This window comes from Magnetovibrio blakemorei, assembly GCF_001746755.1.
GTDB lineage: Bacteria > Pseudomonadota > Alphaproteobacteria > Rhodospirillales > Magnetovibrionaceae > Magnetovibrio > Magnetovibrio blakemorei.
The window spans coordinates 5,001-93,478 of sequence record NZ_MCGG01000011.1 but is presented as its reverse complement, the minus strand read 5'-3'; the positions used below and the strand labels follow the sequence as shown (position 1 = coordinate 93,478).

Annotated in this window: 93 protein-coding genes, 1 other RNA gene and 3 pseudogenes; 60 read left to right on the top strand and 37 right to left on the bottom strand. The window is 54.7% G+C overall.

Annotated features, from left to right (window positions below; genetic code table 11):
• The 9 genes from BEN30_RS04215 to BEN30_RS04175 form a co-directional block, all read right to left on the bottom strand.
• Window positions 1–1,462: hypothetical protein (locus BEN30_RS04215; RefSeq protein WP_139134835.1), on the bottom strand; the 1,462-nt coding region annotated here is incomplete at its 3' end.
• 25 nt (window positions 1,463–1,487) lie between these two features.
• A complete protein-coding gene (gene flgK / locus BEN30_RS04210) occupies window positions 1,488–3,731 on the bottom strand; it encodes a flagellar hook-associated protein FlgK (RefSeq protein ID WP_084004998.1) in 2,244 nt (747 codons plus the stop codon).
• Between the two features lie 44 nt (window positions 3,732–3,775).
• Complete coding sequence (locus tag BEN30_RS04205) at window positions 3,776–4,225, bottom strand: hypothetical protein (RefSeq protein ID WP_069957087.1); 450 nt, start codon at window positions 4,223–4,225, stop codon at window positions 3,776–3,778.
• A 1-nt stretch (window position 4,226) separates the two neighbouring features.
• On the bottom strand, window positions 4,227–4,541 hold the full coding sequence (locus tag BEN30_RS04200; protein ID WP_069957086.1) for a rod-binding protein: 315 nt from the start codon (window positions 4,539–4,541) through the stop codon (window positions 4,227–4,229).
• Window positions 4,541–5,665 carry a flagellar basal body P-ring protein FlgI gene (locus BEN30_RS04195; protein ID WP_245648982.1) on the bottom strand — a complete coding sequence of 375 codons (1,125 nt, stop codon included), beginning with the start codon at window positions 5,663–5,665 and terminating at the stop codon, window positions 4,541–4,543. The genes BEN30_RS04200 and BEN30_RS04195 overlap by 1 nt, the downstream gene beginning before the upstream one ends.
• Window positions 5,666–5,985: 320 nt before the next feature.
• The gene (locus BEN30_RS04190) at window positions 5,986–7,563 is read right to left on the bottom strand and encodes a flagellar hook-basal body complex protein (protein WP_084004996.1); all 1,578 of its coding nucleotides are present in this window, start codon (window positions 7,561–7,563) and stop codon (window positions 5,986–5,988) included.
• A gap of 223 nt (window positions 7,564–7,786) precedes the next feature.
• Window positions 7,787–8,881 (bottom strand): ABC transporter ATP-binding protein, encoded by a 1,095-nt coding sequence (locus tag BEN30_RS04185; protein WP_069957084.1) that lies wholly within the window; start codon window positions 8,879–8,881, stop codon window positions 7,787–7,789.
• A complete protein-coding gene (locus tag BEN30_RS04180) occupies window positions 8,878–10,638 on the bottom strand; it encodes an ABC transporter permease (protein ID WP_069957083.1) in 1,761 nt (586 codons plus the stop codon). The genes BEN30_RS04185 and BEN30_RS04180 overlap by 4 nt, the downstream gene beginning before the upstream one ends.
• Before the next feature lie 74 nt (window positions 10,639–10,712).
• Complete coding sequence (locus BEN30_RS04175) at window positions 10,713–11,777, bottom strand: extracellular solute-binding protein (RefSeq protein WP_069957082.1); 1,065 nt, start codon at window positions 11,775–11,777, stop codon at window positions 10,713–10,715.
• A gap of 469 nt (window positions 11,778–12,246) precedes the next feature.
• On the opposite strand from BEN30_RS04175, the gene BEN30_RS04170 reads away from it, so the two are divergent.
• Both BEN30_RS04170 and dksA read left to right on the top strand, forming a co-directional pair.
• On the top strand, window positions 12,247–12,693 hold the full coding sequence (locus BEN30_RS04170; protein WP_069957081.1) for a flagellar assembly protein FliX: 447 nt from the start codon (window positions 12,247–12,249) through the stop codon (window positions 12,691–12,693).
• Window positions 12,694–12,902: 209 nt separating this feature from the next.
• Window positions 12,903–13,319, top strand: a complete 417-nt coding sequence (dksA, locus tag BEN30_RS04165; RefSeq protein WP_069957080.1) for an RNA polymerase-binding protein DksA — start codon at window positions 12,903–12,905, stop codon at window positions 13,317–13,319.
• Between the two features lie 171 nt (window positions 13,320–13,490).
• Here dksA and flgH read toward each other — a convergent pair whose 3' ends face one another.
• The 4 genes from flgH to flgF form a co-directional block, all read right to left on the bottom strand.
• Entirely contained in the window at window positions 13,491–14,252 is a 762-nt protein-coding gene (flgH, locus tag BEN30_RS04160; protein ID WP_069957079.1) for a flagellar basal body L-ring protein FlgH, read from the bottom strand.
• A gap of 15 nt (window positions 14,253–14,267) precedes the next feature.
• Entirely contained in the window at window positions 14,268–15,281 is a 1,014-nt protein-coding gene (flgA, locus tag BEN30_RS04155; RefSeq protein ID WP_069957078.1) for a flagellar basal body P-ring formation chaperone FlgA, read from the bottom strand.
• A 10-nt stretch (window positions 15,282–15,291) separates the two neighbouring features.
• A complete protein-coding gene (gene flgG, locus BEN30_RS04150) occupies window positions 15,292–16,077 on the bottom strand; it encodes a flagellar basal-body rod protein FlgG (protein WP_069957077.1) in 786 nt (261 codons plus the stop codon).
• A gap of 80 nt (window positions 16,078–16,157) precedes the next feature.
• A complete protein-coding gene (flgF, locus tag BEN30_RS04145) occupies window positions 16,158–16,901 on the bottom strand; it encodes a flagellar basal-body rod protein FlgF (protein WP_069957076.1) in 744 nt (247 codons plus the stop codon).
• A gap of 486 nt (window positions 16,902–17,387) precedes the next feature.
• On the opposite strand from flgF, the gene BEN30_RS04140 reads away from it, so the two are divergent.
• From BEN30_RS04140 to speE, 11 genes are all read left to right on the top strand, one after another.
• Window positions 17,388–17,939, top strand: coding sequence for a flagellar basal body-associated FliL family protein (locus BEN30_RS04140; protein ID WP_069957098.1), 552 nt, complete (start codon window positions 17,388–17,390; stop codon window positions 17,937–17,939).
• Window positions 17,940–17,964: 25 nt separating this feature from the next.
• Window positions 17,965–19,122, top strand: coding sequence for a flagellar motor switch protein FliM (gene fliM, locus BEN30_RS04135; RefSeq protein ID WP_069957075.1), 1,158 nt, complete (start codon window positions 17,965–17,967; stop codon window positions 19,120–19,122).
• A 45-nt stretch (window positions 19,123–19,167) separates the two neighbouring features.
• Window positions 19,168–19,959: a DUF6468 domain-containing protein gene (locus BEN30_RS04130; RefSeq protein ID WP_069957074.1), complete on the top strand. Its 792-nt coding sequence runs from the start codon at window positions 19,168–19,170 to the stop codon at window positions 19,957–19,959.
• A 43-nt stretch (window positions 19,960–20,002) separates the two neighbouring features.
• On the top strand, window positions 20,003–20,875 hold the full coding sequence (locus BEN30_RS04125; protein WP_139134834.1) for a MotE family protein: 873 nt from the start codon (window positions 20,003–20,005) through the stop codon (window positions 20,873–20,875).
• 299 nt (window positions 20,876–21,174) lie between these two features.
• Window positions 21,175–21,567 carry a response regulator gene (locus tag BEN30_RS04120; protein ID WP_069957073.1) on the top strand — a complete coding sequence of 131 codons (393 nt, stop codon included), beginning with the start codon at window positions 21,175–21,177 and terminating at the stop codon, window positions 21,565–21,567.
• Window positions 21,568–21,587: 20 nt separating this feature from the next.
• A complete protein-coding gene (locus BEN30_RS04115) occupies window positions 21,588–22,391 on the top strand; it encodes a protein phosphatase CheZ (RefSeq protein ID WP_084004992.1) in 804 nt (267 codons plus the stop codon).
• Window positions 22,392–22,405: 14 nt separating this feature from the next.
• Window positions 22,406–23,110, top strand: coding sequence for a flagellar motor protein MotB (locus BEN30_RS04110; protein WP_069957072.1), 705 nt, complete (start codon window positions 22,406–22,408; stop codon window positions 23,108–23,110).
• A 28-nt stretch (window positions 23,111–23,138) separates the two neighbouring features.
• A complete protein-coding gene (locus BEN30_RS04105; protein ID WP_069957071.1) occupies window positions 23,139–23,849 on the top strand; it encodes a flagellar motor protein MotB in 711 nt (236 codons plus the stop codon).
• Window positions 23,849–27,232 carry a hypothetical protein gene (locus tag BEN30_RS04100; RefSeq protein WP_069957070.1) on the top strand — a complete coding sequence of 1,128 codons (3,384 nt, stop codon included), beginning with the start codon at window positions 23,849–23,851 and terminating at the stop codon, window positions 27,230–27,232. Before BEN30_RS04105 ends, BEN30_RS04100 begins: the two co-directional genes overlap by 1 nt.
• Before the next feature lie 161 nt (window positions 27,233–27,393).
• Complete coding sequence (gene speD / locus BEN30_RS04095) at window positions 27,394–27,864, top strand: adenosylmethionine decarboxylase (RefSeq protein ID WP_084004990.1); 471 nt, start codon at window positions 27,394–27,396, stop codon at window positions 27,862–27,864.
• Window positions 27,861–28,709, top strand: a complete 849-nt coding sequence (gene speE / locus BEN30_RS04090) for a polyamine aminopropyltransferase (protein WP_069957069.1) — start codon at window positions 27,861–27,863, stop codon at window positions 28,707–28,709. Before speD ends, speE begins: the two co-directional genes overlap by 4 nt.
• Before the next feature lie 33 nt (window positions 28,710–28,742).
• On the opposite strand, the gene BEN30_RS04085 is transcribed toward speE, so the two are convergent.
• The 5 genes from BEN30_RS04085 to BEN30_RS04065 form a co-directional block, all read right to left on the bottom strand.
• Window positions 28,743–29,321 carry an Hsp20/alpha crystallin family protein gene (locus tag BEN30_RS04085; protein ID WP_069957068.1) on the bottom strand — a complete coding sequence of 193 codons (579 nt, stop codon included), beginning with the start codon at window positions 29,319–29,321 and terminating at the stop codon, window positions 28,743–28,745.
• Window positions 29,322–29,475: 154 nt separating this feature from the next.
• Window positions 29,476–30,270, bottom strand: coding sequence for a flagellar type III secretion system pore protein FliP (fliP, locus tag BEN30_RS04080; RefSeq protein WP_069957067.1), 795 nt, complete (start codon window positions 30,268–30,270; stop codon window positions 29,476–29,478).
• Complete coding sequence (locus BEN30_RS04075; protein ID WP_069957066.1) at window positions 30,270–30,644, bottom strand: FliO/MopB family protein; 375 nt, start codon at window positions 30,642–30,644, stop codon at window positions 30,270–30,272. The genes fliP and BEN30_RS04075 overlap by 1 nt, the downstream gene beginning before the upstream one ends.
• Window positions 30,645–30,800: 156 nt before the next feature.
• Window positions 30,801–31,112, bottom strand: a complete 312-nt coding sequence (locus tag BEN30_RS04070; RefSeq protein WP_069957065.1) for a hypothetical protein — start codon at window positions 31,110–31,112, stop codon at window positions 30,801–30,803.
• Window positions 31,109–31,450 carry an EscU/YscU/HrcU family type III secretion system export apparatus switch protein gene (locus tag BEN30_RS04065; protein ID WP_069957064.1) on the bottom strand — a complete coding sequence of 114 codons (342 nt, stop codon included), beginning with the start codon at window positions 31,448–31,450 and terminating at the stop codon, window positions 31,109–31,111. The genes BEN30_RS04070 and BEN30_RS04065 overlap by 4 nt, the downstream gene beginning before the upstream one ends.
• 285 nt (window positions 31,451–31,735) lie before the next feature.
• Between BEN30_RS04065 and flgB the strand changes: the two genes are divergently transcribed.
• The 13 genes and pseudogenes from flgB (at window position 31,736) to rplI (ending at window position 42,944) form a co-directional block, all read left to right on the top strand.
• Complete coding sequence (flgB, locus tag BEN30_RS04060) at window positions 31,736–32,143, top strand: flagellar basal body rod protein FlgB (protein WP_069957063.1); 408 nt, start codon at window positions 31,736–31,738, stop codon at window positions 32,141–32,143.
• A gap of 83 nt (window positions 32,144–32,226) precedes the next feature.
• The gene (gene flgC / locus BEN30_RS04055; protein WP_069957062.1) at window positions 32,227–32,637 is read left to right on the top strand and encodes a flagellar basal body rod protein FlgC; all 411 of its coding nucleotides are present in this window, start codon (window positions 32,227–32,229) and stop codon (window positions 32,635–32,637) included.
• Window positions 32,638–32,673: 36 nt separating this feature from the next.
• A complete protein-coding gene (locus BEN30_RS04050) occupies window positions 32,674–33,006 on the top strand; it encodes a flagellar hook-basal body complex protein FliE (protein WP_069957061.1) in 333 nt (110 codons plus the stop codon).
• An 83-nt stretch (window positions 33,007–33,089) separates the two neighbouring features.
• On the top strand, window positions 33,090–33,356 hold the full coding sequence (gene fliQ / locus BEN30_RS04045) for a flagellar biosynthesis protein FliQ (RefSeq protein ID WP_069957060.1): 267 nt from the start codon (window positions 33,090–33,092) through the stop codon (window positions 33,354–33,356).
• Window positions 33,357–33,371: 15 nt separating this feature from the next.
• The gene (locus BEN30_RS04040; protein WP_069957059.1) at window positions 33,372–34,139 is read left to right on the top strand and encodes a flagellar biosynthetic protein FliR; all 768 of its coding nucleotides are present in this window, start codon (window positions 33,372–33,374) and stop codon (window positions 34,137–34,139) included.
• Window positions 34,140–34,173: 34 nt separating this feature from the next.
• Window positions 34,174–35,265, top strand: a complete 1,092-nt coding sequence (gene flhB / locus BEN30_RS04035; protein WP_069957058.1) for a flagellar biosynthesis protein FlhB — start codon at window positions 34,174–34,176, stop codon at window positions 35,263–35,265.
• The gene (locus BEN30_RS04030) at window positions 35,246–38,017 is read left to right on the top strand and encodes a hybrid sensor histidine kinase/response regulator (RefSeq protein WP_245648979.1); all 2,772 of its coding nucleotides are present in this window, start codon (window positions 35,246–35,248) and stop codon (window positions 38,015–38,017) included. The genes flhB and BEN30_RS04030 overlap by 20 nt, the downstream gene beginning before the upstream one ends.
• 373 nt (window positions 38,018–38,390) lie before the next feature.
• Window positions 38,391–38,951 (top strand): hypothetical protein, encoded by a 561-nt coding sequence (locus BEN30_RS04025; protein ID WP_069957057.1) that lies wholly within the window; start codon window positions 38,391–38,393, stop codon window positions 38,949–38,951.
• Window positions 38,952–39,680: 729 nt separating this feature from the next.
• Complete coding sequence (locus tag BEN30_RS04010; protein WP_069957054.1) at window positions 39,681–40,346, top strand: transposase; 666 nt, start codon at window positions 39,681–39,683, stop codon at window positions 40,344–40,346.
• 222 nt (window positions 40,347–40,568) lie between these two features.
• Window positions 40,569–41,021: a 30S ribosomal protein S6 gene (gene rpsF, locus BEN30_RS04005; protein ID WP_069957053.1), complete on the top strand. Its 453-nt coding sequence runs from the start codon at window positions 40,569–40,571 to the stop codon at window positions 41,019–41,021.
• Window positions 41,021–41,248 (top strand): 30S ribosomal protein S18, encoded by a 228-nt coding sequence (gene rpsR, locus BEN30_RS04000; protein WP_069957052.1) that lies wholly within the window; start codon window positions 41,021–41,023, stop codon window positions 41,246–41,248. The genes rpsF and rpsR overlap by 1 nt, the downstream gene beginning before the upstream one ends.
• Before the next feature lie 51 nt (window positions 41,249–41,299).
• Window positions 41,300–42,277 carry a DUF2232 domain-containing protein gene (locus BEN30_RS03995; protein WP_069957051.1) on the top strand — a complete coding sequence of 326 codons (978 nt, stop codon included), beginning with the start codon at window positions 41,300–41,302 and terminating at the stop codon, window positions 42,275–42,277.
• Between the two features lie 47 nt (window positions 42,278–42,324).
• A pseudogene (gene rplI, locus BEN30_RS03990) lies at window positions 42,325–42,944 on the top strand (50S ribosomal protein L9).
• A 153-nt stretch (window positions 42,945–43,097) separates the two neighbouring features.
• Here the strand turns inward: rplI and BEN30_RS03985 are convergent.
• The gene (locus tag BEN30_RS03985; protein ID WP_084004988.1) at window positions 43,098–43,781 is read right to left on the bottom strand and encodes a DUF1013 domain-containing protein; all 684 of its coding nucleotides are present in this window, start codon (window positions 43,779–43,781) and stop codon (window positions 43,098–43,100) included.
• A 149-nt stretch (window positions 43,782–43,930) separates the two neighbouring features.
• Window positions 43,931–44,947 carry an NAD(P)H-quinone oxidoreductase gene (locus tag BEN30_RS03980; protein ID WP_084004986.1) on the bottom strand — a complete coding sequence of 339 codons (1,017 nt, stop codon included), beginning with the start codon at window positions 44,945–44,947 and terminating at the stop codon, window positions 43,931–43,933.
• 88 nt (window positions 44,948–45,035) lie between these two features.
• Here BEN30_RS03980 and BEN30_RS03975 point away from each other — a divergent pair, with 88 nt between their 5' ends.
• Together BEN30_RS03975 and BEN30_RS18545 are read left to right on the top strand one after the other, a co-directional pair.
• Complete coding sequence (locus BEN30_RS03975; RefSeq protein WP_069957092.1) at window positions 45,036–45,218, top strand: DUF1192 domain-containing protein; 183 nt, start codon at window positions 45,036–45,038, stop codon at window positions 45,216–45,218.
• Window positions 45,219–45,715: 497 nt separating this feature from the next.
• Entirely contained in the window at window positions 45,716–45,859 is a 144-nt protein-coding gene (locus tag BEN30_RS18545) for a hypothetical protein (RefSeq protein ID WP_170826949.1), read from the top strand.
• 99 nt (window positions 45,860–45,958) lie between these two features.
• Here BEN30_RS18545 and BEN30_RS03970 read toward each other — a convergent pair whose 3' ends face one another.
• From BEN30_RS03970 to rpmE, 3 genes are all read right to left on the bottom strand, one after another.
• Window positions 45,959–46,420, bottom strand: coding sequence for an Hsp20 family protein (locus tag BEN30_RS03970; protein WP_069957050.1), 462 nt, complete (start codon window positions 46,418–46,420; stop codon window positions 45,959–45,961).
• A gap of 202 nt (window positions 46,421–46,622) precedes the next feature.
• A complete protein-coding gene (locus BEN30_RS03965; RefSeq protein WP_069957049.1) occupies window positions 46,623–48,626 on the bottom strand; it encodes an adenylate/guanylate cyclase domain-containing protein in 2,004 nt (667 codons plus the stop codon).
• Window positions 48,627–48,927: 301 nt separating this feature from the next.
• Complete coding sequence (gene rpmE, locus BEN30_RS03960) at window positions 48,928–49,152, bottom strand: 50S ribosomal protein L31 (protein ID WP_069957048.1); 225 nt, start codon at window positions 49,150–49,152, stop codon at window positions 48,928–48,930.
• A 179-nt stretch (window positions 49,153–49,331) separates the two neighbouring features.
• On the opposite strand from rpmE, the gene BEN30_RS03955 reads away from it, so the two are divergent.
• Together BEN30_RS03955 and cyaY are read left to right on the top strand one after the other, a co-directional pair.
• Window positions 49,332–50,234 carry a hypothetical protein gene (locus BEN30_RS03955; RefSeq protein ID WP_139134833.1) on the top strand — a complete coding sequence of 301 codons (903 nt, stop codon included), beginning with the start codon at window positions 49,332–49,334 and terminating at the stop codon, window positions 50,232–50,234.
• 230 nt (window positions 50,235–50,464) lie between these two features.
• Window positions 50,465–50,791 carry an iron donor protein CyaY gene (gene cyaY, locus BEN30_RS03950; RefSeq protein ID WP_069957046.1) on the top strand — a complete coding sequence of 109 codons (327 nt, stop codon included), beginning with the start codon at window positions 50,465–50,467 and terminating at the stop codon, window positions 50,789–50,791.
• Between the two features lie 133 nt (window positions 50,792–50,924).
• Here cyaY and BEN30_RS03945 read toward each other — a convergent pair whose 3' ends face one another.
• The 10 genes from BEN30_RS03945 to gap all read right to left on the bottom strand — a co-directional run bounded on the left by BEN30_RS03945 (window position 50,925) and on the right by gap (window position 60,580).
• Window positions 50,925–52,184, bottom strand: a complete 1,260-nt coding sequence (locus tag BEN30_RS03945; RefSeq protein WP_069957045.1) for an MFS transporter — start codon at window positions 52,182–52,184, stop codon at window positions 50,925–50,927.
• Window positions 52,185–52,277: 93 nt separating this feature from the next.
• Window positions 52,278–53,366: a peptidoglycan -binding protein gene (locus tag BEN30_RS03940; RefSeq protein WP_069957044.1), complete on the bottom strand. Its 1,089-nt coding sequence runs from the start codon at window positions 53,364–53,366 to the stop codon at window positions 52,278–52,280.
• A gap of 20 nt (window positions 53,367–53,386) precedes the next feature.
• Window positions 53,387–54,586, bottom strand: a complete 1,200-nt coding sequence (locus BEN30_RS03935) for a flagellar motor protein MotA (protein ID WP_245648978.1) — start codon at window positions 54,584–54,586, stop codon at window positions 53,387–53,389.
• A gap of 121 nt (window positions 54,587–54,707) precedes the next feature.
• Window positions 54,708–56,156: an OmpA family protein gene (locus BEN30_RS03930; protein WP_069957043.1), complete on the bottom strand. Its 1,449-nt coding sequence runs from the start codon at window positions 56,154–56,156 to the stop codon at window positions 54,708–54,710.
• Window positions 56,157–56,448: 292 nt separating this feature from the next.
• A complete protein-coding gene (locus BEN30_RS03925) occupies window positions 56,449–57,240 on the bottom strand; it encodes an inositol monophosphatase family protein (RefSeq protein WP_069957042.1) in 792 nt (263 codons plus the stop codon).
• A gap of 50 nt (window positions 57,241–57,290) precedes the next feature.
• Window positions 57,291–57,860: an elongation factor P gene (efp, locus tag BEN30_RS03920; RefSeq protein WP_069957041.1), complete on the bottom strand. Its 570-nt coding sequence runs from the start codon at window positions 57,858–57,860 to the stop codon at window positions 57,291–57,293.
• Between the two features lie 101 nt (window positions 57,861–57,961).
• Window positions 57,962–58,246 carry a GGDEF domain-containing protein gene (locus tag BEN30_RS03915; RefSeq protein ID WP_069957040.1) on the bottom strand — a complete coding sequence of 95 codons (285 nt, stop codon included), beginning with the start codon at window positions 58,244–58,246 and terminating at the stop codon, window positions 57,962–57,964.
• Window positions 58,215–58,772, bottom strand: a complete 558-nt coding sequence (locus tag BEN30_RS03910) for a GGDEF domain-containing protein (RefSeq protein ID WP_069957039.1) — start codon at window positions 58,770–58,772, stop codon at window positions 58,215–58,217. Before BEN30_RS03910 ends, BEN30_RS03915 begins: the two co-directional genes overlap by 32 nt.
• An 85-nt stretch (window positions 58,773–58,857) precedes the next feature.
• Window positions 58,858–59,499, bottom strand: a complete 642-nt coding sequence (gene thiE, locus BEN30_RS03905) for a thiamine phosphate synthase (RefSeq protein WP_069957038.1) — start codon at window positions 59,497–59,499, stop codon at window positions 58,858–58,860.
• 76 nt (window positions 59,500–59,575) lie between these two features.
• Window positions 59,576–60,580, bottom strand: coding sequence for a type I glyceraldehyde-3-phosphate dehydrogenase (gene gap / locus BEN30_RS03900; RefSeq protein ID WP_069957037.1), 1,005 nt, complete (start codon window positions 60,578–60,580; stop codon window positions 59,576–59,578).
• 445 nt (window positions 60,581–61,025) lie between these two features.
• Here gap and BEN30_RS03895 point away from each other — a divergent pair, with 445 nt between their 5' ends.
• The 6 genes from BEN30_RS03895 (at window position 61,026) to BEN30_RS03870 (ending at window position 63,607) form a co-directional block, all read left to right on the top strand.
• Window positions 61,026–61,271 carry a hypothetical protein gene (locus BEN30_RS03895; protein WP_139134832.1) on the top strand — a complete coding sequence of 82 codons (246 nt, stop codon included), beginning with the start codon at window positions 61,026–61,028 and terminating at the stop codon, window positions 61,269–61,271.
• Between the two features lie 5 nt (window positions 61,272–61,276).
• The gene (locus tag BEN30_RS03890; RefSeq protein ID WP_069957035.1) at window positions 61,277–61,642 is read left to right on the top strand and encodes a cell division protein ZapA; all 366 of its coding nucleotides are present in this window, start codon (window positions 61,277–61,279) and stop codon (window positions 61,640–61,642) included.
• Between the two features lie 13 nt (window positions 61,643–61,655).
• Window positions 61,656–61,812: non-coding RNA, 6S RNA (ssrS, locus tag BEN30_RS03885), on the top strand.
• A 53-nt stretch (window positions 61,813–61,865) separates the two neighbouring features.
• Window positions 61,866–62,456 carry a 5-formyltetrahydrofolate cyclo-ligase gene (locus tag BEN30_RS03880; RefSeq protein WP_069957034.1) on the top strand — a complete coding sequence of 197 codons (591 nt, stop codon included), beginning with the start codon at window positions 61,866–61,868 and terminating at the stop codon, window positions 62,454–62,456.
• Window positions 62,453–63,265, top strand: coding sequence for a TIGR00282 family metallophosphoesterase (locus BEN30_RS03875; RefSeq protein WP_069957033.1), 813 nt, complete (start codon window positions 62,453–62,455; stop codon window positions 63,263–63,265). The genes BEN30_RS03880 and BEN30_RS03875 overlap by 4 nt, the downstream gene beginning before the upstream one ends.
• Window positions 63,266–63,385: 120 nt before the next feature.
• Window positions 63,386–63,607, top strand: a complete 222-nt coding sequence (locus BEN30_RS03870; RefSeq protein WP_069957032.1) for a hypothetical protein — start codon at window positions 63,386–63,388, stop codon at window positions 63,605–63,607.
• Window positions 63,608–63,641: 34 nt separating this feature from the next.
• On the opposite strand, the gene BEN30_RS03865 is transcribed toward BEN30_RS03870, so the two are convergent.
• Together BEN30_RS03865 and BEN30_RS03860 are read right to left on the bottom strand one after the other, a co-directional pair.
• Window positions 63,642–65,327, bottom strand: a complete 1,686-nt coding sequence (locus BEN30_RS03865) for a methyl-accepting chemotaxis protein (RefSeq protein WP_069957031.1) — start codon at window positions 65,325–65,327, stop codon at window positions 63,642–63,644.
• 100 nt (window positions 65,328–65,427) lie between these two features.
• Entirely contained in the window at window positions 65,428–65,982 is a 555-nt protein-coding gene (locus BEN30_RS03860) for a hypothetical protein (protein WP_139134831.1), read from the bottom strand.
• Window positions 65,983–66,372: 390 nt separating this feature from the next.
• On the opposite strand from BEN30_RS03860, the gene BEN30_RS03855 reads away from it, so the two are divergent.
• The 15 genes and pseudogenes from BEN30_RS03855 to folP all read left to right on the top strand — a co-directional run bounded on the left by BEN30_RS03855 (window position 66,373) and on the right by folP (window position 79,745).
• The gene (locus BEN30_RS03855) at window positions 66,373–67,119 is read left to right on the top strand and encodes a YebC/PmpR family DNA-binding transcriptional regulator (RefSeq protein WP_069957029.1); all 747 of its coding nucleotides are present in this window, start codon (window positions 66,373–66,375) and stop codon (window positions 67,117–67,119) included.
• Between the two features lie 36 nt (window positions 67,120–67,155).
• Window positions 67,156–67,659: a crossover junction endodeoxyribonuclease RuvC gene (ruvC, locus tag BEN30_RS03850; protein ID WP_069957028.1), complete on the top strand. Its 504-nt coding sequence runs from the start codon at window positions 67,156–67,158 to the stop codon at window positions 67,657–67,659.
• Window positions 67,656–68,294 (top strand): Holliday junction branch migration protein RuvA, encoded by a 639-nt coding sequence (gene ruvA / locus BEN30_RS03845; protein ID WP_069957027.1) that lies wholly within the window; start codon window positions 67,656–67,658, stop codon window positions 68,292–68,294. The genes ruvC and ruvA overlap by 4 nt, the downstream gene beginning before the upstream one ends.
• A gap of 17 nt (window positions 68,295–68,311) precedes the next feature.
• Entirely contained in the window at window positions 68,312–69,373 is a 1,062-nt protein-coding gene (gene ruvB / locus BEN30_RS03840) for a Holliday junction branch migration DNA helicase RuvB (protein ID WP_069957090.1), read from the top strand.
• Complete coding sequence (ybgC, locus tag BEN30_RS03835; protein WP_245648977.1) at window positions 69,363–69,803, top strand: tol-pal system-associated acyl-CoA thioesterase; 441 nt, start codon at window positions 69,363–69,365, stop codon at window positions 69,801–69,803. The genes ruvB and ybgC overlap by 11 nt, the downstream gene beginning before the upstream one ends.
• 23 nt (window positions 69,804–69,826) lie before the next feature.
• A complete protein-coding gene (gene tolQ / locus BEN30_RS03830) occupies window positions 69,827–70,558 on the top strand; it encodes a protein TolQ (protein ID WP_069957026.1) in 732 nt (243 codons plus the stop codon).
• Window positions 70,559–70,563: 5 nt separating this feature from the next.
• On the top strand, window positions 70,564–71,043 hold the full coding sequence (gene tolR / locus BEN30_RS03825) for a protein TolR (RefSeq protein ID WP_069957025.1): 480 nt from the start codon (window positions 70,564–70,566) through the stop codon (window positions 71,041–71,043).
• A 12-nt stretch (window positions 71,044–71,055) separates the two neighbouring features.
• Window positions 71,056–71,970, top strand: a complete 915-nt coding sequence (locus tag BEN30_RS19080; RefSeq protein ID WP_069957024.1) for an energy transducer TonB — start codon at window positions 71,056–71,058, stop codon at window positions 71,968–71,970.
• Window positions 71,967–73,319, top strand: coding sequence for a Tol-Pal system beta propeller repeat protein TolB (tolB, locus tag BEN30_RS03815; RefSeq protein ID WP_069957023.1), 1,353 nt, complete (start codon window positions 71,967–71,969; stop codon window positions 73,317–73,319). Before BEN30_RS19080 ends, tolB begins: the two co-directional genes overlap by 4 nt.
• Before the next feature lie 230 nt (window positions 73,320–73,549).
• Window positions 73,550–74,035 (top strand): peptidoglycan-associated lipoprotein Pal, encoded by a 486-nt coding sequence (gene pal, locus BEN30_RS03810; RefSeq protein WP_069957022.1) that lies wholly within the window; start codon window positions 73,550–73,552, stop codon window positions 74,033–74,035.
• 280 nt (window positions 74,036–74,315) lie between these two features.
• Window positions 74,316–74,813 carry a hypothetical protein gene (locus BEN30_RS03805; protein ID WP_069957021.1) on the top strand — a complete coding sequence of 166 codons (498 nt, stop codon included), beginning with the start codon at window positions 74,316–74,318 and terminating at the stop codon, window positions 74,811–74,813.
• A gap of 80 nt (window positions 74,814–74,893) precedes the next feature.
• Window positions 74,894–75,511, top strand: a complete 618-nt coding sequence (gene ybgF, locus BEN30_RS03800; protein WP_069957020.1) for a tol-pal system protein YbgF — start codon at window positions 74,894–74,896, stop codon at window positions 75,509–75,511.
• Between the two features lie 30 nt (window positions 75,512–75,541).
• Window positions 75,542–76,729, top strand: a complete 1,188-nt coding sequence (gene tilS, locus BEN30_RS03795) for a tRNA lysidine(34) synthetase TilS (protein ID WP_084004978.1) — start codon at window positions 75,542–75,544, stop codon at window positions 76,727–76,729.
• A gap of 152 nt (window positions 76,730–76,881) precedes the next feature.
• Window positions 76,882–78,836: pseudogene (gene ftsH, locus BEN30_RS03790) on the top strand (ATP-dependent zinc metalloprotease FtsH).
• Window positions 78,837–78,917: 81 nt separating this feature from the next.
• Complete coding sequence (folP, locus tag BEN30_RS03785; protein WP_069957018.1) at window positions 78,918–79,745, top strand: dihydropteroate synthase; 828 nt, start codon at window positions 78,918–78,920, stop codon at window positions 79,743–79,745.
• Between the two features lie 96 nt (window positions 79,746–79,841).
• Here folP and BEN30_RS18950 read toward each other — a convergent pair whose 3' ends face one another.
• Window positions 79,842–79,988: a hypothetical protein gene (locus BEN30_RS18950; protein WP_245648983.1), complete on the bottom strand. Its 147-nt coding sequence runs from the start codon at window positions 79,986–79,988 to the stop codon at window positions 79,842–79,844.
• Between BEN30_RS18950 and glmM the strand changes: the two are divergent.
• Together glmM and thiD are read left to right on the top strand one after the other, a co-directional pair.
• Window positions 79,926–81,208: pseudogene (gene glmM / locus BEN30_RS03780) on the top strand (phosphoglucosamine mutase). The gene BEN30_RS18950 and the pseudogene glmM overlap by 63 nt on opposite strands.
• Before the next feature lie 2 nt (window positions 81,209–81,210).
• On the top strand, window positions 81,211–82,020 hold the full coding sequence (gene thiD, locus BEN30_RS03775; protein WP_069957017.1) for a bifunctional hydroxymethylpyrimidine kinase/phosphomethylpyrimidine kinase: 810 nt from the start codon (window positions 81,211–81,213) through the stop codon (window positions 82,018–82,020).
• Between the two features lie 6 nt (window positions 82,021–82,026).
• Here thiD and BEN30_RS03770 read toward each other — a convergent pair whose 3' ends face one another.
• Window positions 82,027–83,484 carry an aminotransferase-like domain-containing protein gene (locus BEN30_RS03770; protein WP_069957016.1) on the bottom strand — a complete coding sequence of 486 codons (1,458 nt, stop codon included), beginning with the start codon at window positions 83,482–83,484 and terminating at the stop codon, window positions 82,027–82,029.
• A 79-nt stretch (window positions 83,485–83,563) separates the two neighbouring features.
• On the opposite strand from BEN30_RS03770, the gene BEN30_RS03765 reads away from it, so the two are divergent.
• From BEN30_RS03765 to BEN30_RS03735, 7 genes are all read left to right on the top strand, one after another.
• Window positions 83,564–83,827 (top strand): DUF1127 domain-containing protein, encoded by a 264-nt coding sequence (locus BEN30_RS03765; RefSeq protein ID WP_211563280.1) that lies wholly within the window; start codon window positions 83,564–83,566, stop codon window positions 83,825–83,827.
• Window positions 83,828–83,829: 2 nt separating this feature from the next.
• Window positions 83,830–84,759 (top strand): DMT family transporter, encoded by a 930-nt coding sequence (locus BEN30_RS03760; RefSeq protein ID WP_322091066.1) that lies wholly within the window; start codon window positions 83,830–83,832, stop codon window positions 84,757–84,759.
• Window positions 84,756–85,742 (top strand): threonine dehydratase, encoded by a 987-nt coding sequence (locus BEN30_RS03755; protein WP_211563279.1) that lies wholly within the window; start codon window positions 84,756–84,758, stop codon window positions 85,740–85,742. Before BEN30_RS03760 ends, BEN30_RS03755 begins: the two co-directional genes overlap by 4 nt.
• Entirely contained in the window at window positions 85,739–86,443 is a 705-nt protein-coding gene (locus tag BEN30_RS03750; protein WP_069957012.1) for an alanyl-tRNA editing protein, read from the top strand. The genes BEN30_RS03755 and BEN30_RS03750 overlap by 4 nt, the downstream gene beginning before the upstream one ends.
• Before the next feature lie 9 nt (window positions 86,444–86,452).
• On the top strand, window positions 86,453–86,866 hold the full coding sequence (locus tag BEN30_RS03745) for a GNAT family N-acetyltransferase (RefSeq protein WP_069957011.1): 414 nt from the start codon (window positions 86,453–86,455) through the stop codon (window positions 86,864–86,866).
• A gap of 13 nt (window positions 86,867–86,879) precedes the next feature.
• Window positions 86,880–87,704 carry a PhzF family phenazine biosynthesis protein gene (locus BEN30_RS03740; protein WP_069957010.1) on the top strand — a complete coding sequence of 275 codons (825 nt, stop codon included), beginning with the start codon at window positions 86,880–86,882 and terminating at the stop codon, window positions 87,702–87,704.
• 139 nt (window positions 87,705–87,843) lie between these two features.
• Window positions 87,844–88,362 carry a hypothetical protein gene (locus BEN30_RS03735; protein WP_069957009.1) on the top strand — a complete coding sequence of 173 codons (519 nt, stop codon included), beginning with the start codon at window positions 87,844–87,846 and terminating at the stop codon, window positions 88,360–88,362.
• Window positions 88,363–88,478 lie beyond the last annotated feature (116 nt).

The following is an 88,478-nucleotide window of genomic DNA, read 5'->3' as shown; positions in this document are numbered from 1 at the left end:
CCGAGATGGTGTCGTCACCCGTGTTGACGGTAAAGGTTTGGGCGACTGTGACGTTTAAGGTTGGATTGGCTGCGTTGCCTTCATCCGTTAACTTTGTTGGCACGATATCGACGTAGTTGCCAGAGGCGTCAAGTGCGGCAACCGTATACGTCCCGTCGTTCTGAGCCGTACCGGAAACTGTAAATTTTGATCCAACCGTCAGCGATGACAGCGCATCTGAGCCGAGGCTGGCAGCACCCACCGTAATGCGGTTGTTAGCGCGATCAAATGTAAGATCTGTAAAGTCCGCTGCCGTAAGGGTTGATCCGGGCTGGGTAATGTTGTCCGTGATGTTGGAGACGGTAACGGTGTTGGCGGCACCTGAGGCCGCCACGTCTGTGGCTGCGGCCGACACCGTGTATGGCACACCCGCCACGTCTGAAACCAAGTCGATCGCCCCGCTGCCGTTTGCCGTTGCCGTGACCAGGGGGGCGAGTGTGGCATGGGCGTTGATTTGGCCGAGAATATTGTCACGAAGCGTGGTGAGCGTATCTGTGGCGCCAGCCGTTGCGCTCAACGTGATGCCGTTGATCGAAACACTGAAAATATCGCCCGTGCCGATGCCACCCGCCATGGTCACTTTGTCGGCTTGCGCGACGTTGTTGCCCGGCTTGGTGAGAATGGCGGCGGCATTGTTGGCCTCATTGGTGAGCATCCGAGTGCCGATTTCGATGGTGGTGCCGCCATTGGTCACAGCGTTAACCGTATAGGTGCCGTCGTTGCTGCCCGTTCCGGTGACGTTGATGGTGGAGCCCACGGTAACGTTTGCAAATTGTGCTGTCGATGCCGTAATGGTGCTGACGCCAGCGGTCGCGGTATTGCCATCTCCATCTTCCAAAAACGTCAGCCAGTTGGTTTGACCAGAGGAATCTCTGTCGAGCGTGAAGTTTTCCGTGCTGGCCGTGCGGGTGGTGGGATAAGTTACAGAAGCGCCGTTATATTTTTCCTGAAAATCAGCCAGATTAGTGAGCCCCAAATCCATGGGAACCGTATCGACGCGACCACCGGAAAACACAAATCGTCCGCCAACAGAGGTGTTGATATAAGCTTGCATGGACAGCATAGCGTTGAAGGCCAATTGTTGGATGTTGTCGGTACTGAGCTGGCTTTTGGAGGTCGAGCTTTTGTAAGACGTGAGCTGTGACTTTAAGTCCGTCACGTTTGTTAACATGCCTTCAAGCGTCGATTTGACGATATTTAAACGCAGGTTCATGGTTTCATTGTGCTTCATGTACCCCGAAATGTTGTCACGGGCGGCTTCCAGGCTCAGCAGGTACTGCGAACTTTTGGAAATACCTTTGTAATCGGCGGACACGTTTTGCGTTGTCACCTGATACTGAAGATTGTTGAGGCTTCGTTGTGTTTTGTTGAGGTAGCTCACCAGTAAGTTACTTGTGGCGAGATTTGCAATGCGATCTGACATAATCAGTTACTCCCTTCCACACGAATTACTGGAATATGCGTTCGAGTGAATCGAACATATTTTGGATGACGGAAGCAATTCGGGCCGCCGCCGAATAAGCTTGTTCGAACAACATCAAATTTGACATTTCTTCGTCCAAGTTGACGCCTCGGAAGTTGTCGGACTTGGACTGCAAGCTGAGCGTCAAACTTTCTTGATAGGCTTGTTGACTGTCGTTGGCGTCGGCAATTGTTGCATTGTAGGACACGATGCTTGTCGCGCGGGCCGTAAACGTTAGAGACGAAGACCCAAGGGCGCCTGCTGAGTCAAACGCGTTGGCTGCGGCAAAAACCTTAGACATGGATTCGATGACGCTGTTATCGCCCTTACTGCGATAGTACTCTCCCACCACACCTTTTGTCGAATCCCACGAAACCGCACCGGTAGACACCAAACTGGGGGTGGAAATAATATCATTACGTACGTGCAGTTGGGTGCTGACCCGAACGTCAGCGCTGTGCATGGCTGTGTCTGTCAGTAACGTGTCGGCTGCAGCTTGAGTGATGGTGAAATTGCCGCCATCGTTGCTGGACAAACGTAACCTGCTGCCGGACCCGTCAGGAACGATGGCTGCTGTAACACCCGCCGCCGTCGCTGCGTTGATTTTCGTGGCAATGTTGGCCAAGCTATCGCCAGCGGCAATGGCAATGTTGGTCGACGTCGTGCCGTCATAAACGGTGAGCGTGGCTGCCGAGGCGCTGAACGAGTTGGCCATCACTTCTGTTTCCCAAATGTTGTCGGCGTTATCATCGACAAACAAATCGTTGAGACCGAAGAAATTGGAAAACCCGCTTACGGTTTCATCAATCACCGTGTCGCCGTTCGCATCAAATTGAATGGTGGCATTACTGGCTGTGCTGCCGACCGGGGCAGGAATGGTTCCCGCAGTGTTGACCTCGTCACGCATGGCCATGTAATAGGTTGTCGAGTTGAGGTCGATTTCCAATTTTTTTGTGGTTGAGTTGATGGCGACGGTGGCGCTGGGTGTGCCACTGGCCTGCAACCAGTCCTGCATCGCCGATGCGACTTCAGCAATGTTCCACGGACCGTTCGCCGCGGCTGCACCTGACCCATAGCTTGCCGAGGCCATAATCGCTTGCACGGTCGTGGTGTTGAATTGATTTCCAGAGGCATCAAACAACGTTATGCGGGTGTCGGAATTGTTGGCGAATGTGATGGTCTGCTCACCAGCCGCTGGTGCCACTGCTGCTGTTCCCACATTCAAAAAGGCGCGGGTTCCGCTCATGGTGGAAGAACCGGGATACGGCGCTGTTTGGTTGTGCACCAAATTCATCACGTCGCGCAACTCGGCAGCCAATTCATCAATTTGACTTTGCAAGTCGGTCAAGGTGTTGTCTCGTAAATCGATCAACCCCTTAAGCTTGCCGTCGCGCACTTCCGAAGTGATATCGTTGTCGGCAATTTGTGGGCCGACGTAAATGGGACTAAAATCGCCTTCCGCATGGGTGGTGGTGGATGTGACCGAACTGGCGGCATTGTGGGCTGTTGCGACGGGTGAGTTGTCAACCAAGGTCCGTCCAGCGGTGGTGAACACCACGACATCACCATCGCCCCGATAGAAGTATGAGATATCGATGTAACCCGCCAATTCGTCCAATTTGGCATCGCGTTGATCGCGCAAATCGGTGACATCCGCCCCGGTTGTCCCATTTTGAATGATCTTGTTGTTCAGGCTCACCAAGTCGCTGGAGAGAGAATTGATCAGGCCAGCGACCTGCGCAATATCGGTGTCGGCTTGGAGGCGCAATTCTTGAGTCGTAGAGCTCATCTGTTCGAGCTTGAGCATCACGTCCTGGGCTTGGCGGACAAATTCGCTTTGTTCCAACGTTTGATCCGGTGTCACCGCCAAGGCTTCCATAGCTTGACCTAACTCGGTCATCACGTGGGAGATCGAGGTGTTGTCCCCAGGCGCGCCAAACACATCTTGCAAGCGTGAAAAATAGCTTTGCTGTGCGTCGTATTGATTGAATGAGCTGATCTCTTTACGCAGGCTTTTCAAGAGCCCTTCATCAACGGCACGGGTGACTTGGGAAATTTGCACGCCTGCGCCGGTTCCGGCAACGACGCGCTGTTCCAAATGCACGATTTTACGTGAATAGTTGGCGGTGTTGACGTTAGCGACGTTTTGCGCAACGGCATCCAAGGCACTTTGGTTTGCGAGTAGGCCGCTTTGTGCCGTATACAGTGCTTGGGTTAGGCTACCGGACATGAGAACTTCCTTTCTGGCTGTGTCTCGCTACACGCATTTTTACGTTAGAGCACTTCGTCCAATGCGAGGGATGGGGCCTGTTGTTTTGATGCGGAACCTGTTGCGCCGATGATGCCATTGGATGTATAGGCGCCGGTTCCCGGTTTCACTTGCTTTACAGAATCAGCCACGCATTCCATGAAACGGCGACTGACTTCTAGGCCGATTCTGAGCATGCGCTCGTTTTCGACGATCAACTCGGCAACACGATTTCCGACGCTGCGCAACTGTTCGATGGCGATGAGATCATCGTCGTCGTAGAGGCTGCGATCTTCTTCATTCTTCATGCCGAAGACACGAATCTCATAAGCGCGACTGAGCGCGGTTTTGCTTTCCAGCAATTTCTGAACGACATCAAATCGATTGTTTTGCAGGGCCGCGTTTTCTTCTTCCAGCAAGTCGGCAAGTTTGCTGGCGATGAACAACAGGTCTTCAATGCGTTTGCTGGCGTCCATATTACTGTGCCTCCTGTAATCTGAGCATTTCCGACATTACGGAATCGGCAAGGCCGATGCCACCGGCTTTCGCCATGGACTTGCCGTATTCGTCGACCATCAGCGAACGCCACATGCCTTCTGCCTGACCGCCGCCAAAGGGGCCGTCGGTATCAATGGATTCAAAGACCGGCTTCAGCATTTGCGATAAAAACACGGCTTCGAACTCTTGTGCTTTTTCACGCATTTTGTTGAGGTCGGTCGTCTTGGGCATGGTGGGCAGAGCACGGCTCTGTTCCATTGCGGTGTGAACGTCCATTTGCAGTGCGCTGGCCATTACATCACCTCGATTTCAGCTTGCAGGGCACCGGCCGCTTTGACCGCCTGCAAGATGGTGATCATGTCGCGCGGGCCGATGCCCAGCGCGTTTAGGCTGTTGACGAATTCTTGGAGCGACACGCCGTTTTGAACGACGGCCAATTGTTTGTCGCCACCCTGATCGACCTGCACGTTGGTGCGGTTAACCGTTGTGGTGGTGCCGGTTTGCGAAAACGGACCGGGCTGCGAAACTTGCGGTGTTTCGGTGATGCGAATGGTTAAGTTGCCTTGGGCGATCGCCACCGTTGAGAGGCGGACATTTTCACCCATCACAATCACACCGGACTGTTCGTCGATGATGATGCGGGCGATTTGATCCGGCTCAATGCGCAGCTGTTCGATGTCCGTCATCAAATTGACCACTTGTCCTGAATAAGCCAAGGGGACTTGGATTTGCACGGTGCTGGGATCGGTGGGTTGCGATGCGGTGGTGCCCAAGAAGGCGTTGATGGCTTCGGCAATGCGCCGTGCCGTGGTGAAATCGGGATTGCGCAAGCTCAGCTTGACGTTTTTCATGGTGTCCATGTCAAAGGCGATTTCACGTTCGACGATGGCCCCGTTGGCGATGCGTGCGGATGTCGGAACGCCCTTGGTTACGGTTTCTGCTGCGCCGCCAGTGGTGAACCCGCCGACCGCCACTTGACCTTGGGATACGGCGTACACTTCGCCGTCTGCGCCCATCAAAGGAGTCACCAACAAGGTACCGCCCAAAAGACTTTTTGAATCGCCCAGGGCGCTGACGGTGACATCAACCCGCGATCCTTTGGATGAAAAAGCCGGAAGCGCTGCGGTGACCATGACGGCGGCAACGTTTTTGGAATCCAGACCCGCGTCGGTCGGCTTTACGCCTAAGCGATTGAGCATGGCTTGCAGGCTCTGCTTGGTGAAGTGGCCGGTTTTGATGGAATCACCTGTGCCATTCAGGCCGACGACCAGTCCGTAGCCGACCAGCATGTTGTCGCGCACACCTTCAAAATCGACAATGTCTTTGATGCGTGATGATGCATTCGCCGGGGATGCCCATGCCAACAAAATCAAAATGAATAAGCTGGCAAGTCCTGCACTCAGTGCTTGCCAAAACATCACGCGCGTTTGCGCGGTGATTGGCATTTTGAGGCCATTTAAGGGCGTCTCGGCCAGGGTTCTGAAAGCAATTGCGCGGTTCATCGTTCTATTTCCCGTACTGAAACCCTTTGGTGGGTTACTGTTCTCAATGCAGCGTTGTCGCTGCTTTGGGTATATCAATGCGAATATCGTGCCACATAATAGATGTATCTAATACATTGATATTATTGTGTTTTATGTTGTCGAAATGGCAAATGCAAAGCCCCCGCAGGGCAGAGGCTGCCGTGTGGGGGAAAAAACTGCCGGGTGAAGTCAAAAAGGCGAATTGGAGATGGGGATTAGCGCTTCAGATCACGTGCGACCATGAGCATTTCATCAGCGGTGTTGAAGACTTTTGAGGCCGCATTGTAGGCGGTCTGCGTCGTCATCATCTTGGTGAACTCTTCCGCGATGTCGACGTTCGACAACTCCAGCGCATTGGGGGTGAAGGTGGCGTATCCATCTACACCCGCAGAGACATACGTCACATCGCCGGATTCTGGACTTATGGCATAGACGTTGCCGTTTCGGGCCTCTAAGCCATCGGCATTGGCAAAAACACCGAGGGAAAGCTTGTACACATTACGGAAGGTGCCGTCGTCAAAGTTACCGACCACGTTGCCGGATTGGTCGAAGGTGAAGGATTCCATGCTGGCCGACGCAAAACCGTCACGCGAATAGCTCACAGGCAGAAAATCGCCGTAAAATTGGGTCATGTTGGAAATATCCAACGTTATTGCCGATGTGCTACCGCCTGCAAACGAAAGTGTCAAAGGCAGGGTGGCCGGAGCCGTAACCTTGCCCAATGCGTTAAACGTAATGGCCGTAGCTGCAGTCGTTTGTGTGTTCGGTACATTGGCTGTGGTGGTGAGTACCCCGGCGGTGTTGTCTGCCGTCACGCCGCCATTTGTCGCGTTGACAGAGGTCGTCAAAACGGTTCCTGCCGTTACGGCAGTGATGGTGATTTCACCCGTTGCCCCTGCCGCCGCGGTGGCCGTGGTGTTGAACTGAGGATCGGTGTTCATCTGGTTGATTAAAGCGTCGCGAACAGAATCTATGCTGCCTTCTGCACCATTGGTGGTGTAGGTGGTCGTTTTCCCATTGATGGTAACGCTATAGATGTCGCCGGCTTCAATGGTTGGTCCCGCCAAGGTGATGGTGTCGACTTGAGCGACTGGGCTCTGCGATGTGGTGGTTGTCACCTGCCAGGCATTGGTCCCCGTTTTGGAAAAATTCAGCTTTGCCGTTTGTGTCGCTCCGGCGCTGTCGACCAACGAAATATCGTATTGATTGATGTGGTTGAGGGTGTCGGATGCGGGTAAATTCAAATTTAGGATGCCGCTGGTGGTGGCTTCGAATTGATCGAGGAAGGTGAACTGATCCACACGCAGACTTGACGGTGTGCCGGAGGTGGTCACAGTGCCGTTGGTATACGGCCAACCTTGAACAAAATAGCCATTTTTATCGGTGAGATAGCCGTCTTTTGTGGTCACCGTTGTGCCGCCGATACCTGAAACGGAGATGTCGTTTACCGTGTCGATCTCGAAGCTGCCATCTCGGGTAAAAAGAGAAATCCCGGTGCCATCTTGTTTTGAGTTGAGCACAAAAAAGCCTCTGCCGCTGATGGCCACATCGGTTTGCGATGTGCTGCCGACGACGACACCTTGTTGGGTGATGGTGGAGGTGTCGGTTGGGCGTACGCCGCCGATGTCAGAAAGGTGTTGTAGCGATCTGCTGAGCACGGTCGTGAAGTTCGTGTCTGTTCGCTTATAGCCGCCCGTGTTCACATTGGCCACGTTTGTGCCAATGTTATGCAGTGCGTGAGCTTGACTCATCATCCCAAGTACGGATGAGGAAAATCCACCATAGAGGGCCATCGGGCTTCTCCGCGTTTACGCATTTGCCTGCGACGGATGTGTCGCGGCTTTAAATCTGTCGTAAACATAGCAAGAAGGATGCCAGAAGCCTCGTGTCTCTAGTGTGTTGAAATGTATGAAAAAATTATGACGTTTGAGGGCTGGGCTCGGCAAGCCTTGCCGCACCAGGGCGGGAGGGGAGAGGTTTTGAGCAAAAATTGCCGAGTTGGGCCGTCGTCGTTCGTTAAGAAAGGGCGAAGGCAAACACTTGTTTCGGGTCAGCCCAAACCGTTACCGTGGCACCGGGTTCGGGCTTCATCACTCCGGGGACGCGCACGTGCAAAATGATCTCGTTGTCGTCGCTCAGACCTTGGCCCGGGGTGCGAGGCACGCGGATATGCAGGTGGCTGGAACGGCCCAAAAGATAGGTGTCCACAACGTGACCCGTGGTGGTGCGGCACGTGCTTGGCACCGTGTGATGTGCGTCCAATGACACGTTGATACCTTCCATACGGACCAGCACTTGGGCGGGTTCGCCATCGGGGATCGATGGGATCGGAAACGCGCCAAAAGGCGTTTCCAATTGGCCTTTTTCGACCACACCTTCAAAATGATTCATCGCCCCGAACAGTTCTGCGACAAAGGCGCTGACCGGGTGGAAGTAGGTTTGCACAGGGGTGCCCGCTTGAACCACTTTACCGCTCTTCATCACCACAATGTGATCGGCCATAAACATGGCTTCTTCAGGGTCGTGGGTGACCATCAGAACCGCCACGCCGCATTCTTTTAAAAAGTTCAGCGTGTCTTCGCGCACTTGCGCGCGGCGGGTGACATCAAGGCCGGAAAACGGTTCGTCCAACAGCAAAATTTCAGGTTCGGGTGCCAAGGCGCGCAGCAACGCAACACGTTGTTGCTGGCCCCCGGACAAAACATGGGGATAGCTGTTGCGATGTTTGGCTACGCCCATGCGTTCCAAGCCAGCGTCGATCCACGTCCGACGTTCAGGGGTTAGGTTTCTGATGCCAAAGGCGATATTTTCATAGACGTTGAGGTGTGGAAATAAAGCGTAATCTTGAAACATCAAGCCGATGCCGCGTTTTTCCGGCGCTAGGCACAGCCCGGTTTTACCGTCGCCAACCATACGCCCTTGCAGATAAATCTGTCCGTCCTGGACTTTTTCCAAGCCCGCCGCCAAGCGCAGCAAGGTGGTCTTGCCACACCCACTGGGGCCTAGAAGACACGTCAATTTTCCGGCCTCAGCGACGATCGATACGTCTTTCAACACTTCTGTCGCGCCAAAAGCGTGGCGTATGCGTTCCATCATCAATCCGGTGGTCACGGGCTGACCTCCTGAACCGGGGTGGGGATGTGCTGTGGGGCGGCGTCTACGTGTTGGGTGTGTCCTGCGCGGGCATGGGCGATCGTGATGGACAGTAACACCACGGGAATAATCCCCGCAGCGACAATCGCCAAGGCCGCCAATGCGGCCTCGGGCAGCAGTTCGTCAGAAGCGTACTGGTGCACAAACGTCGCAAGGGTTTCAAAATTGAACGGGCGCAAGACCACGGTCATGGGCAGTTCTTTCATGCAATCGACAAACACCAACAATGCCGCCGTCATAATCGAACCTTTCAGCATGGGCAAGTGAATGCGTTTCAGCGTCGACATCGGCCCTGCGCCCAAAGTGCGGGCTGCACCATCCATGTTGGCGGTGATTTTGGCCAGTCCTGATTCGACAGAGCCAAACGACAGCGACAAAAATCGCACCACATAACCAAAGGTCACAGCGATCACAGTGCCGGAAAAAATCAGCCCCGTCGAGATGCCTATGTGTCCGCGCGCCCAACCGTCGATGGTGTTGTCCAGCCAACCCAGATACATCAAAATACCAATTGCCAAAACGGCACCGGGCACCGCGTAGCCGAGCGCTGCAAAGCGCGTCACCCCGTTGATCCAGCGCACTTGGCCCAAACGCAGGCTGTAGGCCAAGAACACGCCCAACACGATGGTGATTGCCGCCGCTAGGCCCGCCAACAGCAAGGAGTTGAAGGTAAATGTCCAAAAATCGGCGGCCAGGGTTTCTTCATAAAAGTTCAGCGCATAAGAGCCCAACACCCACGCCGGGACGCCAAAGCCCAACGCGACCGGCACGGCACAGGCCAAAAACGCCAGCGCTGCCCAGGGGGCGGATAATTTAAAACCGGGTAATGCACGATTGTGGGTGGTTGTGTTGTGGAATTTTTGTTTGCGTCGGCCGTAGCGTTCCAGCGCGATCAACACGATCACGAACAACAACATCATGCACGCCAATTGAGCAGCACCTGACGGACTGTTCATGTTCAGCCACACATCAAAAATGCCCGCCGTAAAGGTGGCGACGGCAAAAAAATCGACCGTGCCAAAATCGTTTAGGGTTTCCATCATAACCAAACTTACGCCCACCGCGATTGATGGGCGGGCGAGAGGGAGTGCGACTTTGAAAAAACTTTCCCACGGGCCTTTGCCCAGCGTGCGACTGGCTTCCAGGACACAGATGCTTTGTTCTAAAAAAGCCGCCCGCGCCAGCAAATAGACGTAAGGATACAACACCAAAGTCATCATGGTGATGGCCCCGCCGAGGGATCGAATTTCAAAAAACCAATACTGCGAACCGTTGGTAAAACCAAAGGTTTCACGGATCAAGCCCTGAACGGGGCCGGAATATTCCAACAAGTCGGTATAGACGTAAGCAATCACATAAGCGGGAACCGCCATGGGAATCAGCATGGCCCATTCAAAAATACGTTTTCCGGGAAACCGGCACATGGTGACCAGCCAGGCCGTGCCGGTGCCAAGAACAAAAGTGCCAAAGCCAACGCCGGCCATCAGCAAAACCGTGGTCAGCGCCAAGCGCGCCAACACGGTGTCGACCAAATGGGCCCAGATGTCGCCAGATGAATTGAGCGCCAGCCCCACCACCCAAAAAATCGGCATCGCGATCAATGCCGCGATCACCACTGTGCCAAAAGCCCACACATCAAACTTTAAGGTTTTAAAGCCTTTTGGTTCATTCGCCGTGTAGAGGGGCGGTTCTGGATGCTGGAGGGTGCGCGTCATCAAAAGTCCGATGTGATAGGGAGTTCAACCCCGTGAAATTCTGACCGACGGAGATTTCACGGGGTTGATTGGGTTTAATGGTCGAAACCCACGGTGTCCATCATTTTTGAGGCATTGCCATGTTGCGCAACGATGTCCGACAAGTTGCGATCATCGGCTTTGAACGTCCCCCAGGAGGCCACCAGCGGGTCAACGGCCACGCCGTCTTTCAGCGGGTATTCAAAGTCGGCGGCGGCATACATGGCCTGGGCCTCATCAGATGACAGAAACTCCAGGAATTTAACCGCTTCGTCATAATGCGGCGCACTTTTGGTGATGGCGGCGGCCGATACGTTGACGTGGGTGCCACGGTCATCTTGATTGGGGAAGATGATGTTGACGCTGGCGGCCCATTCTTTTTCTTCAGGCTTTTTGTCGTTGGTTAGCATTTTGCCGAAGTAGTAGCTGTTGCCCAGCGATACGTCGCATTCGCCTTCTTTGATGGCTTTGACTTGGGCGCGGTCATTGCCTTGGGGGCGGCGGGCCAAATTGGATTTGACGCCTTCGGCCCACGCTTGGGCGGCGGCTTCGCCTTTGGCCGCGATCATGGACGCCAGCAATGAGACGTTATAGGGGTGCTTGCCCGAACGGGTGCACACCCGGCCCTTCATATGCGGTTTGGCTAAGTCTTCGTAAGTTGTCACTTCGCCCGGTTTTACGCGTTCCTTGTGGGCGTAAATGGCGCGGGCGCGCATGGTCAGACCGGTCCACATATTGCCGGGGTCGCGATACTGGGGCGGGATATTCGTCATCAAGGTTGGACTGGTGATCGATTGCAAAAGGTTTTCGTCTTGAAATTCGGCGATTTGGTTGACGTCTGCCGTCAGCACCACATCGGCCGGACTGTTTTGTCCTTCTGCTTGTAAGCGTTGCAGCAAACCTTTGTTGGCAAACACAGCCTGGACTTTGGTGCCGGTTTTGACTTCATAGGCCTTGAGCAGCGGTTCGATCAAAAATGCCTGGCGGTAAGAATAGACGTTCAAAACGTTGTCTTCAGCATGACCCAATGCTGGCGATAATAGCAAAGGTAAGGCTGTTGCGATGCTCAACAGCGACAATAATAAGATCGGTTTGCGGTTGGTTGAGACAGACTGAAACATGGGAGATATTCCTGTTGTTTGTTAGCTTTCGGGAGATCGAAGAGGAAACGGAGTGTAATCCTTTGAAAAAATTAAATTTACCTTTGGAATGATTTGATATTGATAATTATTATCAGCGCATGATCCAAAACATACCTCAATTGATAACCATTATCAACACCAATAAGGAATCTTTATACGGTCAGAATGGCGCCGTATGTCGATTGAACAGAACATATTGTTTTTGTTGGTTCTTATGACCGCTCTGGGGAAGCCATACGGGTCTGAAGAGGGGGCGTTCCTCTGTGAGAACGGTTTGCCCGGCAGCATTCCGTTGCGGAATTGGCAAGTTCTCGTGTGACGGTTTTCATTTGCGGATTTGGCTCAGATGAAAAAAGGTGTGTATCAACGGATATTTAACCGTGTAGGTTCATGCTCTATGATGTTTTTATTCTTTTGAGTCTCGGCAAGGACAAAGTAAGCTCACGCCATGAAGGTCGGAAACGTAAACCAAGGCAAAGGCGTTGACGCGTCGAAACGCAAAAAAGGCGTTTCGGGGTCGGGTTCGTCTGCGTTTGCCGATCAGTTGCGCGGCGCTTCCGACACGTCGGGAACGAGCCAAGCGGAACCAACGGTCTCCGATAACTTTGCCGTCAGCGGCGTGGATGCGCTGTTGGCTATGCAGGAAGTGGGCGATGGAACCGATGGACGGTCAAAGCGGCAGGCCCAGTTGTACGGCGAAGATTTGCTGGATCGTTTGACGGCTTTGCAAGACGCACTTTTGCGCGGTGCCATCCCCAAACAAAACCTTATGGAACTGGCCAAACGGATCCGTACGAGTCGCGCCAAAGTTCAAGATCCGAAGCTAAACGCCATCTTGGACGCCATTGAACTGCGCGCCGAAGTTGAAATCGCCAAGTATGCGCGCACCAGTTGATCATCCGTTGATCGCTTCGCAAAGACGTGTCTAGACGACTGTGAGGCCCGATTTTAGCGGAATTCTTGATCTTTTTCCGGTCCGTTCAGGACTTTCCCCAGCCCTTAAAACGCGATTTTATCCACAACCTGGTGAAACGCCTCTTGCTTAGTGGCGACTGCTTTCATATATTCCGCGCGAAATCCACCACTGGGGGACATAGGTAGCATATGAACGTCACTCTTCCTCCCGATTATAAGCCCTCTGCTAAAGAGGACTTTATGAACCCGCTGATGCTTGCGTATTTCCGCCAGAAACTTCTGGATTGGAAGAATGAGTTGTTGCGGGAATCGAACGACACATTGGAGCATCTGCAAGAAGGCGGGATTTTAGAACCCGACATAGCGGATCGCGCCTCCATCGAAACGGACCGTGCTTTGGAATTGCGCACTCGCGACCGCGCGCGCAAGCTGATCGCCAAGATCGACGAAGCGTTGGAACGGATTGCCGATGGGTCTTACGGCTTTTGTGAAGATACTCACGAACCGATCTCCATCCCGCGTTTGGAAGCCCGTCCCATCGCGACGCTGTCCATTGACGCGCAGGAACGTCATGAACGTATGGAAAAAACTCACCGCGACGACTGACGATTGGGTTTGGTTGGCGGTTAAATGATTAAAGGCCGGAGCTTCGCTCCGGCCTTTTTTTTATTTACGTTCTAGAATTCGGTGCAAAAAAAAGGCCGGTGCAAAAGCACCGGCCTGAAGTTGGGTGGCAGGGGCGGCGAACCGCCACTGCCGAACGGGAACGATCAAATCTCAGAACGGGAACAACGTATCCCAGAGCTGAGTTCCCCAGCGAGGCTGCTGGAGATTGCTAAGCGTGCCGCGACCGCCATAAGCGACGCGCATCTCGGCAATACGGGTGTGAGGGACGGAATTGTCGGCATCGATGTCGCCTGGGCGAACGACGCCTGTCAGTTCCAACTCACGCATTTCAGAATTCACCATCAGTTCTTGACGGCCCAAGATGACCAAGGCGCCATTGGGCAGTATCTGTGTGACCACCGCAGCGAAGGTGAGGCTGATGGTTTCTTTGCGGTCAATCGTGCCATCGCCAGAGGTCGAATGGTCATTGCCGAAGTTACCAGCAGCCGTAGGGCTGAAGTCTCTGGGCAGATTGTTTTTTGCCAGCTTGGTTTCAAACCCCAACAGATTCGTGACGTTGGCGCTTTCACTGTCCGCGCGGGTGCGTTCGGTCTTGTTTGCCATCACCGCGCTATCGGAAAGATCCAGGCTTACGGTCAGGATGTCGCCCACTTCTTTGGCGCGGTTATCCTTAAAGAAGGCCCGTGCACCGGGACGCCATAAGGAGTTGGGGTTGTCCTGCTCTACCACGGGAGTCGGCATGGGCATGCTGACGGGGCGATAGTTGGGCATGACGGTCGGGTTGGTGATCTCCGACAGCTTTGGGCCTTCACCGATTTCCGACAGCCGTGATATTGTGTTGCATCCACTTAAGGCACCAACCAGGAAGGTGATAAGCATAACGCCCTTGAGAGTGGAGATGGTCCGTTTCATGGTCTCTCTCCTATTCTAGCGCATCGCCATGTTGACGGCCGGATCGACACGAACCTGTCCAGGTCCGGTGATAATGCCTTCAACTACGGTGCGGGTTTGACTGTTGGTGATGCGAACGGTGTCGCCTTCGGCGCCCGATTCAAGAGCGCTGCCTTTGGTGGTGAGGCGCATCGTCGGTGTCGACAAAATCAGGGTCACGCTGTCGCCCTTGGAAATGGCCTTGGGACGGCGGATGTCACCTTCTGTTACGGCTTTGCCGGCGGAAATGGAGCGCTTTGCCGCCATGCCGATCAAGTGACTGGCATCCGTAATAGCGTTGCGCGCCAGACGCGCTTGGGGCATGTCGATCCATTTTAAGTCAGCTTGTTGAATGACGTCGCCGCCCATCATGCGTTTGGCCAAGACGGGCACTTCGGTCATGTGTTCCAGCCGACCTGTGACACGCAGACGTTCATCTTTGCCCGTGCCCCACGCGAGCACGGCGCTGAACCGTCCGTTAGAAGGCTCAAAACTGATTTGGTCCACGCCCAACAGGTAGTCTTCACCGACCGGGAGGTGAAGGCGGAACGAACGGTTGGAGAGCACAGCGCGCGATGAGGCATCACCGCCTTCGGCCACCAGACGCTCAAACAAGATGTCTTCAACTTCGGATTTGCTGATCACCTGGCTTTCGCGTTCCACGACAAGACGTTCTGCCGTCGACCTGGGACGCCAATTTAATTTAAACGCGACGGCAATTTGTTTCAGCCACCGTGCGTCGAATACGGCGCGCGATCCCGGCCGCGGGGCATAAGCGATGACGCGGTCAGCGTACTTACCGCTGCCTTGAAAGGCTTCGCCTAGGCGAATAACGCCGTCTTGGACCACGATGTGGTCGTTGAGCGCGACGATATTTAAGTCGGGGCCGTCCACCGCTGTCATGTCCTCTATTTTCTGAGAGGTGTCTGTGGTTTGGCCAGTGATGCTGGCGGCCATCGCTGGCGCGCCGAACATAACCACAAAACCTAAGACCAAACTGATGTGTTTCATAACGTCCTCCTTACCTCAGCGACGTCAAGGTGCCCATCATGTCGTCCGAGGTCTGGATGACCTTGGAGTTCATTTCGTAGGCGCGCTGGGCTGAGATCAAATTGGAAATTTCTTCCACAGCATTAACGTTGGAGGTTTCCAGGAAACCTTGCAAAATGGTGCCATAACCGGTGGTTCCAGGGGCGGCCGTGGTGGCGTTGCCTGAAGCCGGGGTTTCCAGATACAGGTTAGAACCAATAGATTCGAGCCCCGCATCGTTGGCGAAAATCGCAGTCTGGATTTGACCGACGTTGGAATAGGCCACCTGACCATCCAGTTTCACCAGCACTTCGCCCGACGTGTTGATGGCAACGTCTACGGCGTTGTTGGGAACCGTAATGTTGGGTAGCACCGGATAACCGTCGTGGGTCACGATGGCGCCGTCCGCATTCAGCTGGAAGGTGCCGTCGCGGGTGTAGCCCGTGTCGCCGTTGGGCATCTGAACCTGAAAAAATCCACGTCCTTGGACCGCCAAGTCGAAGGCGTTGTCAGTGGGGTTCAAGTTGCCCTGTTCGTGGATGCGGTAAACGGCCGCAAGCTTCACGCCCAAACCAATCTGTACGCCGGACGGAACGATATCGCCCGCATCCGAAGACGTGGAGCCGACACGACGCAAGTTTTGATATAGAAGGTCGTGAAACTCTGTGCGACGTCGCATAAAGCCGGTGGTATTCATGTTGGCGAGGTTGTTCGATACAACTTCGACGTTGCGCTGTTGTGCCAGCATACCTGTTGCTGCAATGCTTAACGATCTCATGGTTCCCGTCCTTTCGCTCTTTGGCGTTTTAAGCTTGTGTATCGGAGGCCCGGATTGTGTTTGGGGGCCTCAACGATGAATTAGTTGGAGCCGAATTTGGCCAGTTCGTTGATGGCCTTGCGAATGCGCTCGTCTTCTTTTTCCATCAGGGTTTGTACCCCTTTGTATTGACGGCTCACCTCGATCATGCGGGTCATTTCCATAACACCTTCGACGTTGGATTTTTCCAGGGCGTTCTGGACCACCTCAGGATTTGCCGCAGGTTGTGGTGTTGCCGTCGTGGTGTAGAGACCGTTGCCATTGGGGACAAGGTCTTGGCCATTGTCAAAGACGACAACTTGCAGTTTGCCGACTGGGCCGTTCTGCGTGGATATGGTTCCGTCACCGGTCACGGTGATGTTGTTGTCTTCGGGGGCAAAAAAGAGCGGTGTCCCTGCGTCGGTCAAAACGGGCAAGCCTGACTGCGTAACCAATTGACCGGAGTTGTCGAGGCGGAAGCTGCCGTTGCGGGTGTATTGCTGGGCCCCGGTTTGGTCTTGGACGACAAAATAGCCCTTGCCATGGATGGCGACGTCGAGGGGGTTGCTGGTTTGCTCGATGGGGCCCGCGTTTAAGTCCCGATACGAAGCGACGTCCCGGGTGAAGGCCAGTTTTTGGTCGGCGATAAAGTCACCCGATTTGGAGCGCTCCAAGTGGTCAACGAACATCACCCGCTCCGTTTTGTAGCTGGTGGTGTTCATATTGGCCAAGTTGTTGGCGATGGTGCTCAATTCCCGGCGTAATGCACCTTGGCGTGACAACGCAATATATGATGTAGTTTCCATCTGTCTTGCCTTTGGTTCTGATCGTGTTCCGTTTGGCTTTATGTCACTGCGTGAGCAGCGCTGCCTTTGCCATAACTGTATGCAGGGACTGTGCCAAAACATAAAATTGTTCAATAACAATGCGTTGCGTGGTGTTTTAGGGGCGAGTTTCGGGGGTAGAAAGGGTGTGTCGGCAGGCCATGCCCGGCAGAACTTGCCGTTTTTGTGTCGGTGGGCGTAGGATGGCTAAAGGACGGTTGAGATCCGGATTCGCACCAAAATATGGAACCGGGGCGCTTAAGGGCCTTGAGCACATGGGGGGGAACCCCTTGGTTTTGTTGAAGAGATCAACCCCTTGTTAACCATCCGCACCGTATTGTGATGAGCTGAGGTATCTTAAGGCTCTGCCCAGGTGCGGGCTGGGGCGCAGGTGGGAGCTTCATGTGCGTGTAACGCGCCTGCATGGAAGCCCTGATTGAACGAGTGAACGCAAGACGCGGAGACGGCATGGCCGACGAAGAGCCAGAAGAAGATCTAGACGACGACGGTGCCGAAGGCGAAGAGGAAGGCGGAGATGGTGGCTCCGGCCGGAAACGCTTGTTGATCGTCGTGGCCGCTGTGCTGGTACTGATATTGGGTGGTGCCGCCGCGGCCTATTTCACCGGTCTTTTGCAGCCGGTTATCGATATGCTGTCCGGCGGAGAAAATGCGGCTCATGCCCCAGAGGGGGACCAGGCCAAGGTGATCTCCGGAGATGCGGTCTTCTACGATTTAGAAGAGATGTTGGTGAACATCAATACGGGTGGGCGAAAGTCGGTTTATTTGAAAATTCGCGTCAGCTTGGAATTGGAAAGTCCCAGTGATATTGCCGTCGTTGAACAAATGATGCCGCGCATCATTGATAACTTTCAAATCTACCTGCGTGAGCTCAGGGTTGAAGACTTAAAAGGTTCGGCCGGTATGTATCGGTTGCGAGAAGAATTATTGAAACGTGTTAGCGTGGCCGTGGCTCCCGCCAAGGTCAACGACGTATTGTTTAAGGAAATGCTTGTCCAATAGGACGGGTAAAGGTTAGGCAGAGATCATGACTGCGCCCGGTGACGACGTTGACCAAGATGCCATGGCTGATGCCTGGGCTGCCTCCATGGGCGGAGATGATGCCGATGGCGGCGGTGGTGGTGACGATGGGGACGATCTCGCCGCCGAATGGGCTGCCATGCTGGATTCCGGAGATGGCGGCGGCGGTGGCGGCGGTGGCGGTGCCGCGCCACGTGAATCCACCCGCGTTCTCAACCAAGATGAAATTGATAGTCTGCTCGGTTTTGACGATGAGCAGGACGACGGCGATCAAAAATCGGGCATTCAGGCCATCCTCAATTCGGCCTTGGTGTCTTATGAACGCTTGCCGATGTTGGAAGTCGTTTTTGACCGTCTGGTGCGTCTGATGTCGACGTCGTTGCGAAACTTCACCTCCGACAACGTCGAAGTATCGCTCGACAACATCACCTCAATTCGGTTTGGCGACTACCTGAACTCCATTCCATTGCCGGCCATGTTGTCAGTGTTTAAAGCCGAGGAATGGGACAACTACGGTCTTTTGACGGTGGACTCTTCGCTGATTTATTCCATCGTTGACGTTTTGCTGGGCGGACGCCGCGGTACGGCGGCGATGCGTATCGAAGGCCGTCCTTACACCACCATTGAACGATCCTTGGTTGAACGCATGGTGCATGTGGTTTTGTCTGATCTGTCGGGGGCGTTTGAGCCGCTGTCGCCGGTTACGTTCCGTTTTGATCGCCTGGAAACAAACCCTCGTTTTGCAACGATTTCAAGGCCTTCCAACGCCGCCATCGTGGCGCGCCTGCGCATTGACATGGAAGATCGTGGTGGGCAGATGGAGCTGATGCTGCCTTATGCGACCTTGGAGCCGGTTCGCGAGTTGCTGCTGCAAATGTTCATGGGTGAAAAGTTTGGCCGTGACAGCATCTGGGAAACTCACTTGGCCGAAGAGCTGTGGATGACCGAGGTTGAACTGGAAGCGGTTCTCGATACCCAAACCATGCGCTTGGGCGATGTCTTTGATATGAAAAAAGGTTCGCACATCGATCTTGGGGCAACCCCGCAATCGCAAGTCATGCTATTATGCGGTGATGTTCCCATGTATCTTGGGCGTATGGGGCGAAGAGGCGATCAAATCGCCATTCGCATTGATGGTCGTTATGAAAAACCGAAAATTGACTGATGAAAACCCAAAGAGGGAAGGCGTGAAAGCGCTCGTGAGGTAAACGTGCAAATTGCGTTCATACTTAACGTTATCATCGCGCTGTTGTTGGTGCTGACGATCATCTATGCGGTGCGTCTGAACCAGCGTTTGGCTCAATTGCGTAACGACAAAAACGAACTTCAAGAACTTGCCAAGATCTTTGCCGAAGCCACCGACAAGGCCCACGACAGCATCCGCGAACTCAAGGGGTCAAGCGATGCTTTGCAAGCCGAAGTGGATAAGGCCGAAGTGTTGCGCGACGATCTTGCCTATTTGGTGGAGCGCGGATCACGCGCCGCAGACCAGATGGTCTCCGCGGGGCGCCCGGCCAAGACCTTTGGTCAAGACCGGATGCAGGGTAACGATCGGGATATGGATGATGAAATCGAAGGTGACGGCCGTTTGATTGAACAGGCCATTCGCGCCGCCTCTGCCCCCCAAGGCGGGGGGCGGACAAATGGTCGTTCCGAGAGGAACGCCGACAGAATGCCGACCAGAACTCCGGAAAAATCCCCCTCTCAACGGGCCGGTGGCAATATGTTTGCATCTAAAAACAAACCGTCCAGGCCTGAAAACGCTGTCGATCCATCTGTTTCAAAGCCGCGCGTTAGCGGTGGGCACCCAGGACCTCTTTCGGATCAACCCCAGTCTCAGGGCCCTTCCGGTTCCCCGACCCAGCGCTTGGGTGGAGGCTTGGGTGGCTTAAAGCCCAACGATAAATTGTTGGGTGATCGTTTGCTCGCCGACGAACCTGGTTCCATCGGCGATACAGACGCGGCACGTGAGTTGCTTAAAGCGCTCAGTTCGATGAAATGATGTTGGCGTGAAATGTTAAACCACGGATATGGCACAAAAAGCGATGAGCATCGGTAAAATAAACCCCATTCGGCGCCCGGCGCATTCGGAAGACCAGGGCGTTCCTGATTTCGATTTCGACGATCAGCCCCGCAAAGAACCCAGCTTTTTGCGCCGGGTGGTGGTGAAAATTCGCCTGTTGCCGATGGTGATCTTTTTTTGCACGCTGACCCTGACGGTCCGTGTGGGCGATATTTGGGATGGTTTCGACAGCTTTTTCAATGGCACGGTTTCGGTCAGCAGCACCGAAGCGATTGCGCAAACCGCCGCTCAAACACCGCCGACAGGCGCTTCTGTACCAGCGCCAGGAGCGGTTCCATCTGAATTGCAGGTCAATGATGGGGGGGATGCGGACACGGGTGGTGGAACCAGTGGCGGCAGTGGCGGAGGGATGAGCGAAGAAGATCGTGCCGCCGTCGCCGCAAGGATGCTGGCGGATGATCCGACCTTGTTGACCCAATCGGAAATCGATTTGTTGCAAAAGTTGGCTGAACGGCGCGTCGAGATTGATTCGCGTGGCCGTGAGTTGGAAACCCGTGAAGCCCTTTTGGCGGCTGCGGAATCGAGAATTGACCAAAAAATATCTGATTTCAAGGCCTTGCAGGCGACGATTGAGAGCCTCATTAAGACGTATGATGACCAGCAAGATGCTAAATTGATGAGTTTGGTGAAAATTTACGAAAGCATGAAGCCTAAGGATGCGGCGCTGATTTTTGAAGATCTGGAAATGGACGTTTTGCTTCAAGTGGCGGAACGGATGAAAGAGCGTTCTCTCGCCCCGATCATGGCAAAAATGAATCCCGTTCGGGCTCGCGAAGTGACGGTTGAGCTGAATGCCTTGCGCAAGTTACCCGAACCGGGGGCTGTAGGGGGGTGAAAAGGTTGTGAAAAACGCTGGGGGCATATTCTAAAAGGTTGCGAACTGGGCGCGACTCCTTTACCTAAGTATATTGCAGCACGTCGTTCTTTCCCTTCGGGCCCTTTGTGGGTGCGTCGGTTGTGTGTCAGTATTTAGTTTTGCCACGTGCTGCTTACGTGTATGGGGTATTTGCCAGTTTGATGTTTTATTTGGTAACGGTAAACTAACGGTTTGCCATTTATGTTATTAACTGAGTGCACAACAAGGTGCGGCTCACGGGTTTGAGGCCATAGCCGGCCGGAAAATGGAGTGTTCACATGGCTGTCGACATGAACATGAATGTTCTGATCGTGGATGATTACAAGACCATGCTTAGGATTATCAGGAATCTTCTTCGCCAACTTGGCTTTGAAAATGTTGAAGAAGCGACAGATGGGACGCAAGCGCTTGAAATTCTTAAAGATTCAGGCGGTAAGTTTGGTTTGATCATTTCCGATTGGAACATGGAGCCTATGACCGGCATCGAATTGCTGCGTCATGTGCGTGCAGACGATAAGCTCAAGCATATCCCGTTTATTATGGTGACCGCTGAATCCAAGTCCGAAAACGTCATTACGGCGAAAGAGGCTGGGGTTTCCAACTACATTGTGAAGCCGTTCAATGCAGCCACCTTGAAATCTAAAATGGTCAGCGTGCTTGGTGACTTCTGAGGACGTGTAAGGAGCCCGTCATGGCCGGACGCAAGTCGAAAACGGCCACGGCTGAAAAGCCAAAGGCCACACGCAAAGCCAGCACCAAAACGAGTGCTAAGGCGGACGTTAAGGCTGGTGCAAAGGCTGATGTAAAGCGTGCCAATGTTAAATTGAAAGCACTAAAGGCATCCGGTAAAGCAGCGGGAACGGGTAAAACCAAGAAAACCCCGACGGCCCAATCTCTTGCAGGCGTTCGCCCTGCAAAATGCAAAACCAAAAGCTCTTTTGTCTCCATAGCCTCGGGGCGCAGGTCGGCAGAGATCGCGGACGTTTATGACGAGTTGGAACGTCTCGCGGCATATATTGATGCGGCAAAACGCGAAATTGCAGCCATTTCCCCCCATGATGTCAAAGATGAATTTTTACTCAGCGCCACCGATGAACTGGACGCGATCATCGAAGCCACCGCAACGGCCACAAACACGATTATGGACAGCTGCGAACTGGTCGAAGGGGTGATGGGCGATGTCACGGATGAGGTCGGCGCGAAACTGATGGACGCCACCACCAGCATTTACGAAGCCTGCACGTTTCAAGACATCACGGGCCAGCGTATCGGGAAGGTGGTTACGGCGTTGAAAAACATCGAAGACCGCATTGATGCATTGGTGTTGGCGCTGGGCGATGAATTGATTGCCCCCAAGGTTAAAAACAAAACCACCAAGCCAAAATCTGAGGCAAAAACGACACTCACTGACGCTGACCTTCTTGAGGGTCCTCAGCTAGGCGCTAAGGCCAAAAGCCAGGCTGAGATTGATGATCTTTTGGCTAGTTTTGACTAGGGTCATTGTCCGCCATGGGCACTGCGAACGATGAGATCAGAAAGATTCCTGATGGGGAATCGAACACCGTCGCCTTGTTTCTTGGGCTGTACTTGGTGGTGCTCGCCTTCTTCATTTTGCTGGTCACAATTTCCAAGGTTGAAGATACCAAGTCAAAAAAAGTGATGGATAGCCTCTCCAGTGCGTTCACCTCTATCGTGCCGCCCTCTGCTGATTTGCAAACGTTTATTTCAAAGGACGGAGACGTCTTGGCGGGCCAGGAATTCCAACAACAGGTTACGGGTATTTTTTCAACCGCGTTGGGGGTCGATAAGGTTGAAACGGTTCAGCCCGGACGTCAGATGCGTTTGGTGATGAAATCCGACAGCTTGTTTTTTAAAGACGAAGCGGGCATTCGCTCGGCGATGTTCCCGCTGCTGGATCGCACCGTGGCGGCGCTGTCCAACCGTCCGGCGGGCCTGCGCTATGATTTGGAATTTGTCATCGGCGCACCGACGGCGTCAGATGGCAAAACCATGGCCACAGAAGAAACGTTGGAGGTCCGCCGCGCCGGGGCCTTTGCCGAAGAAATGAACGCCCGCGGCATTCCGCCCGACAGTATCGCGGTTGGAATCCGTCCCGGACATGTCGGTGAAGTGATGATCTGGTTTTACACCCGCGACGTTGAGAAGACCAAATTGAAATTTTCTGAGGAGGATCGGTTAAAACGCGCTCAATAACGCTTGATGCGCTCCTAATCGCTTTCACATGCAAGACGAAGAATTGCCCCAACTCTCAGAAGGCCCCAAAGCGGCGTGGATGATCACGTTTGCCGACCTTGTGTCGCTGATGCTGACCTTCTTTGTGTTGTTGTATTCCATGTCGTCGGTGCAGATGGATAAATGGGATGCGATGACCGATACCCTGACCCAGACGTTGAATCCGGGTAAGTTGACCACCGTGGCGGCGGCCACGGCGGAATTTAACATCGGCACCATTTTTCGTCGCCAAGCGACCGACTTGGACTATCTGTCCGGTGTTTTACAGCGCGGCGTAGAAGGGGATGAGCTGCTCAAGTTTTCTAGGATTATGCTGCTTGATGACCGTTTGGTGGTGGCCTTGCCGGGTGACTTGTTGTTTCCGTCGGGCAAAGCACAAATGCCTGACGAAGCCCGCTCGGCCCTGTTCACTTTGGGAAGCTTGTTGCGCAATGTGGGCAATCAGGTTGGCGTGAACGGCCATACGGATCCGGCAAAACCGTCGAAAGAAAGCGGTTTTTCGACCAACTGGGAATTGTCGGTTGCGCGCGCTTCCGCTGTTGCAAACGTTTTGCGCCAATCAGGATATACAGACGATATCATTGCCTTTGGCTATGCCGATAGCCGATTTGCGCAGTTGCCGGACATCGATGCGGAAGACCGTGCCAAGTTGGGGCGCCGCGTCGACATCGTCGTCTTCCCCACCGTCGAGGGCAACTGATGAAGCGCTTTGGTGCCATATTCAGCGTGATGTTTGTGCTGGGGAGCCTGTTGCTCACGTCACCCGCTGGGGCTGATCAAGTTCAGGTGCGCACCAGCCAGGGCGACGGTTATGGTCGCATTACATTTCGTTGGCCACAGCCCGTTGGTCATCAAGCGGTTCGTGATGGCAATCGTTTGGTGGTGAATTTTTCACGCCCCATACAAGCGGATCTGCGCCCGATTATGCGCGGTCTGGGGCAATTGGTAACGGCCACTGAAGCTGCGCCAAATGACGCAACGGTCGTGTTGCGCGTTCGGGGTGATTTTTCGGTGCGCAGTTATGACAGCGGCTCCTCGGTGGTGGTGGACATCGTCAGCGCCACCAAGGCCGAGACGGCGGCCATTGCCGTGTCCAAAACCGCGTCCACAGCACCAGGGGATGGGCCGACCATCGGCGTGCGCACGGGGGTGCACAAAGATTATACCCGGATCGTTTTTGATTGGCCCAGCACGACGACGTTTGATCTTGTTCGCTCAGCAGACAAGGCCACACTTCAATTTTCCAATCCTGGGCAGGTTAACCTCAACCGCTTGGCCAGCGGGAACATTCGCAATGTCAAAGGCGCTGAAAGTTCTACTCAGGGCGGCAAGCTCAGCGTTACCTTAAAGGTGGCGGCCACTTCAGATATCAAGACTTCGACCAGTGGCCCCAAAGTCATCGTTGATGTGTATCCTCCGGGGACGCAGGCGGCCGCGACACCTGCGCCGGCTCAGTCCCCCGCACAAGCGGTGCAAGGGGGGGATCAACCTCCTGCGCCCCGTTCTGCACCGGTTGCTGCCGTCGAACAAGCCGCCACCTCCCCCGCGGTCCAGCCTCAAGCGGCAGACACATCCCCTGAAACCAAGGCAATGCCCTTGGAGTTGAAGGCTCCCGACCAAGTTACAGAGCAAGCTTCTGGACAGGCTTCTGAACAGGCCCCTGAGCAAGCTCCGGTGCAAACCCGCGCCCAGGCCAGCTCGATCATGGAAGGCGTCGTGGCCTTGAAGTTTAACTGGGATGAACCCGTCGGCGCGGCGGTGTTTCGCCGTGCGGGTGATCTGTGGGTGGTCTTCGACAAACGCGCTACCATCGACACCCAAGCCTTGCTTAAAGACGGCGCGGCTCTGATCACGGCGGTTGAACAGGTGCCATCGCGCAACGGTGCGGTTTTGCGGATGACCACCGCGGAAAGCGTGAACCCTGATATCAAACGCGCCGGGTTGGCTTGGATTTTGGAATTTGCACCTCAGCCGCTGATTCCCAGCGCACCATTGCAAGCCGATGCTCAGCCGGACTCGCCCTTGGGTGCGCGTTTGTTCGTGTCGGTTCCCGAACCGGGAAACATCATTGCTTTTCGCGATCCCGAAGTGGGCGACAACTTGGTGGTTATACCGGTGATCCCGTTGGGGCACGGAGTGTCGCGCATATGGTCGTATCCGCAAGTGCAGTTGTTGCCTTCAAAGCAAGGCGTCGTGATCAAGCCGCTGTCGGATGATTTGCGCGTGCGACCGTTGCGCCAAGGTGTGGAAATCACCAGCACCGGAACCTTGCAAATTTCCAGTGTGAGCGCCGAAGAAAAAGCCAATGTCGAATTGCAGCAGCAATTGGCGTCAAGCACAGGCATGGGCTCATTGCGGCCCATGACCCGGGTCTTGGACTTGGAAAAATGGAAACGACCGGATTTGCAATCGTTTACCAAAACCAAACAAGACTTACAAAGGGAAGTCGCCTTTGCCAAAAATGATCGCATCAAAAAGCAAACCCAACATGATTTGGCGCAGTTTTATTTCGCCAATGGTTTTGAGGCCGAGTCCTTGGGCGTGCTGTCTGAAATGGTCCGGGTCGAACCCGAATACGCAGCGGATCCAGAATACTTGATGATGAAAGGGGCCGCCAGTTGGATGATGGGGCGCTTGGATGATGCCCGCACGGATTTGAACAACCCCAATCTCGACCCTTATGACGAAGCCACGTTCTGGCGTGCGGCGGTGGTTGCCGAAGAAGGCCATTTGCCCGACGTCGCCTATGAACTGCGCAAAACCGGCTCCATCACCCAGCCGTATCCCAAATCGCTGAAGATTCCGACGGCGTTGTGGGTGGCACAAGCTGCGGTCGAGTTGGGCGATGTTAAACAGGCGGGGCAATATTTGGAAGTGCTTAACCTGGACAATCCGAGTCGTGCGCAGCAAGATCAGATCGATTACGTCTCGGGTAAGTTGAAGGAAGTCAGTGGCGATTTTGATGGGGCGATTGGAGATTGGGAACGTGCCATGGAAGGGCGTCACCGTCCCTCACGCGCCAAAGCTGCCGTCGCCCGTACCGAATTGCTGCTGCGCCAAGGACACTTTACGCCCAAGGATGCCATCGAAGAATATGAAAAATTGCGCTTTGTTTGGCGGGGCGATGAATTTGAATTTAAGCTTTTGCACCGCTTGGGCACCTTGTATTTGGACCAACAGCTTTACCGCGAAGGGTTACGCACGCTGCGCCAAGCGGCCACTTATTTTCCGGACAATCCCGACAGCAACTTGATCACCAAACAAATGAGCGACGCCTTCAATATGCTCTATATGGAAAATGGGGCCGATGTGTTGCCGCCGGTTACGGCGATTGCGTTGTATGATGAGTTCCGCGAATTGACACCGCCGGGGGCCTTGGGGGACCAGATGATCCGCCGCTTGGCGGATCGGTTGGTGGGGGTGGATTTGCTGAGCCGCGCCGCCGACCTTTTGGAAGCTCAAATTGAATTTCGTCTTAAAGGCGAAGAAAAAGCCCGTGTTGGTGCGCGTTTGGCTTTGATTTACTTGTTTGATCGACAGTATGACAAGGCGATCGAGAGCCTCGACAAAACACAAGTCTCCAAACTGCCTGACGCCTTGGAGAGCCAGCGCGTGCTGCTGCGCGCCCAGGCGCATATTGGTTTGGAGCAGCCACAAATCGCACTCGAATTGCTGAACCCTGAAAGCAGCCAAGAGGCGGAGATGATCCGGTCCAACATTTATTGGCGCGCCGGTGATTGGAAAAACGCCTCTAAATCATTGAACAAGATGACCCAGCTTATGGGCGTAAAACCGCGCAAGCCACTCGATGAAGTCCAGGCGGCAGCCGTGCTGTCTTTGGCCATCGCCAACACGCTCAGCGGTAATGAGGTGGCCATCGTGCGGTTGCTTGACATGTATGGTCCGGCCATGGCCAAAACCAGTTTTGCCGATGCCTTCAAATTGATTGCCGAGCCCCCGGAAACAGGCTTGATCGATTATCGGGGGCTTGAGCCCATTGTTAAAAATGTTGAAAATTTCCAAGGTTTTATGGAGGTCTACCGCCAACGCGTGGCAGACGGGCAGTTAAGCTCTTTGTATTGAGCATGCGGCCCTACAGTTGGCATCTGGGACGTTGCAAGAGAGATTTTTTTCTTCAAGCAACAAAATTATCTTGAACCTTCAAGCGCTTTCACGTATCAAGCGCGCTCCGTCAATGTTGGGTATGACTAAGAGGCGGGTTACTCTAGTTTGGGGGAGCGCTGATGAACAGCCACGCACTTGCCGAATTCGATATCAACCTGGAAGACGCCACCACTCCACAGGCCGAACCCCAGACGCTTTATCCCGTTATCGACAATACCAAAGATTATTTCATCGAACGCGATGGCGTCCGCTACGCGGGCAACCATGTGTTGGTCGAAGTGTGGGATGCAATCCATCTCGACAACCCGACCATCATCGAAGCCGCCTTGTGCCAAGGGGCGCGGGATGCGGGTGCAACCATTTTGCACAGCCACTTCCATCACTTTTCACCTTATTCTGGCGTGTCTGGTGTGGTGGTTTTGGCGGAAAGCCATATTTCGATTCACACGTGGCCGGAAAAAGCCTATGCGGCGATCGATATCTTTATGTGCGGCGATTGCGACCCGCACGATGCTCTGCCGTCCATTAAAAAGGCCCTGCAGCCCAAAAGCATGGACGTGTCCGCGCATAAGCGAGGCGTGATCAAGTGAAGCGTTTCGACGAAATCCTCCACAACGGATATTCGCAGAGCTTCGATATCACCCGCATCATTTTCCACGAAAAGACCGAACACCAAGAATTGGTGATCTTCGAAACGCCGACTTTTGGTCGCGTGATGGCGTTGGACAACATTGTTCAAGTCACCACGCGCGACGAGCACGTTTATCATGAAATGCTCACCCACGTGCCCCTCTTGGCCAAGGGCAATGTCAAGGATGTCTTGATCATTGGTGGTGGCGATGGAGGCATCTTGCGTGAAACGTTGCGCCATGCGTCGGTACAACACGCGACCTTGGTGGAGCTTGACCGCGCGGTGGTGGATTTGAGCTTGGAGCACTTCCCAGACATTTCCAATGGTGCCTTCAGTGATCCGCGCACGGATTTGATCATCACCGACGGGGTCAAGTTTGTGGCCGAAACGGACAAACGGTTTGACGTGGTGATCGTCGATTCAACCGATCCTGTTGGGCCTGGTGAAGTGTTATTTACGGAAAGTTTTTACGCCGATTGCCATCGCTGCTTAAAAGAAGGCGGTGTCTTGGTCACGCAAAATGGCGTACCGTTTTTTCAAGGCGATGAGGTGACCAACACCTATCAGCGCATGGCGAAGTCTTTTGCGGACAACAGCTTTTATACGGCCGTTGTGCCAACCTACATCGGTGGCTTTATGACGCTGGGATGGGCCAGCGATGACGCTGGGTTGCGTCACGTGGACGTGGAAACCTTGCGGGCGCGTTTTGCTGCGGCACAGATCAAATGTCGCTACTACACGCCGGACCTTCACAAGGCGGCGTTTGCGCTGCCTCAATTCATCCTCGATTTGATGCGTAAATGACAAACCCGGCATCGCCGGGTTTGTCGTCACCGATCAGCTTGATTTAATCGGGATTTTGGTCGCTTTGGCTTTGACCACGGCCTTCATCGGCATTTTGATGTGCAAGACGCCGTTTTTGAAATCAGCTTCAGCCTTGCTCAGATTGGCCGTCTCAGGGATGGGGAAATGCCGCGACGTCGATCCAAAGTGACGTTCGCTGACATGATAGTTTTCCCGATCTTCTTTTTTCTGTTCGGCTTTTTTCCCTGTGATGGTGAGCACATGGTCATCGGCACTGACTTCAATGTCTTTTTCTTCAAAACCCGGCATTTCAGCATCAATGCAATAGACGCCATCGGTTTCGTGGATGTCCACCTTCATGGTAAGGTTGCCCAAAGACGGGCTCAAGCCTGAAAAGGCGTCTTCAAGACGACGGAACGGTTCCGTGCGCATAGCGTTCCGCCCCATATCGCTGAACGGTCCGAGGGCAAAACCCGAAAAGAACCGGTCAAACAGATGATCAACCTCTTCACGAAGCGCCAAAAGGGGATGGGCGCTGAGCTGCGAAGAGGGCGTTTTGGACTCTGTCGATTGGGGCAGGGTTTTTTCGTTTTTTTTCACTTTAACCGACATAACAGCCTCCTCTTATTTGAGAAAACTAGGGCCGGGGGCCGCATTGTGAATGGAAAAAATTGAGTCATACGGCACCCAAAACCCGGAGCAACCTCACACGGCTGCTCTGGAGGCGATTATAGCACAAAATGAGGCGTTTTGCGTGCGTTTTAAGCTATGCGCCGTAACTGCGCACCAGCGATCCGACGATCATGTACCAGCCGTCGACGAGGACAAAAAAGATGATCTTAAAGGGCAAGGCGATCATGACCGGTGGCAGCATCATCATACCCATCGACATCAAAACCGAAGCCACCACCATGTCGATGATGAGGAACGGCACAAACACCAAAAAGCCAATTTCAAACGCGCGTCGAAGCTCTGAAATCATAAACGCCGGGATAAGCACCCGCATGGGCATGTTTTGCGCGACCTGTTCGGCCTTTAAGCCCGCCAAATCCACGAACAGGCCCAAATCTTGTTCGCGCACATGTTTCATCATAAAGGTTTCGAAAGGCACCAGCGCCCGGTTGAAGGCCTGGGTTTCATCAATCGAGCCATCGATCAACGGCTGAAGCGCTTCGTCATAGGTGGTCTGAAAGGTCGGCATCATGATGAACAAGGTCATAAACAACGCCAGCGAAATCAGCACCTGGTTGGGCGGTGTTTGCTGAGTACCCAGCGCGTTGCGTAAAAAGGATAGCACCACAACGATGCGTGTGAACGAGGTCATCATGATGAGGATTGACGGTGCCAACGTCAAAACCGTCATCAGCAAAACCAACTGAATAATCCGTCCGGTGGTCGATGCGCCCGGGGACGGCCCCATGTCCAAGGTCACACTTTGGGCAAAGGCATCAAATGTGGTCAAACTGACGAGCGTAGCGAGGGCAACGGTGAAGATCGTTAACAACAGCAGCGACTTGATGAGGGGGGCGCTGAGTTTGCGGCTGAGGGCAAAGGGTTTCATTATGTCTTTGGGCTCCCCGCCTGATCTAGAGTTTCTGCGAACGATTGCGCGGGTGTCCGTGCGGAAGGTTCCGCAGATGAAGGCACCGGGGAAGAAGGCATTTGAGACGCCGGAATGCCCGTTTCAATCAGGGTTTCGGATTCCGCTCCCAAAATCACCAGATGCTCAACGTCGTCACGGCGAATGAGAATGGCCCGGCGCTTTCCGTCGATGGGCAGCACTTCAACCAAACGCAGACGTCGGTCTTGACCCTTGCGGATTTGTGCTGAGGCTATGCCAAGACCATAGCGGCGCAAGACAACTGTCAGTACGCCGATAAGGCCCAAAACGAATAGCAGGGCAAACACAAATCGTATGTAACTTGTAAAATCCATAGGGGCAAACCATAAACGTTCTGAGGGTTAGAGAAAATGCTTTGCCTTCAAGCCGTTGAGCCATTTGATCCTTTTTTGGGTAAGGCTTGGACGAGGGGCTGAAAAACTCATCGATTCGCCATATTGGGAGAATTGAGCTCAATACCTTGAAGGCTATTATTTCTTCGGTTTGTAAGCATCATGGGCTTCCCGTTGACGAATGGCGGACAAGCCGTCTTGCAGCGCTTCATGGTGACTTTGCAAGTCGGTTTCTAAAACCTCTAAGGCTTGCATGAGGGCTTCAAGATGGTCTCTGTAACCGGCGGCAACTTTGGGGGCGGCGGCGGTAATGGCTTGGGTGATGGCGCGCACGCGATCCTCCATGGCGCTGAGGTCCACATGTCTCCCCTCGGCCATCAGGCGGCGCGCTCCAGATATCAGGCTGGCGGTTTTTTCCAGTTCTTCGCGGATCAATTCCTCATCGCTCATGAGCCACCTCTTGGTTTTGTGACACCGTTCGGAACTATGCCTTGGGGCCACTGTTTGTTCTTTTCATAAATATAAGACAGAATTTCCGCGACGACGGTGAAGGCTTCCAGGGGGATTTCACTGTCCACGTCCACCTGGGCCAAAATCTGCGCCAAATTGACGTCCTCGCGCACTTCGATACCGTTGGCTTCGGCCACTTCGATGATTTGCGCCGCCAGCCAGCCTTGACCTTTCGCCACCACGCGCGGCGCTTGGTCATCAGTGGGCTTGTAAGTGAGCGCGACGGCAACTTTTTCAGCGTCTTTGTTGTCACCTGGCGGCTTTGCGTTTTCAGTCATCTCTCGATTCTCATATGAGGAGGTTCGCAAGCCTGACATACGGCACTTAACATCCTCTGAATCTCTTTTTCATTTTCGCCAATGAATCGGAATGCGTGTGTATTTGAGGGGGATTCATTGAATCTTAAATGGTCTGAGGGAGACTCACTGAACAAGGTTTTTCGTTCCAGAAGGGGACAAGCAGAGTCCAGAATGGGTTTGCCACTCGAGGTTGCAGTATCAACCTCATGAGGCGAAGTGATTTGAACGACGCCGGTTTTTGGCGTTTGTTGGTGGATTGAAGGTATGGAACTCAACAAACTTACACTGTTTGGACTGGTCAAAGGACGGATGAGCTGGCTCACCCGTCGCCAAGAGGTTTTGGCCCAAAACGTGGCGAACTCAGACACGCCAAACTACAAGCCAAAAGACCTTAAAGCCTTTAGTTTCAAAGATATGGTGCAAAACAAGACGACGATACTGAACCCGGTTACCACCAATCCAAAGCATATGACGGGGGCAAGCCGCAGCGCTTCGCCTTTTGATCTGGTGGTCAATCAAACGCCTTACGAAACGTCTCCGGACGGCAACGGCGTCGTGTTGGAAGAGCAGATGGGCAAAATTGGTGAAACGCAAACGCAATTTCAACTGACCAACGAGCTTTACCGCAAGCATATGGGGATGATCACAATCGCCTTGGGTAAGGGGCGTTAGGGACGTTTTGGAAGGCTCATGAGCGATGAGACCTCGGACGCCGGGATGATTTGCTCTCATCGATAAGGACTTAGAAGGACGAAATGGACGATCTGCTGAAAACATTGCGCATTTCCGCCGCGGGTATGAAAGCCCAGGGAACCCGTTTGCGGGTGGTGTCGGAAAACATAGCCAATGCCGATTCTCTGCCAACGGATCCGGGTGGGCTGCCCTACCGGCGTAAAATTGTGACGTTTCGCAATGAACTCGATCGCACCATTGGCGCGGACACCGTGCGCGTGAACCGGATCAAAACGGATCAATCTGAATTTGAAAAACGCTACGATCCGTCGCATCCCGCGGCCAGTGCGGATGGATATGTGATGGCGCCCAACGTCAATTCCTTGGTGGAAATGATGGATATGCGCGAAGCTGAGCGTTCTTACGAGGCCAACCTAAACGTTATTAAATCATCCAAGACAATGCTCCAGCAAACCATCGGTCTGCTGCGTTAAGTATCTGTTGTATAAAACTAAATTGGAGTGCGAGTCATGGCTATCGATCCCCTCATAAACATTGCGAAGGCCACTCAATTGTACAACCAGGCTCAGCAGTCCGGTATTGCGACCAACACCATCCCTCAACAAGACGGCCAAACAGCGGGGCAATCGGGGTTCTCGTCGTTGGTATCGAACTATTTGGGTCAAGCCGAAAAGCTGGGGCAAACCAGTGAGCAATTGGCCATTCAAGGGGTGCAAAATCAAGCCAATTTGACCGATGTGGTGACGGCCGTGAGCGAAGCGGAAATGACCTTGCAGACGGTTGTTGCGATCCGTGACAAGGTCGTGGATGCTTATAAAGAGATTCTCCGGATGCCCATGTAAGTCAGCGTCGTTTGGCACTGAGCCGAGGGGCTTTGTGTGGCGGGTCTCACAGGCGTATTGATGAGGGTGAGTGAGCCGCAACCATGAATCAAGTTGATGTTTTGGATATTGCGCACAGCGCCTTGTGGGTCGTTTTGGAAACGTCCGGGCCTATTATGTTGGCTGGGTTGAGTATTGGCTTGGTCATTGCTTTGTTTCAAGCGCTCACCACCATTCAGGAAATGACCCTCACATTCGTTCCTAAAATTATCGTCATTTTTATCGCGATTATTGTGTTTTTGCCTTACATGATGAACACGCTGATTGAGTACTCTCTGACCTTGTTTGACCGTATCTCGGTCATGGGATAGGGGGGAGAGGCGGCGATGCTGAGCCAACTGATCAACCTTAACCTGTTTGCCTTTCTGTTGATTTTTGCGCGCCTTGGTGTTGCTTTTTCGGTGATGCCCGGTTTTGGATCTCAACAAGTCCCCATGCCGATCCGTCTGACTTTCGCCTTGTTGGTGACCCTTGTTGTGACGCCGGTGTTGCAGCCGATATTGCCCTTGGAACCTGCGACAACATCGGCTCTGGCTTTGCTTATCACGTCGGAAGTTTTGACGGGAGCCTTCCTCGGCATGATCCCGCGTGTGTTTTTGGGGGCGCTGCAAACGGCGGGCACGTTGATGGCAATGTTGGCCTCCATGGCCAACGCCTTTGTGATGGACCCGGTCGCAGAGCAGCAAAGTTCCATCTTAGCGACGTTTCTCAGCACCGTGGCGATCACGATGATTTTTGTCACCAACACCCATCATTTGATGTTGACAGCGATTGTTGACAGTTACAGCATTTTTGTTCCGGCCGAGGGCATTGTCGTGGCCGACATCAGCGAATATTTTGCACGAATAATCGCCGATAGTTTTCGCATTGGCGTACAAATCTCGTCCCCTTTGATCGTTGCGGGCCTTGCCTATTATGTCGGTCTTGGCATTATGGGACGGTTGATGCCTCAATTGCCGGTGTTCTTTTTTGGTATGCCCATTCAAATCGCCATGCAACTTGCTTTGTTTATGCTTTCTTTGAGTACCATGATGTTGGTGTTCTTGCGCTTCTTCAATGATAACCTGATGAGCTTCGTCCCCTCTTGGGGGTGAATTGGTTCTTGGGCGCGGGTGATATAGGGATTTTATGTCAGACGAAGACGACTCACAAAAGACAGAAGAGCCAACAGACCGAAAACTAGCAAAGGCCCGTGAAAAGGGCCAGACGGGATCTTCGCAGGAAGTCAAAAGCTGGGCCGTGTTGCTGGGGGCCGGGGCGGGCTTGTCGTTGCTCGCACCTTGGATGATGTCGCGGACAACGATTTATATAGCGGGTATCTTTGAACATGTTGAAGATATTGAATTAAGCCCCAGCATCTTGCCTAAGATGTTGGGAGAGATCTCCTTTGAAGTCGGTCTCATTCTGGCGCCCTTTTTCGGCATGCTGATCTTGCTGGCCATCATTTCCAATGTGGGCCAGTCAGGCGTAATCTTCGCGCCCAGTAAAATTATGCCCGATTTTAAAAAAATATCACCGATGGCCGGTTTTAAACGGATGTTTTCCGCGCGCTCGGTTATCGAATTTCTCAAAGGCCTGTTTAAGCTCACAATTTTAGGGTACGTCTCATATTCCATGGCGGTGCCGTCGATGACAGACTTTGCCGTCATGCCGGACTTCGAAATTCTGGCCATCTTGGATCGTATGTATGTTGTGGTCTTGAGCATCGTGGCTGGGGCCTTGATGGTGATGTTTGTGGTTGCGGCCTTGGACTTTGCGTATCAAAAATTTGAATTCAACAAATCCATGAAAATGAGCCGTCAGGAAATTAAAGACGAACACAAAGATACGGAAGGCGACCCGCACGTTAAAGCGCGGATTCGACAAATACGCGCCAAACGCGCTCAACAGCGTATGATGGGTAATGTGCCTAACGCTGACGTGGTGATCACCAACCCAACCCACTTCGCGGTTGCCTTGGAATATAAAATGGACAACATGCAGGCCCCGAAGTTGCTTGCTAAAGGCGTTGATTCTCTGGCACTTAGGATTAGGGAAGTCGCGGAAGAGAACGATATCCCAATTGTTGAAAACCCACCATTGGCCCGTGCTTTGTATGCTGCGGTAGAATTGGACGAAGAGATTCCCGTCGAACACTACCAAGCTGTGGCAGAAATTATCGGTTATGTGATGCGCTTGAAGGGAAATAATTCGGTTGGAAATGAACAAACCATCCGTTGAAGACAACGCACCTTTGGATGAAGAAGGCCAGGTAACGGGTGCCCAAGACGGTGCGCCGGAGCCTTTGGGTGAGAGCCTCGAGCTGCCGCCGGTGGATGTCGTGCGCGCACCCCAGGGACAGTCATTGGGCAAAGGGCCATCAACTCCAGGGCCTTTGGCTCATGGGACTTTAGGGCCGGATGCAAAGCGCTTTCGCCCCTCACGTGGTCTTCACCCGCTGGCGTTTGGGCTGCCCGCGTTGGTGTTTGTCGGCCTGAACATTGCTGTCGAGGCTGGGGTGATTGCGCCGCAAAGTCTGGGGCTTGAGGAGGCTTTGGTTGGTCCACTGATGCTTGGTTTGGGGGCGCTGTTCGGCGGCGTGTTCGCATGGACCCTGGGACGGCGTTCCCGCACCGATGACGAGGCCGCATTGGTTTATATGATTGCCGGAGAAGCCGGCGAGCCCTTGATGCTGACCAATGCCGAGGGGCGTATTTTGTACGCCAACCAGGGTTTTCGAACGCTGTTTCAGTCCAATGCCGCAGCGGAAATCCCCAACGCGCTCCGTTTTTTTGAGCATGACGGAGATGCACCGGTTGCCGTAAAGCGGATGATGAACGCCGCGTCCGGTGGTGCCAAGGATCGCTCAGAACTGGCTTTTAACAAGCATGGTGGGGGAACCCATTGGTGGCAGTTGAACGCACGTCCGGCGGGCAAGCGCACCAGTGGTTTGGTGTGTTGGACGGCCCGAGACGTCACCGCGCGACGTGAATTGGACGAGGTTCGGCGTGCGGAAGAAGCGTTGTTGGCCGATTTGCTGGATAATTTGCCGGTGGGCTTTTTCTCGGTCGATGGCACCGGGCGGATGGTTTATGCCAACGAAACGTTATGTTCGTGGCTGGGTATTGAGTTGAGCGACATTCGCGACCAAGGGATCGGCTTTGCCGAGTTTGTCACTGAACTGATCGCCAACGACGATCCCGACGACAACGGTGACAACGGCCAAGTCACTTTGCAGCCGCGCGACGGGGACGCCTTCAAGGCCTTTTTGTTGCAGTCGGGGCGCATGAGCGACGGTGGGGAACTGCTGTACACCCGCTCCATTGTGGTGCGCGATTTGGTTAAAAAACAACCCGCTTTGCAAACCGCTGTCAGCGCGCATCCCGGAGACGACGAAGACCTGACGGACATCGCCCGCAGGCTGTACTGGTTGTTTGACGAGGCCCCTGTGGCCATTGCTCTTTTGGATATGAAGGCCAACATCACCGACGCCAACGGCGCCTTCTTCAAAATGTTGGGCCTGCACCGGGACAATGTGCTGGGTTTGCCGTTTTCTGAGCGATTGGTGAAAGAAGACCGGGGCGATGTTGGTGGTCAGTTGTCCAAAGTGGTGATGGGCATTATGCGTGCGGCTCATATTGAAGTGCGCATGCCCGCGGTCGGCGGTCGCGAAGTGACTGCATCGCTTTATGCCTCGCGGATGGAAGACGCCTTTGGGGAAGTCACCGGCTTGATCGTGCATTTCATCGATACGACCGAGCACAAGCATCTCGAAGTGCAATTCGCGCAAAGTCAAAAAATGCAATCCATCGGTCAATTGGCCGGGGGCATCGCGCATGATTTTAACAATCTGCTGACTGCCATGATTGGTTTCTCGGATTTGTTGCTGACCCGTCACGGGCCGGACGATCCTTCCTTTAATGACATCAATCAAATTCGTCAAAATGCGGTGCGGGCAACCTCGTTGGTGCGCCAATTGTTGGCGTTCTCGCGCAAACAGACGCTGGAACCCCAGCGGGTCGATGCGAAGGAAAAACTCTCAGAACTTTCCGAAGTGCTCAGCCGTTTGATCGGCCCCACCATCGAGCTGAACATTGAACATAGCCGCGACTTGGGCTACATCCGTGTTGATCCGACCCAGTTTGATCAAGTCATTTTGAATTTGTCGGTGAATGCGCGCGACGCCATGCCGGGCGGCGGCACTTTGACCATTCGCACCTCCAACATGTCGTTGAATGAGCCCACCCAGCGCGGCATGGAGCTGGTTCCCGCCGGCGATTACATCTGCCTGGATGTGATCGACACCGGAGAAGGCATTCGCAAAGAAGACATCGGACGCATTTTTGAGCCGTTTTTCTCAACCAAAGAAGTGGGCGAGGGCACCGGGTTGGGGTTGAGCACGGTCTATGGCATCGTGCACCAGACGGGCGGGCATGTGTTCGTTGACAGCGCCCCGGGCGAAGGGGCCGCGTTCACCGTGTGTCTGCCGCGCTATATCGAAGACGTAGTATCAGATGTCCACACCGGGCGGCTTGAAAAAGCCCACCGCAAATCCGATCTGTCAGGACAAGATGCAGAACCCCAATTGAAGGCGGAACGCGATGGCGGCGACGGCGACTTCACCGGCGTCGGCACCATCTTGTTGGTCGAAGATGAAGACGCCGTGCGCATGTTCGGATCGCGCGCACTCACCAACAAAGGCTATACGGTGTTGGAAGCCGCCAACGGCGAAGAGGCCTTGGAAGTGATCAACGCCACAGACCAAAAAATTGATTTGATCGTCACCGACGTGGTCATGCCGGGCATGGACGGTCACACCTTGGTGCAGTTCGTGCGCCAAGAAATGCCAGATATGAAAGTCATTTTGATTTCAGGTTTTGCCGAAAATGTGATCCCCGGCGGCATTCAATCGAACAGCGGTTTTGCCTTCTTGCCCAAACCGTTCTCCCTGAAAGATCTGGCCGCCAAAGTCAAAAGCGTGTTGGCCGAGTAACGCCTGCGCCCAGATCAACGTTTAAGGGAAAATTCATTTTCCTGTGAGAAATTGAGCCTCCAACATAGAACATGTTTAGAGGGTAAATGATGAAACTGCTCGATCAAAAAAAGGTTCTCGAACGCGCCTCTCTGATGGTTCTGATTGCCGATTTGCTGACCAAGGCCAAAGAGCAATATGCCCGCGCTTAAGGGCCTTTCCACCATTTAGACGTTTATACACGCTGCTTTTCTTTCCATGCATCTGCCTTAGGCGAGGTTCAGGTGCGTGGCTTTTTTACCTGCCCGCAAAGTTGGCCCCGCTTTTGCACTTCCCTGCTCGAATGACCTTTTTTGTCGCAAAGGCGACATTTTTTGATGAATAGGGAAACAAGATGTTATTGGAAAGCTATAAGGCCAACGGACTGATTTGGTTGTCGAATGTCAGTGGACTGGCCGGGGATCAAATTGAAGCCTTTCGCGGCGACTTGGTGATTGAATTTGGCGAGATGCACGAAGCGTCTCAGACGCGCAACCCGCCGAAGAAAATGATCGAACAAGTTGTCTTGTTGGCCGACGGCGGCAAGATTTCGTTTTTTGCCGGTTTCCTCGAAGACCTGAACACCCTGGAACCTTTTGCGGCGCGTTACGCGGGAGACTTCGCCGACGGCGCCACCGCGGTCATCTATTGCGTCAACATCGATGAGCCGATGAAGGTCACCTTGGACGGCGTCACCTTCACCTGCATTCCTATGTCCGAAGGCTTGGTGTGGAACGAATTGATGGACCGCCTGTACATCGAAAAGTCGGACCTGAAGGGCCAAAGCCCTGAACAAAAAATCATCACCGTTGCGGCCGCGCGCGGGGAGCTGTCGTTCAAAGGCGAAACCCTCGATTTCGTTGCCGCCAGCGCCAAAACCAACGCCGCCGTTCGCGAATTCAGCGGCGCTATTTAAGGCAAGCAGACCATCCGCATCACCATCCGCGCGGGCCTCCACACATCCGTGGAGGCCCGCGCAATGACATCACGCTTTTATGGTTAAGGGGGTGTTAATCCTTTTTGTGTACACTTTTTGAGTACACATTTTCTCGTTTGCGCGAGGTTCGGAGGGGCTTTGATCCTTTCGGTGCTCAGAACACGGCACTTCTCGCGCAAGGTCTAGGATCCAGAAAGGAGCCATAGCCATGAAAATCAAACATTGCCCCGATTGTACGTCAGGCTGGCGTTACGCAGATGATTTGCCCGCCGGTCATTCCCATGCTCATGCCCACGGACTTGTTTCGTGCCCCACCTGTCACGGTGAGGGACGCGTTATTGAGCATGATGAGCATTCTGTTTCGGCCTCTGGGCGCGAATCTGCGTTTGCCAACGTTGCGCTTGTTTTTTCAATGTCTCGGGCGCAGGCCTGACAGATTACGGATTATGCTCCCGGATTTAGCTTAATGGGTGAAACGCTGCTGCGTTGTCGCTTGGCGACCAAATGCGTTGCCACACTGATCAGGGTAAAGGTGTCCACATCGGCGATGACGAACTTGAGAATGTCGTCATGGCTTTCCCTACACTCGTCCTCTGGATTGCCGCGCCTCCTGAGGGGGACATAATCTCTATTGTTTGCCCAATGCTGTGGATTCCACTAGAGTTGCTGCGGTTTGAAGTCCGTTTGCAGACGTGAGGGAGTGTTTTTATGGCGCGTTTGGCCCGTGTGGTTGTTCCTGGTGTTCCCCATCATGTGACCCAGCGGGGGAATCGGCGCCAGGACACCTTTTTTTGTGACGAAGACTATGAAGTCTACAAAGCCTTGATGGCGGAATGGTGTGCCAAGTGTGGGGTTCAGGTGTGGGCGTATTGTTTGATGCCCAACCACGTGCATATGATTTTGGTGCCCAAGACCGCAACAAGCCTTGCCCGCGCGGTGGGCGAAGCGCATCGACGTTACACCCTGCACATCAACGCGCGGAAAAAGTGGAGCGGATATTTGTGGCAAGGGCGTTTTTCGTCCTTCCCCATGGACAACGCCCATCTGTTGTCCGCAGCGGCCTATGTGGAACGCAATCCGGTTAAGGCCGAGCTGGTGCGCAGCGCCCGCCAATATGCGTGGAGCAGCGCCCGCGCCCACATCTCAGGCCAAGACGACGACTTGGTCAAGGTCGCCCCGTTGCTCAAACGCTGTTCTGATTGGCCGGGCCTGTTGCGCGGCAAGGACGATCCGACCATGCTGGAGGCGTTCAGGGCGCACAAAAGCACCGGTCGACCGCTGGGCGGTAAGGCATTTGTCGATAAGCTTGAACTGAAACTGGGTCGGACCCTGCGCCCCGCCAAACGCGGACGTAAGCCCATACAGGTGGGTTAACGGCCCAACGAAGCCATCCATCTTTCCATACGCCTGGCTCCTGGAATTCAGGACCTTTGGCTCATTTGAGGTTTTGCCCTTAGACCCCTTGCAATCGGTGGATTTCCCTGTATATTGCGCCGCTTCATAGCTCCTTGCTGCGGGACGTCCCTCAGCTATGCCCCGTCTTCTAAAGGCATTGAAGACATTGAGGGGCTGAGATAATCCGGAAGGAGAGCAAATATGCCTTTTTATGAGAGCGTTATCATCGCTCGTCAGGACCTTTCTACCCAACAGGTAGAAGCCTTGACCGAACAGATGACTGCCGTCGTTAACGACAATGGTGGCAAGGTCGAAAAGACCGAGCAGTGGGGCCTTCGCTCCATGGCTTACAAAATCAACAAAAACCGCAAAGGTCATTACTTCCAGTTGACCATGGATGCCCCTGCTGCAGCTTTGTTTGAGCTGGAACGTCAGTTGCGTCTGCACGAAGACGTCTTGCGCAGCCTGAGCTTGCGCATCGACGCCATCGACATGGAACCGAGCGCGATTTTGGTGGCTAAATCCAGCCGTGACGACCGTCCGCGTCGTGACGATCGCCCGCGTCGTGACGACCGTGATGATCGTCCGCGTCGTGATGATCGTCCGCGTTTCAACGATGCTGACGCAGCATCTGAAAGCAAGGGAGAAGAATAATGGCACGTCGTCCTTTTTTTCGTGGCCGTAAATCTTGCCCGTTTTCGGGTGAAAACGCGACGGTAATCGATTTTCGCGACACCAAGCTTTTGAGCCGCTACGTCTCTGAGCGTGGCAAGATCGTTCCCAGCCGCATCACGTCCGTTTCTGCGAAGAAACAGCGTGAAATGGCGATTGCGATCAAACGCGCGCGTTACATCGGCCTGTTGCCTTACATCATTCGCTAAGAGTCTGGAGCATTGCCGAGGGTGTTATGAGCGCACCCTCAGCACAACGGCATGAATCATAAGCTTCTTGCCATTGCAGCCGGGATTGTGAGCGGCATGTTGGCCTTGGCATCTTTGTCTGGGGCTTCCATTGCCGTTTTCTTTCTTTCCTTAGTGCACCCGTTGCCCCTGGTTTGTGTGGGGCTGGCACTGGGGACTCGTGCAGCCCTGATCGCAGCGGCAAGCGCCGTGATGGTCATGGGGTTGGCCAGCCCGTATTCGGGGCTGGTTTATGGCGTGGTGTATGCTTTGCCCATTTGGGTGATTGTGCGTCTCAGCCTCACTGGCCCCCATGGGGTCGTTTGGGACGTGTCAGAGGGACAATCAGCCTCTCTGGTCAAGGAACGGGCACATGGTGGAACACCACCCAGCGATACGGGGTGGTTTCCAGCAGGTTCACTCATTGCCGTTCTGACGGCCATGGGGGGCGCGTTGGTGGTCATCGGCTCTTTGTTGACCGGCGGCGGGTTGGAAGAATTTGTGAACCAAGCGTTGGCGGAGATGGCGAAAGCCTTCGCCGGACCGCAAGGCGAAGATGTCTTGCAACAAGCGGTAATGGCTTTGGCGCCTCTGTTTGCCGGAATGACGGCGGCGATGTGGGTCAATGTGTTGCTGGTGAATATGGTCATAGCCCAAGGGCTTGTGGCCAAGGGCGGGCGCAACATTCGCCCCAGTCCTCAGTTGAGGGAGCTCAAACTCCCCGATTGGTTAAGTTGGGCCTTGGTTGGGGCGGCGCTGGTGGCGTTGCTGATGTCGGGGGAAATTGGATACATCGGTCGGAGCCTCGTGTTTGTGCTGGCCGTTCCGTTCTTTTTCTTAGGCCTTGCTGTGGTGCATAAGCTTGCGAGTTTTGTCTCGTTTCCGGGTGCGTTGCTCGGGTTGGTTTACGTGATCGTCATCTTAACGGGCTGGTTTGCCCTGGTGATTGCGGGACTTGGAATTTTGGAACAGTGGGTGGGGCTGAAAAGCCGAATGGATCCGTCCGCTTAACTACTACTCACACTAGACCGCTCCCAAAGGGGCCGGAGGAATTAAAAATGGAAGTCATTTTGTTAGAACGCGTTGAGAAGCTGGGTCAGATGGGCGATATCGTCAACGTCAAACCCGGTTTTGCCCGTAACTTCTTGCTGCCGCGCGAAAAAGCTTTGCGTGCAACGGCTGAGAACAAAAAGCGTTTTGAAACCCAACGCGCTCAACTTGAGCCGAAAACCTCAAACAACGTGAAGAAGCTGATGCCGTGGCGACGAAAATGGTTGGCCTGTCGGTCGTCTTGATCCGTCAAGCTGGCGAAGCTGGTCACCTGTACGGTTCCGTTAACGCCCGTGACATCGCGGCTGCTGTGACCGATGCCGGTTTCACCGTGGCACGTAGTCAAGTCAATCTTGAGCACCCGATTAAGACCTTGGGCCTGTACACCGTGTCCGTAAGCCTGCACCCGGAAGTCTCCACGACCGTAACGGCCAACGTTGCACGTTCTGCTGACGAAGCCCAAATTCAGGCTTCGACCGGCCATGCCGTCAACAAAAATGAAGACGACGACACGGATGTCGCCGATGCCATTCTTGCTGAGCAAAAAGCGGCTGCAGCTGAAGAATTTGGCGGTGCCGATGACGACGCTGACGTTGAAGGCGACGCGGGTGAAGCTGGCGAAGAATAAGCCTTTTTCCCTTTCGGGCGTTAACCAACGCTGTCACCAAACACAACGGCGCGTCCATCAAGGGCGCGCCGTTTTGCTTGTCGTTTCCAGAGGGTGACACAACAAAAAAGGCCGCGGAATGCGGCCTTTTTTGTTGGGCTTTGAAGGACCGGATTAGTCTTCGCGTTTTTTGCTGGCCGGGCCGAACACACTTTCGACGGTGTGGTGGGCTTCTTCTTCGGCTTTGGGGCCGGGGGCCATGGTCGGCAGTTTGGGTTCGCGCAACGGTTCTGCGGGCATCTGCGGTGCGTCAGAAATGGGCACGTGGGTGGTGCCGGCTTTGGCGCGAGCGATGGCGACGACCTTTTCCAGGTCGGCTTCGTTACACAGGCCCATGCCCACCGGGCTTTGCGGTTTGATGTTGTTGATGTTCCAGTGTGAACGTTCGCGAATGGTTTTGATGGTGGGCTTGGTGGTGCCGATCAAGCGCGAGATTTGTGCGTCGGTCAGTTCGGGGTGGTGCTTGAGCAGCCATGCGATGGCGTCCGGGCGATCTTGGCGTTTGGACACCGGCGTGTAGCGTGCACCCTTGCCGCGGGCTTTGGGCATGGGCAGGGTGGCTTTGGCCATTTTCAACTGGGCGTTGGGGTCGGCTTGGCAGCGGTCAATTTCGGCCTGGGTCAGTTCGCCCGACGCAATGGGGTCGGCACCTTGCATGCCCACCGCCACTTCACCATCGGCGATAGCTTGAACTTCCAATTCGTGCAGACCGACAAAATCGGCGACCTGTTCGAAAGAAAGGGCAGTGTTTTCAACGAGCCAAACGGCCGTCGCCTTGGGCATCAAAGGCTTCGACATACTGATTTTCCTTATCCAAAAACGGTGCAACCCCCAATCAAGGGGGCTGCGGTGACCTCTGTTTATCCCAAAAACCCAAGCGGGTAAACTGTTTGCGAAAGTTTTTATCAATTGAAGGAAAAGGCCACGTCTGCGGCCCTGTGCTGATCTTAGTCCATGCTCAGCACGATTTTGCCGATATGTTGACTGCTTTGCATCAACGTATGGGCTTTGGCGGCGTCCTTCAGGGCAAAAGTCTGGTGAACGACGGGCTTTATCGAGCCATCCGTCAGCAACGGCCAGACGGTTTTTTGGAGGTTTTCGGCAATGGCCGCCTTAAACGCGGGATCGCGGGCGCGCAGGGTTGAACCCGTCAGGGTCAGGCGTTTGAGCATCACCGCCATCAGGTTCAAGGTGACCTCAGAGCCGTGCAAAAAGGCGATGTTGACCAACCGCCCATCGGGGGCCAGGGATTTGATGTTGCGCGCCACGTAATCGCCGCCAACCATGTCGAGGATGACGTCGACGCCCTTGTCCCGTCCCGTCACGGCGCCGAACGCCCGAGCCTGTTCGACAAAGTCTTGGTCTTTGTAATTCACCGCTTGCTCAGCGCCGAGGTCCAAGCACGCTTGGCATTTTTCCGCGCTGCCCGCCGTGGTGATCACGCGCACCCCCAATTGGCGGGCCATTTGAATGGCGGTGGTGCCGATGCCGCTGGTGCCGCCATGCACAAGCAAGCTTTCTCCGGCCTTGAGGTGGGCACGATCAAACAGGTTGCTCCACACCGTGAAGTACGTTTCCGGCAGCGACGCAGCCTCAATGAGCGACAAGCCGTCTGGGATGGGCAAGCACGCGCCTTGGTGGGCCGTGGCATACTCGGCGTATCCGCCGCCGCTGAGCAAGGCCGTGACGGGCGTGCCAAGGCTCAAACCGCTGACGCCTTGGCCCAGCGCCACAATTTCACCGGCGGCTTCCAGACCCAAAATGTCGCTGGCCCCCGGCGGGGCGGGGTACAAGCCGTCGCGCTGCAGCAGGTCGGGGCGGTTGATGCCGGCGGCGGCGATCTTGATCAAAACCTCGCCCGGTCCGGGTTGGGGCAGGGCGCGTTCAGTCAAGGTCAGGGAATCGGCACCCTTGGCGTCACCAAGTTCGATGCAGCTCATGTGTTGGGGCAGCGTGTGGGGCATGGAGTCTCATCACCTATTCTAGAGTCTTCCGGGGAGGGCTTCGTCCTAGTATGATCATGGCGCACGCATTGACAAGGAGGAGATGCACATGGATACGGATGATTTGGAACCGCGCAAGGCCAAGGTCGGGCAAAAAGATTTAGATGAGCTGTCCATCGAAGCCATCGGCGAATACATCCTGGGGCTGAAAGCGGAAATCGAGCGCGCCGAGGCCGTCATCTCCGCCAAACATGCCGCCCGCGCGGGTGCCGATGCCTTTTTTAAGAGCTGAACGGGGGGGTGTGCAACTTAAAAGGGCTTGTTCCTGTGTTAACGCACTTTTAACGCCGTTGCTGTAGCGTTTAAGGGTCGGAGAGGCGATCCGCACACCGCCGCCGACAACCTCCCTGTTAAACTCACGCCGCCTCATTGGGGTGGCGTTTTTTTGACCCTTTTGGGGGGCAAACTGCATTTCTCACCTTGACCTCGTCCATTTGCATGATATTGTCTGCGCACAAAAAATAAGACGGCGAGTTTAACAGGGCTCAGTGATCGTTTTAGAATATCGTTTTAAGGGGCTGCCGAAAGGTGGCCCTTTATGCGTTTCGGCCCCAAACCCATTTCGAATAAGGTGTGCGCCGTGAGCAAAAAACCGCGTCTTTCCCTGTCGGACTCACATGCGGCGTCGCTGCTGGCTGAATAGTGGCTTAACCGCGCGTTCAAAGCGGGTTCATGAAGGTTGCGTCATAATCCTGGTTAAGTTCTCAATCTTAACCCGAGGAGGTTATCATGTCGCTACCGCTTATATTTTCTCTGAGTGCGCTTCCATCATTTTCTGCTGGAGCTATAGCCGCCGCTCTTGCTGCATTTTTGATCTGGGGCATTGTCAAAATTGATCTGTTGATCTTGAGACAGTTGGCGCGTTCCCAATGAGGCACCAACCCACCACTTTGCACAGAAAACGGCGCGATCCGCAGATCGCGCCGTTTTGGGATGTGTGTGTAAGAATTTTAAGCCCTCAAAGCATCCGCCTTAAGCGGCTTTTTGTTCGATCGCTTTGCGCTGGGGAGCGGAGGCTTCAATCGCGATTTTGCGCGGTTTCAAGGCTTCAGGCACTTCGCGCTTCAAATCGATGTGCAACAGGCCGTTGTCCATGACCGCACCGGTAACTTTGATGTGGTCGGCCAGCTCAAAGCGGCGCTCAAACGCCCGGGTGGCGATGCCGCGATGGAGGTATTCGACCGGGGCTTCGCTGCGCTCGACCCGTCCGGCAACGGTCAACTGCGCGTCTTGCACGGTGATGTCGAGATCGCTCATGGCAAAGCCCGCAACCGCCATGGTGATGCGGTAGGCGTCTTCCGCCAAAACTTCGATGTTGTAGGGCGGGTAGGCGCTGGTGGCTTCGTCCAGGTGGGCCATGCTTTCCAGCTGGCGCTGCATGCGATCAAAACCAACGGCAAAACGATTGATGGGGGTAAAGTCGACTGTACGCATAATGGTTCTCCTATTGAGCAACTCAGGTTATGGAGCGTCCCGATCATCGGCGAGGCTCCGGTTCATGCTTGCACCTCGTGCTTTTACCGGGAATGAACCCGCTTAGCGGCGTCCAACAAGGTCCGGCAAAAGCGTCCGGGGTGCAAAGTTGAGTTAGGTAGATGATTTTCTGCGTGCAAGGGGGAAATCGAAAAAAAATGCGTCAGGAGGCCCGAGGCGGCACCTGAGCAGGCTGTGCGGCTGCTGGAGCCTGAACTGCCACAGGAGCTGCCGTAGCAGCCTGTGCAGCGGGAGCCTCAGCCTGAGGGGCGGCTTGGCCGGGCAGGGGCAGGCCACTGGCGGCGGTATAGAGCTGCTCCAACTGGGGTCGTTCCGCGCGGGCGGCGGCTTCAACCGTGGCGGTATCGACTTTATCGTCCCACACCAGTTCTTGCAGATAAGCCGGGCCGTCGATGCCTTTGAGGTAGTAAGGCCCGCGGCGGACAAAGCGCCAACTGCCGCCTTTGGCCATGCCATAGACGGTGTCGGAGACAAAAATCTGATCGGCCTTGGCTTTGTCGACGATGCGCGCCGCCATTTGCACGGTGACGCCGTAGAGGTCTTTTTCCTCCATCACCACGCGGCCCGCGTTGATGCCGATCTTAACTTTCAACGGAATGTCAGGGGTTTGTTGATTGTGCATCTCAATCATCATCTGCATTTGCTGGGTGGCGAGCAGACTATCGGCGACCTTTTGGAACGAGGCCATGATGCCGTCGCCCGTGTGCTTGATTTCCAGCCCGCCGGTTTTCGACAGGGCATCACGGACCACGCGGTTGTGGGCGCGCACCACTTCTTGGGCGGCCAGGTTGCCTTTTTCGTGGGTCATGGCGGTGGAGCCGACGATGTCGGTGAACATCACAACCACTTCCTTTTCGGGGTCTTCGGGGGCCTTGGGTTTGTTCCACTCGTTCAGGAATTCGGTGAGCTTGGCGGGGGTTTCTTTATCGCCGTCAAGGAATGCGCCCATGGTTTGGCGACCGGATTGGAACATCGCCATATAGCGGGCGTCTTGCAGCAAATAGTCTTCGTAACGCTTCGCGAACGCTTGGGCGTGTTCGGGTTTGAGGCCCATAATGCCCAACGTGCTGGCAAGAATTTCTGCGATGCTTTCCCCATCCAAATTGCGAGCCCCCCCTAAGCTTTCGGCGGCGCCGGCAAGAAAGAGGTTCACGCCAAAGCGGTTGTAGCTGTCCATTTTGCGCATTTCGGGGGGCAGTGCGCGCACGGCCTCGCCGAAAAAGCCCATCAATACGGCCTTTTGTGCTTCGGCGACGGGCGACAGGTTTGAAAACTCTTCTTCTTTTTGCTCGGGCTCAGGTTCAGGCTCGGGTTCCGGTTCCGGTTCGGCAGACTCTTGTTCTGTGTCGTTCTGTTGTTCAGCAAGGGCCGCAAGCTCTTGCTCCGCGCGCTCACGATCGGCTTGGTCTTTTGCCGCTTTGGCCGCTCTTGCGGCTTCCTCATCCGCCTGTCTTTGGCGGGCATCTTCAATTTCTTTCTTGCGAGCCCTTTCGGCGTCGGCTTGACGCTTGGCTTCAAGTTGCTTTTTGAGCCGCTCTTGAATTTCCAAGTTCGGCACATCCAATTCATCGCGCCGCATAAAGGCGAAATAGGAAATTAAGACGGAGGCCAGAAACGTGCAGATCGTGATAGCGATCATGATGTTGGAACGGGTCGGGCCGTACAGGCGCAATCCGGCAATCTTTTTATAGGGCAGCATGTTGTTCGCCAGCAAAACAACCACCGCCGCGATGGCAATGGACATCAGCAAAACCAACATGAGTTTGGTGAACACCCCCATGCGGGAGGTTTTGCGGGGGGGCGGGTTGACCAACTGATCGCCAAAATCAATATCTGCGGATTTATTGGCCTCAGCACGGGCCAAATAGTGGGCATATTTGCCACCACCCCCAGACGCGCCGCCCCCAGGCGTTGATGCCGCCACCGTTTTTTCTGGAACGTGTTTGTAGACCACATGCTCTCTGTGCAGGCCTGTGCGGTCATCGTAGTTGTCGCGCACGACCTTAACGCCAGCCAACCCCGGCATGGATTCCAGGGTTTTGGCCTCGTCTATGGCGTCGTCGCGACCAGACGGTGGGAACTGCGCATGAATACGCCACTTCCCTCCCTGCATCACCTGGACTTCATAGCTGGTTGAACTTCCCATCACTAAGGTCCAAAGCGTCGTCGGGTGCGTGCGTGCTGCAATCGCATGCTCCTTCGGTTACGTTCATCAATATTTACCCAACCGTACTTCCTCAACATACTATAGGATTACTAAGTGTGGGATTCTAAACAAAAAAGTATTTTTGAGAAACGGACCATTTTTCTTAGGCGAGGGATTTTGCAGGAGAATGGGCTCGCGGCAAATACACATCAAACACTACGTCTAAAATGTGCACATGGATAGGGGCACCAATGCATGACACTGGCACCCCTGAAAACCATAGACGCGTTTCAGACAGGACTTAGTTTTTAAGTCCCAAGCCTTTGAAACGGTTGTTAAACTTAGCAAGCTGTCCGCCGCTATCATTGAGACGATGAACACCAGTCCAAGCCGGATGGGTCTTCGGATCGATGTCAAGCTTCAAGGTCGCGCCTTCTTTGCCGTACGTAGAGCGGGTCTTAAAGGTGCTGCCATCAGTCATCTCAACAGTGATCTCATGATAGTCAGGGTGAATGTTTTGTTTCATCACTCAACTCCAAAATAGGGAGCGCTTATATAACCAAGCGCTGGGAACGATGCAAGGCCCCATACGCCTATATCGCGATTTATTTGTCATTTCTTTGTGAAAAGCGCCCCTTGTGGTGCATGCAGAGGCAGTGTTAACCTCCTGTGCTCGCGTTTAGGTGGCTATTTTAGGGAATTATTTTGAACTTGCAGCATTATCATAAACCAATCTCGGGGAAAGCAATGGGAATCGGTGTTTTTAAGGATATTTTTGCTCTCAGCTTCGCCCTTTTGTTACTCACGGGTTGTGCAATGTCCCTGCCAAAAGGGCCGGAAGGCGGCTGTGCGAATGAAGATTTTGTTACGGCTGTCAGTGCGGGTAAAGAATGTCTTGCCTTAAAGACAACAGCGGGGAATTCGGATTATTTGGTACTCTATCTTCACGGCGATAATATATACAAGCGTCCGGCAGATCGAGATTTCAACAAGCTTATGGCAAAAAACAGTGTTGGATTAAATCAGGCCCATAAAATTGCCATCGCGAGGCCAGGACATAACTTAACAAACGGTTTGGCCTCAACGGGGGATAGTTGCACCAAAACCATATGTGTGCTGCAGAAAAATGTTGATAGCATTGCGATCGCAATTAATCGCCTGATTCAACATTACAAGCCGAAACACACGACTGTCATTGCTCGTTCAGGTGGTGCAGGGATAATCGCAACGATTCTTGGCAAACATCCCGATGTTGAAATCAACAGCGCCCTCTTATTAGCGGGACCCTATAACCAGAATCAGTGGTTAGATACGACTTACCCCGATAATAAACGGCAGTGGCTGGATCCAGTCTACGGTGTAAATAATAGATCCGCAGATGAGTTTATTGCAGGCATTCGCAACGATGTGGCCATTTATCTTGTTACGGGTCGAAACGATACAAATGTTAAAACGATTGTGGCTCAAACGTATTATGATAAGCTGATTAAAAAGGGTAAAAATGTTGTTGTAATTGAAACAGATAGCACTCACTTCGGCTTTGAGGAAGATGACAATTTTGTAAAAATTGTCGATCAGGTAAGCCAGGGAAAAAGTGTGCTGAAATAATTTTTAAAGTGCGTACTCTCTGCAACAAGTACCAAAAAAAATTAACTATTGGGTTGCACGGTGTGAGGTATTGACCAAAAAAATGTTGGCACCTTCCCCAATGCTGCCTCGCAACGTTCGAGACTTTGTCCTTGCCTGAAAAGTTAGAGTGGCAATCTCAGCGGGACAATGTTTCTGAGATTTGCTATGAGACAGGGGGGCAAAACTCATAACATCAGGACACATAAATCATGGATGCCAGTGCCTTTGAAGAGCTTGCCGCAAAAACCCTCGAATCGCTGTTTGAGGCCATTGACGATGCCATCGGTGATGATGCGGATGTGGATTTCGACAACGGCATTTTGACGGTCGAGTTGGAAGATGGGCGCGCCTACGTTGTCAACAAGCATGCCCCAAACCTGCAGATTTGGCTGTCTTCGCCGATCAGCGGGGCGGCGCATTTTGCCTTCGACGAGGCGATTGGGGCGTGGTTGTCTACGCGGGGTGGGGAGACTTTGATGGAGGTGCTGAACACCGAATTCAGTCAAATCGCGGGCGAACAGGTGTCCCTGTCTTGAAGCTTTTCCGGTCTTTAGACTTTTGACGCCGGGATGATCCGGCGATCACGAAATTGTCGGGGAAGGCTGCCCTACACAAGAGCCAGATCGACAGCGGCCAGAAGCCTTGTAAACCCTCCCTATAATCCGTTTTTTAGTCTATGGGCGAGCGCGGGTCTTCGTCCTTGAGCGGGGCACCGTTTGCGCTTTCAAAGGCGGCGGTCTCCATCGCGTGGGCTTTGGCACGTTGATTGTCTTTCAGCGATCTCAGCCCCAGGTAAGCCACCAACACCATCAACACCATGCCCGCGTAATAGGGCCATTCTTTGCCCAGCTGGGCGAACAAGATGCCGGCCCAGGCCGGGCCAATGATCCGCGCCATGGTGGTGGCGGAACGTGCCACGCCCATCATCATACCTTGTTCGGTGTTGCCGGAACGCAAAGAGATCATGCTGTTCAGCGCTGGATTGATGATGCTGAAGCCATAAGCCACAATGACCATGGCGGCCATCAGAGGGACGACAGAGGTGCAGAACGGAATCATGATCATGCCCACCGCCAGGGCGACGGCACCTTGAACGATCAAGTTGCCTTCGCCAAACTTTTTGCTGAGACGACCCACCGCACCGCCTTGGATGAAGGCGGCAATGACGCCGACAAAGGCAAATAGATAGCCGTTTTGTTCTGGTCCCCAGCCCAACTGGCGGTGTGACCACATGGCAAAGGTGGTTTCCATGCCTGCAAAAACAAAGGTGGCCAAGAATGAAATGGTGATCAAAAGACCAATGCCGGGACGACCCAGGGCCTCTTTCATTTGTACAAAGCGATTGGGGCGGGGGGTGTTTTTGGCGTGGGCGCGGACCTCTGCGGATAGAGATTCTTTCAACATGGCGATGGTCAGCACGAACGCAATGAACGACATGGCGGCGGCGACCAACGCGGGGGTCTGAAAATCTGCGGTCAGCGGATCCGGTCCGGCCAGAATGCCGCCGATGGCCGGTCCTGCGATAAAGCCCAGGCCGAATGCTGCGCCCACCAGGCCCATGCCCTTGGCGCGATTTTCGACAGTGGTGATGTCGGCGATGTAGGCAAATGCCGTGGAAATATTGCCCGCCATCAAACCGCCGACAAGGCGCGCAGCGAACAGCATCCACAAGGTCGTGGCGAAGCTCAACCAGATGTAGGACAGCACCGCGCCAAACAAACTGATGATCAGCACCGGACGTCGCCCAATGGTGTCGCTTAAACGGCCCCAAAACGGTGCGGCGACAAATTGGCCCAGTGAATAGGTGGCCATGATCAGAGAAACGGTGAATGGATCGGCCTGAAAGTGTTCGCCATAAAACGGCAACAGCGGAATGATAATGCCGAAGCCGACCAAGTCGATGAAAACGATGATAAACAAAATGAACATGGCGCTAATTTTCTTTTGCCTCGTTTTTTATAAGGGCCAATGAAATGCTGGTCACTTTATAGCGTTTCAAAACTATATGGTCTAGGGACTGCCCTAGCGCTGGGTGAGTTTCAACTCAATGCGGCGGTTGCGGGTCAGGGACGTGGGATCGGTGGCGGTGGTGAGCGGTTGGTATTCGCCAAAGCCCGCAGCCACCAAACGTTTGGCAGGCACGCCTTGTTCAATGAGGAACTTCACCACGGAAATGGCGCGGGCCGAGCTGAGCTCCCAGTTCGACGCGAATTGTAGATTGCGGATGGGAACCCGATCAGTATGGCCGTCAACCCGCAGCACCCAATCGATGTCCGCGGGGATTTGGACTTGCAGGTCAATGATCGTTCCCGCCAAACCGCGCAATTGATCGTATGCCCCGATGTTGAGTTCCGCTTCACCGCTGGCGAACAGGACTTCGGATTGGAACACAAAACGGTCGCCGACGATTTCGATGCCTTCTTGTGCGCCGAGAATTTTTGCCAACCGGCCAAAAAATTCGGACCGATAGGCCGACAGCTCCATCACTTTGGATGCCAGCGCGGCGTTCAGCCTTTTGCCCAACGATACGATCTGAGCGTTTTGGTCTTTGGCTTTGGTTTCCGCAGCCCCCAAGGCTTTGTTGAGCGCCGCCATTTGGTCGCGCAGTTGACCCATTTGGCCGTTGAGCATGGCGACTTCAGCACGTGCACTTTCGGATAGATCTTGTTCGGCGAGCAGCGCCTTATCCTTTTCGTCGATTTCGGTCGCAAGCTTGCCGATATCGGCTTCCAGCTGCTTTTTCAGCGCTTCCAGCTTAACCACGTCGCCAACCAGACGAGAAACCTCTGCCTTGCCGTCTTCGATTTCAAGTTTCAGTCGGTCGCCTTCGGAAATGCTGGCTTGCAGTTCCCCCGACATGCGGTTGACGTCGCTGCGCAGTTTGGTATTGGCGTTGCGTTCCAGGGCCAGCATATCGACCAGTTCGGCCACTTCACGGTCAAGTTTTTTCAACGCCGAGTCGCGCCCCGAAAGCGCTTCGCCCAAGAAAAATTGCGCCAGTACAAATACCAACAGCAAAAAGATGATGACCATCAAAAGCGATGCCAAGGCATCGACGAAGCCCGGCCATATATCGGCGCGATTGCGATTGCGGCGCGATAGGGCGGCCATGGTGGGGAGTCCTCCTCGCGCTATTCGCCGCGACCGGCGACGGTACGGGCGAGCAGTTTGATTTCGCTGCGCATTTGACTGACCATTTCTTCGCGCCCGGTGCGGCTTTCTTCAAGCATGCGCGAAAGCACCAAATCGATGTTGCGGATGTGGGTGCGGGTGGCGTCATCCATGCCGTCCTTGCCGCCCGTCATCAAGTCCCCGCCAGCAATGCGTTCCAGGGCGGGTTTTAAGTCCATATGGGTTTCGGCGAGCTTTTTCATGATGACCTGTTCGGTCTGCATGAAGTCGGTGATGGTGCTCATCTTTTCCGATAACAGGTTCAGTGCTTCGGAGGTATGGATGCGGGTTTCTTCGCCGCGCGCCATGGTGCGTTGCAGATTTTCCAGGCTTTCGGCGGTTTGCTCCAAAAGCGCTTCGACGTAAGCGGGAACGGTTTGGTCGCCGTCGGCGCTGAGCGTGCCGCCCGACAGTTTTGCCAAGCTGGCTAGCCAGTCTTCCAATTCGGTGTAAAAGCGGTTTTGCGCCTGGCCCGTGGTTAAGTCTAAAAAGCCCAACACCAACGATCCGGCCAAGCCGAACAGAGAGCTGGAAAACGCCGTGCCCATGCCCGCCAAGGGGGCTTCAAGACCGCGTTTGAGCTCATCAAACATAGATGTGATATCACCGCCGCCACCGATTTGAATGTTGGCGATGACGTTGCGAATGGCGCTCAACGTGTCCAGCAGGCCCCAAAACGTGCCCAACAGGCCTAAAAACACCAACAGGCCGATGGTATAGCGCGAAATATCGCGTTGTTCGTCCAAGCGGCTGGCGATGCCGTCCAGCACCGAGCGCAGGGCCATGGCGCTGAGTTTGATTTCTTTACGACCCGCAACCATCGCCGCCAACGGCGCCAGCAGGCGCGGAGGACGAAGCTTTTTGGTCGCCTTGGGGGGCTGCGATGAAGACGCGATGTGGGGGCGCTGTGCACCCAAAGAATGGCTTTCGCGAAAGTCTTCAATCCAGGATACTTCGGGACCAAGTTGAATTACTTGGCGAAAGTTATAAGCCATGCCCAATAAAAACACCCCGATGATCAAGCCGTTCAAGGGGGCGTTGGCCATAAAGGCGTTGAGAAGGGGTTGGTAGACTGCACCGATGGCGACCGCAACCGCGGAAAGAAATAAAGCCATACGGAATAAAAAACGATGGGGATTGGACATCTGTTCAGTTTCCATGGTGTTGCACAGTCTCCATGGGGCCAATGTCTTTGATGGCTATGTCAAAATTACGGCAAACGATAAGCATGAATTTTGCCTAAATGAGGGAGATGAGGTGACGGGGATGATTTATGGAGGGTCAGCGCTCAATCACCGTAATATCAACACGTTCGGAGACGGCATCGGAGGACTTGTTGCCCAGGGCGCGCACGTCGATGCGGGTCGAGCGCACGCCGTTTTCAATCAAGAATGAACGCACTGCCAAAGCCCGCGACAAAGACAAGCGTCGTGCGGCGCTGGCTGAGGTATTGGCGTCGCCTGCATAAGCCAGCAATTGGAGACGCAAGGTTTCGCTGGCACTCATCTTGGTCGACATGTCCAGCAAAGAATCCCGTGCCGATTTGGGGAGCTTTGATGAGTCGGCGTCAAAAACAATGCGTAAGCTGTCGCCGTCACTCAGCGTTTGCGATGCAGACGGCAGCGATGCAACGTCACTTGCAGCCTCAGCTTGGGCTTCGGTCTTCGGCGGCAAAGGCATAACCAAGGCGTTGGAGGTTTCTCCCTGAGGTGCAGCAGGCGGTGGCATCGGTATTGCCTGCGTCGTATCTGCTGTGTCTTTAGCCGTGTCTTTAAGGGCTACGGCGCTATCGACCGGCGCAGGAGACGGTTCTGCAGGAGGTGCTTCAACGTTTGGCGTTGGCGTTTTTAACGCGATGGGCTTGTTAGGGGCATCTTCAACGGTTGGCGTCGTGTCCTGAGGTGCGCTTTGGACAGGTTCTTCAACCGGAGCCGTGACCACGGCTGCCGCAGGGGCAGGGGTCGGCTTGGGTGGTGGTGGTGGCGTTAAAGCGGCCATTTCCTGGGCAGGCTTGGGTGCCGGTTTCGCTTCAGCAACAGGCTTGGCAGGGCTCGCGGCTGGCGGCGCGATGGGGGCAGCCTCCTTGGCCTCGGGTGGGGGGAGAATATCTGCGATTTCAGCCGCTTCCGGTAAAGAGGGCGGGGCGGGCGGGGCGCTCACGGTCTTGGCAGGTGCCGATTGTGGTGCAGGCTTCTCGGTGTCTGATTTTGCGACAACAGGCGTTTCGGACGGTGTGTTGTCGGCAACCTCATTGTCCGTCTCTTGTTCAGAAGACTGGACATCAGAAGACTGGGCATAGGTGCTTTCAAGGGCCTTGGTCTGTTCGGGCAGCTTAAAACGCCGTGTTGGTTTGACGTACAGTTCGGAAACAGGTGTGGCTAAGCCGGGAGGTTGTGAACCACTGGCGGTAAGCCCGGTTGCGGGTATTTGTCCGAGAACTTGGTCGGATGTATGTCCCTGCATTTGTCTTGGCGTGGGCATGCCGGGGGTCCCCAGGCGGGCATTCAAACCACTGTCGTTCAAGACAGACAAATCGACACTCACGTACGGATCCGTCAGATCCACAATCGGGCTTTGTTGGGCAGCGGCGGGCGCAGGGAACTGAAGGCACAAGCCAAGGGCCAGTAAACAGGCGCCCAAAGAGACGCTTGTGGCCAGGTGCGACTTTGTCCTCACCCCCCATTTTGCATGGGGCAGGGTCAGGGTGGCGTTTTGGCGGCGGTTGTGCATCGTACTCAGTCTCCCGGGTCGGGTGAGCATCCCGCTCCCAAAACGGGAGGCTTAAAACGGGACACTGCCAATCTTATTACCGTACTTGTCTTAACGGACCTGTCTTACCAGAGGATGTGCAAACGCAAACGCAAATGCGCGCGAATCGCAGCGTCCCCATGAAGCACCACCATAACAACGCGTTTGGGCTCATACAACTGCTTTGGCAACTGCTTTGGCAACTGCTTTGGCAACTGCTTTGACAACAGCTTCGCCGACAGCTCGCGTGCGTCGGTAACGGGAAGAACGGGTCTTATTTGATCAAGTTGAACAACGGTTCGTGCATTTTGTCCGTGGCGGCGATGACGGAGCCGTTTTCAAGCATTTTTCGTTTGCCGTCCATATCGGTGACAAAACCACCGGCTTCGCGCACCAAGACAATCCCCGCAGCGATGTCCCAGGCTTGCAAACCGCTTTCCCAATAGCCGTCATACCGGGCTGCCGCAACATAGGCCAAATCCAGCGCTGCGGAACCAAAACGGCGTACGCCTGCGGAAAGGGTCGTTACGGCGTTCACCCGCTGCATAAATCGCTCACCATCTTTTTCTTTGCCCAAAAACGGCAATCCGGTGGCAAACAGGCCTTCAGAAAGGTGCGCGCGCGCCGAAACCCTGAGACGCCGTCCGTTGAGGAACGCCCCTTGGCCTTTTTCCGCCCAGAACATTTCGTCCGTTATGGGGTTGTAGACCACGCCGGCAAACGGTTCGCCGTCGCGCAGCAAGCCAATGGAGATGGCGAAATGCGGAATGCCGTGCAAAAAATTGGTGGTGCCGTCCAGGGGGTCAATCACCCATGTGTTGGATGAATCCTTGCCCTCGATATTGTTGGCTTCTTCCAAGATGAAGCCATAATCGGGGCGGGCTTTTTGCAGTTCTTTGACCAGCGTGTCTTCGGCCTTTTTGTCGGCGTTGGAGACAAAATCCGCAGGGCCTTTTTTGGAGACTTGGAGGTTTTCAACTTCGCCAAAGTCGCGCGTCAGTCGGCGTGCCGCTTTTTGCGCGGCGGCGGTCATGACGTTCAAAAGGGCCGAGCGGGGATGGGCCATGGGGTATGTCCTTACAGTCTTCGCAGTCGTTGGAAGTTACAAAAGACCAATCAGTCTTTTGCGCGTTCCACGTATGAACCGTCTTCGGTGTTGATGACCACGCGGGTGCCGGTGGTGATAAACGGCGGCACCAGGGTGCGCACGCCATTGCTCAAGGTCGCAGGTTTATAGCTGCTTGATGCCGTCTGACCCTTGACCACCGCGTCGGATTCAACGATTTCCAGCACCACGGTCGCGGGCAACTTTACGCCGATGGGGGTCTCGCCGTGGCTTTCCACCGTGATGCCCATGTTTTCTTGCAGATAGGGCACTTGGTCTTCGCCAATCATGTCGGCGTCGAGTTCGATTTGTTCGTAGGTTTCGGTGTCCATGAAGGTATAGGTGGTGCCGTCGGTGTACAGATATTGATAGTCACGCTGTTCCAATGTCACCCGCTCGACCGTTTCAGAAGATCGGAAACGTTCATTCAGCTTGGTGCCGCTCACCAGGTCTTTCAGTTCGACCTGAGCAAACGCGCCACCCTTGCCGGGCATGGTGTGTTGGATTTTGACTGCGCGCCAAAGGCGGCCTTGGTGTTCAATGGCCATACCGGGGCGGATGGCGTTTCCGTTGATCTTCATGACTTCACCGTCGAATGAGCTGAGACAAAGCTTGAGGCCAAACGCAATGCCGACCTAAGCGCGCGGAAGCTAACACTCACGGCGTGTCGAGGCAATGGCTATCAGTCGTTTTCAGGAACAGAGCGGTTGCGCCCCAGGCGCTTCGCTTCGTAGAGCGCTTGGTCAGCGCGAAAAATCAGTTTATGGGCGTTGTCGCCTTGACGATACGTGGAAACCCCGATGGAGAGCGATAGTTTGCCCATGGTTTCCCCGGTTTCGGTGTTTTTCAAAGACCGCTTTGAAATGGATTCGCGTACGGTTTCGGCCACGGTCAGGGCGTTTTCCAAGCTGGTGTTGGGCAAAATAGCGGCAAATTCATCGCCGCCCCCAGCGCGCCACCACGTCACCGCCCTTTAAATTGGAGACGAAGTTGCTGGCAACCAAACGTAACACTTGATCTCCGACCGTGTGCCCCAGAGTATCGTTGACATTCTTAAAGTGATCGATGTCAGCCAGCAAAACCGAGACTTTGCCATTAAAATCGGTCAAGTGGGAGAGGATGTCTTTGAGGCTCGATTCAAACCGGCGGCGGTTGCCGATGCCGGTGATGGGGTCCAGCATGGCGGCTTTTTTGCTCTGGTCCAATTGCCGCGTTAGATCGGTCAGATCGTTTGAATACTTTGCGATTTTGCTTTCAAAGCTGTGACCGTGATCAACCACCTCGGCGATTTGCTTGCGGATATTCGAAAGCAATTCGCGAATGGCGTCGCCTTCGGCACCGGCAGGCGCGGAATTTGGATCGTTGATGAATTGGGCATTGTCTTCGGCAATGTTGTCGATGGCCGCAACTATGCTTTCCAGACCGCGGGTAATGCGCCCGGCGCTGTTGTGCAGATCAGCGATGGAGTTTCCAAAATCTGAGACTTGATTCACGTGAGCGGGCCTTTTGGCGTCGGGTGGTTTCGTTCAGTTATAGGGTCAAAATGTCAGTTTTTTGTAATTTTGTCCATGCGTGTCATCAAGTTGATGATTGTAAGAGCGTGTTAAAACCGCGCACGGCCGCTTGGGGGCCGTCGGGATGATCCCAGATCGCCGATGAAACCGCCAAGAAGTCTGCGCCTGCAGTGATAAGGACCCGGGCGTTGTCCAGTGTAATGCCGCCTATGGCAACGCAGGGTACGGTGGTCATCGCGCTCCAAATCTCAAGAATTTCGGGGTCAGTTTGGGTTTTTGGGATTTTGGTGGTGGTGGGGAAAAACGCGCCAAAGGCTACATAGTCGGCCCCCGCTTCGGCGGCTTCCATAGCCAAATGGCGAGAGTCGTGGCAGGTCACCCCGACGATGGCATTTTTGCCGACAATGGCGCGTGCGGCTTTGGCGCTTAAGTCGTCTTGACCGACGTGAACGCCGTCGGTACCCAATTCGGCGGCCAGTTCGGCATCGTCGTTGATGAGAAAGGCCACATCGCGGCTTTGCGCTTCGGGCATCAAGATTTTGGCTGCCCGGCGAACATCTTCGCGCTCAACGGGCGTGCAATTGGGACCTTTGAGACGCAATTGCACACACGCGACATCTCCGCCATCCAGCGCTTGGGCAAAGACCGGGCGGAAGGCTTCAGGATCGAAGGCCGGCGGCGTGATGAGGTAAAGTCGGCAGGTCATGGGGTGAGCTTACCTTGTTTTGAAACACAAAAAAAGCGGAGCCATGAGGCTCCGCTTTCTTGTCGATAATACGGTCTTAGTTGGCGGCAACGTGGCGCGCAAAACGCATCATGTTGCAGGTGTAGCCATATTCGTTGTCATACCAAGAAACCAGTTTGACGAACGTGTTGTCCAACTGAATGCCGGCTGTGGCGTCGAAGATCGAAGACGCTGAGCAATCGACGAAGTCGGTGGAGACCACGGCATCTTCGGTGTACTGAAGGGTGCCCTTCATTTCGCCTTCAGACGCAGCTTTCATGGCGGCGCAGATTTCGGCCATGGTGGCGGGCTTGTCCAGTTCCACGGTCAGATCGACCACGGAAACGTCCGAAGTCGGAACGCGGAACGCCATGCCGGTGAGCTTGCCGTTCAGTTCCGGCAACACCACACCGACAGCTTTGGCTGCACCGGTGGAGGACGGAATGATGTTTTCCAAAATGCCGCGGCCGCCGCGCCAGTCTTTGGAAGACGGGCCGTCAACGGTTTTCTGCGTCGCGGTGGCAGCGTGAACGGTGGTCATCAGACCGCGCTTCAAGCCCCAGTTGTCGTGAACCACTTTGGCGATCGGTGCCAAGCAGTTGGTGGTGCAAGACGCAGCGGAAACGATGGCCTGACCGGCGTATTCTTTGTGGTTAACGCCATAGACGAACATCGGGGTCTTGTCTTTGGCCGGAGCGGACTGGATGACCTTTTTGGCACCAGCGTCGATGTGCTTTTGGCAGGTTTCTTCGGTGAGGAAGAAGCCGGTGGATTCAATAACCATATCGGCCTTCACATCGCCCCATGCCAGGTTGGCGGGGTCGCGTTCGGCGGTGAGACGGATGGTCTTGCCGTTGACAACCAGATTGCCGTCTTTAGCCGACACTTCACCGTCAAAACGACCGTGCACAGAGTCATATTTGAGCATGTAAGCCAGATAGTCAGCTTCCAGCAAATCGTTGATCGCGACGACTTCGAAATCGTTGCTGAAATCTTGCGCAATTGCGCGGAAAACCATACGGCCAATACGACCGAAACCGTTAATACCAATACGAACCGCCATTTAGTTAAGCTCCCTAAAATTTTGTTTTTGTGTATGGAGATAAGATGTAGTTGAGCATTGTCTAACATAAGGGCTGAGAACCCATAACACCCCGCCGGGTTGCGTCTTGCCTACCCTTGCGGGTTGGTGGGAAGGGGCGGTTCCGACTAGAGTGTTGAAATGCCTGACGACCTTATATGAGTTTATACCGTTTCTTATCTCGCAGAATTTCGTGAGGTCCGCACAATGGCGCGGGAAAGGGGTAGGCGTCAAGGGGTGGTGTTCGGGGGGTAGGGTTGCAAGATCGGCATGGCGTTGGGGGACGCGCGTTGATGTAAAACCTTGGCTTTTACATGTGTTGCTTAAAGGGGGGCTGATAAGCCTCTGAAGTGGTTGACGATCCATGCTCTAAATGCTTATGTTCACCTGACGGTTCCTCAACTTCCACATGAAGGTCTTTTGCCCCGTGAACGACGCTCTCGCCGACCGTGAAAATCGCCTAAAAATCGCAGAAAACCGCTTGGCACAAGCCATTGATCGTTTGGAAATGGCAATGGCGGGGCGGAATCTGGCGCATCCTCAACAGGCTGAGTTGCATGATCAAGTTCAAGAGTTATTGCGGGAAAACAATGAGTTGCGAGAAATCGTTAGTGCATCTGTTGAGAAATTAGATGGCACCATCGGCCAATTTAAAACCATGATGGCGAGGTAGGGCGGATGGCCAAAGTCTCCATCACAATCAATCATCAGTCCTATGACATTGCCTGTGAAGACGGGCAAGAGCCGCACATCTTAACGTTGGCCGGTGTCGTTGATGCCAAGGTTGGCGAGTTGGTTGGGGCCATTGGTCAGGCTGGAGAGGCCCGTCTGCTGGCTATGGCGGGCTTGTTGGTGGCTGATGATGTGGCCGTTGCACAAAGTGAAATCGCGGCGCTGCAAAGTCGTTTGGAGGCCGTAGCCATGCAATCGACCACACCACCTCAGGCGGCTCCCCCCTCTCTCGATGAAGACCGTTTGGCGAACTTACTGGACGCCTTGGCGGCGCGCATCGAAACCATTGCGGAAACCGTCGAACGCGCTTAAGTTCTGTATAGGACGGTGGCTGCCCAACGCGTGAGGTATCGACATTCCCTGGGGCTATAAGTCTTCATCGGGAGCTGTCCCTGTCGAACTCCTGGGTTCGATACATGGTGCCCACCTGCACTAGCAGGCCACAGAGGATTGCAAACGCCCACGGTTGTCGCGGCGCCGTCCGCTTTTTTGCCCTTTTTATTGAGGGTCCAGACCTGAGACATTCGGATATTCTATGACATCGTTAAGTCCTAAGCATGCTTTGCGCGAGCAGTTTAAAGCGGTTCGCGCAAAGGCTTCTGGGCAACATGGCGATGACGGAATTCGTGGTTTTTTCGAGCATCTTTTGAAAACGTGGGCTGCAGTTGCCGATGGCTACGGCCATGAGGTCATCATGGCCGGGTATTGGCCGATGGCCAGTGAAATGGACGTTCGTCCGGCCCTGGTGGCGCTGGACCGCATCGGTGTGCTGGTGACCTTGCCTGAAGTGGTTGCCCAGGACCGGTCCTTGCGGTTTCGCGCTTGGCGGCCTGATGAGCCTTTGGTCGAAGGCTCTCACGGCACGTATCACCCTTTAACAGACGCGCCTTTGATGCGCCCCGATATTGTTTTGGTGCCGTTGCTGGCGTTTGATCGGCGCGGTTTTCGCCTCGGGTGGGGTGGTGGCTATTATGATCGCACCCTGGAGCGGTTGCGCAAAACCGGAACCTGCACCGCCATCGGCGTTGCCTATAGCGCCCAAGAAGTTGACGAAGTTCCAACAGACTCTTATGACCAGCGCCTGGATTGGATCATAACCGAAAAAGAAGCGATAAACGTAACATGAAGGTTTTGTACATCGGCGACGTGGTTGGGAAATCGGGACGCAAAGCGGTTCTGGATCATTTGCCGCGTCTGCGCGAAGATTTGAGCCTCGATTTTGTGGTCGTCAACGGCGAAAACTCGGCTCACGGGTTTGGCATCACCGGGGCCATTTGCGATCAGTTTTTCGAAGCGGGTGCCGATGTGATCACCACCGGAAACCATGCCTGGGACCAGCGCGAAATCATTGATTACATCGAAACGGAACCGCGTTTGCTGCGTCCTGTAAACTATCCCGAAGGCACGCCCGGTCAGGGTATGGGCGTTTTTCAAAGCGTGGGCGGCAAAAAAGTTGTCGTGATCCAGGCCATGGGACGGTTGTTTATGGACCCGCTGGACGATCCGTTCGCGTCGGTTTCGCGCGCCATGTTGAACAAACGCGTCGGCGATACGGTGGATTTCGTGCTGATTGATATTCACGCCGAAGCCACCAGTGAAAAAATGGCCATGGGGCATTTTTTCGACGGACGGGCATCTTTGGTGGTGGGCTCTCACAGTCACATCCCAACGGCGGATGCACAAATTCTGCCCGGCGGTACGGCCTATCAAACCGATGCGGGCATGTGCGGCGACTACAATTCCGTGATTGGCATGACCAAAGGCCCGGCCATCGAACGGTTCACCACCAAGATGCCCAAGCAACGCCTTGAACCGGCATCGGGAGAAGGCACACTTTGCGCTGTCTATGTGGAAAGCGATGACGCCACCGGCTTGGCCACCCAGGTCACGCCCGTTCGGGTTGGCGGCAGGTTGATGGAAATTATGCCCCTCTAATCTCTACATTTTGTCTTGCCAAAATGAGCACTGCTCTAAAATTATTTTTGTGCTATTTATGTGCAAAATCGGCGTTACGGTTTTGTTGCAAGCAGGTCTACTGGCATAAGGGACGTTGGCATGGCGAATTTAGAAACCTTGGACTTTTTGCGCCTTCAACTGAGTACGGAAATTTCATATGATTTGTGCATGTCATGCACCGATCCGCAACAAAAACAGATCGCTTTAAACTATGACGATCCGCGCAATTGTGGGTGCCGATGCCCGGCGGTTGAACCGTTGCTGGCGCGCTTGGCTGATATCGAAAAAGCGATCAAAATCAGCGTCGCTTACCTGTCCTAATTGCAGACATCTTTCTATCTTTAGCAGCTTCTCTCTAAGCCGCCTTGACGTCGTTGAGGAAGCCTTGCACCACATTTTTCAGCTCATTGGATTGTCCGCCCAGCGCGTGCACGGCTTGCTGCACCTGTTTGGCGGCGTGGCCGGTTTCGGTCACGCTGGCGTTGACGTCTGAAATATCGGAGGTGACGGTTGTTGTGCGTTCTGCCGCCAATTCAACATTGCGGGCAATTTCTTGGGTGGCCGCACCTTGCTCTTCAACGGCCGCAGCAATGGCGGAGGTGAATTCATTGATGGTGTTGATGGTGCCGCCGATGGATTCAATGGCGTGCACGGCTTCATCGGTGGCACTTTGGATGCCGGTGATTTGCGTGGTGATCTCTTCGGTTGCTTTGGTGGTTTGGTTGGCCAAGTTTTTAACCTCCGACGCCACCACGGCAAAACCTTTACCCGCATCGCCCGCTCGCGCGGCCTCAATGGTGGCGTTCAGCGCCAGCAAATTGGTCTGGTCGGCGATGTCGGTGATCAGCGCCACCACTTCGCCGATTTTACGTGCCGCATTGGCCAGCCCCATAACCTTGTCGTTGGCATGAGAGACCTCGATGACAGCGGTTGAGGCAATCTCGGTGGATTGAGACACTTGGTGGGCGATTTCAGAAATGGAGCTGGAAAGCTGTTCTGCGGCGCTGGCCACCGTCTGCACATTGGAAGAGGCTTGTTGTGCCGACAAGGTGATGGTTGAGGCCTTGCTGGAAGCGTCATTGACAATGGTGCTCATGGAAGAGGAGGTGTCTTCCAATGAAGTCGACATCTTGGAGAGTTCAACCAGAACGTTAGAGATGTTGTTTTCAAACGTTTGGGCAACGGCTTCCAAGGCTAAGCGACGCTGTTCTTTTTGTTGGGTTTCGGTGTGTTGTTCATCGGCCATTTTTTCGTTGTGGATCATACTGTCTTTAAAGACCTGGACGGTCCGCGCCATTTCACCGATTTCGTCGCGTCGGCCATGGGCGGGAACGTCAACGCCGGTGTCGCCTTTGGCCAGTTGGCACATGGTTTCGCTGAGCAATTTTAAGGGTGCGCCAAGACGCCAACGGGTGAACCAAACCATCGCCGCCAGCAAGGCCAGCAACACAATGCCGACGACGATCGACGATGTTTCGGCAAGAAAACTGGCTTGAGAAACGGCGGAATTCACCACCCGGGCGCTGGTGGTGCGTGACTTATCGATCTCGGCAACTAAGGTGTCCATGCCGTGGATGGCCGGGCTGTCGTCAATGATGATGGCGCGGGCGATTTCGTCGGCTTGGAAACTGTTTTTCACCATCTGTTCGGTTTTGTCCATGGCCGCCCCATAAGCCTTGATGACGCCGAGAATGTCGAGCAAGGCTTTTTGTTCGGTTGGGTTTACGCCGACGGCTTCATAAGCATCCAATGCAACGCGAATTTCGCGAATTTTGACATTGAATTGAACAATTTGCTGCCGGTCTTTGCCCAGCAGATAATCCTTGTATTGATGCAGCATGCCGCCAAAACCAAGCGCCTTGTTGACGGCGCTGAGATATGCGCTTTTGCGTGATGGCCCTGCCTCGAATGCTTGCCAGGCTCCGCCGGCTTGTCCGACTTGATTGGAGGTGGCGAGAGAACTGGCGACAATCGCGACGGCGGATAGGGCAAGAAATACGGATATGATCATGCCGATGGTGCTGATTTTAAGATGGCTCATCTGTCTGGCGCTCTTGGGCTAGAGGTTCGTTTTGACTGCACAGTGGGCTAAGGATGGGGGCCCCTAGTGCGCAGGGGGGGCAGCAATGAAAGGGTTAGGACTAAAGCCCACTTTCGCTGATCAGGGCATCTAGGCGTTGGCTGGCTAAGTCAATTTCGGCCAACACATCTTTGTCGGTCGCGCCGTGAATGTCTTCGCCGCCGTAATAAATGGATACACTGGCCAAGGTGTCTGAATGGATCAGGTAATAGACCAAGTTGTCCAGCAACATGCCGGAATCCACATACAAGGCGCTGATGTCATCAGCATCACTCGAAGGTGATGGGGTGGGGGCAAGGTCGTTGGATGTTAAAAGAACGTCCAGCTTTTTGCGAAACGCGGTCATGGCCCCTTTGGGTCCAACGGATGTGTCCACGCTGGGATTGGGCTTTAAATCGCGCAGCCCTTGGATCCATTCGTCTTCAAGGGCAATGTTGGCGGACAAAACCAAAATGATTTCATTGATGTTTTGCCAAACACGGGAAAGATTGTTTGTTGTCAATCGGATGGTGTCGGATTGACCAACCGGACCTGCGTCCTGTTCGGCGGCACTGGATATCCCGCTTGCCAAGCTGGTGACGATGGCAAGCGAAACGATGATGAATCGTTTGAGCATGAATTCCCCCATTTAACCCCAAGGCACTTTAGGTTTGGCGCCCATTTATGTGCCTTGTGGACAACCGTGAACTCCCCGTTCCGGATGTCTTTTGTTATCTTCAAGTGCGCCGTACTTCGCGCACTTAAAAACAATTCCAATATAATCCATATGTCATATACATATAGCAAAGATTTTCAAGGCTGTAATGACAAATCTCATGTGTTGAATTGTTGTGGCCCGTTCCGTCGTAAATCTGTCAGTCCTGGTGTGGCTTTTTGCCACGGGTGACTTGCTCTTCGCCGCCGAGAGCCTTAGAAAGTCCGCTAACGTTTGTTCCTCACCCATGTGCTATATAAGACGGGTGAGATTCGCCACATCTTTATCCAACAGCTTCTAAGGCATTCAGTCATGGCAGGCCATTCCCAGTTTAAGAACATCATGCACCGCAAGGGCGCGCAGGATCAAAAGCGTGCCAAGGTTTTTGCAAAGCATGCCCGTGAAATTTTTGTTGCGGCAAAAATGGGCATGCCGGACCCCGCGATGAACCCGCGCTTGCGCGGTGCCATATTGGCCGCGCGTGCGGTCAATATGCCCAAAGACAACATTGATCGCGCCATCAAAAAGGCCGAAGGCGGCGACGGTGAAAACTATGAAGAGGTGCGTTACGAAGGCTATGGCCCGAACGGTGTGGCGGTGATCGTCGAAGCGTTGACCGATAACCGCAACCGCACCGCGTCTGAAGTTCGTTCAACCTTCACCAAGCATGGTGGAAATTTGGGCGAAACGGGTTCGGTCGGCTTTATGTTTGAACGCCGAGGCTACCTTGAATACGCGCTGTCCGTCGCCGACGCCGACACCATGTTTGAAGTCGCCCTTGAAGCCGGTGCGGCGGACGTGGAATCGGACGATGAAAGCCATGCCATCAGCACCGCACCCGACGATTTTGCCGCTGTCCGCGATGCCTTGGTGGAAAAGTTCGGCGATCCGCTGGAAGCGCGTTTGGACTGGAAGCCCAACATGACCACCGATTTGGACGAGCAAGCGGCTTCCACCATGTTCAAACTGATCGACGTGCTGGAAGACAACGATGATGTGCAGAGCGTATCGTCCAATTTTGCCGTGTCCGATGAGGTTCTGGCAAAGTTGAGCGCTTGAGGCTCTGAAGGGTTGTTTGAAGGGGAACGAAGACGCATGCGCATCATCGGCATCGATCCGGGATTGCAACGCACCGGTTGGGGCGTCATTGATGCGCGGGACAATCGTTTGAGCTTCGTCGCCGAAGGCACCATCACGTCCAGCCCAAAGGCGGCGCTGGCGGATCGTTTGATGGAACTGCACGACGGCTTGGTTCGGGTGATTGAATTGTGGAAACCGGAACAAGCCGCAGTCGAAGAAACCTTCGTCAACAAAAACCCAACGTCCACTTTAAAGTTGGGTCAAGCGCGCGGCATTGCGTTGTTGGTTCCGGCGCGTCTTGGCTTGGCGGTGGGGGAATACACCCCCAACATGGTGAAAAAAAGCGTTGTGGGCGCAGGCCATGCAGCCAAGGAACAAGTCCAGATGATGGTTAAAACCTTGCTGCCCGGTTCGGGCGGCGGCGGGCCGGACGCGGCGGATGCCTTGGCGGTGGCGATTTGTCATGCCCACCTCACGGAAACCCAATCGCGCATCAACGCAGCGGGGGGCGGGCGATGATTGCTCTGCTGAAAGGCCTCATTGAAGAAGTGGGTGATGGCTGGGCCATTGTCGACGTCAACGGCGTTGGTTATTTGGTGTTTTGCTCGGCGCGCACCCTGGGTCGATTGGGCGTTGGCGAAGCGGCGACGGTGCACATCGAAACCCATGTGCGTGAAGACCACATCCACCTGTATGGCTTTGTCGATACCGGTGAGCGCGAATGGTTCAAGTTGCTGACCACCGTGCAAGGGGTGGGCGCAAAGGTAGCGCTGGCGATTTTGTCGGTGCTGTCGTCCGATGAACTGACCCATGCCATCGCTGCCCAGGATAAAGCCCAAGTGGGGCGCGCCAACGGTGTCGGTCCTAAACTGGCCGGGCGCATCGTCACCGAGCTCAAAGACAAAGTCGCAGCTCTGGCCTTGGGCGCGGGTGCGGGCCTCAAAGGGGTAAAAGCTTCCGTTTCCGCGCCCAGCGGCGCGACCAGTGATGCCCTGCGCGATGCGGTATCGGCGCTGGTAAATCTGGGCTACTCACCGTCCGATGCGCTCACCGCCGTCAGTCATGCGGCGTCGAAAGCGGGCGAGGGCGCGGGCGTTGAAGTCTTGATCAAAGGCGGCTTGGCCGAGTTGGGACCTAAGGATCACGGCCGATGAGCGATGATGAAGATCTGATGTACGACGGCGAACGCGACGAAGATGGGCGCCTATTAGCCCCCGAAGCGGGCGCGCGCGATGGCGCGGATTACGCCCTGCGCCCAACGTCACTGGAAGAATTCGTCGGCCAACACAAAGTCCGTGAAAATCTGGCGGTGTTTATCCAGGCGGCGCGGGAACGCGCTGAATCCATGGATCACACCTTGTTTTACGGTCCGCCCGGTTTGGGTAAAACCACCTTGGCGCAGATTGTGTCGCGGGAGCTGGGGGTGGGGTTTCGCGCCACGTCCGGCCCGGTGGTGGCCAAAGCTGGCGATTTGGCCGCGATTTTGACCAATTTGCAGCCCCGCGATGTGTTGTTCATTGATGAAATTCATCGCCTCAATCCGGTGGTTGAAGAAATTCTTTATCCGGCCATGGAAGACTTTCAGCTGGATCTGATCATCGGCGAAGGCCCTGCCGCACGCTCGGTGCGTATCGACCTGCCGCCGTTCACGCTGATCGGGGCCACCACCCGCTCGGGTTTGATCTCGACGCCGCTGCGCGATCGCTTTGGCATTCCGTTGCGGCTGCAATTTTATTCACCAGAAGAACTGGTCGGCATCGTGCAGCGCGGTGCCCAGTTGCTGGGCATCGAAATGACCGAAGACGGGGCGATGGAAATTGCCAAACGTTCACGGGGAACACCGCGGGTCGCCGGGCGTTTGTTGCGTCGAGTGCGTGATTTCGCCACAGTCGCCGGACGCGCGGTCGTGGATGCGGTGGCCGCCGATGGCGCGTTGCAGCGCTTGGATGTGGACAAAGCCGGGCTCGACAATATGGATCGGCGCTATCTGTCGTGCATCGCCGACAACTACGGCGGTGGTCCGGTGGGGGTGGAAACCTTGGCCGCCGCCTTGTCCGAACAGCGCGACACCATCGAAGACGTGATCGAACCCTATTTGATCCAGCAAGGTTTTTTGATGCGCAGTCCGCGTGGCCGGATGTTGACCGCCCAGGCCTATAATCATTTGGGTCTGAAAGCCCCCAAAGTCGTCAGCCAATTGAACCTCCTTGAGGATGATGCGGATGTCGGCTGATATGGCGGGACGCGTAGAAGGCACCACGTTCATCTTTCCGGTGCGAGTCTATTACGAAGACACGGATGCGGGCGGGGTGGTTTATTACGCCAATTACCTGAAATTCGCCGAGCGCGCGCGCTCGGAAATGCTGCGTCATCTGGGCATCGAAAATTCAACTTTGCAAGAACAGGACGAAATTGCTCTGGTCGTGCGCAAGGTGGAAGCGGAATATTTATCGCCTGCCAAGCTCGATGATTTACTCGAAATTCATTTGTCTCTGACTAAAGTCGGCGGGGCGTCGATCGACGGCGTTCAGTTGGTTATGCGTGGTGACGAGGTGTTGGTGCGCATACGCATCAAAATCGGCTGTATGAAATTATCTGGTGGCGCGCAAAGATTGCCCGAAAAAACCCGCAATCTTCTGCGAACCTTCGAAAACTCCAATTGATCTAAGAGGACTGGGACCAAACTATGGAAGGCAGTGTTATCGATGCAGTGACCCTTGGCGGGTCTGTTGGCGCCCCCGATTTTTCCATGATGTCGTTGTTTTTACGAGCGGATTGGGTGGTCAAGAGCGTCATATTGATGCTGGTGGTGGCTTCAGTTTGGTGCTGGGCGATCATCTTTGAAAAAATGACCAGTCTGAAAAAACTGAATCGTCAGGCCAACAGCTTTGAAAAAAACTTTTGGTCTGGGCAAAGTCTCGACGTCATATATGACGCCATCGGTAACCAGCCAAAGGACCCCATGGGGGCCGTGTTTGTGTCGGCCATGCGCGAATGGCGCCGCGCCACTGAAAAAGGCCATGTGAAATCCAGCCTGGCCAGTACGTCCTTGGCGGAGCGGATCGAGCGCGTCATGCACATCACCGTCTCGCGCGAAATGGAACGGGTCGAACGCTACATGACGTTTTTGGCGTCCACGGGCTCAACCGCGCCGTTCGTTGGGTTGTTCGGCACGGTGTGGGGCATCATGAATTCGTTCCAGTCCATTGCGGTGTCTAAAAATACCTCCTTGGCGGTGGTGGCACCGGGTATTGCGGAGGCGCTGTTCGCCACGGCTCTGGGTCTGCTTGCGGCCATTCCGGCGGTGTTGGCCTACAACAAGCTGTCGCGTGATTTGGAACGCTACACCAGCCGTTTGGATGGTTTTGCGGTCGAGTTTTCGGCCATTTTATCGCGCCAAATGGAAGATAAGGGCTAACGTTCATGGCTGGAATGCTTCAAGGCTCCAAACGTCACACCTTCGGTCACGCGAAACGTCGCCCGCCGATGGCGGACATCAACGTCACGCCGATGGTGGACGTGATGCTGGTCTTGCTGGTGATATTCATGGTCACCGCGCCGCTGTTGACCGTAGGCGTACAGGTGGATCTGCCCAAAACCAAAGCCAAAGCCATTGCAGGCTCGGATGAGCCGTTGGCGGTCAGCATCGACAAAGACGGCAATGTCTACGTCCAAGACACGCAAATGGAACTGGACGCCGTGGTGCCGCGCTTGCAGGCCATTTCCAACAACAATCCCGAGGTGCGAATCTTTGTTCGTGGGGATGCCAATGTCGATTACGGCAGCGTCATGCAGGTGATGGGGGTTCTCAACGCGGCGGGCTTTTCCAAGGTGGCGCTGATCACCACCCAACAGCATGGTTCGGCCACGCCGAAACCAACCGCGCAAAAGAAAAAGAAATAGGGGCAGCTCGACTTGTTTCGCAATGTCACCTTTTCGGTTTTGTTTCACGTGGCCTTGGTGGTCATGGCTTACGTTGGCTTGCCGTCGTTTCACACCCGGGACGACTTCAAAGATATTCCCATTACGGTGGAAATCGTAACGGTTAGCGACGCAACCAATTTGCCGACCAAACCGAAAAAACCGGAACCGAAAAAGGAAGAGGTGAAGGCCGAGCCGGAACCGACGCCCACGACGCCCTCACCGCCACCCGCGCCGAAAGGCTCGGTCGAACAGCCGCCGGCACCGGAACCCGTGCCCGAACCGGTGGAAGAAAAGGCCGCTTTGATCGTCAACCCGGAGCCCAAACCGAAAAAAGAGGCCAAGCCCAAACCGGAACCAAAGGAAGAGCCGAAAAAAGTCGAAAGTAAAAAACGTGCCCCCACGCCCATTCCACCGCGCAAGCCCAAAGCGCCCGATCAGTTTGCGTCGGTGCTGAAAACGCTGGAAGAGCTGAAGACTGCGCCGCGCGAGGACAAGAAAGAAGACGACAAGGCCAAACCCAAACGTGATTTTGCGTCGATGATGGAAAATGCTTTGGAAAGCGATAAAGCGCGCACCGATGTCGGCCCGGAAATGACCATCAGCGAAATCGATTTGGTCCGCCAGCAGATCCAGCGGTGTTGGAATATGCCGGCCGGGGCGAAAGATGCTCAAACCATGATTATTTCTATTCGTTTGGCGATGAATCCCGACGGTACCGTGCAGCAGGCGCGTATTTTGGACCAAGCGCGGATGGGCAGTGACCCGTTTTACCGCACCATGGCCGAAAGTGCTTTGCGCGCAACACTGGACCCTCGCTGCCAACCGTTTAGACTGCCTCTTGAAAAGTTCGACCGTTGGAAAAATATGAAGCTCACCTTTGATCCTAGGGATATGCTCGGTTTATGACACATAGATTTTTTGCCCGTTTTGCCTGTTCTGCCTGCGCACTTGCGTTTTTGGCGACGATTTTCGTCGCTGTTGAGGCGCGCGCCGAGTTGGAAATCGACATCACCCGCGGGGTGGCTGAACCGATGCCTTTGGCGGTCACGGATTTTTATGGCGAAGGCCAAGGGGAAAAGAAATTCGGCGCCAACATTGCGAGCGTCATCGCGGCGGATTTGGAACGCTCTGGATTGTTTCGTCCCATCGATCCAAAAGCCTTCATTCAAGATGTGGCCAGTTTGAACGTACTGCCGCGTTTTGGCGATTGGCGCATCATCAGCGCCCAGGCGTTGGTGCAAGGACGGGTCGAAATGACCGTGGATGGGCGTTTGCGGGTTGAATTTCGCCTGTGGGACGTGTTGGCAGAAAAGCAAATGGTGGGCTTGGCGTATTTCACCATTCCCAGCAATTGGCGCAGTGTCGCGCACATCGTCTCGGATGCCATATACAAACGCATCACCGGCGAAAGCGGCTATTTTGATACCCGTATTGTCTATATCGCGGAAGCCGGGCCCAAAACCAAACGCGTCAAACGTTTGGCGATTATGGATCAAGACGGCGAACGCCATCAGTTTTTGACAACCGGCACAGACCTGGTTTTGACCCCTCGGTTTTCACCGACTCTGCAAGAAATCACCTATTTGTCCTATTTTAAGGGCGTGCCGCGGGTTTACATCTTCAACATCGACAGCGGCCGTCATGAAATTTTAGGTGATTTTCCGGGCATGACCTTTGCGCCGCGTTTCTCCCCGGATGGAAAGTCGGTCATCTTTTCCATGTCCAAAGCGGGCAATTCAGAAATTTACGTCATGGATTTGGCCACCCGTTCGGTGCGTCAATTGACCAACCATTCTGCCATCGATACGTCGCCTTCCATGGCACCGGATGGAAAAAAAGTGGTGTTTAACTCGGACCGTTCGGGGTCGCAGCAGTTGTATGTGATGTCGTCCAGTGGGGCGGATCCCACCCGTATCAGTTTTCAAAAGGGCCGATACGCCACCCCGGTGTGGTCGCCGCGCGGCGACTTGATCGCCTTTACCCGGATCTATAACGGTGAGTTTTATATCGGCGTGATGCGTCCCGACGGGGCCGGAGAACGGCTGATAACCAAGGGATTCTTGGTTGAAGCGCCCACGTGGGCACCCAATGGGCGGGTCTTGATGTTCTTTCGCCAAGACCCCAGCGACCAGTATGGACGGGGCGGAAAAACGCGTATTTACTCCATCGATATTACCGGACACAACGAACGCGAAGTCATAACACCAGAAGATGCATCCGATCCAGCATGGTCCCCCTTGATTCACAACAACTAACGGCATATAGTCCCATATGGAAAAAGTTAATAATTCCAGTGGTCAGTTACGAATGAGTTAAGGATTAACCATAGATACAGTCATGGATCAGCGAATGGTCCACCAAGAGCCAGTATGTCTTGGATAACCGTACATGAATGCTCGTTGTGTGCCGGAAACGGCGCATATTGAGTGTTCAACATATCACCTCCGCCCTTTTTAAAGGGCACTCCAATGAATGGGAGATACCAATGCGTTTCAAAATTGTGAGCCTGATTGCCGTTGCGGGCGTGGTCGCTGCTTGCGGCACCGCTCCGACTTCTGAAACGGCTTCGACGTCCGGCGATGGTTCAGCTACGACTTCTCAGCCGAAAATCATGCCGGGTTCTGCCGATGACTTAAGGGTCAATGTCGGTGACCGTGTGTTCTTTGCTTTCGATCGTTATGAATTGACGGCAGAAGCACGTGCGACATTGCAAAAACAAGCTGCGTGGATGCTTGCCAACAGCAACGTTAACGTGACCATCGAAGGTCACTGTGACGAACGCGGCACACGTGAATACAACCTTGCACTGGGTGATCGTCGCGCAAATGCCGCTGCTGATTACCTGATGACGTTGAATGTACCGTCAACGCGTATCTCTACCATTTCTTATGGTAAAGAACGTCCGGTTGACCCTGCATCCACCGAAGCGGCATGGGCTCAAAACCGCCGTTCCGTTACGGTTGTTAAATAAGCCAACGGCAATTTTGCATTCAATTTTATGAGTGCGAACCTGTCGGGTGTTTAAGTAAGTGTTGGGGTGTCTGTCCGATCCGGTATGTCCGGGTATGGGCGGGCGCCCCTTCTCTTTGAGCCCTTGCTTTTTGTGCCCTAATTTCGCCGAAAATGCCGCCCATGATCACGCCCATGACCTCGCTTGTGGCCTTGTGGCGTAGACTTTTGTGCCCATAGCACTATAAAGGCACGGCTTTTGTCAATTTGAACGCATAAGATACAACAATCGGATTGCCCGCATGATCGCATATGGTTTTCGCTTTTCTCGCTCTCTTTGGGACACCCTTTCCCTCCACATGACACAACGGAGCCTTGTCGGGGCGGTGCTGTTGGCAGCCCTTGCTTGGCCCGTGACGCCGGTTTGGGCACAAAGCACGGACATGCAAATTTTGTTGGATCGTATGGAGCGACTTGAGCGCGATATCCGCACCTTGAACCGCCAGATCGCCCGAACACCCCAATCTGCCTCGCAAACGAGTGATCAATCAGCCGCAGCATCACAAAATGCCTCCGCCCTGGACTTCAACCCGAACGAAGGCGCTTTGTCGCGCTTCACCGTGCGGTTGTCGGCCCTGGAAGGCGAAGTTCGTCAAGCCACCGGGCAGGCGGAATCCATGTCTTATCGCATCGATCAACTGACGGAACGCCTAGATACCTTGGTTCAGGGCCTGAATGCGCGCTTTAGTCGTTTGGAAGGTACACAGCCTGCGGGGGGCAACCCGCTCTGGGTGGCTTAGAGCCAACGCGGCCTGGTGTTTCCACGGCCCCGTCCATTGGCGGCGTATCCAAAGTTGGGGAAATGCCTCCGCCAACGGAGATGAGCGCCTCACGCGAACGGGGCACGGTGGATAAAAACGGTGTCTATACGCCACCCAAATCAGCGATCAGCACTTTGGGCAGTGTTTCCAAAAACAAACTCGAACAGGTGGTTGAGCCAGATGGTGAGGCCGATTCTGGAGGGGCTGGGGCCGGGGCCGCAGCGTCTTCGACGCCGAAAACACTGGACGCCGCGACGCCACCCGCTGTGGCCGGTTCCGTGTTGCCTGCCGGCACGCCGCGCGAACGCTATCAATATGCTTTTGGACTGATGAGCCAAGCGCGTTATGACGAAGCCGAGGCCGCGCTGAAAGAATTTATTGGCGCACATGGCACCGATCCTCTGGTGGGCAATGCGCGCTATTGGCTGGGCGAAACGTACTATGTGCGCAACAATTATATGGATGCGGCACAGACATTTTTCCAAGCCTATAAAACCGCGCCCGATGGCTCCAAAGCGCCCGATAGTCTGTTGAAACTGGGCATGGCCATGGCGAGCTTGGACAAACCCGAAGAGGCCTGTGCGACGTTCGGCAAGTTGCGTAAAGAATATACGGACTTAAAACCGAGCATCGAAAAAGCCCTTAACCGCGAAACCAAGCGTCTCAAATGCCAATAACGGCGCGCTCAATCGCGCATTGAGGAACGGATGCCAGACGGCCCACATCAGTTCTTAGGACTTGAGCCAGAAGCGTTTGCTCGGCTGATGGCGGCGTGTGGTCTCTCGTTCGAAACGCCCGCCCTTGCTAACCCCCGTCAAATCTGCGTGGCGGTTTCCGGAGGTGCCGACAGTCTGGCTTTGTCTTTACTGACCCATCACTGGGGCCAGGAAAACGCCGTCAAAGTCATTGCCTTAACGGTTGATCATGGCTTGCGCAAAGGCTCAGATACGGAGGCCCAGCAGGTTGGCGCATGGTTGAACGCCTGGGGTCTGGAACACCATATCCTCCCCTGGACAGACGGTGCGGTCGTGCACAGCCGCGTGCAGGAACGCGCCCGCGATGCGCGCTATGCATTGATGACCCAGTGGTGCACGGGCCACGGCATTCGCCACCTTTTGCTGGCTCATCACCAAGAAGACCAGGCCGAAACGGTCCTGATGCGATTGAAAAAAGGCTCCGGCTTGTTGGGCTTGGCGGGCATGGCGCGGGTGCGTCATGTGCCCCTTCATGTGTCCGGTGAGACGGGGGGCAGTGTTCAGATTGTGCGTCCGCTGTTGGCGGTGTCCAAAGCCCAATTGCGTGAAACCTTGCGCGCTCAGGGCCAAGAATGGATAGAAGACCCGTCTAACGCGAATCTCGCCTTTGAACGGGTGCGCACGCGTCACTTGTTGGCGCACCTTGAAGGAGAAGGCGTTTCAGCGGCCCGCTTGGCCGGGGCGGCCAGGGCCATTGCTCGGGTGCGGGATGTCTTGGAAAGGGCGGCTGAAGACGTGATGAGCACAAGCGTGTCGGGTGATTGCGTAAAACGGATTGCGGCAAAACCCTTTTTGGCGGCTCCCCTAGCCGTGCAGAGCCTTGCATTGGCGCGACTGTTGGCAGAGGTGGGCGGTGGGCGTTATGGCCCAAGCCCGGACAAAATGACCCGTTTGCTGGGCTGGATGGCGCGTCACAAGGGCAGTGTGAAAACAGATCCCGCCCGAACATTGGCGGGGTGCGAGGTGCGCCGTACCGTCCAAAATGGGGCGGCGGGCTTTAGGGTCTCAGCGGAAGGCCCTCGCACCAGCGCTAAAAACCATCAAAAAGCGGTAATTAATTGCGAAACCGCCCTTGCCCCCAGCGGGCAAACGTCTTACATCCAAGGAGCGTTGAAAGCCACGGCGCAGAGGCTTGAGTAAGCGTTGTGCGGGCTTTTTAAAGATTGAGCCAACTGTTCGGTCGTAATTGGTGTGATCTTAGTCGAATGTGGCTTTTATCGTGCTATAGTGGCCTCGTCGTTGTGATTTTTACAAAGATTTCGCTCGTATGAGCATCAGGTAAGGAACCGACCTTGAATTTTAGCAGAAACATCGTGTTCTGGGTCATCATCGGCTTTTTGCTGTTTGCCTTGTTTAATTTATTTCAAGGCTCGCAACAACAGGCCAACCAGACCTCCCTCACGTATTCGGACCTTTTGGACTCTGTCGCCAGCGGCGAAGTTCGTGAAGTCACCATTAAGTCCGGAAAAACGGGTACGGCGGTGACGGGCATGATGTCCGACGGGCGCGCATTCACCAGTTACGCCCCGGACGATCCTGCGTTGGTTTCGACCTTGACCAAGGCCGGTGTGCGTATCAAGGCGGCTCCGTCCGAAGACGGCCAGTTCTCGCTGATGGGTATGTTGGTGTCTTGGTTCCCGTTCTTGATCTTGATCGGGGTGTGGATTTTCTTGTTCAAGCAGATGCAGGGCGGTGCCGGTGGCAAAGCCATGGGCTTTGGCAAATCCAAGGCCAAATTGCTGACCGAAAAACAGGCCGGGTGACGTTTGAAGATGTCGCGGGCATTGATGAGGCCAAGCAAGAACTAGAAGAAGTCGTCGACTTCCTGAAAGACCCTCAAAAATTCCAACGTCTTGGCGGCAAGATCCCCAAGGGCTGCCTCTTGGTGGGCCCTCCGGGCACGGGTAAAACCCTGTTGGCGAGAGCCATCGCGGGTGAAGCCAATGTGCCATTCTTCACCATTTCAGGTTCCGATTTTGTTGAAATGTTTGTTGGTGTCGGTGCATCACGTGTGCGCGACATGTTCGAACAGGGCAAGAAGAACGCGCCGTGCATCATCTTTATCGATGAAATTGACGCTGTGGGTCGCCATCGTGGCGCAGGCCTGGGCGGCGGCAATGATGAACGCGAACAGACTTTGAACCAGTTGCTGGTCGAAATGGATGGTTTTGAATCCAACGAAGGCGTGATCTTGATCGCGGCCACCAACCGTCCCGATGTGTTGGACCCGGCGCTGTTGCGTCCCGGTCGTTTCGATCGTCAGGTCACCGTGCCCAATCCCGATATTTTGGGCCGTGAGAAAATTCTCAAAGTGCATATGGCGAAGGTGCCGTTGGCTCCCGACGTTGTGGCGCGCACCATTGCCCGCGGCACACCCGGATTTTCCGGCGCTGACTTGGCCAACTTGGTGAACGAAGCCGCCTTGCTGGCAGCTCGTTCCGGCAAGCGAGTCGTGACCATGGCCGATTTCGAAGCCGCTAAAGACAAAGTTATGATGGGCACCGAACGTCGCTCCATGGTGATGACGGATGACGAAAAGAAGCTGACCGCATATCATGAGGCGGGTCATGCCTTGGTCGGTATTCACATGCCCAAATCCGATCCCTTGCACAAGGTCACCATCATTCCGCGCGGTCGTGCGTTGGGTGTGACCATGAGTCTGCCGGAACGCGATCAATACACGTTCTCTCGCGTGCAGTTGAAATCCAAACTGGCGATGATGTTTGGTGGTCGAATTGCGGAAGAATTGATCTTCGGCGTGGACAACATCACCACCGGGGCCGGCAATGACATCCAACAGGCCACTGGCATGGCGCGCCGCATGGTGACCGAGTTTGGTTTTTCCGAAAAGTTGGGACCGCTGCGCTATTCCGATAACGACGAAGAAATCTTCCTGGGTCACAGCGTGACGCAGCACAAGAACGTGTCCGAAAAAACCGCCAATTTGATTGACGAAGAAGTGCGCGCATTGATCGACGAGGCCGAAGGCCGCGCTCGGCAGATTTTGACCGATCATAAAGATCAACTGGAAACGGTCGCTCAGGCTTTGTTGGAATACGAAACCTTGTCCGGCGAAGAGGTCAATGGATTGGTCAATGGGATCGCCATCCATCGTCCCGATCCGGACGATACGCCGTCGGACGGTGGGCGCAAAGCCTCTGTGCCGACGTCTGGCAAGGGTGCGGCAAAAGAAAAGAAGGATGCCTCTTCTGGCGGCATCGGGGCCGCTCCGCAGCCGGAAGGCTAGGACTTAAAAAGACAGCGACAAAGCCCCGTCTCGATCACGCGCTGTGATCATCAGGCGGGGCTTTGTGCTTTAAGGGGGATCATGACCAAAGTATTTGCAGGGTTTGCGTTGGACCGCCCGTTGATCATGGGCATCGTTAATGCGACTCCCGACAGCTTTTCCGATGGCGGCGATGCGTTTAGCCTCGATGACGCGGTGGAGCGGGGGCTCAACTTGATGCGCGATGGTGCCGACATCATCGACGTGGGCGGTGAAAGCACCCGCCCCGGCGCTGAGCCCGTCAGCCTTGACGAAGAAATCCGCCGTACCGTTCCAGTCATCAGCCGATTGTGTGAGGCAGGCGCGTGTGTGTCCATCGATACTCGCCACGCCCTGGTGATGGAAGCGGCCCTGGCGGCGGGCGCAGAAATCATCAATGACGTCACCGCGCTGACGGGGGATGCGCGCTCTTTAGACGTTGCGGCACGCTCAACGGCAGCCATTATTTTGATGCACATGCAAGGCACGCCGGGCACCATGCAAACGGCGCCCGAGTACGACGACGCCCCCCGGGAAGTGCTGGCGTATTTGACCGAACGGGTGCAAGTCTGCGAAGCCGCGGGCATTGAGCGTTCGCGTTTGGCGCTTGATCCCGGTATCGGCTTTGGCAAAACCACCGCCCACAATCTGCAAATTCTGAAAAACCTGGACGCCTATCGTCATTTGGACATGGCGATGGTGTTGGGGGTGTCGCGCAAACGCTTTATCGGCGAGATTTCTGGTGAAGCCGTGGCCAAGAAACGCCTGGCCGGGTCCATCGCAACGGCGCTGTGGGGGATTGAGCAGGGCGTAAACATCATGCGCGTTCACGACGTCGCTGAAACCAAACAGGCTTTGGATGTCTACACCGCCATAGCCCGAGTGCATTAACATTTAACCTGAAAAGAACGGTAATGAAAATTTACCCCCATTTAAGGGCACTTGATTTAAAATCCGATTCCTTTCTTTGATTCCTTTTTTTGATTCTTAGCCATAGATGACACCATGACACGTAAGCTTTTCGGCACCGACGGCATTCGCGGCACCGCCAACATTCATCCCATGACCGCCATGACCGCCTTGATGGTTGGCCAAGCGGCGGCGTTGCATTTTAAGCGCGGTGATCATCGCCATCGGGTGGTGATTGGCAAGGACACACGTTTGTCCGGTTATATGATCGAAAATGCGTTGACCTCCGGTTTTTTGTCGTGCGGCATGGATGTGGTGCTGGCAGGCCCGGTGCCGACTCCGGCGGTGGCGATGCTGACTCGTTCGTTGCGCGCGGATTTCGGGGTCATGATCTCCGCCTCGCNAACCCCTATCAAGACAACGGCATTAAGTTTTTTGGTCCAGATGGCTTTAAGCTATCAGATGAGGTTGAGGCCGACATCGAAGCCCGCCTCGTCACCGATATGGCCCCGGATCTGGCCGATGCTTCCATGCTGGGGCGCGCCAAACGCCTGGACGACGTGGTGGGACGCTATACGGAATATGTCAAACAGACTTTCCCCAAGGGTGCGTCTTTGGAAGGTCTTAAAATCGTCATCGATTGCGCCAACGGCGCGGCTTACAAAGTGGCCCCTGAAGTGTTGTGGGAGCTGGGCGCCGAGGTGATTAAAATCGGTGTTTCACCCAACGGCTTCAACATTAACGACGGTTGCGGTTCGACCTCAACCGACACCATGCAAAGTGCCGTTGTCACCCATGGTGCGGACATTGGCATTGCCTTGGATGGCGATGCGGACCGGGTCTTGATTGCGGACGAAAAAGGCCAGTTGGTGGACGGCGATCAATTGATGGGTTTGATCGCATCGGACTGGAATACAAAGGGGCTTTTGACGGGTGGTGCCGTGGTGGCAACCGTGATGTCAAACTTGGGCCTGGAGAAATATTTGCTGGGCAAGGGCATTGGCCTGACGCGGACCCTGGTTGGTGATCGTTATGTGGTCGAAGAAATGCGCCGTTCCGGTTGCAATGTCGGGGGCGAGCAATCGGGGCATATCGTGTTGGGCGATTACGCCACCACGGGCGATGGCTTGATGGCGGCTTTGCAAGTTTTGGCGGTGCTCATCAGCTCGGACAAACCGGCGTCGGTAGCCTGTCGCTTGTTCGACCCGTTCCCTCAAGTCTTAAAAAATGTGCGCTATCAAGGTGCGTCACCGCTTGACCAGCCCGGCGTAGAAAAGGCCATCCAAGATGCCGAAAAACGTTTGCAAGGGAGCGGGCGGGTGTTGATCCGTAAATCGGGGACAGAGCCGTTGATTCGGGTGATGGCGGAAGGCGAAGACGATGCCTTGGTGTCCGATGTCGTTGATGAGTTGGTTGAATTGATCAGCGCAGCAGCGGTGTCCTGAGCATGCACGGGCGGGTACTGATCATTGCCGGTTCAGACAGTGGCGGCGGTGCGGGCATTCAAGCCGACATCAAAACCGTCACCGCGTTAAACGGTTTTGCGATGACGGCCATTACCGCGCTTACGGCGCAAAACACCTTGGGCGTTCACGGTGTCCACGCGGTGCCGACTGAATTTATCACCCAGCAAATCGAGGTGGTGCTGAGCGACCTGGGCGCTGACGCCATCAAAATCGGTATGCTGCATCGTGCCGACGTGATCCATGCCGTGGCCGATGCGCTTGAGGCCTGGGGCGAGGCGATCCCTTTGGTTCTTGATCCGGTGATGGTGGCCAAGGGGGGGCATGCGTTGTTGCAAGAAGAAGCGGTGCAGGCGTTGAAAGACCGTCTTTTGCCCCGTGCAACCTTGCTCACCCCCAACGTGCCCGAGGCCGAAGCCCTGACCGGGAAGACCATAACGGCCGTTTCAGACTTCGGCCCGGTCGGCGATAAGTTGGCGCGCATGGGGGCCAAGGCCTCTTTGATCAAGGGCGGGCATTTGTCTCGCGACCTTGCAAACAATGACATGGTGACGGATCTTTTGTGGCGCGATGGATTTCACGCCGAGGTGTTTCAAAGCCACTGGATTGAAACCAAAGATACCCACGGAACCGGGTGCACGCTGGCGTCGGCGATTGCGTGTGGGTTGGCGCAAGGCCTGGATTTGGTCAAAGCGGTTCTGCGCGCCCGCGCCTATGTTCATCAAGCCATTGTCAGCGCGCCGGGGTATGGGGTAGGGCATGGACCCTTGAACCACGCCCACACCGTCAAATAATCATCCCTACATAACCATACTGTCTGCTGACGCGGATTGCGCTTGTACCGGATAGGCCGACAACACATCGCGCACATGGGTTAGGGCGATGCGCATCAGCTCACGGGTGGGTGCGGAGCCTAAACACAAGCGCAAAGCACGTGGTACGGTGGGTTGGGTGGTGATGAACGATTCGGGACCGGCCATAATGACGCCGCGGGTGTTCAGCTCTCGCAAGGTATCGTCGGCATAGTGTTCCGGCGGCAGGTCAAGCCACATGTGCAGGCTTGTGGGCTTGGCGGCAAAATCGAAACCTTGGAAAATTTCAGCCGCGATTGCATTGCGCGCGATCATTTCATGTCTATGCCAAGTGATGATTTCTTGGGCGACACCGCTGTTCACCCAGCGGGTGGCGATTTCCCCCATCAAGGGCGGAATCATCCATCCGGTGATTTGCACAGCGCGGGTGAGAATGGGATACAACGATTTGGGACACTTCATGAAACCAACCCGCAGTCCCGGCGACAGGCTTTTGGCAAAGCCGCTGATGTAGATGGTGTTGTCGGGGGCAAACTGGGCCAGCGGCGGGTGGCGTTGCTCGGGCTGAAAGCCGTACACATCGTCTTCGATGATGATCAAGTCGTGGCGTTTGGCGATCTCGGCGATGGCTTGCAAGCGGTCCAAGTCCATCACCGCGGTGGTGGGGTTTTGGTGGACCGGCATGATGTAGGCCGCCCGTGCACCGGTTTCGCGAATGGCGGCTTCGAAGGCATCGGGACGCATGCCCAATTCATCCATCGCCACGGGCCGCACGCGGGCGCTTAAATGCGATGCCAAAGACGTCATACCGGGATAGGTCAAATTTTCCGTCAAGATGACGTCACCCGGTTTTAAAAGGCCCAAGGCGCACGCCGCCATGGCGTGCTGCGCGCCGCTGGTCATCACCACGTCATCGGCTTCAACGTCCAGCCCGACAGTGGACATCAAATGTGCCATGGCCGTGCGATGGTGAGGAATGCCGGGGGCGGGGTTGTACAGGGTGAGAACCTCAAGCCCATCAGCCTTAGACAGTTCAGCCAAGGTATCTGCCAAGGCGGCGGTTTCCGGTCCTGGCGATGGGCGATTCATGGACAAATCAATGGTGCCGTCTTTGACGGGTTCATGCGCAATGGTGTTGTTGTTGCGGCTCATGATGTGTTGCTGAATGTCGAGCGGCATGGGGAAGAGGCGTTGTTCATGTGCAGACCCCAACACGTAGGTGCCGCTGCCGACTTTGCCGCCCGCCACATTACGCCGCTGGAGTTCCGCATAGGCCCGCGTGATGGTGCCCACAGTCACGCCCAAACGGTAGGCCAAATCCCTATGCGTGGGCAGCTTTGTGCCGGGCAAGAGGGTTTTGCTGCGAATGTCATCGCTGACGGCATCGGCAATGACCCTATATTTGGGGCCGTGACGGCCTTCTATGCTTGGTGTATACATTGTCATGGTGACAGTAATCACATTGACGCCCTATTGTGTCAAGCGTATTTAGGAATTGTCCTTAATTTTAGACGGGGAAAGACCCATGAGTAGACACAATTGTATCGATACAATGTCCGATGCCGGATTGTCGTCTTCTCTGCCCCTTTCCTGGCAGAGTTGGCTGAGTGACGGCAAAAACCTTTTGGTTTTAGAGCTGACCCGCGCCGTGGCTCGTCTTCGCGTCTGGAACCAACGTGTGCGTTCGCGCCGTCAATTGGCCGAAATGGATGAACGTTTGTTGCGTGACATTGGATTAAGCGCGGAGCAAGCTCTTCGAGAAGCAGGCAAACCGTTCTGGATGGATTGAACGTGACTGAAGCACAGACGCCACTGAGGCCATCATCAACATCGTCTTGGGCGCTGTTGATGATGCCCGGCGTGTTTGTGATGCTGTGGAGCACGGGCTTTTTGGGGGCGAAATTAGGCCTGCCCTACGTGGAGCCGTTTACCTTTCTGCTGCTCCGCTTCCTCATCCTCACCGTGATCTTGGTGGCGGCGGCTTTTGTGTTGCGCGCCCCGTGGCCGTCCACGTGGGCTGAATTTATGCGCTTGGGAATCGTCGGTTTGTTGGTCCACGGCATTTATTTGGGCGGGGTGTTTTCGTCCATCCACGCCGGCTTGCCCGCAGGCGTCGCGGCGTTGATCGTGGGCTTGCAACCGCTGCTGACAGCCGTCGGCGCAGGGCCGTTTTTGGGCGAGAAAGTTACTCCCCGTCAATGGCTGGGCCTGGCCCTTGGCTTGTTGGGCGTGGCCTTGGTGTTGGGCGAAAAGCTGCACTTTGATCAAACGGGTTTGCAGGCGACGGGGTTTGCCGTTGCGGCGCTATTTGGCATCACCGGCGGCACGATTTATCAAAAGCGCCATGGTGGTGGCATGGACTTGCGCACCGGCTCCGCCGTGCAATACGCCGTGGCTGCCGTGCCCATGGCGGTGTTGGCGTGGCTGTTTGAAAGCGGCGACATTCAGTGGAGTGGGGAGTTGATCTTCGCCCTGGGCTGGTTGGTGGTGGTGCTGTCCATCGGTGCCATATCGTTGTTATATATTTTGATCCGTCGCGGTGCGGCGTCTAAGGTGGCAAGCTTGTTTTATCTGACCCCGGCGGTGACGGCGGTGCTGGCGTGGATATTGTTTGATGAAACTTTGGCACCGCTGGCGATTGCGGGGATGGCCGTCACCGTCGTTGGCGTTGCTTTGGTGACCCAGAACCAAAATAACAAACCGAAAGGGAACAGCTTATGAAGTCCGGTACGCTCAATGCGACCATTATGGAATTGGAAGCCTCGCGGGCCATTGTGTACCGTCACATGAGACCGACCGAATCCTTTTCATGGCCGCTGCTCAGCCAGCGCACCGGGTGCACCGTGTGGATTAAACATGAAAACCACACCCCGGTCGGTGCCTTTAAAGTGCGCGGCGGTTTGGTGTATTTGACAGGTCTGAAAGCCACCCAGCCGGACTTAAAAGGGGTCATTTCGGCGACCCGTGGCAACCACGGTCAAAGCCTGGCATTTGCCGCGAAAAGATTGGGTTTGCAAGCGGTCATCGTGGTGCCCGAAGGCAACAGCCCGGATAAAAACCGCTCCATTCAAGCGCTGGGGGCCGAGCTGATTGTGCACGGCGTCGATTTTCAGGCGGCCTTGGAATACACCCAAAAGTTGGCCGAAGAACGCGGACTGTTTATGATTGGGCCGTTCGAAAAGCCTTTGTTGCGGGGCGTTGCGACGTATGCGTTGGAATTCTTTGAACAAGCGGGAAACCTGGACGCCATCTATGTGCCCATCGGCATGGGGTCTGGCATTTGCGGCCTGATTACGGTGCGCGATGCCCTGGGGCTGAAAACCGAAATCATCGGCGTGGTGGCCGAAGGGGCGCCCGCTTACGCGTTGTCGTTTGAAAAGGGCGAAGTGGTGTCCACCGAAAAAGCCGAAACCATCGCCGACGGCGTGGCGTGTCGGGTGCCCAGTCCAGAAGCTTTTGAGATCATCAAAAACGGCGCCGCGCGCGTGATCCGGGTCAGCGACGATCAGATTATGGAAGCCATGGGCGTTTACTTCACCGATACTCACAACCTGTGTGAAGGAGCGGCGGCGACGCCGTTGGCGGGCTTGCTAAAAGAAAAAGACCTGCAAGTGGGGCGCAAAATCGGCCTGATCTTATCGGGTGGCAATGCCGACAGAGATACTTATGCCGAAGTGTTGAAAAGGATAGGAGACGGTGCATGACCGAAGAACTGTTTCGCGAGGACGCTTACCTCAAATCATGTGACGCTCAGGTGGTGGCGGTATCTGACGCGGGCATCGAACTGGATCGCACTGTCTGTTATCCGTCCGCAGGCGGTCAGCCCGGCGACATCGCCATTCTGCACACCAGCGCAGGCGACGTGGCCATCACCGATACGCTCAAAGGCGACGGTCCGGGTGTCATCTTGCATGTGCCCGCTGACGGTTCTCCGCTTCCCGGTGTTGGCGACAAGGTGAATGTCGAGTTGGACTGGGATCGGCGCCACCAGCACATGCGTATGCACACGGCCCTTCATTTGTTATGTGCGCTGGTTGACGGGCAGATCACTGGCGCCCAAGTGGGAACTGATAAAAGCCGCATCGATTTCAACATCCCCGAAAGCCCCGACAAAGAGCTTTTGGAATCGGGGCTGAATAAGCTGATCGCGGAAGATCACCCAGTGCTTCAAAGCTGGATCAGCGATGCGGAACTGGATGCCCAACCGGACTTGGTGCGCTCCATGTCGGTGCAGCCGCCGCGTGGCTCGGGGCGCATCCGCATCATCGATATTGTTGATATCGACCTTCAACCGTGCGGCGGAACCCACGTCAAATCCACGGGCGAAATCGGGGCGTTGCGCATTGGTAAAATTGAAAACAAAGGCAAGCAAAACCGCCGCATCAATATCGTGTTCGACGCTTAAGGGGGCTCTATGACCGTTATATATGCCGTAGAGCCCGACCTGGGCATCGAAGATTTTCTCGCTGTTCTCCAAACCTCGACCTTGGCGGAACGCCGCCCGGTCAAGGACCTTCAACGCCTTCAAAAGATGCTCGACGGGGCGGATCTGATTGTTACCGCGCGCGATGGTCAAAAAATCGTCGGCGTTGCGCGCTGCGTTACGGATTTTTGTTATTGCTGCTACCTGTCCGACTTGGCCGTGGACGTGGCCTTTCAAGGTCAAGGCATCGGCACCCAGTTGATGAAAAGGTGCCGGGAAGAAGTTGGCCAGGAAACGACGTTTCTCTTGCTGTCGGCTCCCAAAGCCATGAGCTATTACCCCTCCGCCGGGTTGGATCGTTTTAACAATTGTTTTGGCCTCAAGCGGCCCTGGCCGGATGCGTGAGGAGACGTGATCAATGAGCACAAGGATTCCCCTTTATCAAGTCGATGCCTTTTCCAAGGCACTCTTTGCTGGCAACCCTGCGGCCGTTTGTCCGACCGAAACGTGGTTGGCGGACGACGTGATGCAAAATCTGGCGGCGGAAAACAATTTGTCCGAAACCGCCTTTGTTGTGCCCGATGCCTTAGGTGAGGCCGATTACGGTTTGCGTTGGTTTACGCCCAAGCTTGAAGTGGACTTGTGTGGTCATGCTACGTTGGCGACGGCGTGGGTGTTGTTCAACGAACGGGGCGTGGACAAAGACGTCTTGACGTTTTCAACGCAAAAAGTAGGCGTGCTCACGGTGAGCCGGGGTGAAGACGGTTTGATCAGCATGGATTTTCCCGCTTCCAAACCGACACCGGCCCTGCATCCCGATGCATTGGTGCATATCTTGGGCGGTCCGGCCTTGGATTATGGCCGTGCCCCCAACGGTATGATGTTGGCCGTTGTGGGGTCTGCGGACATTTTGCAAAATCTCAGGCCCAATTTTGGCGCGGTGATGCAATTGGGCGGCCACGGCTTGATCGTGACGGCAAAAGGCGACGCGGGCTCTGGACTTGATTTTGTGTCGCGCTTTTTCGCCCCCCAGATTGGGGTAAACGAAGATCCGGTCACCGGGGCCGCTCATACGGTCTTAACCCCATATTGGGCGCGGAGGCTGAAAAAAGACAGCTTGTGCGCCCGCCAAATATCGGCGCGTGGCGGTGACGTTTTTTGTCGTTTGGTAGGCGATCGGGTGCATATTGCGGGCCATGGTGTACTGTTCATGAAGGCAGAGGCCTGTCTTCCTGGGGCCTAAAAAAGCTGAGGTTCATTGTGCGTTCAGGTATGAGATGTCATCCTTTTGACCAGGTTAGGGTTTAAAAACGCACGCAATCGCGGTATGAATCTTGATATCTAAGCTGATCTTGTGCCTAAAACTGATTTTGAGACTGACAATGCACCTTGTTCCCGCCGCCTTTATCGCCTTTGTTTTTACGCTTTTGGCCGTGTTTCAACCGGCACAGGCGGCCAGTCTGGGCGATGATTCGCACCTTCAGCTCAAACACGTTATGGCAAGTGTGCAAAGCAAACCCGGAGGGTACACCACGCAAATTCGCCCCCTGACACCGATTTTGACGGTACCTAAGGCTGAGGATACGGCCTTTGTGTGCCAGCGTGCGCCCCGTGCCTCAGAAGCTATTTTGAATTATTTTATGAAAAACCCGGCTCCGGTCGATAAGCGCCGCAACCTCGATATTGATGCACTTAAAAAGCAGGCGAAAGACATTGCCGCCTACGTGAATAAGGCCTTTGGGCGTGATGTAGTGAGTGAGGTTTACGTCATTGAAGGGGGTAAATCCATGGGCAGCGGCGTGATGTCGCGTTTGCCGTTTGCGCAGACCCAGGGCTGTGGCCGGGTGATGGAAGAGTACGAATCCCGCATGAACCAGCTGTTGGGCGGCGAGAAAAAGTAACCATCTGGCGTAATTTTTATTATCACCCCTAGATTTTGTGAAAGAATCCATTAAGGATCACACGGTAATGTTATTCGAATGATTCGAATACGATTCCGGTGCGATTCTGTGTGCCC

What these genes read in the sequence shown, in the direction of transcription:
- BEN30_RS04100 (WP_069957070.1), top strand. Translation starts at nt 23,849, where the DNA reads ATGAAGCGCTTTGGTGCCATATTCAGCGTGATGTTTGTGCTGGGGAGC.
- BEN30_RS04050 (WP_069957061.1), top strand. Translation starts at nt 32,674, where the DNA reads ATGGCTATCGATCCCCTCATAAACATTGCGAAGGCCACTCAATTGTAC.
- BEN30_RS04190 (WP_084004996.1), bottom strand. Translation starts at nt 7,563, where the DNA reads ATGGCCCTCTATGGTGGATTTTCCTCATCCGTACTTGGGATGATGAGT.
- BEN30_RS03930 (WP_069957043.1), bottom strand. Translation starts at nt 56,156, where the DNA reads ATGCACAACCGCCGCCAAAACGCCACCCTGACCCTGCCCCATGCAAAA.
- BEN30_RS03750 (WP_069957012.1), top strand. Translation starts at nt 85,739, where the DNA reads ATGACCGAAGAACTGTTTCGCGAGGACGCTTACCTCAAATCATGTGAC.
- flgC (WP_069957062.1), top strand. Translation starts at nt 32,227, where the DNA reads ATGGACGATCTGCTGAAAACATTGCGCATTTCCGCCGCGGGTATGAAA.
- BEN30_RS04180 (WP_069957083.1), bottom strand. Translation starts at nt 10,638, where the DNA reads ATGACGCGCACCCTCCAGCATCCAGAACCGCCCCTCTACACGGCGAAT.
- BEN30_RS03965 (WP_069957049.1), bottom strand. Translation starts at nt 48,626, where the DNA reads ATGGGAAGTTCAACCAGCTATGAAGTCCAGGTGATGCAGGGAGGGAAG.
- efp (WP_069957041.1), bottom strand. Translation starts at nt 57,860, where the DNA reads ATGAAGATCAACGGAAACGCCATCCGCCCCGGTATGGCCATTGAACAC.
- BEN30_RS03860 (WP_139134831.1), bottom strand. Translation starts at nt 65,982, where the DNA reads ATGCTCAAACGATTCATCATCGTTTCGCTTGCCATCGTCACCAGCTTG.
- thiD (WP_069957017.1), top strand. Translation starts at nt 81,211, where the DNA reads ATGCACGGGCGGGTACTGATCATTGCCGGTTCAGACAGTGGCGGCGGT.
- BEN30_RS03940 (WP_069957044.1), bottom strand. Translation starts at nt 53,366, where the DNA reads ATGGCCGCCCTATCGCGCCGCAATCGCAATCGCGCCGATATATGGCCG.
- BEN30_RS04140 (WP_069957098.1), top strand. Translation starts at nt 17,388, where the DNA reads ATGGCCGACGAAGAGCCAGAAGAAGATCTAGACGACGACGGTGCCGAA.
- BEN30_RS04025 (WP_069957057.1), top strand. Translation starts at nt 38,391, where the DNA reads ATGTTATTGGAAAGCTATAAGGCCAACGGACTGATTTGGTTGTCGAAT.
- BEN30_RS04065 (WP_069957064.1), bottom strand. Translation starts at nt 31,450, where the DNA reads ATGACTGAAAACGCAAAGCCGCCAGGTGACAACAAAGACGCTGAAAAA.
- flgA (WP_069957078.1), bottom strand. Translation starts at nt 15,281, where the DNA reads ATGAAACACATCAGTTTGGTCTTAGGTTTTGTGGTTATGTTCGGCGCG.
- rpmE (WP_069957048.1), bottom strand. Translation starts at nt 49,152, where the DNA reads ATGAAACAAAACATTCACCCTGACTATCATGAGATCACTGTTGAGATG.
- BEN30_RS04195 (WP_245648982.1), bottom strand. Translation starts at nt 5,665, where the DNA reads ATGTTTTGGCAAGCACTGAGTGCAGGACTTGCCAGCTTATTCATTTTG.
- BEN30_RS03945 (WP_069957045.1), bottom strand. Translation starts at nt 52,184, where the DNA reads ATGTTCATTTTGTTTATCATCGTTTTCATCGACTTGGTCGGCTTCGGC.
- BEN30_RS03865 (WP_069957031.1), bottom strand. Translation starts at nt 65,327, where the DNA reads ATGAGCCATCTTAAAATCAGCACCATCGGCATGATCATATCCGTATTT.
- ruvA (WP_069957027.1), top strand. Translation starts at nt 67,656, where the DNA reads ATGATTGCTCTGCTGAAAGGCCTCATTGAAGAAGTGGGTGATGGCTGG.
- BEN30_RS03755 (WP_211563279.1), top strand. Translation starts at nt 84,756, where the DNA reads ATGAAGTCCGGTACGCTCAATGCGACCATTATGGAATTGGAAGCCTCG.
- BEN30_RS03925 (WP_069957042.1), bottom strand. Translation starts at nt 57,240, where the DNA reads ATGGCCCATCCCCGCTCGGCCCTTTTGAACGTCATGACCGCCGCCGCG.
- BEN30_RS04075 (WP_069957066.1), bottom strand. Translation starts at nt 30,644, where the DNA reads ATGGATTTTACAAGTTACATACGATTTGTGTTTGCCCTGCTATTCGTT.
- thiE (WP_069957038.1), bottom strand. Translation starts at nt 59,499, where the DNA reads ATGACCTGCCGACTTTACCTCATCACGCCGCCGGCCTTCGATCCTGAA.
- BEN30_RS04110 (WP_069957072.1), top strand. Translation starts at nt 22,406, where the DNA reads ATGGGCACTGCGAACGATGAGATCAGAAAGATTCCTGATGGGGAATCG.
- BEN30_RS04125 (WP_139134834.1), top strand. Translation starts at nt 20,003, where the DNA reads ATGAGCATCGGTAAAATAAACCCCATTCGGCGCCCGGCGCATTCGGAA.
- BEN30_RS04175 (WP_069957082.1), bottom strand. Translation starts at nt 11,777, where the DNA reads ATGTTTCAGTCTGTCTCAACCAACCGCAAACCGATCTTATTATTGTCG.
- BEN30_RS04105 (WP_069957071.1), top strand. Translation starts at nt 23,139, where the DNA reads ATGCAAGACGAAGAATTGCCCCAACTCTCAGAAGGCCCCAAAGCGGCG.
- BEN30_RS03890 (WP_069957035.1), top strand. Translation starts at nt 61,277, where the DNA reads ATGGCCAAAGTCTCCATCACAATCAATCATCAGTCCTATGACATTGCC.
- BEN30_RS03735 (WP_069957009.1), top strand. Translation starts at nt 87,844, where the DNA reads ATGCACCTTGTTCCCGCCGCCTTTATCGCCTTTGTTTTTACGCTTTTG.
- flgF (WP_069957076.1), bottom strand. Translation starts at nt 16,901, where the DNA reads ATGGAAACTACATCATATATTGCGTTGTCACGCCAAGGTGCATTACGC.
- speD (WP_084004990.1), top strand. Translation starts at nt 27,394, where the DNA reads ATGAACAGCCACGCACTTGCCGAATTCGATATCAACCTGGAAGACGCC.
- fliQ (WP_069957060.1), top strand. Translation starts at nt 33,090, where the DNA reads ATGAATCAAGTTGATGTTTTGGATATTGCGCACAGCGCCTTGTGGGTC.
- ybgC (WP_245648977.1), top strand. Translation starts at nt 69,363, where the DNA reads ATGTCGGCTGATATGGCGGGACGCGTAGAAGGCACCACGTTCATCTTT.
- BEN30_RS04070 (WP_069957065.1), bottom strand. Translation starts at nt 31,112, where the DNA reads ATGAGCGATGAGGAATTGATCCGCGAAGAACTGGAAAAAACCGCCAGC.
- flgG (WP_069957077.1), bottom strand. Translation starts at nt 16,077, where the DNA reads ATGAGATCGTTAAGCATTGCAGCAACAGGTATGCTGGCACAACAGCGC.
- BEN30_RS03745 (WP_069957011.1), top strand. Translation starts at nt 86,453, where the DNA reads ATGACCGTTATATATGCCGTAGAGCCCGACCTGGGCATCGAAGATTTT.
- flgB (WP_069957063.1), top strand. Translation starts at nt 31,736, where the DNA reads ATGGAACTCAACAAACTTACACTGTTTGGACTGGTCAAAGGACGGATG.
- BEN30_RS04205 (WP_069957087.1), bottom strand. Translation starts at nt 4,225, where the DNA reads ATGGACGCCAGCAAACGCATTGAAGACCTGTTGTTCATCGCCAGCAAA.
- ybgF (WP_069957020.1), top strand. Translation starts at nt 74,894, where the DNA reads ATGAGCGCCTCACGCGAACGGGGCACGGTGGATAAAAACGGTGTCTAT.
- BEN30_RS03855 (WP_069957029.1), top strand. Translation starts at nt 66,373, where the DNA reads ATGGCAGGCCATTCCCAGTTTAAGAACATCATGCACCGCAAGGGCGCG.
- BEN30_RS03935 (WP_245648978.1), bottom strand. Translation starts at nt 54,586, where the DNA reads ATGGAAACTGAACAGATGTCCAATCCCCATCGTTTTTTATTCCGTATG.
- tilS (WP_084004978.1), top strand. Translation starts at nt 75,542, where the DNA reads ATGCCAGACGGCCCACATCAGTTCTTAGGACTTGAGCCAGAAGCGTTT.
- BEN30_RS04170 (WP_069957081.1), top strand. Translation starts at nt 12,247, where the DNA reads ATGAAGGTCGGAAACGTAAACCAAGGCAAAGGCGTTGACGCGTCGAAA.
- BEN30_RS03995 (WP_069957051.1), top strand. Translation starts at nt 41,300, where the DNA reads ATGAATCATAAGCTTCTTGCCATTGCAGCCGGGATTGTGAGCGGCATG.
- ruvC (WP_069957028.1), top strand. Translation starts at nt 67,156, where the DNA reads ATGCGCATCATCGGCATCGATCCGGGATTGCAACGCACCGGTTGGGGC.
- tolR (WP_069957025.1), top strand. Translation starts at nt 70,564, where the DNA reads ATGGCTGGAATGCTTCAAGGCTCCAAACGTCACACCTTCGGTCACGCG.
- fliP (WP_069957067.1), bottom strand. Translation starts at nt 30,270, where the DNA reads ATGAAACCCTTTGCCCTCAGCCGCAAACTCAGCGCCCCCCTCATCAAG.
- BEN30_RS04115 (WP_084004992.1), top strand. Translation starts at nt 21,588, where the DNA reads ATGGCCGGACGCAAGTCGAAAACGGCCACGGCTGAAAAGCCAAAGGCC.
- BEN30_RS03875 (WP_069957033.1), top strand. Translation starts at nt 62,453, where the DNA reads ATGAAGGTTTTGTACATCGGCGACGTGGTTGGGAAATCGGGACGCAAA.
- rpsF (WP_069957053.1), top strand. Translation starts at nt 40,569, where the DNA reads ATGCCTTTTTATGAGAGCGTTATCATCGCTCGTCAGGACCTTTCTACC.
- folP (WP_069957018.1), top strand. Translation starts at nt 78,918, where the DNA reads ATGACCAAAGTATTTGCAGGGTTTGCGTTGGACCGCCCGTTGATCATG.
- BEN30_RS03765 (WP_211563280.1), top strand. Translation starts at nt 83,564, where the DNA reads ATGAGTAGACACAATTGTATCGATACAATGTCCGATGCCGGATTGTCG.
- BEN30_RS03770 (WP_069957016.1), bottom strand. Translation starts at nt 83,484, where the DNA reads ATGACAATGTATACACCAAGCATAGAAGGCCGTCACGGCCCCAAATAT.
- BEN30_RS03870 (WP_069957032.1), top strand. Translation starts at nt 63,386, where the DNA reads ATGGCGAATTTAGAAACCTTGGACTTTTTGCGCCTTCAACTGAGTACG.
- BEN30_RS04040 (WP_069957059.1), top strand. Translation starts at nt 33,372, where the DNA reads ATGCTGAGCCAACTGATCAACCTTAACCTGTTTGCCTTTCTGTTGATT.
- BEN30_RS18545 (WP_170826949.1), top strand. Translation starts at nt 45,716, where the DNA reads ATGTCGCTACCGCTTATATTTTCTCTGAGTGCGCTTCCATCATTTTCT.
- rpsR (WP_069957052.1), top strand. Translation starts at nt 41,021, where the DNA reads ATGGCACGTCGTCCTTTTTTTCGTGGCCGTAAATCTTGCCCGTTTTCG.
- BEN30_RS03880 (WP_069957034.1), top strand. Translation starts at nt 61,866, where the DNA reads ATGACATCGTTAAGTCCTAAGCATGCTTTGCGCGAGCAGTTTAAAGCG.
- pal (WP_069957022.1), top strand. Translation starts at nt 73,550, where the DNA reads ATGCGTTTCAAAATTGTGAGCCTGATTGCCGTTGCGGGCGTGGTCGCT.
- BEN30_RS03975 (WP_069957092.1), top strand. Translation starts at nt 45,036, where the DNA reads ATGGATACGGATGATTTGGAACCGCGCAAGGCCAAGGTCGGGCAAAAA.
- BEN30_RS03805 (WP_069957021.1), top strand. Translation starts at nt 74,316, where the DNA reads ATGATCGCATATGGTTTTCGCTTTTCTCGCTCTCTTTGGGACACCCTT.
- dksA (WP_069957080.1), top strand. Translation starts at nt 12,903, where the DNA reads ATGAACGTCACTCTTCCTCCCGATTATAAGCCCTCTGCTAAAGAGGAC.
- cyaY (WP_069957046.1), top strand. Translation starts at nt 50,465, where the DNA reads ATGGATGCCAGTGCCTTTGAAGAGCTTGCCGCAAAAACCCTCGAATCG.
- BEN30_RS04085 (WP_069957068.1), bottom strand. Translation starts at nt 29,321, where the DNA reads ATGTCGGTTAAAGTGAAAAAAAACGAAAAAACCCTGCCCCAATCGACA.
- ruvB (WP_069957090.1), top strand. Translation starts at nt 68,312, where the DNA reads ATGTACGACGGCGAACGCGACGAAGATGGGCGCCTATTAGCCCCCGAA.
- gap (WP_069957037.1), bottom strand. Translation starts at nt 60,580, where the DNA reads ATGGCGGTTCGTATTGGTATTAACGGTTTCGGTCGTATTGGCCGTATG.
- flgK (WP_084004998.1), bottom strand. Translation starts at nt 3,731, where the DNA reads ATGTCCGGTAGCCTAACCCAAGCACTGTATACGGCACAAAGCGGCCTA.
- BEN30_RS03970 (WP_069957050.1), bottom strand. Translation starts at nt 46,420, where the DNA reads ATGCGTACAGTCGACTTTACCCCCATCAATCGTTTTGCCGTTGGTTTT.
- BEN30_RS03980 (WP_084004986.1), bottom strand. Translation starts at nt 44,947, where the DNA reads ATGCCCCACACGCTGCCCCAACACATGAGCTGCATCGAACTTGGTGAC.
- tolB (WP_069957023.1), top strand. Translation starts at nt 71,967, where the DNA reads ATGACACATAGATTTTTTGCCCGTTTTGCCTGTTCTGCCTGCGCACTT.
- BEN30_RS04030 (WP_245648979.1), top strand. Translation starts at nt 35,246, where the DNA reads ATGAACAAACCATCCGTTGAAGACAACGCACCTTTGGATGAAGAAGGC.
- fliM (WP_069957075.1), top strand. Translation starts at nt 17,965, where the DNA reads ATGACTGCGCCCGGTGACGACGTTGACCAAGATGCCATGGCTGATGCC.
- BEN30_RS03985 (WP_084004988.1), bottom strand. Translation starts at nt 43,781, where the DNA reads ATGTCGAAGCCTTTGATGCCCAAGGCGACGGCCGTTTGGCTCGTTGAA.
- BEN30_RS04120 (WP_069957073.1), top strand. Translation starts at nt 21,175, where the DNA reads ATGGCTGTCGACATGAACATGAATGTTCTGATCGTGGATGATTACAAG.
- tolQ (WP_069957026.1), top strand. Translation starts at nt 69,827, where the DNA reads ATGGAAGGCAGTGTTATCGATGCAGTGACCCTTGGCGGGTCTGTTGGC.
- BEN30_RS04200 (WP_069957086.1), bottom strand. Translation starts at nt 4,541, where the DNA reads ATGGCCAGCGCACTGCAAATGGACGTTCACACCGCAATGGAACAGAGC.
- flgH (WP_069957079.1), bottom strand. Translation starts at nt 14,252, where the DNA reads ATGAAACGGACCATCTCCACTCTCAAGGGCGTTATGCTTATCACCTTC.
- BEN30_RS04010 (WP_069957054.1), top strand. Translation starts at nt 39,681, where the DNA reads ATGGCGCGTTTGGCCCGTGTGGTTGTTCCTGGTGTTCCCCATCATGTG.
- BEN30_RS18950 (WP_245648983.1), bottom strand. Translation starts at nt 79,988, where the DNA reads ATGGCGATGATCACCGCGCTTAAAATGCAACGCCGCCGCTTGGCCAAC.
- BEN30_RS03740 (WP_069957010.1), top strand. Translation starts at nt 86,880, where the DNA reads ATGAGCACAAGGATTCCCCTTTATCAAGTCGATGCCTTTTCCAAGGCA.
- flhB (WP_069957058.1), top strand. Translation starts at nt 34,174, where the DNA reads ATGTCAGACGAAGACGACTCACAAAAGACAGAAGAGCCAACAGACCGA.